General features: G+C 66.4%; 109 protein-coding genes, 1 tRNA gene and 3 pseudogenes (2 of these 113 cut by a window edge). 54 read left to right on the top strand and 59 right to left on the bottom strand.

The genetic code is table 11. From position 1 onward, the window contains the following. A protein-coding gene (locus tag GY40_RS15850; protein WP_081925433.1) for an IlvD/Edd family dehydratase crosses the window boundary here: on the bottom strand, positions 1 to 838 show its start. The gene continues 1,025 nt to the left of window position 1, outside the view; the window shows 838 of its 1,863 coding nt (coding positions 1-838); the start codon lies at positions 836 to 838; its stop codon lies beyond the left edge, outside the window. Between the two features lie 258 nt (positions 839 to 1,096). Here GY40_RS15850 and GY40_RS15845 point away from each other — a divergent pair, with 258 nt between their 5' ends. Genes GY40_RS15845 through GY40_RS15835 form a run of 3 tightly spaced genes read left to right on the top strand, consistent with a single transcriptional unit; the run spans position 1,097 to position 2,972 of the window. Beyond that, positions 1,097 to 2,281: a pyridoxal phosphate-dependent aminotransferase gene (locus tag GY40_RS15845; RefSeq protein ID WP_038363756.1), complete on the top strand. Its 1,185-nt coding sequence runs from the start codon at positions 1,097 to 1,099 to the stop codon at positions 2,279 to 2,281. 2 nt (positions 2,282 to 2,283) lie between these two features. After that, the gene (locus GY40_RS15840) at positions 2,284 to 2,646 is read left to right on the top strand and encodes an NIPSNAP family protein (RefSeq protein WP_051988123.1); all 363 of its coding nucleotides are present in this window, start codon (positions 2,284 to 2,286) and stop codon (positions 2,644 to 2,646) included. Further along, complete coding sequence (locus GY40_RS15835) at positions 2,643 to 2,972, top strand: DMT family transporter (protein WP_038363753.1); 330 nt, start codon at positions 2,643 to 2,645, stop codon at positions 2,970 to 2,972. The genes GY40_RS15840 and GY40_RS15835 overlap by 4 nt, the downstream gene beginning before the upstream one ends. 155 nt (positions 2,973 to 3,127) lie before the next feature. Here GY40_RS15835 and GY40_RS15830 read toward each other — a convergent pair whose 3' ends face one another. Continuing rightward, on the bottom strand, positions 3,128 to 3,940 hold the full coding sequence (locus GY40_RS15830) for a DUF3108 domain-containing protein (protein ID WP_038364412.1): 813 nt from the start codon (positions 3,938 to 3,940) through the stop codon (positions 3,128 to 3,130). Positions 3,941 to 4,231: 291 nt separating this feature from the next. Here GY40_RS15830 and rpmB point away from each other — a divergent pair, with 291 nt between their 5' ends. Next, positions 4,232 to 4,519: a 50S ribosomal protein L28 gene (gene rpmB / locus GY40_RS15825; RefSeq protein ID WP_038363751.1), complete on the top strand. Its 288-nt coding sequence runs from the start codon at positions 4,232 to 4,234 to the stop codon at positions 4,517 to 4,519. A 173-nt stretch (positions 4,520 to 4,692) separates the two neighbouring features. On the opposite strand, the gene GY40_RS15820 is transcribed toward rpmB, so the two are convergent. The 11 genes from GY40_RS15820 to GY40_RS15770 form a co-directional block, all read right to left on the bottom strand. Then, the gene (locus GY40_RS15820) at positions 4,693 to 5,691 is read right to left on the bottom strand and encodes an esterase-like activity of phytase family protein (RefSeq protein WP_038363749.1); all 999 of its coding nucleotides are present in this window, start codon (positions 5,689 to 5,691) and stop codon (positions 4,693 to 4,695) included. Beyond that, positions 5,691 to 7,589: a cobaltochelatase subunit CobT gene (gene cobT, locus GY40_RS15815; protein ID WP_038363748.1), complete on the bottom strand. Its 1,899-nt coding sequence runs from the start codon at positions 7,587 to 7,589 to the stop codon at positions 5,691 to 5,693. The genes GY40_RS15820 and cobT overlap by 1 nt, the downstream gene beginning before the upstream one ends. Beyond that, a complete protein-coding gene (locus GY40_RS15810) occupies positions 7,586 to 8,002 on the bottom strand; it encodes a GNAT family N-acetyltransferase (protein WP_038363747.1) in 417 nt (138 codons plus the stop codon). The genes cobT and GY40_RS15810 overlap by 4 nt, the downstream gene beginning before the upstream one ends. A gap of 8 nt (positions 8,003 to 8,010) precedes the next feature. Then, on the bottom strand, positions 8,011 to 8,361 hold the full coding sequence (locus GY40_RS15805; RefSeq protein WP_038363746.1) for a GFA family protein: 351 nt from the start codon (positions 8,359 to 8,361) through the stop codon (positions 8,011 to 8,013). 16 nt (positions 8,362 to 8,377) lie between these two features. Beyond that, positions 8,378 to 9,361, bottom strand: coding sequence for a cobaltochelatase subunit CobS (cobS, locus tag GY40_RS15800; protein WP_185747962.1), 984 nt, complete (start codon positions 9,359 to 9,361; stop codon positions 8,378 to 8,380). A 168-nt stretch (positions 9,362 to 9,529) separates the two neighbouring features. Then, positions 9,530 to 10,726, bottom strand: coding sequence for a glycosyltransferase family protein (locus tag GY40_RS15795; RefSeq protein WP_038363743.1), 1,197 nt, complete (start codon positions 10,724 to 10,726; stop codon positions 9,530 to 9,532). Further along, positions 10,723 to 11,973, bottom strand: a complete 1,251-nt coding sequence (locus GY40_RS15790; protein ID WP_038363741.1) for a glycosyltransferase family 4 protein — start codon at positions 11,971 to 11,973, stop codon at positions 10,723 to 10,725. The genes GY40_RS15795 and GY40_RS15790 overlap by 4 nt, the downstream gene beginning before the upstream one ends. Next, positions 11,970 to 12,632: a hypothetical protein gene (locus GY40_RS15785; RefSeq protein ID WP_038363740.1), complete on the bottom strand. Its 663-nt coding sequence runs from the start codon at positions 12,630 to 12,632 to the stop codon at positions 11,970 to 11,972. Before GY40_RS15785 ends, GY40_RS15790 begins: the two co-directional genes overlap by 4 nt. 87 nt (positions 12,633 to 12,719) lie before the next feature. Beyond that, a complete protein-coding gene (locus tag GY40_RS15780) occupies positions 12,720 to 14,486 on the bottom strand; it encodes an adenylate/guanylate cyclase domain-containing protein (RefSeq protein ID WP_248311182.1) in 1,767 nt (588 codons plus the stop codon). Between the two features lie 64 nt (positions 14,487 to 14,550). Further along, the gene (locus GY40_RS15775) at positions 14,551 to 15,003 is read right to left on the bottom strand and encodes a Crp/Fnr family transcriptional regulator (RefSeq protein ID WP_038363736.1); all 453 of its coding nucleotides are present in this window, start codon (positions 15,001 to 15,003) and stop codon (positions 14,551 to 14,553) included. Beyond that, the gene (locus tag GY40_RS15770; protein WP_051988122.1) at positions 15,000 to 17,735 is read right to left on the bottom strand and encodes an ABC transporter transmembrane domain-containing protein; all 2,736 of its coding nucleotides are present in this window, start codon (positions 17,733 to 17,735) and stop codon (positions 15,000 to 15,002) included. The genes GY40_RS15775 and GY40_RS15770 overlap by 4 nt, the downstream gene beginning before the upstream one ends. A 166-nt stretch (positions 17,736 to 17,901) precedes the next feature. Between GY40_RS15770 and GY40_RS15765 the strand changes: the two genes are divergently transcribed. From GY40_RS15765 to GY40_RS15690, 16 genes are all read left to right on the top strand, one after another. Continuing rightward, on the top strand, positions 17,902 to 18,894 hold the full coding sequence (locus tag GY40_RS15765; RefSeq protein WP_051988121.1) for a heparin lyase I family protein: 993 nt from the start codon (positions 17,902 to 17,904) through the stop codon (positions 18,892 to 18,894). Between the two features lie 98 nt (positions 18,895 to 18,992). Beyond that, complete coding sequence (locus tag GY40_RS15760) at positions 18,993 to 20,873, top strand: ABC transporter ATP-binding protein (RefSeq protein WP_038363734.1); 1,881 nt, start codon at positions 18,993 to 18,995, stop codon at positions 20,871 to 20,873. Further along, positions 20,870 to 22,873 carry an ABC transporter substrate-binding protein gene (locus GY40_RS15755; protein ID WP_038363732.1) on the top strand — a complete coding sequence of 668 codons (2,004 nt, stop codon included), beginning with the start codon at positions 20,870 to 20,872 and terminating at the stop codon, positions 22,871 to 22,873. Before GY40_RS15760 ends, GY40_RS15755 begins: the two co-directional genes overlap by 4 nt. A 39-nt stretch (positions 22,874 to 22,912) precedes the next feature. Next, positions 22,913 to 23,878 carry an ABC transporter permease gene (locus tag GY40_RS15750; RefSeq protein WP_038364407.1) on the top strand — a complete coding sequence of 322 codons (966 nt, stop codon included), beginning with the start codon at positions 22,913 to 22,915 and terminating at the stop codon, positions 23,876 to 23,878. Further along, on the top strand, positions 23,875 to 25,062 hold the full coding sequence (locus GY40_RS15745; RefSeq protein ID WP_248311181.1) for an ABC transporter permease: 1,188 nt from the start codon (positions 23,875 to 23,877) through the stop codon (positions 25,060 to 25,062). The genes GY40_RS15750 and GY40_RS15745 overlap by 4 nt, the downstream gene beginning before the upstream one ends. 29 nt (positions 25,063 to 25,091) lie before the next feature. Continuing rightward, positions 25,092 to 26,234: a glycosyltransferase family 4 protein gene (locus GY40_RS15740; protein WP_051988120.1), complete on the top strand. Its 1,143-nt coding sequence runs from the start codon at positions 25,092 to 25,094 to the stop codon at positions 26,232 to 26,234. Beyond that, positions 26,231 to 27,004, top strand: coding sequence for a polysaccharide deacetylase family protein (locus GY40_RS15735; RefSeq protein WP_038363730.1), 774 nt, complete (start codon positions 26,231 to 26,233; stop codon positions 27,002 to 27,004). The genes GY40_RS15740 and GY40_RS15735 overlap by 4 nt, the downstream gene beginning before the upstream one ends. Positions 27,005 to 27,151: 147 nt before the next feature. Beyond that, the gene (locus tag GY40_RS15730) at positions 27,152 to 28,432 is read left to right on the top strand and encodes a glycosyltransferase family protein (RefSeq protein WP_051988119.1); all 1,281 of its coding nucleotides are present in this window, start codon (positions 27,152 to 27,154) and stop codon (positions 28,430 to 28,432) included. Between the two features lie 76 nt (positions 28,433 to 28,508). Further along, a complete protein-coding gene (locus tag GY40_RS15725; protein WP_038363727.1) occupies positions 28,509 to 28,700 on the top strand; it encodes a twin transmembrane helix small protein in 192 nt (63 codons plus the stop codon). 328 nt (positions 28,701 to 29,028) lie between these two features. Beyond that, positions 29,029 to 29,448, top strand: a complete 420-nt coding sequence (locus tag GY40_RS15720; protein ID WP_162738013.1) for an acyloxyacyl hydrolase — start codon at positions 29,029 to 29,031, stop codon at positions 29,446 to 29,448. 68 nt (positions 29,449 to 29,516) lie between these two features. Continuing rightward, the gene (locus GY40_RS15715) at positions 29,517 to 30,098 is read left to right on the top strand and encodes a cob(I)yrinic acid a,c-diamide adenosyltransferase (protein WP_038363725.1); all 582 of its coding nucleotides are present in this window, start codon (positions 29,517 to 29,519) and stop codon (positions 30,096 to 30,098) included. Between the two features lie 7 nt (positions 30,099 to 30,105). Next, entirely contained in the window at positions 30,106 to 30,804 is a 699-nt protein-coding gene (locus tag GY40_RS15710) for a rhomboid family intramembrane serine protease (RefSeq protein WP_038363723.1), read from the top strand. 174 nt (positions 30,805 to 30,978) lie between these two features. Continuing rightward, positions 30,979 to 31,725: an electron transfer flavoprotein subunit beta/FixA family protein gene (locus tag GY40_RS15705; RefSeq protein WP_038363721.1), complete on the top strand. Its 747-nt coding sequence runs from the start codon at positions 30,979 to 30,981 to the stop codon at positions 31,723 to 31,725. Continuing rightward, entirely contained in the window at positions 31,725 to 32,669 is a 945-nt protein-coding gene (locus GY40_RS15700) for an electron transfer flavoprotein subunit alpha/FixB family protein (protein WP_038363718.1), read from the top strand. The genes GY40_RS15705 and GY40_RS15700 overlap by 1 nt, the downstream gene beginning before the upstream one ends. Before the next feature lie 83 nt (positions 32,670 to 32,752). Beyond that, positions 32,753 to 33,637: a 3-hydroxybutyryl-CoA dehydrogenase gene (locus tag GY40_RS15695; RefSeq protein ID WP_038363715.1), complete on the top strand. Its 885-nt coding sequence runs from the start codon at positions 32,753 to 32,755 to the stop codon at positions 33,635 to 33,637. A 207-nt stretch (positions 33,638 to 33,844) separates the two neighbouring features. Beyond that, a complete protein-coding gene (locus tag GY40_RS15690) occupies positions 33,845 to 34,402 on the top strand; it encodes an HNH endonuclease (protein WP_038364399.1) in 558 nt (185 codons plus the stop codon). A 16-nt stretch (positions 34,403 to 34,418) separates the two neighbouring features. Here GY40_RS15690 and GY40_RS27125 read toward each other — a convergent pair. The 3 genes and pseudogenes from GY40_RS27125 to GY40_RS15680 form a co-directional block, all read right to left on the bottom strand. After that, positions 34,419 to 34,526: pseudogene (locus GY40_RS27125) on the bottom strand (amidase); the annotation flags it as partial. A 28-nt stretch (positions 34,527 to 34,554) separates the two neighbouring features. Continuing rightward, entirely contained in the window at positions 34,555 to 35,229 is a 675-nt protein-coding gene (locus GY40_RS15685; RefSeq protein WP_038363712.1) for a glutathione S-transferase family protein, read from the bottom strand. 31 nt (positions 35,230 to 35,260) lie between these two features. After that, positions 35,261 to 36,019, bottom strand: a complete 759-nt coding sequence (locus GY40_RS15680; protein WP_038363709.1) for an SDR family NAD(P)-dependent oxidoreductase — start codon at positions 36,017 to 36,019, stop codon at positions 35,261 to 35,263. A gap of 174 nt (positions 36,020 to 36,193) precedes the next feature. Here GY40_RS15680 and GY40_RS15675 point away from each other — a divergent pair, with 174 nt between their 5' ends. The 4 genes from GY40_RS15675 to GY40_RS15665 all read left to right on the top strand — a co-directional run bounded on the left by GY40_RS15675 (position 36,194) and on the right by GY40_RS15665 (position 40,395). Further along, a complete protein-coding gene (locus tag GY40_RS15675; protein ID WP_038363706.1) occupies positions 36,194 to 37,093 on the top strand; it encodes an AraC family transcriptional regulator in 900 nt (299 codons plus the stop codon). 74 nt (positions 37,094 to 37,167) lie between these two features. Further along, positions 37,168 to 37,500, top strand: coding sequence for a type 2 periplasmic-binding domain-containing protein (locus GY40_RS15670; protein WP_038363703.1), 333 nt, complete (start codon positions 37,168 to 37,170; stop codon positions 37,498 to 37,500). A 377-nt stretch (positions 37,501 to 37,877) separates the two neighbouring features. Beyond that, positions 37,878 to 38,018 (top strand): hypothetical protein, encoded by a 141-nt coding sequence (locus GY40_RS27620; RefSeq protein ID WP_156115967.1) that lies wholly within the window; start codon positions 37,878 to 37,880, stop codon positions 38,016 to 38,018. A 406-nt stretch (positions 38,019 to 38,424) separates the two neighbouring features. Further along, positions 38,425 to 40,395: a response regulator gene (locus tag GY40_RS15665; protein WP_038363700.1), complete on the top strand. Its 1,971-nt coding sequence runs from the start codon at positions 38,425 to 38,427 to the stop codon at positions 40,393 to 40,395. Here the strand turns inward: GY40_RS15665 and GY40_RS15660 are convergent. After that, on the bottom strand, positions 40,376 to 41,146 hold the full coding sequence (locus tag GY40_RS15660) for a response regulator transcription factor (protein WP_051988117.1): 771 nt from the start codon (positions 41,144 to 41,146) through the stop codon (positions 40,376 to 40,378). The two genes, GY40_RS15665 and GY40_RS15660, sit on opposite strands and share 20 nt — an antisense overlap. 119 nt (positions 41,147 to 41,265) lie before the next feature. Here GY40_RS15660 and GY40_RS15655 point away from each other — a divergent pair, with 119 nt between their 5' ends. The 5 genes from GY40_RS15655 to GY40_RS15635 all read left to right on the top strand — a co-directional run bounded on the left by GY40_RS15655 (position 41,266) and on the right by GY40_RS15635 (position 48,633). After that, the gene (locus tag GY40_RS15655) at positions 41,266 to 42,327 is read left to right on the top strand and encodes an ABC transporter substrate-binding protein (protein WP_051988115.1); all 1,062 of its coding nucleotides are present in this window, start codon (positions 41,266 to 41,268) and stop codon (positions 42,325 to 42,327) included. Then, the gene (locus tag GY40_RS15650; RefSeq protein WP_038363697.1) at positions 42,324 to 43,238 is read left to right on the top strand and encodes an ABC transporter permease; all 915 of its coding nucleotides are present in this window, start codon (positions 42,324 to 42,326) and stop codon (positions 43,236 to 43,238) included. The genes GY40_RS15655 and GY40_RS15650 overlap by 4 nt, the downstream gene beginning before the upstream one ends. A gap of 17 nt (positions 43,239 to 43,255) precedes the next feature. Continuing rightward, positions 43,256 to 44,065 carry an ABC transporter permease gene (locus tag GY40_RS15645; protein ID WP_038363695.1) on the top strand — a complete coding sequence of 270 codons (810 nt, stop codon included), beginning with the start codon at positions 43,256 to 43,258 and terminating at the stop codon, positions 44,063 to 44,065. Between the two features lie 10 nt (positions 44,066 to 44,075). Continuing rightward, complete coding sequence (locus tag GY40_RS15640) at positions 44,076 to 45,143, top strand: ABC transporter ATP-binding protein (protein WP_038363692.1); 1,068 nt, start codon at positions 44,076 to 44,078, stop codon at positions 45,141 to 45,143. Positions 45,144 to 45,249: 106 nt separating this feature from the next. Then, positions 45,250 to 48,633, top strand: a complete 3,384-nt coding sequence (locus GY40_RS15635) for a molybdopterin-dependent oxidoreductase (protein ID WP_038364393.1) — start codon at positions 45,250 to 45,252, stop codon at positions 48,631 to 48,633. Between the two features lie 131 nt (positions 48,634 to 48,764). Here GY40_RS15635 and GY40_RS28285 read toward each other — a convergent pair. The 3 genes and pseudogenes from GY40_RS28285 to GY40_RS15630 all read right to left on the bottom strand — a co-directional run. Next, positions 48,765 to 48,916, bottom strand: a pseudogene (locus tag GY40_RS28285) (short-chain dehydrogenase/reductase); the annotation flags it as partial. 53 nt (positions 48,917 to 48,969) lie between these two features. After that, positions 48,970 to 49,086 (bottom strand): annotated as a pseudogene (locus tag GY40_RS27610) (SAM-dependent methyltransferase); the annotation flags it as partial. A gap of 123 nt (positions 49,087 to 49,209) precedes the next feature. After that, complete coding sequence (locus GY40_RS15630; RefSeq protein ID WP_038363689.1) at positions 49,210 to 49,857, bottom strand: TetR/AcrR family transcriptional regulator; 648 nt, start codon at positions 49,855 to 49,857, stop codon at positions 49,210 to 49,212. A 228-nt stretch (positions 49,858 to 50,085) separates the two neighbouring features. On the opposite strand from GY40_RS15630, the gene GY40_RS15625 reads away from it, so the two are divergent. Together GY40_RS15625 and GY40_RS15620 are read left to right on the top strand one after the other, a co-directional pair. After that, positions 50,086 to 50,979: an NAD(P)/FAD-dependent oxidoreductase gene (locus tag GY40_RS15625; protein WP_038363686.1), complete on the top strand. Its 894-nt coding sequence runs from the start codon at positions 50,086 to 50,088 to the stop codon at positions 50,977 to 50,979. Positions 50,980 to 51,001: 22 nt separating this feature from the next. Beyond that, a complete protein-coding gene (locus GY40_RS15620) occupies positions 51,002 to 51,475 on the top strand; it encodes a methyltransferase family protein (protein ID WP_038363683.1) in 474 nt (157 codons plus the stop codon). A gap of 306 nt (positions 51,476 to 51,781) precedes the next feature. Here the strand turns inward: GY40_RS15620 and GY40_RS15615 are convergent, their stop codons facing one another. The 7 genes from GY40_RS15615 to GY40_RS15585 form a co-directional block, all read right to left on the bottom strand. Then, positions 51,782 to 52,567, bottom strand: coding sequence for a slipin family protein (locus tag GY40_RS15615; protein ID WP_038363681.1), 786 nt, complete (start codon positions 52,565 to 52,567; stop codon positions 51,782 to 51,784). Beyond that, entirely contained in the window at positions 52,564 to 53,952 is a 1,389-nt protein-coding gene (locus tag GY40_RS15610) for an NfeD family protein (RefSeq protein WP_038363678.1), read from the bottom strand. The genes GY40_RS15615 and GY40_RS15610 overlap by 4 nt, the downstream gene beginning before the upstream one ends. 106 nt (positions 53,953 to 54,058) lie before the next feature. After that, complete coding sequence (gene ugpC, locus GY40_RS15605) at positions 54,059 to 55,150, bottom strand: ABC transporter ATP-binding protein (protein ID WP_038364392.1); 1,092 nt, start codon at positions 55,148 to 55,150, stop codon at positions 54,059 to 54,061. After that, on the bottom strand, positions 55,150 to 56,658 hold the full coding sequence (locus GY40_RS15600) for an argininosuccinate lyase (protein WP_038363676.1): 1,509 nt from the start codon (positions 56,656 to 56,658) through the stop codon (positions 55,150 to 55,152). The genes ugpC (GY40_RS15605) and GY40_RS15600 overlap by 1 nt, the downstream gene beginning before the upstream one ends. 3 nt (positions 56,659 to 56,661) lie before the next feature. After that, a complete protein-coding gene (locus GY40_RS15595) occupies positions 56,662 to 57,513 on the bottom strand; it encodes a carbohydrate ABC transporter permease (protein WP_038363673.1) in 852 nt (283 codons plus the stop codon). A 1-nt stretch (position 57,514) separates the two neighbouring features. Then, positions 57,515 to 58,444 carry a carbohydrate ABC transporter permease gene (locus GY40_RS15590; RefSeq protein WP_051988112.1) on the bottom strand — a complete coding sequence of 310 codons (930 nt, stop codon included), beginning with the start codon at positions 58,442 to 58,444 and terminating at the stop codon, positions 57,515 to 57,517. Between the two features lie 11 nt (positions 58,445 to 58,455). Then, positions 58,456 to 59,727 carry an extracellular solute-binding protein gene (locus GY40_RS15585; protein WP_248311180.1) on the bottom strand — a complete coding sequence of 424 codons (1,272 nt, stop codon included), beginning with the start codon at positions 59,725 to 59,727 and terminating at the stop codon, positions 58,456 to 58,458. Positions 59,728 to 59,887: 160 nt separating this feature from the next. Between GY40_RS15585 and GY40_RS15580 the strand changes: the two genes are divergently transcribed. After that, on the top strand, positions 59,888 to 60,925 hold the full coding sequence (locus GY40_RS15580; RefSeq protein WP_051988111.1) for a substrate-binding domain-containing protein: 1,038 nt from the start codon (positions 59,888 to 59,890) through the stop codon (positions 60,923 to 60,925). Positions 60,926 to 60,992: 67 nt separating this feature from the next. On the opposite strand, the gene GY40_RS15575 is transcribed toward GY40_RS15580, so the two are convergent. From GY40_RS15575 to GY40_RS15550, 6 genes are all read right to left on the bottom strand, one after another. Next, entirely contained in the window at positions 60,993 to 61,862 is an 870-nt protein-coding gene (locus tag GY40_RS15575; RefSeq protein ID WP_038363671.1) for an alpha/beta fold hydrolase, read from the bottom strand. Further along, complete coding sequence (locus tag GY40_RS15570) at positions 61,859 to 62,890, bottom strand: ABC transporter ATP-binding protein (protein WP_038363668.1); 1,032 nt, start codon at positions 62,888 to 62,890, stop codon at positions 61,859 to 61,861. Before GY40_RS15570 ends, GY40_RS15575 begins: the two co-directional genes overlap by 4 nt. After that, positions 62,887 to 63,867 (bottom strand): ABC transporter ATP-binding protein, encoded by a 981-nt coding sequence (locus GY40_RS15565; protein ID WP_038363666.1) that lies wholly within the window; start codon positions 63,865 to 63,867, stop codon positions 62,887 to 62,889. The genes GY40_RS15570 and GY40_RS15565 overlap by 4 nt, the downstream gene beginning before the upstream one ends. Further along, the gene (locus GY40_RS15560; protein ID WP_038363664.1) at positions 63,864 to 64,772 is read right to left on the bottom strand and encodes an ABC transporter permease; all 909 of its coding nucleotides are present in this window, start codon (positions 64,770 to 64,772) and stop codon (positions 63,864 to 63,866) included. Before GY40_RS15560 ends, GY40_RS15565 begins: the two co-directional genes overlap by 4 nt. Continuing rightward, positions 64,769 to 65,746, bottom strand: a complete 978-nt coding sequence (locus tag GY40_RS15555; protein WP_038363661.1) for an ABC transporter permease — start codon at positions 65,744 to 65,746, stop codon at positions 64,769 to 64,771. The genes GY40_RS15560 and GY40_RS15555 overlap by 4 nt, the downstream gene beginning before the upstream one ends. An 84-nt stretch (positions 65,747 to 65,830) precedes the next feature. Next, positions 65,831 to 67,444, bottom strand: coding sequence for an ABC transporter substrate-binding protein (locus GY40_RS15550; protein ID WP_081925427.1), 1,614 nt, complete (start codon positions 67,442 to 67,444; stop codon positions 65,831 to 65,833). 92 nt (positions 67,445 to 67,536) lie between these two features. Between GY40_RS15550 and GY40_RS15545 the strand changes: the two genes are divergently transcribed. Continuing rightward, positions 67,537 to 68,409 (top strand): MurR/RpiR family transcriptional regulator, encoded by an 873-nt coding sequence (locus tag GY40_RS15545; RefSeq protein WP_038363658.1) that lies wholly within the window; start codon positions 67,537 to 67,539, stop codon positions 68,407 to 68,409. 142 nt (positions 68,410 to 68,551) lie between these two features. Here the strand turns inward: GY40_RS15545 and GY40_RS15540 are convergent, their stop codons facing one another. Continuing rightward, positions 68,552 to 69,052 carry a disulfide bond formation protein B gene (locus tag GY40_RS15540; protein WP_038364382.1) on the bottom strand — a complete coding sequence of 167 codons (501 nt, stop codon included), beginning with the start codon at positions 69,050 to 69,052 and terminating at the stop codon, positions 68,552 to 68,554. A gap of 52 nt (positions 69,053 to 69,104) precedes the next feature. Further along, the gene (locus GY40_RS15535; protein ID WP_038363657.1) at positions 69,105 to 69,716 is read right to left on the bottom strand and encodes a YqaA family protein; all 612 of its coding nucleotides are present in this window, start codon (positions 69,714 to 69,716) and stop codon (positions 69,105 to 69,107) included. A gap of 277 nt (positions 69,717 to 69,993) precedes the next feature. Between GY40_RS15535 and GY40_RS15530 the strand changes: the two genes are divergently transcribed. Next, positions 69,994 to 70,078: transfer RNA gene (locus GY40_RS15530), tRNA-Leu, on the top strand. Positions 70,079 to 70,197: 119 nt separating this feature from the next. Here GY40_RS15530 and GY40_RS15525 read toward each other — a convergent pair. The 5 genes from GY40_RS15525 to hisD form a co-directional block, all read right to left on the bottom strand. Continuing rightward, positions 70,198 to 71,031 (bottom strand): ABC transporter permease, encoded by an 834-nt coding sequence (locus GY40_RS15525; RefSeq protein ID WP_051988104.1) that lies wholly within the window; start codon positions 71,029 to 71,031, stop codon positions 70,198 to 70,200. Further along, positions 71,028 to 72,197: an ABC transporter permease gene (locus GY40_RS15520; RefSeq protein WP_038363655.1), complete on the bottom strand. Its 1,170-nt coding sequence runs from the start codon at positions 72,195 to 72,197 to the stop codon at positions 71,028 to 71,030. The genes GY40_RS15525 and GY40_RS15520 overlap by 4 nt, the downstream gene beginning before the upstream one ends. Continuing rightward, entirely contained in the window at positions 72,194 to 73,267 is a 1,074-nt protein-coding gene (locus GY40_RS15515) for an ABC transporter ATP-binding protein (RefSeq protein ID WP_051988098.1), read from the bottom strand. Before GY40_RS15515 ends, GY40_RS15520 begins: the two co-directional genes overlap by 4 nt. A gap of 195 nt (positions 73,268 to 73,462) precedes the next feature. Continuing rightward, on the bottom strand, positions 73,463 to 74,464 hold the full coding sequence (locus GY40_RS15510; RefSeq protein WP_051988178.1) for an ABC transporter substrate-binding protein: 1,002 nt from the start codon (positions 74,462 to 74,464) through the stop codon (positions 73,463 to 73,465). Positions 74,465 to 74,624: 160 nt separating this feature from the next. Further along, positions 74,625 to 75,932, bottom strand: a complete 1,308-nt coding sequence (gene hisD / locus GY40_RS15505) for a histidinol dehydrogenase (RefSeq protein ID WP_038363652.1) — start codon at positions 75,930 to 75,932, stop codon at positions 74,625 to 74,627. A gap of 136 nt (positions 75,933 to 76,068) precedes the next feature. Here hisD and GY40_RS15500 point away from each other — a divergent pair, with 136 nt between their 5' ends. Continuing rightward, a complete protein-coding gene (locus tag GY40_RS15500) occupies positions 76,069 to 76,614 on the top strand; it encodes a cupin domain-containing protein (RefSeq protein WP_038363650.1) in 546 nt (181 codons plus the stop codon). Here the strand turns inward: GY40_RS15500 and GY40_RS28500 are convergent. Further along, entirely contained in the window at positions 76,595 to 76,726 is a 132-nt protein-coding gene (locus GY40_RS28500) for a hypothetical protein (RefSeq protein WP_260368441.1), read from the bottom strand. The two genes, GY40_RS15500 and GY40_RS28500, sit on opposite strands and share 20 nt — an antisense overlap. Positions 76,727 to 76,779: 53 nt before the next feature. On the opposite strand from GY40_RS28500, the gene GY40_RS15495 reads away from it, so the two are divergent. Together GY40_RS15495 and GY40_RS15490 are read left to right on the top strand one after the other, a co-directional pair. Beyond that, complete coding sequence (locus GY40_RS15495) at positions 76,780 to 78,030, top strand: NAD(P)/FAD-dependent oxidoreductase (protein ID WP_038364378.1); 1,251 nt, start codon at positions 76,780 to 76,782, stop codon at positions 78,028 to 78,030. A 143-nt stretch (positions 78,031 to 78,173) separates the two neighbouring features. Next, positions 78,174 to 78,917 (top strand): aspartate/glutamate racemase family protein, encoded by a 744-nt coding sequence (locus GY40_RS15490; RefSeq protein ID WP_038363647.1) that lies wholly within the window; start codon positions 78,174 to 78,176, stop codon positions 78,915 to 78,917. A gap of 4 nt (positions 78,918 to 78,921) precedes the next feature. Here the strand turns inward: GY40_RS15490 and GY40_RS15485 are convergent, their stop codons facing one another. Then, the gene (locus GY40_RS15485) at positions 78,922 to 79,968 is read right to left on the bottom strand and encodes an NAD(P)-dependent oxidoreductase (protein WP_282568286.1); all 1,047 of its coding nucleotides are present in this window, start codon (positions 79,966 to 79,968) and stop codon (positions 78,922 to 78,924) included. Between GY40_RS15485 and GY40_RS15480 the strand changes: the two genes are divergently transcribed. Beyond that, on the top strand, positions 79,941 to 80,999 hold the full coding sequence (locus GY40_RS15480; RefSeq protein ID WP_038363641.1) for a LacI family DNA-binding transcriptional regulator: 1,059 nt from the start codon (positions 79,941 to 79,943) through the stop codon (positions 80,997 to 80,999). The two genes, GY40_RS15485 and GY40_RS15480, sit on opposite strands and share 28 nt — an antisense overlap. Before the next feature lie 4 nt (positions 81,000 to 81,003). On the opposite strand, the gene GY40_RS15475 is transcribed toward GY40_RS15480, so the two are convergent. From GY40_RS15475 to ugpC (GY40_RS15455), 5 genes are all read right to left on the bottom strand, one after another. Beyond that, complete coding sequence (locus GY40_RS15475; protein ID WP_038363639.1) at positions 81,004 to 81,909, bottom strand: NAD(P)-dependent oxidoreductase; 906 nt, start codon at positions 81,907 to 81,909, stop codon at positions 81,004 to 81,006. A 98-nt stretch (positions 81,910 to 82,007) separates the two neighbouring features. Further along, positions 82,008 to 82,910 carry a carbohydrate ABC transporter permease gene (locus GY40_RS15470; RefSeq protein ID WP_038363636.1) on the bottom strand — a complete coding sequence of 301 codons (903 nt, stop codon included), beginning with the start codon at positions 82,908 to 82,910 and terminating at the stop codon, positions 82,008 to 82,010. Next, positions 82,903 to 83,859 (bottom strand): carbohydrate ABC transporter permease, encoded by a 957-nt coding sequence (locus GY40_RS15465; protein ID WP_038363634.1) that lies wholly within the window; start codon positions 83,857 to 83,859, stop codon positions 82,903 to 82,905. The genes GY40_RS15470 and GY40_RS15465 overlap by 8 nt, the downstream gene beginning before the upstream one ends. 170 nt (positions 83,860 to 84,029) lie before the next feature. Beyond that, the gene (locus GY40_RS15460) at positions 84,030 to 85,340 is read right to left on the bottom strand and encodes an ABC transporter substrate-binding protein (protein WP_112763748.1); all 1,311 of its coding nucleotides are present in this window, start codon (positions 85,338 to 85,340) and stop codon (positions 84,030 to 84,032) included. A 113-nt stretch (positions 85,341 to 85,453) separates the two neighbouring features. Continuing rightward, positions 85,454 to 86,506 carry an ABC transporter ATP-binding protein gene (gene ugpC, locus GY40_RS15455; protein ID WP_038363631.1) on the bottom strand — a complete coding sequence of 351 codons (1,053 nt, stop codon included), beginning with the start codon at positions 86,504 to 86,506 and terminating at the stop codon, positions 85,454 to 85,456. Between the two features lie 232 nt (positions 86,507 to 86,738). On the opposite strand from ugpC (GY40_RS15455), the gene GY40_RS15450 reads away from it, so the two are divergent. The 3 genes from GY40_RS15450 to GY40_RS15440 all read left to right on the top strand — a co-directional run bounded on the left by GY40_RS15450 (position 86,739) and on the right by GY40_RS15440 (position 89,404). Then, the gene (locus GY40_RS15450) at positions 86,739 to 87,512 is read left to right on the top strand and encodes a FadR/GntR family transcriptional regulator (RefSeq protein ID WP_081925426.1); all 774 of its coding nucleotides are present in this window, start codon (positions 86,739 to 86,741) and stop codon (positions 87,510 to 87,512) included. A gap of 126 nt (positions 87,513 to 87,638) precedes the next feature. Further along, entirely contained in the window at positions 87,639 to 88,613 is a 975-nt protein-coding gene (locus GY40_RS15445) for a 2-hydroxyacid dehydrogenase (protein ID WP_038364373.1), read from the top strand. After that, positions 88,598 to 89,404: an AprI/Inh family metalloprotease inhibitor gene (locus GY40_RS15440; protein ID WP_038363628.1), complete on the top strand. Its 807-nt coding sequence runs from the start codon at positions 88,598 to 88,600 to the stop codon at positions 89,402 to 89,404. Before GY40_RS15445 ends, GY40_RS15440 begins: the two co-directional genes overlap by 16 nt. Before the next feature lie 18 nt (positions 89,405 to 89,422). Here the strand turns inward: GY40_RS15440 and hppD are convergent, their stop codons facing one another. Further along, the gene (gene hppD / locus GY40_RS15435) at positions 89,423 to 90,559 is read right to left on the bottom strand and encodes a 4-hydroxyphenylpyruvate dioxygenase (protein ID WP_038363623.1); all 1,137 of its coding nucleotides are present in this window, start codon (positions 90,557 to 90,559) and stop codon (positions 89,423 to 89,425) included. Positions 90,560 to 90,683: 124 nt separating this feature from the next. Here hppD and GY40_RS15430 point away from each other — a divergent pair, with 124 nt between their 5' ends. From GY40_RS15430 to GY40_RS15410, 5 genes are all read left to right on the top strand, one after another. Continuing rightward, on the top strand, positions 90,684 to 91,154 hold the full coding sequence (locus GY40_RS15430) for an Lrp/AsnC family transcriptional regulator (protein WP_038363621.1): 471 nt from the start codon (positions 90,684 to 90,686) through the stop codon (positions 91,152 to 91,154). Between the two features lie 101 nt (positions 91,155 to 91,255). Then, complete coding sequence (locus GY40_RS15425) at positions 91,256 to 92,140, top strand: tellurite resistance TerB family protein (protein WP_038363618.1); 885 nt, start codon at positions 91,256 to 91,258, stop codon at positions 92,138 to 92,140. A gap of 180 nt (positions 92,141 to 92,320) precedes the next feature. Then, the gene (locus GY40_RS15420) at positions 92,321 to 93,325 is read left to right on the top strand and encodes a UbiA family prenyltransferase (protein WP_081925424.1); all 1,005 of its coding nucleotides are present in this window, start codon (positions 92,321 to 92,323) and stop codon (positions 93,323 to 93,325) included. Next, the gene (locus GY40_RS15415; RefSeq protein ID WP_038363614.1) at positions 93,322 to 94,635 is read left to right on the top strand and encodes an FAD-binding oxidoreductase; all 1,314 of its coding nucleotides are present in this window, start codon (positions 93,322 to 93,324) and stop codon (positions 94,633 to 94,635) included. The genes GY40_RS15420 and GY40_RS15415 overlap by 4 nt, the downstream gene beginning before the upstream one ends. A 109-nt stretch (positions 94,636 to 94,744) precedes the next feature. Next, positions 94,745 to 95,041, top strand: a complete 297-nt coding sequence (locus GY40_RS15410) for a hypothetical protein (protein ID WP_038363611.1) — start codon at positions 94,745 to 94,747, stop codon at positions 95,039 to 95,041. A gap of 88 nt (positions 95,042 to 95,129) precedes the next feature. On the opposite strand, the gene GY40_RS15405 is transcribed toward GY40_RS15410, so the two are convergent. Genes GY40_RS15405 through GY40_RS15395 form a run of 4 tightly spaced genes read right to left on the bottom strand, consistent with a single transcriptional unit; the run spans position 95,130 to position 98,088 of the window. Beyond that, positions 95,130 to 96,578 (bottom strand): aspartate aminotransferase family protein, encoded by a 1,449-nt coding sequence (locus GY40_RS15405; protein ID WP_038363610.1) that lies wholly within the window; start codon positions 96,576 to 96,578, stop codon positions 95,130 to 95,132. After that, on the bottom strand, positions 96,575 to 97,579 hold the full coding sequence (locus GY40_RS15400; RefSeq protein WP_038363608.1) for an NAD-dependent epimerase/dehydratase family protein: 1,005 nt from the start codon (positions 97,577 to 97,579) through the stop codon (positions 96,575 to 96,577). Before GY40_RS15400 ends, GY40_RS15405 begins: the two co-directional genes overlap by 4 nt. Before the next feature lie 9 nt (positions 97,580 to 97,588). Next, the gene (locus GY40_RS28495) at positions 97,589 to 97,711 is read right to left on the bottom strand and encodes a hypothetical protein (protein WP_260368443.1); all 123 of its coding nucleotides are present in this window, start codon (positions 97,709 to 97,711) and stop codon (positions 97,589 to 97,591) included. An 8-nt stretch (positions 97,712 to 97,719) separates the two neighbouring features. Further along, positions 97,720 to 98,088 carry a DMT family transporter gene (locus tag GY40_RS15395; protein ID WP_038364371.1) on the bottom strand — a complete coding sequence of 123 codons (369 nt, stop codon included), beginning with the start codon at positions 98,086 to 98,088 and terminating at the stop codon, positions 97,720 to 97,722. Positions 98,089 to 98,285: 197 nt separating this feature from the next. On the opposite strand from GY40_RS15395, the gene cynS reads away from it, so the two are divergent. The 4 genes from cynS (at position 98,286) to GY40_RS15375 (ending at position 101,526) form a co-directional block, all read left to right on the top strand. Next, the gene (cynS, locus tag GY40_RS15390) at positions 98,286 to 98,774 is read left to right on the top strand and encodes a cyanase (RefSeq protein WP_051988094.1); all 489 of its coding nucleotides are present in this window, start codon (positions 98,286 to 98,288) and stop codon (positions 98,772 to 98,774) included. A gap of 76 nt (positions 98,775 to 98,850) precedes the next feature. Then, entirely contained in the window at positions 98,851 to 99,501 is a 651-nt protein-coding gene (locus GY40_RS15385; protein WP_038363605.1) for a hypothetical protein, read from the top strand. 286 nt (positions 99,502 to 99,787) lie between these two features. Then, a complete protein-coding gene (locus GY40_RS15380) occupies positions 99,788 to 100,723 on the top strand; it encodes an ABC transporter ATP-binding protein (protein ID WP_038364367.1) in 936 nt (311 codons plus the stop codon). Further along, positions 100,720 to 101,526, top strand: a complete 807-nt coding sequence (locus GY40_RS15375; RefSeq protein WP_248311179.1) for an ABC transporter permease — start codon at positions 100,720 to 100,722, stop codon at positions 101,524 to 101,526. Before GY40_RS15380 ends, GY40_RS15375 begins: the two co-directional genes overlap by 4 nt. 22 nt (positions 101,527 to 101,548) lie before the next feature. Here GY40_RS15375 and GY40_RS15370 read toward each other — a convergent pair whose 3' ends face one another. Both GY40_RS15370 and GY40_RS15365 read right to left on the bottom strand, forming a co-directional pair. After that, on the bottom strand, positions 101,549 to 102,391 hold the full coding sequence (locus GY40_RS15370; RefSeq protein WP_038364363.1) for an SAM-dependent methyltransferase: 843 nt from the start codon (positions 102,389 to 102,391) through the stop codon (positions 101,549 to 101,551). Positions 102,392 to 102,455: 64 nt separating this feature from the next. Beyond that, a complete protein-coding gene (locus tag GY40_RS15365) occupies positions 102,456 to 103,823 on the bottom strand; it encodes an APC family permease (RefSeq protein ID WP_051988093.1) in 1,368 nt (455 codons plus the stop codon). Between the two features lie 197 nt (positions 103,824 to 104,020). Between GY40_RS15365 and GY40_RS15360 the strand changes: the two genes are divergently transcribed. Next, positions 104,021 to 105,640, top strand: a complete 1,620-nt coding sequence (locus GY40_RS15360; RefSeq protein WP_038363602.1) for a peptide chain release factor 3 — start codon at positions 104,021 to 104,023, stop codon at positions 105,638 to 105,640. Positions 105,641 to 105,750: 110 nt separating this feature from the next. On the opposite strand, the gene GY40_RS15355 is transcribed toward GY40_RS15360, so the two are convergent. Both GY40_RS15355 and GY40_RS15350 read right to left on the bottom strand, forming a co-directional pair. Then, positions 105,751 to 107,046, bottom strand: a complete 1,296-nt coding sequence (locus GY40_RS15355; protein ID WP_156115964.1) for an aminotransferase class V-fold PLP-dependent enzyme — start codon at positions 107,044 to 107,046, stop codon at positions 105,751 to 105,753. Between the two features lie 99 nt (positions 107,047 to 107,145). Beyond that, a complete protein-coding gene (locus GY40_RS15350; protein ID WP_038363596.1) occupies positions 107,146 to 107,625 on the bottom strand; it encodes an Lrp/AsnC family transcriptional regulator in 480 nt (159 codons plus the stop codon). Positions 107,626 to 107,805: 180 nt separating this feature from the next. On the opposite strand from GY40_RS15350, the gene GY40_RS15345 reads away from it, so the two are divergent. After that, positions 107,806 to 108,327 carry a cysteine dioxygenase gene (locus GY40_RS15345; RefSeq protein ID WP_051988091.1) on the top strand — a complete coding sequence of 174 codons (522 nt, stop codon included), beginning with the start codon at positions 107,806 to 107,808 and terminating at the stop codon, positions 108,325 to 108,327. A gap of 77 nt (positions 108,328 to 108,404) precedes the next feature. Beyond that, positions 108,405 to 108,992: a glycoside hydrolase family 19 protein gene (locus GY40_RS15340; RefSeq protein ID WP_051988089.1), complete on the top strand. Its 588-nt coding sequence runs from the start codon at positions 108,405 to 108,407 to the stop codon at positions 108,990 to 108,992. Positions 108,993 to 109,113: 121 nt separating this feature from the next. On the opposite strand, the gene GY40_RS15335 is transcribed toward GY40_RS15340, so the two are convergent. Then, on the bottom strand, positions 109,114 to 110,268 hold the full coding sequence (locus GY40_RS15335) for a trans-sulfuration enzyme family protein (protein WP_038363593.1): 1,155 nt from the start codon (positions 110,266 to 110,268) through the stop codon (positions 109,114 to 109,116). A 135-nt stretch (positions 110,269 to 110,403) separates the two neighbouring features. On the opposite strand from GY40_RS15335, the gene GY40_RS15330 reads away from it, so the two are divergent. Then, positions 110,404 to 110,910, top strand: coding sequence for an Lrp/AsnC family transcriptional regulator (locus tag GY40_RS15330; RefSeq protein ID WP_038363591.1), 507 nt, complete (start codon positions 110,404 to 110,406; stop codon positions 110,908 to 110,910). Between the two features lie 21 nt (positions 110,911 to 110,931). Here GY40_RS15330 and GY40_RS15325 read toward each other — a convergent pair whose 3' ends face one another. Continuing rightward, positions 110,932 to 111,306, bottom strand: coding sequence for a response regulator (locus GY40_RS15325; protein WP_038363589.1), 375 nt, complete (start codon positions 111,304 to 111,306; stop codon positions 110,932 to 110,934). A gap of 9 nt (positions 111,307 to 111,315) precedes the next feature. After that, on the bottom strand, positions 111,316 to 111,810 hold the 3' portion of the coding sequence (gene hpt / locus GY40_RS15320; protein ID WP_038363587.1) for a hypoxanthine phosphoribosyltransferase. 63 nt of this gene lie beyond the right edge of the window; only the last 495 of its 558 coding nucleotides appear in the window; its start codon lies beyond the right edge, outside the window; the stop codon is at positions 111,316 to 111,318.

Here is a 111,810-nt window from a genome sequence, read left to right as displayed (position 1 = left end):
CCGAAGGCTTCAGATCTTCCCAGACCATCTCGACGATGCGCTTGCCGGTGAGATAGGCCATCTCGTAGCGGTCGCGGTAGGGCGCGGGGATCGCCGCCGCGCCGGGCAGCGTCATGCCCATCGCCTCGGCCAGCGCGTTCATCGTCGAGGCCGTGCCCATGGTGTTGCAGTGGCCGGCCGACGGCGCCGACGACGCGACCAGGTCGACGAAGCCCTTATAGTCGATTTCGCCGGCGGCCATCATCTGGCGCGCCTTCCAGACGATGGTGCCCGAGCCGGTGCGCTCGCCCCGGAAGGAGCCGTTCAGCATCGGCCCGCCCGGCAGCGCGATCGCAGGGATGTCGACCGTCGCGGCAGCCATGATCTGCGCCGGCGTGGTCTTGTCGCAGCCGGTGGTCAGCACCACGGCGTCGAGCGGGTAGCCGTAGAGGATCTCGACCAGCGAGAGATATTGCAGGTTGCGGTCGAGCGAGGCGGTCGGGCGCTTGCAGGTTTCCTGGATCGGATGGATCGGGAACTCGAAGGGAACGCCGCCCATCTCCCGGATGCCGTCGCGGATGCGCGGTGCGAGCTCCAGATGATGGCGGTTGCAAGGGGCGATGTCGGAGCCGGTCTGGGCGATGCCGATGATCGGCCGGCCCGACTGCAGCTCTTCCCGCGACAGGCCGAAATTCATGGTGCGCTCGATATAGAGCGCGGTCATGTCGGCATTGGCGGGATTGTCGAACCAGGCTTTCGAGCGGAGCTGTTCCGGTTTGATGCGCCGCTTTGCCTTGCGCTTCGCAACCGCCACCGGGCGGTCCTGCCGCGGCACATTGCTCTCCGGGGTCTTTGCCATCGAACGCTCCTCTCCCGCGCTGCCGTCAAGGCCTTGCGGCAGCGCCTTTTCTTAGAATGATTTGACGATTATCCGGTCCGGCCCCTTCGCCCGCAAGAGGGCCCGTCACGATAAATCATACTATTTTTCATGCGCGCCTTGCATGGTCGGGGCGCAGGCCGTCGCGCGGGCTTGCATCGCAGCGCCCTTTCCGGCGAAGACTGTGGCCCAAGGCCGCTGGCAAGCAGGCCGCCGGAAACGATCACGCCCGAGGCCATCATGACCCTCCATGTCGCCCCCGCCTTCGCCCGAATCGGCGAGGAGAACGCCTTCGCCGTGCTGGCACGGGCGACGGAACTGCAGCGACAGGGCAAGGACATCATCAATCTCGGCATCGGCCAGCCCGATTTCGCGACGCCGGAGCATATCGTCGAGGCGGCGGTGAAGGCGCTGCGCGACGGCCATCACGGCTACACCCCCGCGAACGGCATCCTGCCGCTGCGCGAGGCCGTCGCTGCCGATCTGCACAAGCGCTTTTCCGTGGAGGTCTCGCCGGAGAACGTGATGATCGTGCCCGGCGGCAAGGTCACCATGTTCATGGCGATCCTGATGTTCGGCGAGCCCGGCGCGGAAATTCTGTATCCGGACCCGGGCTTCCCGATCTACCGCTCGATGATCGAATACACCGGCGCGACGCCGATCCCGGTGCCGGTCCGCGAGGAGAACGGCTTCGCCTTCTCCGCCGAGGAGACGCTCTCGCTGATCACGCCGAGGACGCGCCTGCTCATCGTCAATTCGCCGGCGAACCCGACCGGCGGCGTCACGCCCAAGAGCGAGGTCGACAAGCTCGTCGCAGGCCTGGCGAAGTTCCCCGACGTCGCGATCATGTCGGACGAGATCTACGACCAGATGGTCTATGACGGCGAAAGCCACGTCTGCCTGCTCAGCTATCCCGAGATCCGCGACCGGCTGATCCTGCTCAACGGCTGGTCCAAGACCTACGCCATGACCGGCTGGCGGCTGGGCTACTCGGTCTGGCCGAAGCCGCTCTACGACAATGCCCGCAAGCTCGCGGTGAACTCGCATTCCTGCGTCAACGCTCCCGCGCAATGGGCGGGGCTGGCGGCGCTCACCGGCCCGCAGGATGCCGTCCACGCCATGGTGGCCGAATTCGACCGGCGCCGGAAGGCGGTCGTGAAGGGGCTGAACGGCCTGCCCGGCATCTCCTGCGCCGTGCCGAAGGGCGCTTTCTACGCCTTCCCGAACGTCTCCAGGACCGGCTGGAAGGCGAAGAAGCTCGCCTCCGCCCTGCTGGAGGATGCCGGCGTTGCCACCATCGGCGGCCCGGATTTCGGCGTCCATGGCGAGGGCTATATCCGCCTCTCCTATGCCAACTCGCTGGAGAACATCGAGAAGGCGCTGGAACGGATGCGCGCATTCCTCGAGAGCCGGCAGGTGGCCTGAGCATGATAACCTGCCATCTGCGCTATATCGTCGATCCCTATCAGCTTCCGGCCTTCGAGGCCTATGGCAAGCTCTGGATCCGGCTCGTCGAGAAGTTCGGCGGCGTGCATCACGGCTATTTCATGCCGTCGGAAGGAACCTCCAACGTCGCGCTGGCGATGTTCAGTTTCGCGTCGCTCGCAGCCTATGAAGAGTATCGCGAGCGCGCAGCCACGGACCCGGAATGTCAGGCCGCCTTCGCGATGAACGAAAAGGACCGCTTCATCGTCAGCTATGAGCGCTCCTTCTTCCGGCCGGTTTTCGAGGATGACCGCGGCGCGTCCCGCGCTCCCTCGGAACGCCGGACGAACGCCGTGACCGCATGAGCTATCTCTACCTGGCCATCGCCATCGTCAGCGAGGTGATCGGCACCTCGGCGCTGAAGGCCTCGAACGAGTTCACGCGGCTGTTGCCGTCGCTGATCACCGTCGCGGCCTTCTTCTGCGCGTTTTATTTCCTGTCGCTGTGCCTGCGGACGATCCCCGTCGGCATCGCCTATGCGATCTGGTCAGGCGTCGGGATCGTGCTGATCAGCCTGATCGCGCTGGTGCTTTTCGACCAGAAGCTCGACCTGCCCGCGCTCGGCGGCATGGCGCTGATCGTCGCCGGTGTCATGGTGATCAACCTGTTCTCGAAATCGGCGGCGCATTGAAGGCTGCATAGGGTCGAGCCCTCATCCTGAGGAGCAAGCCAACGGCTTGTGTCTCGAAGGATGCTTCAGGAGATTCCGGAGCCTTCTGGACCCTCCTTCGAGACGCCGCTTCGCGGCTCCTCAGGATGAGGACTCCTGTGAACGGCCGAGCGCGTTCAGTTCCGCGCCGCGCTCGCCGTCACGCCCGGATCGACCTTGAAGCTCGACGCCTCGATCACCGCCGTGCCAATCATCGTCTTCACCGAGATGCGCACCGGCACCATCACATCGGTGCCCGCCACGGGTGCGAGCCAAGTGGTGATGTCCTTGTTCTCGGCCATGAACTTGGTGCTGGGCCGGAGCGCCCGGTGGCCGGCGATGGGGACATAGCGCGCCTGGCAGATCGAGACCGGCCCGCTATAGCCGTCGAGCTTGACGTGGCGGGTGCCCGCGCTCGAGAGCTTGATGTCGTAGCGCGCCGCGCCGTCGAAGATCGGCAGGGTGCGGTTGCAGGCGTCCTTGCCCTTGCCGTTGACCGGCATGATGAAAGCGCTGAGCGGGTCGACGATGTTGCGCTTGTTGCCATCGGTCAGCGGCACGCGATCCGGCTTCTCGTCGATCGGCGGCTCGATGTCGATGCCGGCGACGCTGTTGTCGGCGAGCGCCATCCGCACGGTGCGGCTCTCGCTGGAGTTGGCCGCGCTCACAGCGAAGGTCTTGGGCGAGAGCTTGCCGCCGACGAGCGCCCCCGTCGCAGCGCCCGAGCCGCGGCCGCCGGTCACCCCGCCGACCACGCCGGTCAGCTTGGCGACGAGGTCGAGCTTGTAGTTGGCGCCGTCGATGCTGCCGCTCAGGCCGGCCTTGCCGAAGGTGATGCCGAGCAGCGAGACATCGTATCTGGCGTCGAGCGACGCCGCCTCCACCGCCGCGGTGGCGAAAGAGATCGAGAGGATCAGACCTGCCAGGGATGATGCGACGGCGGGCTTCATCCAGTTCCTCCGGAGCGGCGCGATCATGCCGCGACATGCATTGTGAATCGGTCCGAATCGTGACCGCAGCGCCGCCCTCGGGCAGCTTTCCGATGAAAGCATCCGGCCCGGCGCTTTACGATCCCTTAACGCTGATGGATTGCCATCGCGGTGCTTGGAGTTTTTCTTGACGTGGCTCACAGCCTTGGCTATGGAACCGCCAACTCAATTTGACTTCCGGTGCTCGATGGCCGGCACGTCGCGTGTCGGCATTTTTATTTGAGCGAACCGGGGATGCAAGGAACGATTGCCATGGCCCGCCGTTGCGAACTGACCGGGAAAGCCACCCAGAGCGGCCACCTCGTCAGCCACTCGAACCGCAAGACGAAGACCGTCTTCCGCCCGAACCTCGTCAATGTGACGCTGCAGTCGGACGCGCTCGGCCGTTCGGTGCGCCTGCGCATCTCGGCCAACGCCCTGCGTTCGGTCGAGCATCGCGGCGGCCTCGACGCCTTCCTGCTCAAGGCTGCGGCCGACGACCTCTCGGTCGGCGCTCTCGGCCTGAAGCGCGACCTCGAGAAGAAGCTCGCTGCCAACTGAGCGGGTTTTCATCTCGGGTTTGAACGAAGCGGCCGCAAGGCCGCTTTTTTCGTTGGCGAATGAGGCGTCATTCTCGGGCGAAGCGTAGCGCAGACCCGAGAATCTCGGGACGAGAAGGCATCGGAACTTCATTCGGCAAGAGATGGTCGGGTCAAGCCCGACCATGACGCCCACTATGCGACCAGCTCGAATTCCAGCAGCAGCGTGCGCTGCAGGATCGAGAAATTATCGTCCGAGATCAGGGTGAGAATCGTCCGCCCCTGATCCAGATGGACAGAGAGCCCTTCCATATTGTCGATCTCGAAACCGAGATCGGCCTCGATCAGGTAGGGCCCGTCGAGCAGCGCGCCGGACTTGAGGTCGCGCCCGGCGATTCGCCGGATCCGCATGCCGACGCCACGCCACGGCCTGTACCAGCGCTCCAGCACCAGCATGTCGCCGGAGGGCAGGAAGGCGAGATCGGTGATGTCGTAGCCGTCATGGCGCACGACCTTGAACAGCCCCGGCCGGCCGGGGCTCAGGATCACCCCCAGCGTCGGCTCGTTCTCGCGGCCGGAGCGCTCGGCGATCGCGACCACGGTGCCGGCAAGCGGCCCCGCCGGCACCACGCCGACCGCCTCCAGGCTGCGGTTGCTCGGCAGGCGCTTGACCTCGGGCGGCACCGGCAGCGAGCGCGCCCGCGCCTCGACGCCCTCCCCGGCCCAGTCGAAGCGCAGCACCTCATGCGTGCGCTCGACGCCGACATAGGCGACGCCACCGGCAATCGCGAGGCTCTCCGTATCGAAAGAGCGCGTGCGCGCCAGCGGCCGCCCCGAGGCGCCGAGGATGGGTGCCATCTCGGCGCTCCCCAGCCCGACCAGCCGCCCAGCGTCCGAGGCGACCTTCGCCGTCAGCCAATAGCCGCGATCACTGACCGAAACGAGTTCGCGCCCATCGACGGAACGCCACAGCCCGGAGAACCCGCCGAAGCGCGGATGGCTGCAGGACAGCACGAGCCCGCCGCGAAACTGCAAGGCGCCGAAGCGCCGCTTCTCCGGGCTGCGCGGCTCGAAGGCGGCGATGCGCCGCGCGCCGATCTCGACGGAAAAGCGATTCTGCTCGATCGCCTGCGCCGCCGGTGGCAGCGCGAGCGAACCCAGCCCTGCCAGCAGGCCGCGACGGCTGAGGCGCATCAGTGCAGGCGGCGCGAGCCGGAAGCGGATCCGGAAGCCGGGCCATCTTCCTCGAACAGCTCGGCGAGCTTCTCGGTCATCACGCCGCCGAGCTCCTCGGCATCGACGATGGTGACGGCGCGGCGGTAATAGCGCGTGACGTCATGGCCGATGCCGATGGCGATCAGCTCGACCGGTGAGCGCGTCTCGATCTCGGCGATGACATGGCGCAGATGCCGCTCCAGATAGTTGCCGGCATTGACCGACAGCGTGGAATCATCGACCGGCGCGCCGTCCGAGATCACCATCAGGATCTTGCGCTGCTCGGGCCGGCCGAGCAGGCGCTTATGTGCCCAGTCCAGCGCCTCGCCGTCGATATTCTCCTTGAGCAGCCCCTCGCGCATCATCAGGCCGAGATTCTTGCGGGCGCGGCGCCAGGGAGCGTCGGCGGCCTTGTAGATGATGTGCCTGAGATCGTTGAGGCGGCCCGGATTGGCCGGCTTGCCCGATTGCAGCCAGGCCTCGCGCGAAAGCCCGCCCTTCCAGGCGCGCGTGGTGAAGCCGAGCAATTCGACCTTGACGCCGCAGCGCTCCAGCGTCCGCGCCAGGATGTCGGCGCAGGTCGCCGCGACCGTGATCGGCCGTCCGCGCATCGAGCCGGAATTGTCGATCAGCAGCGTGACGACCGTGTCGCGGAAATTCACATCCGATTCCTGCCGGAAGGAGAGCGGCTGGAACGGGTCGATGATGATGCGCGGCAGCCTAGCCGGGTCGAGCGCGCCCTCCTCCAGGTCGAACTGCCAGGAGCGGTTCTGCTGCGCCATCAGGCGCCGCTGCAGCCGGTTTGCAAGCCTCGCGACGACGCCCTGCAGATGCGCGAGCTGCTTGTCGAGATAGGCGCGCAGCCGGGTCAGCTCCTCGGCGTCGCAGAGCTCCTCGGCCGTGACGATCTCGTCGAACTTGACCGTATAGGCCTTGTAGTCCGTCGCCAGGCGGCCGTCATTCTTGCCTTCGCGCGGGCGTGGCGCCTCGCCGGCCTCCTCGGATTCGGAGTTCTCGTCCTCCTCCTCCCAGTCGCCCGCCGGCGCGTCGGATGATTCGGAGGCGCCCTCCTGCAATTCCTCGGTCGCGTCCTCGCTGACCTCGACCTCGGAGCGGTCGGAGCCGCTCTCCTGGTCGGACTCGCCTTCCTGCTGCTGCTGATCCTCGGAGGACTGATCCTGATTGTCCTCGTCCTCCTCGGATTCGTCGCCCTGCGCGCTCTGGTCGGCCATGTCGAGCGCCGCCAACATGTCGCGCACCGTGCGGGCGAAGCCGCGCTGGTCCTCGATGGTCTTCGACAGCCGGTCGAGATCGTCCCCGGCCTTGGCCTCGATCTGCTCGCGCCAGAGCTCGACGATCTTTTCGGCCGCCTTGGGCGGCTTCAGCCCCGTCAGCCGCTCGCGCACCATGAGCGCCACCGCATCCTCGAGCGGCGCATCGGCCCGGTCGGTGATCTCCTCATAGCGCCCGCCACGGTGATAGCGGTCCTCCAGCATCGCCGAGATGTTGCCGGCCATGCCGGACATGCGCCGCGCGCCGATGCACTCGACCCGCGCCTGCTCGACCGCGTCGAAGACGGCGCGCGCGGCATCGCCCTCCGGCGCGGCGCGGCGGTGGATCGCAGCGTCATGGCAGGCGAGGCGCAGCGCCATCGAATCGGCGTGCCCGCGCAGCACCGCGACATCGCCGGCCGTCAGCTTGCGCGGCGGCTCGGGCAGGCGCGCCCGCTCGCCGACCAGCGAAGGCTTGTCGGCGGCGAAGACGATTTCCATCTCCGGCTTGCGCGCGATGGCCTTCATCGCACCGGAAATCGCCCGCTTCAGCGGCTCGGCCGGGGCTTCCTTCGGCGTTCCGGGCTTGCGGTTCGAGATGCTCATAGCGCCTTCGTGAAATGATGCAGCGTTTGACCGGCCACCGGATAGTTCTCCATCCGACCGCACTCGCGATAGCCCAGCTTGGGGTAGAAATCAGGAGCCTGGATGCTCATCGTCGAGAGATAGACGCCACGTGCGCCATAATCCCTCGCCCGCTGCTCGGCCTCGGCCATGATGGCCGCGCCCTGTCCCGCACCGCGCTGGCTTTCGTCGATCCAGAACAGGTCGACATGGAGCCATTCCCACTTCAGCTCGCCGACCAGCCCACCGAGGATCGCGCCATCCGCATCGCGCAGGCTGATCGTCAGCGGCTTGCCGTTGCGCGGGCCGACCCTCGACTGGTTATGGGCGCTCAGGCCGCGCAACACCGCGGCACGCGTCTCGTCCTGCTCGGGCTCGACCGTGATCGCGACCATCGCTCCCCCTAGCGCGAGCGCCCGTCATAGGCCGTCGGCGACAATTCGGTCGGCTCGACGCCAACGAGGCAGCGCACATTCACCGCGACCATCGGCGTGCCGTCGGGCCCATTCGCCTTGGCAAAGGATTCGATGCCACAGGTCTCGCAGAACAGATGCTGGATCTTCTGCGTATGGAAGCGGTACTCGGTCAGCGCATCCTCGCCCTTGGTCAAGGCAAATGAGCTCGCGGGCGAGAACGCGAGAATCGAGCCACGGCGCTGGCAGTAGGAGCAGTTGCAGGTGAGCGTCTGCCCGAGATCGGCTTCGACCTCGTAGGCGACCCGCCCGCAGTGGCAGCTTCCCTGATACTGCGCCATGGCTCGTATCCTCTCGTTAGCTGAGGACCACGTTCGCCGCGCTCTCCGGCAGTTCCTTGCCGAAAGAGCGCTGGAAGAACTCGGCCACCAGCGTGCGCTCCATCTCGTCGCACTTGTTCAGGAAGGTGACGCGGAAGGCGAAGCCGATATCGCCGAAGATCGCCGCGTTCTCCGCCCAGGTGATGACCGTGCGCGGGCTCATCACGGTCGAGAGATCGCCGTTCATGAAGGCGTTGCGGGTGAGATCGGCGACGCGGACCATCTTGTTGACGATGTCCTTGCCCTCCGGGCTCTTCTGGTAGTGCTTCGACTTCGCCAGAACGATCGCGACCTCGTTGTCATGAGGCAGGTAGTTCAGCGTGGTCACGATCGACCAGCGGTCCATCTGGCCCTGGTTGATCTGCTGCGTGCCGTGATAGAGGCCGGACGTATCGCCGAGCCCGACCGTATTGGCGGTGGCGAACAGCCGGAACGCCCCATGCGGGCGGATGACGCGCTTCTGGTCGAGCAGGGTGAGCTTGCCGGATTGCTCCAGTACGCGCTGGATCACGAACATCACGTCCGGGCGGCCGGCATCGTACTCGTCGAAGACGAGCGCGATGTTGTTCTGCAGCGCCCAGGGCAGGATGCCGTCCTGGAACTCCGTGATCTGCTTGCCCTCCTTCAGCACGATCGCGTCCTTGCCGACGAGGTCGAGGCGCGAGACATGGCTGTCGAGGTTGACGCGCACGCAGGGCCAGTTCAGCCGGGCGGCGACCTGCTCGATATGGGTCGACTTGCCGGTGCCGTGATAGCCCGAGATCATGACGCGGCGGTTATGCGCGAAGCCGGCGAGGATCGCGATGGTGGTGTCGCGATCAAAACGGTAATCCGGGTCGAAATCCGGCACATGCGGATCGGCTACCGAAAAGGCCGGCACCTCGAGGTCTGTGTCGATCCCGAAGGTCTGCCGCACCGACAGCTTCATGTCGGGCAATCCGGGCGCGGTCGTCGTCGTCATCATCGTGTCTCCGGGCGCAGGGCCTTGACCGGAAGTTGCCGGTTACCCAGTGCCGACCGAGGAGGGAGGCGGATCATCCCTCATTAGAGCGAAAGACCGGAAGCGGCAATTCGCAAAGCTGCACCCCAGCCCTCGCAAGGGGCATGCCGGCTCAGTGTCCCGGACATCTCAACGCCGCTCCCGCAGCAGCCGTTTCACCGCCGCGACGGCGCGTCCTCCATCATCGGCCCGGAACCCGCCGGCGGGAACGGAGCGCCCGATCTGCGTCTCGACGGCGCGAGCCAGCCCCTCGGCCGTCAACGGCTCGGCGCCCGACAGCCGCAGGCACAGGGCAAGCCCCGCCCGTTCCAGCGCCTCGGCCCGGACAGCCTGCTCCGTCTCCGCCCCCGCATCGAAAGGCACGACGATGGCCGGCCGCCGGGCCGCGATCAGATCGAGCACAGTGTTGTAGCCGGCCTGGCTGATCGAGACGGCACAGCGGGCGAGCAGGGTCGGGAAATCAGGCCGAGCCCGCTCGACGATAGCATTGTCAGGTGCCGAGGCCGCAAGCTGCCGGAACGCCTCCTCCGCCACGCTGCGCCCGACGAGAATGCGCCAGCGCCGCACAGCCGGCCCGAGCCGCGCTGCAGCCAGAGCAAGCTCGAACAGCGGCACGGCCGCAGCCGAACCGCCCCCGGAGACGACGATTTCGCCCCTCCCCTCCAGGCCTTCATCCTGAGGAGCCATTTCGCCGGAGATGGCGTTTCGAAGGATGCTTGGAGCAGGCTTCGGCCTGTCCGCGAGATAGCCCGTGTAGCGCAGCTTGGTCCTGAGCCCGGCCTCGACCGGCCAGGATCGCTCCAGCGGCAGGAAATCCGCCTCGCCATGGACCAGCACGGCATCGAACAGCCCTGCGATACGCTCATGCGCCTCGGCGATGCGCGTGGGCTTGGGCGTCACCAGCACGTCCCGCACCGAGGCCAGCACCAGAGCAGCGGGGTTCGCTGCCTTCGCGGCCGCAATCGCAGCCAAGAACTCCTCCGCCAGTTGCCGGCGGCCGAAGGGGAAATGCTCGGTGATGACGACGTCCGGCCGCAAACGCGCCGCCAGCTCCTCGACCATGGCGATGCGGGCGGCCATCCGCCCGACCTCGACCGGCTGGCCCGCCTCATCGAGCAAGCTGCGGAAATCGACGCCCTCGGTCCTGACCGGCGGCAATTGCACAAAGGCGAAGGGCTCCGCCTCCATCGACCGCAGCGTCATGCCGCCGCTGGCGAGCGTCACCGCGAAGCCGCCGCGCGCCAGCGCCCGGGCCAGATGCGCCGCCCGCACCAGATGCCCGCTGCCGAGCAGATGCGTGACGACAATCAGGACCGTACCGCTCATGCGCCCTCGCCCGACGAGGCCCGCAGCATGCCGGCGATCCGGTCGAGTCCAGCCGCCGCCGAGAACGATGTCGTCAACCGCTCGAAGGCGGCCTCGCCCAGCGCCGTGCGCTGCTCCGGCGAGCCGGCGAGTTTAGCCAGCGCGATCCCCAATCCATCGACATCGCCGGGCGGCACGAGCAGCCCTTCGACGCCCGGCCGCACGAATTCGGGAATGCCGGCGAAATCGGTCGCGACGATCGGCAGCTTCTGGCTCGCCGCCTCCATCACGACGTTCGGCAGGCCGTCGCGGTCGCCATCCCCCGCCTGTTTGGAAGGCAGCACGAAGATATCAGCCTCCTGCAAGGCGGCGATCACCTCGCCCTGCGCCTTCGGCCCCGCCCAGATGATCCGGTCCGCGAGACCCAGCGCCCGCGCCTGTTCCTTGAGCGCCTTCAGCATCTCGCCGCCGCCGATATGGGTCAGCCGCCACTGCAGCAGGCGGGGCAGTCGTGCCAACGCGTTCAGCAGATCGTCGAAGCCTTTCTTGGCGACGGCGCGCCCGACCGTGACGAAACGCACCGGATCGGCCGCATCCGATCCATCACGCAGCGAACGGGCGACGGGCGCTGGAAAGCGCGTGAGCTCGAGCCCGTGATAGACCAATGCGACCTTGCCGGGCGGATCGGAGAGCCGCTCCAGCTCGCCATGCCCATCCTGCGTGCAGGTGACGCCCCAGGCGGCATCAGCGATCTTCTCGCGCTTCTCCCAGTCGGGCGTCGTCCAGATGTCCTTGGCATGGGCGGAGAAGGACCAGCTCAGGCCCCGAAGCATCGCCGCGTAGCGGATGACCGAGGCCGGCGTGTGCAGGTAGTGCACATGCAGATGCCGGATATCGGCGGGCAATTCCCGCGCCATGACGCAGGCTTGGCCAAAGCGGCGCCAGCGGTTGCGCGTGCGGTCGCGGGCGAGATCGCGCAGGAAGACCGGCAGCAGTCGCACCAGCCCCCGCCGCAACAGCGCGGCAAGGATGCCGCGCGCCACGCGCGCCCACTCGTCATGCAGATATTCCGGCAGATAGCGCAGCGGCGCCGTGATCTGCTTGTGCATCAGGTGCCGGTCCGCATCGGTCGGGTGGCGCAGCGACCAGATCTCGAAGGGGACGTCGCGCTGCTGCAATCCCAGCAGCTCCTGCGCGATGAAGGTTTCCGACAGGCGCGGATAACCTTTCATCGCGATCGCGATGCGCGGCGGAGCAGAACGGCTCATCGCCGGCCGATCAGCATGAAGCGGGTGTAGTTCTTCGTCGGCCGCGCTCCGGCGAAGCAGATCTCCGCCAATCCCGCCTGCTCGCGAAAGGCGTCGAGCGAAGGCACGCAGCTGCGGTGGTCGGGCTCCCGATAATAGTCGTTCGACTGCAGCAGCAGCGGCAGCCCGGCCGGCAAGCTTGCAAGCCAGCCCGGCACGTCGTCGAGATGCTCGCAGCTCGTGTTGACGACGAGCCCCGGTGCCGGCGAAAGCGCGGCGAAATCCAGCTCCGTCATATCCGCGGTCACGGCCCGGAAGCGGCCGGTGGCGACATGGCGATGGTTCAGCGTCTCAGCCACCGGAGCGCAGGTGGGATCAATGTCGAGGCTGACGACCTGCCCGATATCGAGCCGGTCGTCGTCGAGCAGCAGCGCGCCGAGCACGCCATACCAGGCGCCGAGCACCCAGACCGGGCCATCGGGCCTGGGCAAGGTCTCGGCCAGTGCCTCGACCAGCCACTGCTTCGAGGCGATCTGCTTGTGGTTGCAGGCGATCGAGAGGTCCGGCGGCGCGCCCTTGCCGTAGAGCCGGGCGATGTCGCCGACGATACGGTTGCCCGACAGGGCCGCCATGCCCTTCAGCAGGTCGTGGAAAGCCTCGACGGGCGGTTCTGGCGTCATGGTTCGTTCGGATAGGATGAGGGCGGGCGGACCATAGAGGCGGTCATGACCCATGGATAGGGGGCGCGAAAGCCCGAGCCGGCAGGCTCAGGGCGCGGGTGACTTCGGGGGCGCAGCGTCGGAAGCCCCCTCCGGTCCTGCCTCTGCGACCGCAGCCGCCTCGCCGCCGGCCGTGGCGCCCGACGGGGCCGCCGCAACGGCCGCGCTCTCCCGCTTGCGCTTGGCGATCTCGGGCGCGCTGGCGAAGCCATAGGCGATGAGGGGCTTCTCGCGCCCCTTGATCGCGATCTTGAGAGCGGTCGTGCCGGCATAGCTGCGCCCGCTCGCCCGGATGGTGTCCTCCGAGACGACGACATCGGAGAGCACCCGGCGCGTCGCCGATTCGAGCTGGCTCGCGATCATCACCGTCTCGCCGACCGTGATCTCGCGCCGGCCGAGATTGTCGTTCCCGACCGCGCCGGTGATGGCGTTGCCGGTGTGGATGCCGATGCCGATCCTGAGCGGCAAAGGCAGCGCGGCGCCGAACTCGCGGTTGAGCGCCTCGACGGCGCGCACGATGTCGGCCGCGGCCGCGATCGCCGCCTGCGCGGCCCTGGCCTGTGAGCCCTCCAGGCCGAAAACCGCCATGAAGCCGTCGCCATAGAAGGCGTCGATGCGCCCCTCATGGGCGGTGATCGCCTGGCCCATCTCGTCGAAGAAGCGATTCAGCAGGCCGATGAGCTCCTGCGGCAATTGCCGTTCCGACAGGGCGGAGAAGGCGCGCAGATCCGCCACCACCACGGTCAGGTCGCGCTTGCCCATGGTCGCGTCCGGCTCGAGGCCGCGCCCCGGCGCGGCGTTGAGGCGCGAGGCGAGCAGGATCTGGACCTGGAGATCGTCGCGCGGCCGGATCTGGCATGCCAGCCTGACGCGATCGGGCGCCGAGATTCGCCGCAGCAGCTTGGCCTCGTTGGCCGTCGGCGGCGGCAGGGTGTCCGCGCCGTCGATCACCAGGACGCGGCAGGTGGCGCAGCGCGCCCTGCCGCCGCAGAGCGCCGCATGGGGAATGCCGAAACGGCGGAACATCTCCAGCACGGTCGGGCCCGGAGCCAATCGCCGCGTGCCGTGCCCGACGAAGCGCATCGTGATCTGCCGCGTGGTCCGCACCCTGATCTCGCGCGCGCCGACGAACAGCACGAAAGAGCCGACGAGGCCATAGAACAGCCCCTTCGCCCAGGTCACGTTGAAGTCGAACATCGACTCCTGCGCCTGGCTGATCCGCTCGGGCGGCAGCGCCATCTGCAGCGCCTCGCGTGCGCCGACCGCGAAGCCGATCAGCGCCAGCAGCGGCACCAGGATCGCCGCCAGCAGGAAGACGTCGCGCCAGTGCCGGTAGCTGTCCCGCGAGCGCAGCAGGAAATGGATGCCGATCATCCCATGCGTCCAGACCAGCAGAAGCAGGAGGGACTGCGACAGGGCCAGGCGCGGCCACAGCCGCCGCAGCATCGAATGATAGCTCTCGTCGACCTGGAAATAGGCCCCCATCACCCGCGTGCTGATGATGTGATCGACGAGCAGCAGCGGGATCGCGAGGCCGAGCGCGATCTGGAGCATCTCCCGGACCGGCATCTTGAAAGTGCGGCGCTGCGCGACCCGCACCAGCGCGAAGAGCGGATGGACGATGAAAGAACCGTAGAGCGCCACCGTGCCGGGCCAGGTGTGCCAGAACCAGTAGCGCCAGTTCTGCACCGCCTCCATGGCCTGCAGCCCGAAGATGCCGACGGCGTGATTGATGAAATGCGTGGTCGCGAAAGCCAGCAGGATCAGCCCGGAAACCAGGCGGATGTCGCGGCTCCAGGACGATACTTGCTGCATGCCGGCGTCCATGGCTGCCCGCCTGGCGCCGGCGATCTGTGGCAAACTCATACGCTGGCCTGCTTCATAAAACCGGTTCGTCCTCGTGCAGCAGGACGTTTGCCAGGCGCGCCACGCGGTCGGCCAGATCCCGGCAGATGGCAAGGCTGAACTCCGGCACGGTCTGCAGCAGCTCGAAGAACAGATCCTTCGGGATCCGCAGGGCCAGCACGTCGGAGCCGGCCGTGACCTTGCCGAGGAAGCGCTTGCCGCTCAGCAGCGAGACGTCGCCGATGATGCTGCCCGCCTCCTTCTGGAAGCGGCGGCCGCCGCCGTCCTCGCGCTTCTGCGAGAACTCAACTTCACCCCGGAGGATGACATAGACCCCGTCGGGCCGGTCCTGGTCGCGGACGAGCAGCGTTCCGGCTGGAAAGCTCAGCCGCTCGCCCATCAGCGCCACGAGCTTGAGGCGGGACGGCGGCAGCTCGCGGAACAGCGGCAGTTCACGCAGGCAGGCGATATCGGTTTCGAGCGTCATGACCGTACCTCCATCCGCTGGACGTCCTCGAAGCGAGGCGGCTGCCGGCCGGCATCGTTCGCCGCCTCCGGCAAGGCTCCGGCCTCGACCGAGCCGGTCGAGCCGTGGAAGACCACCCGCAACGGAACGTCCTCGACCAGATTAGCATCTCCCACAAGAAGAAACAGCGTCATGCCGCTGCAATAGCCGCGCAGGCGGGCGACGATGCCGGCGGGATCGTCCGATATCGCCAAAAGCCCGGTGACGTCGAGCACCGCGATCTGCGGTGCCTTGATCAGGGCCTGCATCAGCGGGATCGCCTGGCGCAGCCGCGCCGGCAGGTAACGCCCCCGGATGCCGCTTTCCGTGTCCAGCCCCAGGCGATAGAGCGCGCCCTCGAGCCCGGCGCGCGACAGCGCCCGATGAACCACATCGGCGACCTTGCGCTCGGCATCGACCACCCCGTAGCCGATGCGGCCGAACAGCAGGTTGTCGCGCACGCTGGCGCCGAACATCACCTTGTCGGGGTCGTAGAAATCGACATCGTCCACCGCATTGGCCGGCAGATGCTTGCGGAAGCTGGCGCGGGCCCGCAGGATCCGCCTTTGCAGGCGCTGGTCGATCAGGTTCAGCCTGTGCTTGGGCTCGATATAGCCGAGCGCAAGCGCGACGAGATCGCGCTCGCTCTCCTGATCGAGCGGCGAGCGCATGTCCTGCTTCGCCAGGATATCCGAAAGCTCGCCCAGCCGCTCCAGCTCGAAATTGGCCCCGAAGGAATAGCGCTCGAACAGCGCATGGCCCTGCGGCAGGCCTGCGAAGATTTCGACCACGGTCGCGACGATCCGCGCCCCGATCTCCGCCAGCGGCTCGATCAAGGCCTCCGCCTTCAGGATCGCATGGGCATAGGGCTCGAACAGCAAGGTCGCATTGTCGAAGCGCGGCGTCGTCCGCGTCCCGAAGATCAGGTTTTCCGCCACGCTCGCATTGGCGTTGTAGCGATCGGCGACGAAGGGCTCGATCAGCTCGCCGAGATCGGTGCGCGCGAGCTCGTGGGCGACCGCGCGACGCGCCTCGATCAGGCGCTGCGTCCCCTCCTCGCTGAGCGGCGGCATCACCTTGCCGCCGAGGCCGAGGCTGTAGACGTCCTCGGTGCAGCCCAGCACGTCGAGGAGCTCGCGCACCCGCTTGGCGAGCGCGCCCCGGTCGCCCAGGCCCGCGCCGTCGTAATCGGTCCAGTCCGCCTCGAACGGAAAGGGCGAATTGCCCGAGCGTATCGCCTCGACGAAGTGGCGATGCTCGGCCGGCGTGACCGCACCCACCGGCTTCAGGGCCGGGCGGTGCCGCTGCAGCGGCAGCAGGATGTTGTCGCGCATCGACCCCGCGATGATCTCGGCCTCGTCGCCGGCATAGCCGATAATGTGGCTCGCACGCTCGACCGACATGGCCGCGAGCGGCTCCCCGTCGATCAGGACGCGGCCGGTATAGTTGGTGGCCTGGCGGCCGAGGATGCGCCCGAGCACATCCTTGCCGCCGCCATGGGGCCCGACGACCGCGACGATGCCGGGGCGTGGCACGCCGAAGGAGAGCGGCGTCAGCAGGGGCTGGCCGCGATTGTCGAGCAATTGCAGCGCCTCGACCTGGACCTCGCCGGTAGCCGGCAGCGGCGCCACCGCCTTCTCCTCGTCGAGCACCAGCGTGTCGTCGCTGTTGAACTGCGAGATGACCTGATCGTATTTGATGGTGACGTCGTTGCGCTGCTGGTCCCAGTCGATCAGTTCCTTGATCGGCGGCGGCAGGTCGCGATAGGCGGCGATCACGGCGACGAGCTGGCCGATGTCGAGCCGCCCCTGCAACGCGAAATAGCCGCCGATCGCGTAGAAGAAGAACGGCGTGACCTGAGCCAGCAGGTTGTTCAGGAACTTGACCGCGAATTTGCGCTTGTAGAGCGCGTAGCGGATGTCGAAGAGACGCCCGAGCCGTCCGGCGATGTCGGACTGGACATAGGCCGTCGCGCCATGCGCCTGGATCATCGGCCCGGCATCGACGATCTCGCCGATGCGCCCGGCGAGCTGGCGCGAGACGATCTGCCTCTGGCGCCCGAGCCGAAGCTGCTCGCGCCGCAGGATCGGGATGATGATCGCCTGCGCCAGAACGATCAGCAGCGCGATCGAGCCCAGCCAGAAGCTCTGCGCCATGATGAAGACCAGAGCCGTCAGTGCCTGGCTGAGCAGGAAGACCGGCTGGATGAAGGCGTCGCCGACGAAGCTGCCGACCGGCTCGACCTCGTCCTTGATCATGCTCGCGATCTCGGCCGGCTTGACCGCCCGGATATCCTCCGGCCGGAAGCGCATGAGCTGGCTGAAGAGGTCGTAGCGCATGCGCCGCAGCATGCGCTCGCCGAGGATGCCCTTGCGCACGTTGATGACGTATTTAAAGGCGCCGTTGATCAGGACGAGCAGCAGGAAATAGCTGGAAAGCCCGATCAGCAGGCCGAGCTGCCCGACCTGGAAGCCCTCGAACAGCTTGACGCTGGCGCCGCCCAGCCAGGACGGCAGGCGCAGCGTGAGGTCCATCAGGGTCGCGGTGGTGTGGCCGCCCTTGAAGGCGCCGCCCTGGATCGCGTCGTTGACGATGCGCTTGGGAACGTCGAACGAAGCCCAGTTGAACGGGATCGACACGAGGATAATCGCCAGGACGACGATCTGCTCGCCGCGACTCTTCTGCCAGATGTAGCGGAAAAGGTTGGGCTCCAAAGGAGACGATCCTGTTCGGCGCGGACACGCGCCCGATTGTATTATGCCCCGCAGACCGCACCCCGCGGGTGTCCATATATGGTTAGTACGCGGTGCTGTACAATGTGCGTCGGTTAGCGGCGAAAGCGTGGATCGGCGACGGGCCCGGTCGCATGCGGGGGGATATATGGGCGATCTTGCCGTCAGGCATCGGCTCGGGCGCGCGGCGTTGCTGTCGCTGCTCCTGCTCTCGGCGGCGCAGCCCGCTGCGACGACACCCCCGACCGATCCGGCCGACCTCGTCCTGACCGATGGCTTCGAGCAGCGCGGTTTCGCGCCCGAAGGCGGCCTTTTCTACAAGGACAACCCCGAACAGCGTGGCGGGCAGGTTGTTTTCGGCACGCGCTCGCCCTTGCGCGGGCGGGGCGAGCTGACCCTGACGGCGATGCCGTCCTGCGATCCGCGCGCCAAGGCCTGCAGCGAGCGCGCCGAAGTCTGGGAGCGCCCGGAGGTTCTCGCCTCCTACTCGCGGACCGTCTGGTACGGCTTCGCCATGCGGCTGAACGATCCGCTGCCGCAGGATGATCGCAGATATGTGATGGCGCAGTGGAAGCGCGAGATCCTGCGCGACGCGCAGGGCGATTTCTCGCCCTTCCTGGCCCTGCGGCTCTACCGGGGCCGTCTCGGCTTCACCGTCGAGACCGACCTGGTCGAATCCTATCCGATCGGCGGCCCGCAGCGCCCGCAAGGCTGCCTGCCCGGAGAGGCGCGCGTGCTCAGCCGACCGCAGGTCCACCAGACACGGGCGCTGGTCGCCATCGAGAGCGGCTCGGTGCCGGAGGAATATCCCTCCTATTTCGGCGCCTGCGCCCCCGGAATCCGGGTGACGCGCCATGCCGACCTGCCTGCGGCCCAGAAAGGCTGGATCGATTTCGTGGTCCGCTCGCATCCCGGCCCGTCCGGCGACGGCCATATCGAGATTCTGGCCGACGGCATCCCGATCGTCACGGTCAAAGGTCACATCGGGCACGCGGCACCGGGCCTCGACCGTAATCAATATTTCAAATTCGGTCCCTATCGCGCTCCGAACGTACAGCCCTGGAGCATCAGCTACGACGATTTCCGCCGCGGCCCGCGTTGCAGCGATGTCATCCGCGCCGGCCAATGTCCGTCCGAGTGATCCGGCCTGCCGAAAGCCATTGGCAAGACGGAACTTTCGACGTCTAGTGACGTCAGGTGAGGGTAAGGACCTCCCGAGGGGAAGTACAAGTTCGGTTCATGGACATTCTTCGCGTCAGCGATCTGCGTATCGGTTTCACGGTCCACGGCCTCGCCCGCGACGTGGTGAAGGGCGTCGGCCTGCGTGTTCCCGCCGGCAAGACGGTCGCGCTGGTCGGCGAATCCGGCTCGGGCAAATCGGTGATCTCGCAGGCGATCATGGGGCTGCTGCCGCGCGCGGGCTCCGTCACCGGCGGCGAGATCCTGTTCCGCGACCCGCTCGCGCCCGACGCCGTGATCGACATCGCCGCCCTGCCGCGGGAAGGCCCGGGCATCCGCGCGCTGCGCGGCGGCCGCATCGGCATGATCTTTCAGGAGCCGATGTCCTCGCTCTCGCCGGTCCACACCATCGGCAACCAGATCGAGGAAGCCCTGCTCCTGCACCGCCCGATGCCGAAGGCGCAGGCGCGCGAGCTGATCGAGGCGATGCTCAAGCGCGTCGGCTTCAAGAACCCGCATCGCGCCTCCGGGCTCTACCCCTTCGAATTGTCCGGCGGCCTGCGCCAGCGTGCCATGCTGGCGATGGCGCTGATCTGCCAGCCGGCGCTGCTCATCGCCGACGAGCCGACCACCGCCCTCGACGTCACCATCCAGGCGCAGGTCCTCGACCTGATGCGCGATCTCCAGGCCGAGATGGGCATGGCGATCCTGCTGATCACCCACGATCTCGGCGTCGTCGCCAACATGGCCGACGAGGTCGTCGTCATCTTCCACGGCGAGATCATGGAGCGCGGCCAGGTCGAGGACATCTTCAGGCGCCCGCGCCACCCCTATCTGAAGGCGCTGCTGAAAGCCTCGCCGCATTTCGACATGCAGGAGGGCGAGCGGCTCGTGGCCCTGCGCGAGGCCCGGGCCCGTCCGCCCGCCGCGGCGAAGCCAGCGCCCGCGCCGGCCGCCGATGCGGCTCCGCTCCTGCGCGTGCGCAACCTGAACAAGACCTATGTCACCGGCTCGCGCGGCTTCTTCGGCAAGGGCAGCCTTTCCGTCGTCAAGGCGGTCAACGATGTCGGCTTCGATATCCGCCGCGGCGAATGCCTCGGCCTCGTCGGCGAGAGCGGCTGCGGCAAGACCACCGTCAGCAAGATCGTCATGCGCGCCGTCACCGCCGATTCCGGCGAGGTGATCTTCGATGACGGCCATCGGCGGACCGATGTGCTGGCGCTCGAGGGCGAGGCGCTGCGCGCTTTCCGCCCGCGCGTCCAGATGATCTTCCAGGACCCGGTCTCGTCGCTCTCGCCGCGCATGACCGTGAAGAGCATCCTACGCGAGCCGCTGGTCATCCACGAGCGCGGCGAGGCGCCCGGACAGGCCGAGCGGGTCAAGGCGCTGATGCAGGATGTCGGCCTCGATACCCGCTTCCTCAACCGCTATCCGCATTCCTTCTCGGGCGGCCAGCGTCAGCGCATCGGCATCGCCCGCGCGCTCGCGCTCGATCCCGACCTCATCATCTGCGACGAGCCGGTCTCGGCGCTCGACGTCTCCGTGCAGGCGCAGATCCTCAACCTGCTGAAGGACCTGCAGGCCGAGCGCGGCCTGACCTTCCTGTTCATCTCGCACAACCTCGCCGTCGTGAACTATATGGCCGACCGCATCGCGGTGATGGCCAACGGCCGCATCGTCGAGCTCGCGCCGCGCCACACGCTGTTCACCCGGCCCGTCCATCCCTACACCAAGGCGCTGCTGCGCTCGGTGCCCTTCGCCGATCTCGACCGCAAGCTCGACTTCAAGCTGGCCGCGCCCGGCGGCGCCTCGGACGATAGCGGCTGGGGCAGCGCCTTCAAGCACGGGGCCGACGACCGCGAGCTTACGCATCTGGCCCTCGGCGACGGCCATTATGTGCTGGCGCGGCCGAATGCCGATGTGAAGGAGCTGGTGTCGTGACGAAGCGCCGCCTCTCTCCGACGCGCCGCTCGGCGCTGCTTCTGGGAACGGCCACCGCCGCCGGCCTCGGCCTGCCGCGCGCCTTGCGCGCCGCGCCCGAGCAGCCTCCCGTCCAGCCTTCCTCTGCCCAGGCTCCCGCCGCCCAGACCCCTGCCGCGATCGACAGCCCGTTCTTCGCCGACCGCGTGGCGGCCGGCGCGCTGCCCCCGGTCGGCGACCGGATTCCGGACGTTCCGCGCGTCATCGACATGGCGAGCCTCGGGCGCAGGGCCGGCCGGCACCGTGGCAATATCCGCCTGCTGATGGGCGACCAGCGCGACCTGCGCATGATGACGCTCTATGGCTATACGCGCCTGGTCGTCTACGACGACAAGCTCGAGCTCGTCCCCGACGTGCTGGAGAGCTTCAACGTCGATGAGGGGCGCATCTTCACGCTGCGCCTGCGGCCCGGGCATTGCTGGTCGGACGGATCACCGCTGACGAGCGAGGATTTCCGCTACTGGTGGGAGGATGTCGCCAACAACAAGCGCCTGTCGCCGGGCGGGCCGCCTCAGGCGCTGTTCTCGGCCGGCGAGCCACCGGTCTTCGAGATCGTGAGCGAGACCGAGGTCCGCTATAGCTGGAAGGCGCCCAACCCGATCTTCCTGCCGGCACTGGCCGCCGCCCAGCCGACCTATATCTTCATGCCCTCGCAATATCTGCGGCAATTCCACGAGCGCCACGCGCTGAAGCAGGAGCTCGCCGCGAAGATCAAGGAGAACCGGGTTCGCGACTGGGGCGCCCTGCACGAGCGCAACTCCCGCATGTACCGGCCCGAGAACCCCAAGCTTCCGACCCTCGAGCCCTGGCGCAACACCACGCCCCTGCCCGCCGAGCAGTTCGTTTTCGAGCGCAACGCCTATTTCCACCGCATCGACGAGAATGGCCGGCAACTGCCCTATGCCGACGAGGTGACGATGACGATCGGGACGAGCGCGCTCATCCCGGCCAAGGCCGCGGCCGGCGAGGCCGACCTGCAGGTGCGCTACATCCGCTTCGACAACTACACCTTCCTCAAGGAAGCCTCGAAGCGGATGAATTTCGAGGTCAAGCTCTGGAAACGGGCCGAGGGCGCCTATTTCGCGCTGCTGCCCAATCTCAACGCCATCGACCCCGTCTGGCGCGACCTCAACCGCGACGTCCGCTACCGGCGGGCGATCTCGGTCGCGATCAGCCGGACCGACGTCAACAAGGTGATCTTCTTCGGCCTCGCCCGCGAAAGCGGCAACACGGCCCTGCCGGAAAGCCCGCTCTACGACCCGGCCCTCGCCTCGCTCTGGATTCAGCACGATCCCGGCCTCGCCAACCAGCTCCTCGACGAGATCGGCCTGACCAGGCGGGACGATGACGGCGTGCGCCTCCTGCCCGACGGGAGACGGCTCGAATTCACCATCGAGACCGCCGGCGAGAACACCGAGGAAACCGACATCCTCGACCTGCTGAAGCAGAACTTCCTCGATGTCGGCATCAAGATCTATCCGCGCTCGAGCCAGCGTGACGTCTTCCGGCGTCGCATCGTCGCCGGGCAGACGATCATGTCGGCCTGGGCCGGCATGGACAACGCGCTGGTCACGCCGGAGATGGAGCCCGACGCGCTCGCCCCGACCTCCACCGCCCAGTTCCAGTGGCCGCGCTGGGGCCAGTTCATCGAGACCAATGGCCGCGAGGGCGAGCGCCCGTCGCTCCCCGAGGCGAACGAGCTCGTCAGGCTCTACAACGAATGGCGGATGAGCGTGACGACGGCGCAGCGCCGCGAAATCTGGCAGAAGATGCTGCGGATCAACGCCGAGCAGCTCTTCACCATCGGCGTCATCAACAGCACGCTGCAGCCCATCGTCGTGTCGCGCGACCTCAACAACGTTCCCGACCACGGGCTTTACAGCTTCGAGCCCGGGGCCTTCCTCGGCCGCTACATGCCAGACACCTTCTGGTTTCGTAGAAAGAAAGACGGCGAGGGCTGAGCGGTGCTCTTTCGCTACATCTTCAAGCGCATTCTGATCATGATCCCGACGCTGCTGGTCACCAGCGCGCTGATCTTCACCGTGATCAACCTGCCCGAAGGCGATTATTTCGAGACCCTCGCCGCCGAGATGCAGGCGCAGGGCGAGAAGGCCGATATGAGCCGCATCGAGTTCCTGAAGAAGGAATACGGCTTCGACAGGCCCCCGGTGGAGCGCTATGCCTGGTGGGTCGCGGGCCTGCTCCACGGCGATATGGGCTATTCCTTCGAATACCAGCGCCCGGTGCGGGAGATCGTCGGCGACCGGCTCCTGCTGACGATGATCGTCTCCTTCGCCACGATCCTGTTCACCTGGATCGTCGCCTTCCCGATCGGGATCTATTCCGCGACGCATCAATATAGCTGGGGCGATTACGGCCTGACCTTCCTCGGCCTGATCGGGCTTGCCGTGCCGCACTTCCTGCTGGCGCTCGTCTTCATGTACTTCGCCAATCTCTGGTTCGGCCTCTCGATCGGCGGCCTCGTCGATCCGCAATATCTCAACCAGCCGATGAGCTGGGCGAAGCTCAGATCGGTGCTGGAGCATCTCTGGATCCCGGTCATTATCATCGGTGCCGGCGGCACCGCGGGCATGATCCGGGCGCTGCGCGCCAACCTGCTCGACGAATTGCAGAAGCAGTACTACACCACCGCCCGCGCCAAGGGCCTGCCGCCGGGCAAGGCGCTGCGCAAATACCCGTTGCGCATGTCGCTCAACTTCTTCATCTCCGATATCGGTGACATCCTGCCCTCGATCGTCTCGGGCGCGGAGGTTGTGGCAATCGTGCTGTCGCTGCAGACGACGGGCCCGCTGTTGATCCGCGCCCTGCAGAGCCAGGACATGTATCTCGCCGGCTCCTTCCTGATGTTCCTCTCCTTCCTCACCGTGATTGGCGTGCTGATCTCGGACATCGCGCTGGCCATCCTCGATCCGCGCATTCGCTTGCAGGGGGCTGCAACGAAGTGACCGCGAACTCGCTCAAGGATCTGCCGCCCGAGGGCGCGCCGCTGCCGCATGCGGTCTCGACGGCCCCGTTCGAGCCCTATGCCACCGAGGAGATGACCGCCGAGCAGGAGCGGGTCTATCTCGCTTCGCAATGGCAGTTGATGTGGTGGAAGTTCCGCAAGCACAGGCTCGCGGTGATCTCGGCCGTCCTCATCTTCGTGATCTATGCGATGGCGGCCTTCGCCGAGTTCCTTGCGCCCTATCACTACAGCACGCGCAACACGGATTTCATCCGCGCGCCCGGCCAGCAGGTCCGCCTCTTCCACGAGGGCGCGTTCATCGGCCCCTTCGTCTATCCCTTCAAGCTCCATCTCAACATGGAGAACCTGAAGCGCGAATATGCGGAGGATCGCGAACGGCCGGAGAAGCTGCGCTTCTTCTGCCGTGGCGACGGCTACAGCTTCTGGGGGCTCGTGCCGGGCAATCTGCACCTCGTCTGCCCGCCGGAGGGCGGCACCTTCTTCTGGCTCGGCTCGGACCGGCTCGGCCGCGACATGCTCTCCCGCATCCTCTATGGCGGGCGGATCTCGCTCTCGATCGGCCTGATCGGCGTCAGCATCTCCTTCGTGCTCGGCGTCATCATCGGCGGCATCGCCGGCTACTATGGCGGCCGGGTCGACCTCGTCGTCCAGCGCATCATCGAGATCGTGCAGTCGCTGCCGCATATCCCGCTCTGGCTGGCGCTGGCCTCGATCATGCCGCCGTCCTGGAGCCCGGTGGTGGTCTATTTCGGCATCACCGTGATCCTCGGCCTGATGGACTGGACGGGGCTCGCCCGCTCGGTGCGCTCCAAGCTGCTCTCTCTGCGCGAGGAGGATTATGTCGTTGCCGCCCAGCTCATGGGCGCGCGGCCGCGGCGCATCATCGCGCTGCATCTGGTGCCGGGCTTCATGAGCCATCTCATCGCCTCGGCGACGATCACCATCCCCCGCACCATCCTCGGCGAAACGGCGCTTTCCTTCCTCGGCCTGGGCTTGCGGCCCCCGATCACGAGCTGGGGCGTGATGCTGAACGAGGCACAGAACATCAATGTGGTGGCGCTCTATCCCTGGCTGCTCTATCCGGTCATCCCGGTGATCGTGATCATCCTTGCCTTCAACTTCCTCGGCGACGGCCTGCGCGACGCGGCCGATCCTTATCGCTGAGACATCGCCACGCCGCCTGCGAACCGACTTTGCGCATCGCTTTCCACACTCCGCTCAACCTGTACGACGATGACGGCGTCTCCGGCGACCGCCGCATGGCGCGCCAGCTCGTCGCGGCCCTGCGCTCGCTCGGCCATGTCGTCGAGCCGGTGAAGGCGGGACGGGGCTATCTGGCCGATTCAGACGCGACCGCCCTCGCCCGGCTCGAAGCCGACGCCGCCGGATTGCGCGAGCGCCTGCTCACCTCCTGGCGGGACGGGGCGGCCGAGCCCCCCGATCTCTGGTTCACCTACCACAACTACTATCGCGCCCCGGACCTGCTCGGCCCGGAGATCGCGGCCGCGCTCGGCATCCCCTATGTCACGGCCGAAGCAAGCGACGCCGCGCAGCGCGCCCAGGGCGAATGGGCGCGCCACACGGCGCTCGTGCGCCATGGACTCGAGGCCGCCGACACGCATTTCTTCTTCACCGACCGCGACAGGCAAGGGCTCGAGCCCTGGCGCCAGGAAGGGACCGCGCTCCTGCCGCTGCCGCCCTTCGTCGCCTTCGACCGCGAGCCGCCCCGGCACATCGCCCGCAGCGGCGCGCCGCGCCTCGTGACCATCGCGATGATGCGCGAGGGCACCAAGCTGAACAGCTATCTCGCGCTGGCCCGCATTCTCGAACGCATCCGCGACGAGGACTGGAGCCTCAGCGTCATCGGCGACGGGCGCAAGCGCGGCGAGATCGAACGGGCTTTCGCCGGCTTGCCCGCCGGGCGCATCGCCTGGCTCGGCTTGCTGGACCGCGAACGGGCGCTGGCCGAGCTCGCGGCTCATGACGTCTTCGTCTGGCCGGGCATGCGCGAGGCTTACGGGCTGGTCTATCTTGAAGCGCAGGCGACAGGACTGCCCGTCGTCGCCTTCGACAGCGGCGGCGTCTCGACCACCGTCGAGGCCGGGAAAACCGCCCTGCTGGTGCCGGAAGGCGACGAGGCCGCCTTCGCCGCCACGCTCTCGGCCCTGCTGCGCGACGGCGCCGGGCGCGCTGCCATGGGGGCGCAGGCGCGTCGCTTCGTGCTGACCGAGCGCACCACGGAGCGGGCTGCCGAAAGGCTGGCGGCGGGCCTCGCCATCGCCTGCCGCAACCGCGGCCTGAAGCGCCGCGCCGCGACCGGAAGGGAGGCTCCATGAGCGCCGCCCTCTGGTCTCCCCTCATCGAGGAACTCGGCCATTGGCACGCCGCCGGCCGGCAACTCCGGCTCTGGCTGCGCGATGACGACGCCGTCGGCCCCAGCGCCGCGCTCGACCGGCTCGCAACCTGTGCCGAGCGCTTCCATGTGCCGGTCCTGCTCGCCGTCATCCCCATGCTGGCGGAAACCGCCCTTGCCGGGAGCCTGCGCGACAGCCCGGCGCTCCTGCCCTGCCAGCACGGCTGCTGGCATCGCAACCATGCCCCCGCCGGGGCGAAGAAATCCGAATTCGGGCCGGATCGCGCGCCAGAGGCTGTCGATACCGAGATCGTGAAAGCCTCGTTGCGCCTGCGCGACGTGCTGGGCGAGGCCATCCTGCCGGTCTTCGTGCCGCCCTGGAACCGCATCGATCCGGGCCATGCCGCCCGCCTGCCGGCGCTCGGCTTCACGGCGCTGTCCTGCTTCCGCGATCATCGCAACGGCCCCGATGGCGGACCTCAACTCCTCAACACCCATATCGACGTGATGGACTGGCATGGCGGGCGCATCGGCCGGAATCCCGCCGGATTGATCGCCGAAATCGTGGGTCTGCTGATTGAATGGCGCGGGCGGCCGCAAGGGCCCGACACGCTCGGCCTCCTCCTGCACCATCGCGATCACGACGAAACCGCCTGGGCTTTTCTCAGCGACCTGCTTGCGCTGGCGGACAGCCACTCTGCCGTCGCGCTCGCCGATCCGCGCAGCCTGATAGGCCGGGGCGGCACGGCATGAAAAAAGCGGCATCTCCCTCGGTCAGGCAGGCTTGGATCGCCCTCGGCGCCACGCTATAGGTGGGTACAACCATGCTGCAGCATGGCTGTCTGGTGTGCTCGGCCCCGCCAGGAAGTCGTCTGACCCGTTGTGGAGGCCGGCGTTCCCATGTCGTCCAATGTCATTGATCTGGTGGGCCCCGAACGGAGCCCGCGCAGTTCCCACGCCCCGCGTGTGCTGATCTACAGCCACGACACCTTCGGGCTGGGCCATATCCGGCGTTGCCGCGCCATCGCCAACGCGCTGGTCGCGAGCTTTCCGCACATCTCGGTCATCATCGTTTCGGGTTCCTCGGTGATCTCGAGCTTCCAGTTCGGCGACGGCGTCGACTATGTCCGCATCCCCGGCGTCGAGAAGCAGAGCGACGGCCATTACGGCCCGCATCACCTCAATCTCGAGCTCGACGACACGATCCGCCTGCGCACCGACATCATCAAGCAGACGGTGCTCTCCTTCGATCCGGACGTCGTGATCGTCGACAAGGAGCCCGTCGGCCTGCGCGGCGAGCTCAAGCCCGCGCTCGACATCCTGCGCCGGCGCGGCGCTCGCATCGTGCTCGGCCTGCGCGACGTGCTCGACGAGCCAGGCAAGCTGCTCGAGGAATGGCGCCACAGCGGTGCGCTGGAAGCGCTCGACACCATCTATGACGACGTCTTCGTCTATGGGCTGGAGAGCGTCTACGAGCCGCTCGCCGGCCTGCCGGATCAACAGCGCTTCTCGGCCAAGACCCGCTATCTCGGCTATCTCAAGCGCGCGGTGCCCTCGCCCATGCCGCCCAACCGCTATCCGCGCATCACCAAGCAGCCCTTCATCCTCGTCACGCCCGGCGGCGGCGGCGACGGTGCTGGTGTCATCGACTGGGTGATCTCGGCCTATGAGGCGGACCCGACGATCGCGCTGCCCGCGCTGATCGTCTTCGGTCCGTTCATGTCCCGCGAGAAGCGCAAGGATTTCGCCGAGCGCATCGCGCGCAATCCCAAGCTCGAAGGGCTCGGCTTCGAGCCGCGCCTCGAACTGCTGATGAACCGCGCCCACTGCGTCGTCGCCATGGGCGGCTACAACACCTTTTGCGAGATCCTATCCTTCGACAAGCCGGCGCTCGTCGTGCCGCGCGTCCGGCCGCGGCTGGAACAGGCGATCCGCGCCCATCGCGCCGAGGAGCTGGGGCTGATCGACGTCCTGGCCGACCCCGCCCAGGATGGCGACGGCGTGCGCGACCCGATGGTCATGGCGGCAGCGCTCCACGCCCTGCCGAAGCGGCTGCCGCCGTCACAGGCCTTCGTGCCCGATCTGCTCGACGGCCTGCCCGCGATCTGTCGCGCGCTCGCCGAGAACCTCTCCTCGCCGGTGCGGACGCGTGCCCTGGCCCCGAGCGTGGCCTTGAGCTGAGCTGCGACATCTTGCAACCACCGCGACAGCCATCTCGATGCTGGCAAAGTGCCGGTCGGCGGATTAAGCCTCAGTCATGACGCTCTCGAATTCGCTCGTCCCCATCGCCGTCGGTGCCGTTGCGGTGGTGCTGTTGCTCGGCCTGATCAACATGATGCGCGGCGGCAGCGCCAACACCTCGCAGAAGCTGATGCAACTGCGCGTCCAGCTTCAGTTCCTTGCCATCGTCATCGTCGTCTTCGTGCTCTGGTGGCGCAGCGGGCCGTGATTGGCCACGATGTTGCAAACATTTGAATCAATTTGACTTTCCGAATCGAAGGCGCTGTGGATCGAGGCCTTCAGGAAGGGCTTTGCCACAATCCGAACACGAGTGTGTGCGCTTCACTAACGCCAGTTTCCCTTCTCCCCCGGTGGTCATGGTTCGCGTCGCGTTGCTTCTCGTTGCCGGTTGCCTGCTCAGCTCGCCGGGCTGGGCACAATCGAGATCACTGTCGCCGGCCGTGTCGAGCTACGCGCCCGCCGCGGAACCGCCAGCCCCCGCCTGGGAGGCCCGCATTGGCGGAGGCCTCGCGAATCCGGGCGGCCGCGAGGGCGGATTGGCCAATATCGCCGGCGAGGTCCTGTCGCCGCGCCTCGTCCCGCTCAGCGACCGCATCGCCGCCGCCTTCATCCCGCGCTTCAACATCGGCTCCAGCGTGAACCTCAACGGCACCCGCTATGCCTATGCCGGCGCGGCCTGGACCTTCGACATCAGCAAAGACATCTTCGTCGAAGCGAGCCTCGCGGCGGCGGTCCATGACGGCAAGACCGGCGCGATCATCCCGGAAAATCGCCTGAGCCTCGGCTGCAACGCCGGCACGCGCGAGGCGGCGGCGCTCGGCTTCCGCCTGTCCGATCGCTGGAACCTCGTCACGACGCTCGAGCATTTCAGCACGGCGGGCTGCTCTGGCCAGCCCGGCACGGCGTCGCCGCGCGGCCCGGCCAATATCGGCGCCAAGCTCGGCTACACCTTCTGACATCAGGATGAGGACGGGGCGGCGAAGAGCCTGCTTCCGTCGAACCCGCGCCGCGCTATAAGCGGTGCATGGTCAAGCTCAACCGCATCTACACCCGCACCGGCGACGACGGCACCACCGGCCTGACATCCGGCCCGCGCCGCCCGAAATTCGACCTGCGGGTCGCGGCCTACGGCACCGTCGACGAGACCAATGCCTGCATCGGCCTGGCGCGGCTTCATGCCGCAGCCGAGGATGCCGAGGTCGACGCGATGCTCGGCCGCATCAGCAACGACCTCTTCGATCTCGGCGCGGATCTCTCGACGCCGGAGACCGACAAGCCCCTCGCCTTCGAGCCGCTGCGCATCGTCCAGTCCCAGGTCGACCGGCTCGAAAACGAGATCGACCGGCTCAACGGGACGCTGGCGCCGCTGCGCTCCTTCGTGCTGCCGGGCGGCACGCCTGCGGCAACGCATCTGCATCTCGCCCGCACCGTCAGCCGCCGGGCCGAACGCCTGATGGCGGAGCTCGCCGCCATCGAGGGCGAGGCGGTCTCGGGCCCGGCCCTCAAATACATCAACCGGCTCTCGGATTTCCTGTTCGTTGCATCCCGCTTCCTCAATGCGAAGGCCGGCGGCGACGTTCTCTGGGTTCCCGGACAGAATCGCTGAGCCGGCCATGTTCGTACCGATCTATGATGGCGTGCCGCTGCGCTTCACCCGCTCAGCCTTCATCACCTACGGGCTGGTCGCGGCCTGCACGGTGATCCAGATCGCGCTCCGGTACTGGCCGCATCAGGAGAGCGACATCGCCATGATGGCCGGCTTCGGGATGATTCCCTCGGTGCTGTTCGGCACGGCCGTGCTGCCGGAAGGGCTGGTTCACGCGCCCGCCTGGCTGACCCCCTTCAGCAACATCCTGCTCCACGCCAGCTTCGCGCATCTCATCGGCAACATGCTGTTCCTCTGGGTCTTCGGCGACAATGTCGAGGACGCGATGGGCCATGCCCGCTTCCTCGCCTTCTTCTTCCTGTGCGGGCTCGGCGGCTCGCTCGCGCACGCGCTGGTCTATCCGGATTCGGAGCAGCCGCTGGTCGGGGCATCCGGCGCGATCTCGGGCGTCATCGCCGCCTATCTGATGCTCTACCCGCGCGTTCGGATCTGGGGTCTCGCCTTCAAATGGATCCCGGTCCACGTCCCGGCCGTCTATACGCTCGGTGGCTGGATCGTCTTCCAGGCCGCCTCGGCCTGGTTCGATCCGCAAGGCAATATCGGCTGGTGGGCCCATCTCGGCGGGCTCGCCACCGGAGCGGCGCTGACGCCCCTGTTCATCCGCCGCGGCGTCACCCTGTTCGGGCGTCGGGCCGCGCAGCCATGACACTGCCCGTCCCGGCTTCGATTCCGCCCGGATTGCGCCGGCTGACGGCGTTGACAAGCGCAAATGCCCATCGCTACGGTCCGACCGCATTCCAGCCGAAGGCCGCGATGCCGCCATCCCGCTCTCTCCGGCGGCGCGGCGCAAGGCGCATTTCTTCTGAACGGTGATCTGACGATGAAGATCTTAGTGCCCGTGAAGCGGGTTGTTGATTACAACGTGAAGATCCGCGTGAAGGCGGATGGGTCTGGCGTCGAGCTTGCGAACGTCAAGATGTCGATGAACCCGTTCGACGAGATCGCCGTCGAAGAGGCGCTGCGCCTGAAGGAAGCCGGCAAGGCGACCGAGGTGGTCGTGGTCTCGATCGGCCCGGCTCAAGCCGCCGAGACGATCCGCACGGGCCTCGCCATGGGCGCCGATCGCGGCATCCTCGTGAAGGTCGATGGGCTGGTCGAGCCGCTGGCGGTGGCCAAGCTTCTGAAGAAGGTCGTCGAGCAGGAGGCCCCCGGCCTCGTCATCCTCGGCAAGCAGGCGATCGACGACGACGCCAACCAGACCGGCCAGATGCTCGCCGCGCTGCTCGGCTGGCCGCAGGGCACCTTCGCCTCGAAGGTCGTGGTCGGCGACGGCTCGGTCGACGTCACCCGCGAGGTCGATGGCGGCCTGCAGACGGTCCAGCTCAAGCTGCCGGCGATCGTCACCACGGATCTGCGCCTGAACGAGCCGCGCTACGCCTCGCTGCCCAACATCATGAAGGCGAAGAAGAAGCCGCTCGACGAGACCTCGGCCGAGACGCTTGGCGTCGATGTTTCGCCGCGCCTGAAGGTGCTGAAGACGGAGGAGCCGGCCGGCCGCTCCGCCGGCATCAAGGTGGCCAACGCCGCCGAACTCGTCTCCAAGCTCAAGACCGCCGGGGTGATCTGATGACCACGCTGCTGATCGCCGAACACGACAACGTTTCCGTCAAGGACGCCACCGCCAAGGCGCTGACCGCCGCCGCCCAGCTCGGCGCACCCGTCCATATCCTCGTCGCCGGTGAGGGCGCCAAGGCCGCGGCCGAGGCGGCTGCGAAGCTCGCCGGCGTCGAGAAGGTGCTGCTCGCCGACGACGCGGCTTACGGCCACGCGCTGGCCGAGCCGCTGGCCGCGCTGATCGTCAAGCTGGCAGGCGCCTACGACGCCATCGTCGCCCCCTCCACCACCACCGGCAAGAACGTGCTGCCGCGCGTCGCCGCCCTGCTCGACGTGATGCAGGTCTCGGACGTCACCAAGGTCGTCTCGCCCGACACCTTCGAGCGCCCGGTCTATGCCGGCAACGCCATCCAGACGGTGCAATCCGCCGACGCGAAGAAGCTGCTCACGATCCGCACCGCCTCCTTCCAGGCGGCCGGAGAAGGCGGCTCGGCTGCGGTCGAGAGCGTCTCGGCCGCCGAGAACCCCGGCAACTCGTCCTTCAAGGGCGAGGAGGTCGCCAAGTCCGACCGTCCGGAGCTGGCCTCGGCCAAGATCATCATCTCGGGCGGGCGGGCGCTGGCTTCGGCCGAGAATTTCACCAAGGTGATCGAGCCCGTCGCCGACAAGCTCGGCGCCGCGATGGGCGCCTCGCGCGCCGCGGTCGATGCCGGCTACGCCCCCAACGACTGGCAGGTCGGCCAGACCGGCAAGGTGGTCGCGCCCGAGCTCTACATCGCGGTCGGCATTTCCGGCGCGATCCAGCATCTGGCCGGCATGAAGGATAGCAAGGTCATCGTCGCCATCAACAAGGACGAGGAGGCGCCGATCTTCCAGATCGCCGATTACGGCCTCGTCGGCGACCTCTTCACCGTCCTGCCGGAGCTCGACGCCGAGCTCGGCAAGGCCGGCAAGTAAGACTTAGACTGAACGTGCCGGGCCGCCCCCATGGGCGGCCCGTTCGCTCCCTCGGAGAGCGGGAAAGATATCGGGATCGGATCATGTCGGACCAGGCGATCAGGAAGATCGGCATCATCGGGGCGGGCCAGATGGGCAACGGCATCGCCCATGTGGCGGCGGTGGCCGGGTTCGACGTGAAGCTGCACGACCTCGCCGAGGAGCGCATCAATGCGGCGCTGGCGACGATCGACGGCAACATGGCGCGTCAGGTGATGAAAGGCGCGCTTGCCGAGGACGAGCGCCGCGCGGCCATCGGCCGGATCGAGGCGGCCCCGGGGCTGGAGAATCTCGGCGAGTGCGACCTCGTCATCGAGGCCGCGACCGAGAACGAGGAGGTCAAGCGCAAGATCTTCACCGCCGTCTGTCCGCATTTGCGGCCGAAGGCGATCCTGGCCTCCAACACCTCCTCGATCTCGATCACCCGGCTCGCGGCCGCGACCGACCGGCCCGAGCACTTCATCGGCATTCATTTCATGAACCCGGTGCCGCTGATGCAGCTCGTCGAGCTGATTCGCGGCATCGCCACCGATGACGGCACTTTCGAGCTCGCCAAGGACTTCGTCGGCAAGCTGCACAAGACGGCTTCGGTGTCGGAGGATTTCCCGGCCTTCATCGTCAACCGTATCCTGCTGCCGATGATCAACGAAGCCGTCTACACGCTCTATGAGGGCGTCGGCTCGGTCGAGGCGATCGACGTCGCCATGCGGCTCGGCGCCAACCATCCGATGGGTCCGCTCCAGCTCGCCGACTTTATCGGCCTCGACACCTGTCTGTCGGTGATGCAGGTGCTGCATGACGGTCTCGCCGACTCGAAATATCGCCCCTGCCCGCTGCTGGTGAAATATGTCGAGGCCGGCTGGCTCGGCCGCAAGACCAAGCGCGGATTCTACGATTATCGCGGCGAGAAACCCGTACCGACCCGCTGAGCGAGCCTTGCGGAACCTCCTGCGCCGCGAAGATGGCGGGTTTCCCTGCCCGCCATGGCGAGGGGAAATGCCTCTCGGTCACGCGCAGGCATGTCGCACCCGCAACAAGTTCCTTCACATTCCTGTCGTCTCGCGCTTACATTGATCGTCAGGCGGGATTCGTCCCGCTGACGAAGCGGAGGTGCGACGGGTTTGACGGCGCATGTGATGCATCCGATGGCGTCGCCGGACGGCTGTCCGGCTCTCGTCCTCAATGCCGATTTTCGGCCACTGAGCTACTATCCGCTATCTCTCTGGAGCTGGCAGGACGCGATCAAGGCGGTCTTCATGGACCGCGTCAACATCGTCTCGGAATACGATACGGTGGTCCGCAGTCCGAGCTTCGACATGCGGCTGCCCTCGGTCGTCTCGCTGAAGAGCTACATCAAGCCATCGCGGACGCCGGCCTTCACCCGCTTCAACGTCTTCCTGCGTGACCGCTTCGCCTGCCAATATTGCGGCACGCGCGACGAGCTGACCTTCGACCATGTCGTGCCGCGCTCGAAGGGCGGGCTCACCACCTGGGAGAACGTCGTCGCGGCCTGCTCGCCCTGCAACCTGCGCAAGGGCGACAAGATGCCGGCCTATGTCGAGATGTTCCCGGCCCAGAAGCCCTATGCGCCGACGGTCAACGACCTCCATCGCAACGGCAAGCTCTTCCCGCCGAACTACCTGCATGAGAGCTGGCTCGACTATCTCTACTGGGATTCCGAGCTGGAACCGTAAGCCGCGGCCTTCATCTGTCGACCTGCTCGCGATCCTGAAACGCCGGATAAATGCCGCCGGTTGGAGAGAGCCAGTCGTTGACATATTCGATCAGGATCAGCGCGCTCTTGGATGGGTCGGTCATGGTATAACTCCTGGGATGGTAGTTAGGGTCAGGCGGCGATCATCGCGCCTTGCTGGCGCAGGTGGTCGCGAAACAGGTCGGGATAGGTGTCGATCACGGCATTCTTGACGCTGGGGCGCTCGGCGAGCGCCGCGCGCCACGCCGTCACCCGTGGCAGGCCGGCAAAGATCGGGTCCGCCACTTCCGGATCGATGATCCCGAAATAGCGGAACAGCGGTGCGTAGACCGCATCGACCAGACCAAAGTCCGGCCCGGCGAAATACGGGCCGTCGCCCAGTTCCGCGTCGATCTTGCTCAGCCGATCACGGAAGGCGGCCCGCCTGGCGTCGGCGGTCGCCATGTCCTTGGCGTGAAGGAACTGCCAGCCCTCCGCAAAGGTCTGGGTGGCGAATTCGATCCAGGCGCGATGCCGTGCACGCAACAATGCATTGTCGGGGTACATCGCCGCGCCACCGTGCGTCTCGTTCAGATATTCGCAGATGACCACGCTTTCGAAGAGGATCGCATCCGCACCGTCCGGCTGGCGCACCTTCAGCACCGGCACCTTGCCGGTCGGCGACAGGGCCAGAAACCAGTCGGGCTTTGCCGACAGATCGACGTTGATCCGGTCGAATGCCACCCCCTTTTCGAGGAGGACGATCGCGGCGCGCTGGACGAATGGGCACAGCGGATGGCTGATGAGAGTGAGGCCTTGCTCGGTCATGACGGTTTCTCCGATGGAGCCGGATGCAGCATCAGAGCGACTGACCACCAGAGACATCGAAGGTCGTACCGTTGGCCCAACCCATGTCGTCGGACAGGATGGCTGCGACTGCGCCGCCGATGTCGTCGGGCTGACCGACGCGGCCTAGCGCGATCTTGCTCGCGACGAAGGCATGAGCCTGTTCGTCATCGCGGACCCTACCACCGCCGAAATCGGTGGCGATGGCGCCGGGCGCGATGGCGTTGACGCGGATCTGCCGCGCGCCGAGCTCCAGCGCCATGAACCGGGTCAGCGTCTCGAGCCCCGCCTTGGCTGCGGCATAGAGGCCGAAGCTGGCCATCGACGTGCGCGTGAAGCCCGTCGAAACGTTGAGGATGCGTCCGCCATCGGCGAGAATCGGTAGCAATGCCTGCGTCAGGAACACCGGTCCGCGCAGGTGCATGTCGACCATCGCATCGAACTGTTCCTCGCTCGCGTCAGCGACCTGCACGTGGACGACGGCACCGGCGTTGTTGACCAGATAGTCGAACCGGTCGCTGCCGAAGCGGCTCCGGAGCGTCTCGGCGAAGGATGCGGCGAAGGCCGGAAAGCTCGCCACCTTGGTGACGTCGAGCGCGAGCATCGCCGCCGTGCCGCCCAGCGCCTCGATCTCGCTTACCAGCGCATCGGCTTCCGCCGCGCCCTGGCGATAGGTGCCGACGATGCCGACGCCGCGACGGGCGAGGCGCAGCGCCATGCTGCGACCGAGGCCGCGGCTGGCGCCGGTAATGAGTGCGATCTTCTGAGGCATGGCTACGTTCCTTGTGATTTTGATTTTCTGGACGGCACGCCGCTGAGGCGTCGCATTCGCTGGGAGTGAGATAGGCGATTTGCTGTGCCCGACGCCCCGCCTGATGCTCTCAATTTCTTGCCTGATTGTCTCAGGATCTTTGCGGAGGTGAGGATTGATGTCATATTCATTGGCATGACCGACAGCCTGAAGCCCCTTTGCGATCTCGCGCTCCGCCACGGGCGGACCGGAATGACCGTGACGCCGATCCCGCGCATGGAAATCGGCGTGGGACAGGCGACCTCGGGCACGTCGCCATGTCTCTACCGTTCGATGATCTGCTTCATTCTGCAGGGATCGAAAGAGGTGGCCATCCACGACGAGCTGCTGCGCTACGACGCGTCTCAATATCTGGTCAGCGCACTCGATCTACCCTTGAGCGGGCAGATTCACGACGCCGACGACGGCAGTCCATATGTGTCGGTTTCGCTGGTCCTCGATCCGGCGCTTCTCGCCGAGGTCGCATCGACGATGCCGGCGGTGCGCGATGCGGACACACCAGGCAGCGGCATCGCGATCAACCCGATGACGCCTCTGCTGCGCGACACGCTGCTGCGGCTGCTGGCGTTGCTCGACACGCCTGCGGACATCCCGGCGCTCGCGCCGATGGCCGAGCGCGAATTGCTCTATCGTCTCTTGCAGGGCCCGCAGGGGCGACTGTTGCGTCACATCGCCCGCCCAGAAGGCGCGATCGGCGGTATCCGCCGCGCGGTCGAATGGATTCGCGACCACGGCAATAGGCGGCTGCGGATCGAGGCGCTGTGCGAAGCCGCTGGCATGAGCCGCGCGAGCCTGCATCGCCACTTCGTTGCGCTGACTGGATTGAGCCCGATCCAATATCAGAAGCAGCTACGCCTTCAGGAAGCGCGCCAGTTGCTGCTCGCCGGCGACCGAAGTGCATCCGACGTCGCCTATGCGGTCGGCTATGAAAGCGCCTCTCAGTTCAGCCGCGAATATCTGCGGCAGTTCGGGGCTCCGCCCGTCCGCGACGTGCGCAAACTCAGGCAGTCGATCGACAATCAAATGATCAATTAGTCGTCCGTCAGCTTCGAAGCTTTTGACTCCAAGGCTGTTCAAGGGAACCGGGGCGCATCGCCCCATGCGAGCCGTTGCGCTGGACTTCCCAGATCACCATCCTCTTCGCCGAGCAGGATCGCCTGTTGCGACCTGCGGCGGAGGTTACCCAGTCGAGCGTTGCCCGTGCCTTGGTCGAGGCACAGGCAGGCATCGCCTTGCTGGACAGGCTGAGTATTCTCTACAGCCCGACAAGCCACGCTCTCAAATTTGTTCCCTTGCGCCCTGAAGAGCGCATTGTCGGACGGCTCGTCCTGGCTGCGGGCGCTCAGCCGACCGCCGCCTCACGGGAGTTCTGTATCGAACTGCGCCATCTTGTCGAGGAGATCGCCGAAACGGTGTCAGGATTCGCTCTGGTTTCCGCTTGAACCGCTATGCGATCTGCAGGGCGATCCTCGGAAGGGGGGCATCCCGCGTTTCGCATGCAAATTTATGCCAAATCAGAGCTGAAAACATGCTCATTGAGATCCCGCGTACTGTCGCTCGATTCCGCAGCGACTTCCCGGCTGACTTGAGCTGAACCTAACTCACCTTGGCAGGGCGCAGATGAGACGCTGCGCCTCTGCCTATGGAGCGCCGCGAGGGGGCTAAGCTTCGGGCATAGAACAGCGGCGCCTGGGCACTCGGATAATCGAAACCCGTGTTTGAGTATCTTCGCCCGTAAATCAGGGCCTCCGCCGATCCAAGACCAATTCTGGATCGGCGGTGCAGTGACCGAAGAGCCGTTTTCCTGAATGGAGTCCCGTTGGTCAAGGCGACGGACGATTGCTCCTTGCGGTTCACGGAAGAGCAACTCATCAGCATGCTGAATGAGCAGGATGCCGGAGCGGCGAAGGCGGATGTCCGCCACAAGCGCGGCGTGTCCTCGGCCCGACAACTGAATTGACTTTATCGGTCCCCGCGACAAGTCGCGCCCGGCGACCGCGCCGCGCTGCGTTGACGCGCGCCTGAAATCCGAGCGTGATGATCAGGTGGCATTGGCCACGTCGAGGCAGAGTCACGGGGCCCTGTAGGTGCACATTTTTTGGCACTGGGAAGCCGCCACTGGGCGGATAGCGTGGAAGTCGGGGCAGGACGGCTTCGACGAAGCAGCATTCCCGAACTTTAGAGGAGCTCTTGCAGGCGATCCCCTGGTCACGGTTGGGGCAGAGCCGGTTCCGTTAAGCGAAGCCTTGGCCTCGCTTAAAGAGGGTCGCGGCCTCAGCGCGACGATCGTGACGTGGCCTGAGCGCCCAGAACTTGAGGACGTTCGTCTTTCCGGCTTCAGGAGTGACGCCGTAGCGAGCGGCGTCGTGGAGTGGAGGGATCTTTCCTTCTCAGCGAGCCCCAACGAGCTGACAGCAGCGCTGATCGAGGGCATCGAGGCGCTGCCCGAGGCATTCGTCCTGTATGACGACCAGGATCGGATGATCATCTGCAACGAGCAGTACCGGCGCCTGTACCCATTGGTCGCCGACATGATGAAGCCCGGCATGCGCTTCAGCGACGTCGTGCATGAGAGCGTCGCGCGCGGCGTCTTCCAGATCGACGAGGATAGCAAGACTTGGGCGGAACGGCGCATCTCCTTCCACCAGGCCGGCATCGGCTTCTTCGAGCAACACCTTTCGGACGGACGCTGGATTCAGGTCAGCGAGCGGCGGACCGCCTTCGGCGGCACGACCAGCATCCGAGCAGACATCACCGTGCTGAAGGAGCGTGAGCGGGATCTGCGAGCGGCGCGCGCCAAGGCAGAGACGGAGGCCACGGCACGAACGGCCTTCATCGCCAAAGTCGGGCACGAGCTGCGTAACCCGCTCAACGTTATCCTCGGGATCGCCCAGATTCTCGCGGGCGAAGCCCTGCCGAAGCGGCAGCGGGCGTTGATCGACAGCCTCGTCGGCGCCTCGCGGGCGATGCGCGACGTGCTCAACGACGTGTTGGACATCGCCAAGGTGCAGTCAGGGCAAGTCGATATCCGCCTCGAGAGCATCGAGACCAAGCCGTTCGTGCAGGAGATGGTCAACATCGCCCGGACCATGACGGCGCAGAAGGGTCTCGCCATGCGCTCTCGCATCGAAACAACGCTCCCGGATCGGATAGTGACAGACCCGCGGCGTCTGCGGCAGATCCTGTTCAATCTGCTCGGCAACGCCGTCAAATACACACCCTCCGGCTCGATCACGCTGGCATGCTCGCTGCGTTCGCCTTCGGGTGGCCAGGACGTCCTCGATATCTCCGTGACGGATTCCGGACCGGGCATCTCACCACGGCTGACGGACCGGGTGCTCCAGCCCTATGCCCGACAGCGGGAGCATGTCACGGCCGGCGTAGAGGGCCTGGGCCTCGGGCTCTCGATCAGCGAGGAGCTGGCCGCCGCGATTGGCGCTCGTCTCGGCATCGAACCGGGGCCACGCGGCGGAACGCGCGCCTGGATCACCATTCCGATCGGGGCGGCCGGCGAGCCGGGCCATCCGCGTGTGATGCCGGCGGCGCGTCAGGGGCTCCGGCCAGGGCCGCCGCTCAACATCCTCGTCATCGATGACGAGCAGACCAATCTCATCGTGGCGGACGCCCTGCTGCAGCGGCTCGGACACAGCGTCACGACCGCGCGTGACGGGCAGGAAGGCATGAGGGCGCTGCGCGCGGGCTGCTACGACGCCGTGCTCCTCGACATCTCGATGCCGGAGATATCGGGCATCGAGATCGCGCGCCGGATCGCAGCGGAAAAGCTGGGCGGCCCCGGTTTCGCGATCATCGCCATGACCGGTAACGTCATGCCCGAAGACATCAAGGCCTATCTCGCGGCAGGCTTCACCGGCTTCATCGAGAAGCCGGTCGAGCTCGACGATCTCGGCGAGCTTCTCGTCTCGGTGCGCCGGGATCTCGCGGGGCATGGTGTGCTCGGCCCCGGCGAACGTGTCCGCTTTCCGCGCGCCGAAAGCGCCCGTGCCTTCGACAGGACGCCGCTCGACCGCATGGTGGCCGACATTGGCCACGACAGCGTCGCTTCGATCGTCGCGACCGGCATCGTGACCTTCGGCCAGACCATCGAGATGCTCGCATCGGAAGACGGCGAGGCGCTGGAACGGCTGCTGCACAAGGTTCACGCGGTCGCCGGCCTGCTCGGGCTGGACGAACTGGCACGCAGCGCACAGCGCGACGAGCGCAACGCCTCGTCGCTTTCGCCGGAGCAGCGCGACGATCTGAAAGATGCGCTCGCAAAGGCGATCGTACAGATCAAGCTCTACGCACTGGACCTCGAGGTCACCGCCCCGCCGGACTGAGCGGCCGGCGCGGCAGGGTCAGTTTGTAGCCGACGCCGTGAACCGTCTTCAGCAGGGCGGCGTCGAGACCGATCGATTTCAGGCGGCGGCGCAGCCGCGACATCCTGACATCAACCGCACGCTCAGATTCGGGCGGTTCGCCTGCCGCGATGGCGTCGATGATCTGGGCGCGGGTGAGCACGCGATCGGGATTGCGGGCCAGAAATCTCAACAGCGCGAACTCGGTCGCGCCGAGATCGAGGCATTCTCCCGAAGGAGCGACGAGCGCATGGCCAGCCAGATCCAGCTCGCCGCCCGCGCAGAGCAGGCGAGGGCCCGACGGGCGCCCGCGCCGTTCGCCGCGGCGCAGGATGTTGTTGAGCCGCAGCACCAGCTCGCGCGGCTCGAACGGCTTCGTGACGAAATCATCCGCACCGAGCTCCAGCGCGGCGAGCCGGTCCTCGCGGCCATTGCGGCCAGTCGAGACGATGATCGGGATCGACGAGCGGGCGCGCAGCATCCGCGTCAGCACGATGCCGTCCTCGTCCGGCAGCGTCAGATCGACGATAGCGGCATCCCAGCTACCGGAATCGAGCTTGCGCAGGCCTTCCTTGGCCGAAGTGGCGCGGTCCGTCGCGTAGCCGGCCGTTCTAAAATAGGCGGCGAGCAGCAAGCCGAACGTGTCGTCGTCCTCGATCAGCAGAATCTTCTTGATCGCCCGCCTCCCTGACTGGCAGCGCCGGCTGGAAATCCGGCCAGCTTCCTCGAACATGAAATCTTTATGAAACATTTTCAACACATTACGGAAACCTCGGCAGCCTAATATGTCTGCCGGGCCGAAGCAGCCCGCGCGACCGGCATGACTGCCGGCCAGCAAGCAGGGGAACAACCGTGACAGACCTGACAGCTTTCTCGCGCCGGCTCGACCGGCGTCGGTTCCTTGCGGCCGGTACGATGCTGGGCGCGGCGGCGATACTGCCGCGCGGCGCGCAGGCCCAGGCTGGCGAGCTCGTCGTCTCGAATTGGGGCGGCGACTGGAACGACCGCATCGTCAAGGGGTTCGAGACGCCGGCCTTCGGCGGCTCGCAGCTACGCATCGTCCACGACCTGGCTCCCGTCCCGGAGCGCAAGACGAAGCTCCTGGCGGAGCGGCGCCTGCCCCGCGGCAGTATCGACGTGACCTGGCTCAGCGACGCCGACGCCTATGAGATGAACGCGCAGGGCGTGCTCGAAACGCTCGACATGTCCCGTCTTCCCAGCGGCAAGAACATCGTCGAGAAGCTGCGCCTGCCCTATCTCGTGCCGGCGATCTATGGCGGTGTCGTCGTGCTCTACAACCCGGCGAAGATTCCTGAGCCGCCGACCAGCTTCGCCGATCTCTGGAATCCGAAATATGCCGGCCGCGTCGGCGTCATGGACCAGTTGCACTTCAACTACATCTACGCAGCTTCGCTGAGCCATGGCGGCACCATGAGCGACGTCTCGAAGGCTTTCCCGGCGCTGCTGGACATGAAGAAGGCGGTGCAGCCGCGGCTCTACCCCTCGCATCAGGCCCTCGCGGCGGCGTTCCAGTCCGAGGAGATCTGGATCTCGGCGAATTATAGCGCGCGTGCCGTACAGTGGGAAAAGGAAGGGCTGCCGATCCGCTGGGCCTATCCGAAGGAAGGCGCGATCTTCATCTCCTTCGGCGCCGGCATCCCGAAGAAGGCGCGCAATGTCGAAGCGGCATACAGTTATCTCGAGGCGATGCTGCAGCCCAAGCCGATGGGCGCCATCTCGCTGGCCACCTCGTACTCGGTGGTCACTAACAACGCCGAGCTTCCGCCCGAGGAACGCAAGCACCTCGAATTCACGCAGGACCAGATCGCGAAGCTCAACTTCGTCGACTACCCCTATGCGGCCAAGAGCGACCCGAAATGGGTCGAATGGTGGAACAAGGAATTCAAGGCTTGACCGCCGCCTCGATGATCGACGAGGGCAGCGCGGCCCATGCGCCGGGCCGCCGCGTTCGACGTACGCCTCGATCCAATGCTGGCTGGCTGCTGGCGCCGAGCCTGGCGCTGGTTCTGGCAGGGTTGATCCTGCCGTTGGTGCTGATGGCGCGCTACAGCTTCGCGCATTTCGACCCGGCCGCGACGGAGGTGTCTGGCTTCGGCGTGGAGAACTATGTTCGCTTCTTCGGCGACCCCTTCTACCTCTGGATCCTGGCGCGCACGCTCACGGTGGCCTTGGCCTGCACGGCAATCTGCCTGCTGCTCGGCGTGCCAGCCGCATATGTCATCAGCCGGGTGTCGAACCGGAGGCTCAAGACCGCGCTGATCCTGGCGGCCGTCATTCCGCTGCTGATGGGCAATGCGGTTCGCGCCGCCGGCTGGATGGTCCTGCTCGCCGATAAGGGGCTGATCAACTCCGCACTGCTGGTCACCGGCGTCATCTCCGAGCCCGTGCGCATCCTCTATACGGGGTCGGCCGTCGTCATCGGCCTGATCGCCGTGCTGCTGCCCTTCATGATCATCTCACTGCAGAGCGTCTTCGAGGGCATCGGCGAGACCTATGAGGAAGCGGCCGCGACCATGGGCGCGCGCCCCTGGACGACCTTCTTCCGCGTGACGCTGCCGCTCGCCATGCCCGGCATCTTCTCCGGTTGCCTGCTCTGCTTCGTGCTGGCGGTGAACGCCTATGCGACGCCGGTGCTGATCGGCGGTCCGTCCTTCCAGATGATGGCCCCGAAAGTCTACGAGCAGGCGATCAAGGTCTACAACTGGCCCTTCGCCGCGACGTTGGCCTTCATCCTCATGGGCGTGACGCTGGCCCTAACCTTGCTGTCCAGCATCACCCTGCAGAAGCGCTACGGGGCGTTATGACCATGCGGATTTCAGACATGTCGGTGACCCGTTCGTTCAGGCCGGCAATGATCGGCGGCTGCATCCTGGCCTTCGTCATGGTGCTCGCCCCCCTGGTCGCGATCATCTGGGTGAGCTTCTTCGAGAACAAGATCATCAGCTTTCCGCCGACCGGCTACACGCTAAACTGGTACGCGATGGCCTGGGAGATGCCGCGCTTCCGCGACGGTTTCGCGACCAGCCTGAAGCTCGGTGTGCTCGCGACGGCGATCAGCCTCGCGGTCGGCATCCCGGCATCGGTGGTGCTGGCGCGCGGACGCTTTCCGGGACGCGAAGCGATCCAGTCCTTGCTACTGGCGCCGCTGATCGTGCCGGGGATCGTGGCGGGCGCGGCCTTCTACATGTTCCTGATCGAGGTCGAGATCGTGACCGGTATCCAGGTTGCGACCACCTTCACGGGGCTCGCGATCGCGCACAGCCTGATCGCCTTGCCATGGACGGTCAGGCTCGTGACCGCCTCGCTGCTCGGCGTCGATCCGCAGTTGCGCGAAGCAGCCCTGACGATGGGTGCGCGCCCGTTCACCGCCTTCCGGCGCGTGACCTGGCCGGTGATCCGGCCGGGCGTCGTCGCGGGCGCACTGTTCTCCTTCGTCGTCTCCTTCGTCGATCTGGAGAAGTCGCTTTTCCTGGTCGGTCCCGGCACGACCACGCTGCCGATCGTCATCGTGAACTATCTGGAATGGAGCGTCGACCCGACCATCGCCGCGGTCGCCACTGTCCAGATCGCTCTGATCGCGACCGGCCTCATCATCACCGATCGCTATTTCAAGCTGGCGCGAGCCTTCTGAGAGGCCTCCGATGTCGCAAATATCCCTACAGAACGTCACCAAGCGCTACGGTAATCTGACGACGGTCGATCGTGTGTCGCTCGATATCGGCCAAGGCGAGTTCGTCGCCTTCCTCGGTCCGTCGGGCTGCGGCAAGACCACCACGTTGCGCATGATCGCCGGGCTGACGTTGGCGAGCGAAGGCAGCATCCGCTTCGGCACGCGCGACGTGACCGATCTGCCGCCCTATCTGCGCAATGCCGGCCTCGTCTTCCAGGGCTATGCGCTCTTCCCGCATATGACGGTTGCGCAGAACGTCGCGTTCGGGCTGGAAATGCGCGGGATCGACCGCACGCAGGCCCAGCGCCGGGTGCAGGAGGCGCTGGCACTCGTCAAGCTCGATCACTTCGCCCACCGCCTGCCGAAGCAGCTTTCCGGCGGCCAGCAGCAGCGCGTCGCACTCGCCCGCGCCATCGTCTACGAACCGGAGGTCCTGCTCCTCGACGAGCCGCTTTCGGCGCTCGACGCCAAGCTGCGGCATGAGGTGCGGACCGATCTCCGCCGCCTCCAATCCCGGTTGGGCCTGACAACGATCTTCGTCACGCATGATCAGGACGAGGCAATCGCGGTCGCGGACCGCGTCGTCGTGATGTCCGCCGGCAAGGTCGAACAGGTCGGCACGCCGCGCGAGATTTATCAGCGTCCCGCCAACCGCTTCGTTGCGGAATTCATCGGTCTCACCAACATCTTCGCAGGCAGCATCGAGGCGGGAGGCAGCTTCCTGACCGAGGGAGGCGAACGCTTCGCGGTGTCTTCCGAACGGGGCGCGGCCGGGGTCACCGCTTTTGCCGTGCGGCCGGAGCAGATTTCGCTGCATAACGGCCTCGGCGCGAGCGCCGCCCCCGGCCTTGGCGCCCTGCCGGCGACCGTCGAGGACGTCATCTATCGCGGCTCCCTGACGGAGGTCGTCGTGCGGACGAGCTCCGGAATGCCGATCGTCGTGCATCGCCAGAACGCGGAGCTTCCGAGCGAGAACGAGCTGCGGCCGGGTCAACAGGTCGTCGCATCCTGGCCGGCCGGAGCGGCGATGCTGTTCTGACCGGCGCCCCCAACGCTCGGCCAAAGGCAACCGATCTCGAAAATACACGATGAGCCGCCGGCAGAGCGGCTGGACTGCGCATGCGCGGTCGATGGAGGAGCGCATCATGGTCGAGAGGCATCCGGGATACTGCACGCTGTGCCGCTCGCGCTGCGGCTCGATCACGCTCGTGAAGGGCGATCGGATGGTGGGCGTCGAACCGCGCCCGGATCATCCGACCGGCGGCGCACTTTGTGCGAAGGGGCGCGCCGCGCCGGAGATGGTCCATAGTCCGAAGCGCCTGCACCGCCCCCTGCGCCGGCTGAGCGCGAAGGGCGAGACCCCGGTCCGCTGGGCAGAGATCGGCTGGGACGAGGCCCTCGACGAGATCGCGCGGCAACTGCTGACGATCCGTACGGAAAGCGGCGCGGAATCCGTCGCCTTCGCCATGACCACGCCGAGCGGCACGCCGGTGGTCGACAGCTACGAATGGGTCGAGCGGTTCGTGCGCTGCTTCGGCAGCCCCAACCTGATCTATGCCATCGAGGTCTGTGGCTGGCACAAGGATTATGCCCATGCGCTGACCTTCGGCCGGGGCCTCGGCGTGCCGGACTACGACAAGGCCGAGCTCATTCTGCTCTGGGGTCACAATCCGGCGCGGACTTGGCTTGCCCAGGCGAGCCGCATCGCCGAGGCGCGGCGGCGCGGCGCCAAGGTCGTCGTCATCGATCCAAAGCCGGACGGATCGGGACAGCAGGCCGATCTCTGGCTGCGGATGCGCCCGGGCGCGGATGCCGCGCTCGCGATGGGCGCAATCCGGCATCTGATCGAGACGCGCCGCTATGACGACACCTTCGTGCGCAACTGGACCAACGCACCTCTCCTGGTCAACGAGCGGACCGGCGCCTTCATCAAGGCCCACGAAGTCATCGAGGGCGCCGACAGTGACACTTTTCTCCTCCTACGCGCCGATGGCCGCGTAGAGCCCTACGATACCTGCGCCAACTTGTCCGATGCGACATCGGTGACGCTGGAAGCGCGCATTACGCTGATCGCGCGGGATGGCCGGCAGGTGAACGCCGCCACGGCCTTCACGCTCCTCGCCGAGCGGGCGCAGCCCTATTCGCCTGAGCGCGTCGCCGAGCTCACCTGGCTCGGGCAATTGGACATCATGGCCTTCTACAGCTTTCTGGAAGGCGCGCCTCGCCTCGCCTATTACACTTGGACCGGCGTCGGGCAGCACAGCAACGCCACCATGACCGAACGCGCGATCGCGACGCTCGCCGCCCTGGTTGGCTCCTGCGATCGCGAAGGCGGCAATATCTGGACGGTGCCGCCGCCGGCAAACGCCATCAACGACCTCTCGCTGCTGCCGCCCGGCCAGATCGGGAAGGCGCTGGGGCTGACCGATCTGCCGCTCGGGCCTCCGGCCCATGGCTGGATCACCGCCCGCGACTTCACCTCGGCGGTGATCGAGAAGCGCCCCTATCCGGTCCGGGCTCTGGTGAGCTTCGGGACCAACTTCGCCGTCTCGCAGATCGACACCGGCCGCAACCTCGCGGCACTGCGTGCGCTTGAATTCCATGTCCATGCGGACATGTTCATGAACCCCACGGCCGAATGCGCCGATCTTGTCCTGCCCGTCAGCATGCCTTGGGAGCGCGACGCCCTGCGCATCGGCTTCGAGATCACGCAGGCTGCGGCAGAGACCATCCAGTTCCGCAAGAGCATGCTGCCGCGCTTCGCCGAGAGCCGCGCCGACTACGAGATCGTCATGTCCCTAGCGATGCGCATGGGTTTCGGCGACCTCTTCTTCGGCGAGAACATCGTCGCCGGCTGGAACCATCAGCTCGCGCCACTCGGCATCACCGTCGATGATTTACGAGACCGGCCGGACGGCGTGCGGGTTCCTCAGCCTTTCGCGCATCAAAAATTCGCCGACGCGGATGAGAGCGGGCGCGTGCAGGGTTTCGACACGCCAACCCGGCGCGTCGAACTCTACTCGCAGCGCCTGCTTGACCACGGCTACGACGCCTTGCCGGATTTCGTCGAGCCGGGGGACGGCCCGGCCTCCGGCGATGGCTTGCCGCTCGTGCTGACGACCGCCAAGAATGGCTTCTTCGTCCATAGCTCCCACCGCGCCATCGCCTCGCTGCGCCGCAAGTCGCCCGACCCTTCGGTCGACATCAGTCCGGAGCTCGCGGCGGCACGAGGCGTCAGCGCTGGAGACTGGGTCCGCGTGCATACGCGACATGGAACCGCCCGGCTGCGCGCTCGCCTGAATGCGAGACTCGACGCGCGCACGGTCGTCGCCGAGTTCGGCTGGTGGGAGGATTGCGAGCCGCTGGGTCGCGACGGCGGAATTGTCGAAGGCAAGGACACCGTCAACGTCAACGCCATCCTTAGCGACCTGCAGCGAGACCCGATCAGCGGCTCCGTACCGCTGCGCGCGGTCACCTGCGACATCGAGGCCATGTCGGCTGCGAACCGGGGCCGCTGGTTTGGCACGCGCCGGTTCCGCGTCGCAGACGCCCGGCCGGAAGGTCCGTCCACCGTCGCCTTGTCGCTCACCCCCTGCGACGACGACGGCCTGCCCGATTTCCTACCCGGCCAGCATGTGGTTCTGCGGCTCCCGGACCAGTCTCCGGCAAGAGCCTACTCGCTGACGGGCAATGCCCGCTCCCCTCAGGAACTGTCCGTCGCCGTGCGGTGGAACAGCGCTCGCCCGGAGCAATCGCTTTCGGTGTCGCGCCAGGTCCAGTCGCTTCGTCCGGGTGACGAGGTGCTGCTCGAGGCGCCGGCCGGCGCCTTCACCATCCCCGTCCGCAGCGCGCGCCCGCTGATCCTGCTGGCCAACGGCATCGGCATCACGCCCTTCGTCGGATATCTCGAAACGATCGCGCAACTCCGCCCGCAGCCGGACCACGCAATCCATCTGCTGCATGGCTGCCGTAGCGGTGCGGACCATCCTCTTGCCGAGCGCCTCGACGAACTGGCTCGCGCAATCCCGACGCTGAAGCGCGTCACCGCCTATTCCAGACCGCGTGGGCAGGATCGAAAGACCGGGCGCTTCCAGCAGGAAGGTCGGCTGGATCTCCGAGCGATCGCGAAGGTACTGGCGCAGAGACCGCTCGCCTATCTCTGCGGCTCGCCGGACTTCAACGACACGATGATCGCCGAACTCGTCAGGCGTGGGATGCCACGCTTCGACATCTTTGCCGAAGCCTTTTCCGCGCCGAGCGAGGTTCCAACCTCCCTCATGCCGCGACGCATAACGGTCGTCGGCACGGGGCAGGCTTTCGAATGGTCTCCTGCGGCTGGCCCCGTTCTCGATGCGGCGCTGGCTGCCGGGCTGCCTTTCCCAAGCGGCTGCCGCGTCGGGCAATGCGAGAGCTGCGTGGTGAAGGTGCTGGAGGGCAGCTTCACGCATCTTGTTGATTTCGACGGCGATTCCCACCAATGCCTCACCTGCCAGGCGGTGCCGCTGTCAGACCTCGTCATCTCGCTATGAGCTTCAGCAGCGCACACCGGACTTTGTGACGCTGCTGCCGAGTTTTCCGCGCGACCTCGCACCGATGTTTCCGATCCTTGCGGGATTCACCGCAATGTCCCAATCGTCGGTACCGATCGCGGAGGTCGCCATCAGGTTGGCAGCCCGTTCTGCTTCCGCAGGCTCTTGTCGAACGCGGATCCGGGACGAAGCAGCGCCGAAAACTTACCTGGCGCGCCATCTTTCCAGCCGCATAGCGCCGCTTCGGCGCAACGGCCGTTGCAGCCTCGAGGATAGTTTTGGCGCGTGGCGGCCGTCGTCATCGCCCCGTCAACTTGCCGGATTGCGCGCGGTGACGATCCACGCCGGGCCGAACACTGCCATCATGGCATCGAGCCGGGTCCGATAAGGGACCCAGCGCTCTTCGTTTTGGCCACACCAGTCGGCGATCTGATCGGCATTTTGCTGTGCCATGCCATATCCTTGTTCTGATTTTGCGCTGCGCGCTTCGGCAGATGACAATGTCATTGGTACCGTTCTGGCTGCTCAGGTTCGATCGAGGACGACGACCACACGCTCTCCGCGGCCTCGTCTAGGCTATCCGCCCGTGTGGTCGTTGCCGCCGTGCGCGGCGATGAACATGGCGACGGCTGACCGGCAGTAGGATTCGATCTCGTTTTCGTCCTCTGCTCTCGCCTCATCGAAGCGTGCGATCATCAGGAGATCGGCCCCTTTGAAAAGCGCGGCAAACAAGCGGGCCGACCGGAGTGGATCGGGCACGTTCAGAAGCGCCTTCGCGTGCAATTGACGCAACAGGGTCTCGATTTGGGCGATGATATGGGCGGGACCGGCTTCGTAATGGAGCTTGCTCAACGACGTTTGACTCGTGACGTCGGCCATGACCATGGCTTCGACATTGCGGACTTCCGGGCTCAACAGCGTGCGAAGCAGCGATGATCCCACCGCCATGAGCTGGTCTTCGGCCGAACCGTCGACGCCTTCAAAAAGGGCCTGCGGTATTAACTGATGGCAGCGGGCCGCAAACGCCGCGCCAAACAACGCCTCCTTGTTCTCGAAGTGCCTGTAGATGCTGAGCTTGGATATCTTCGCTCGCTGGGCGACCTTGTCCAAAGTCGTCGCTTGAAAACCCAGTTCCGCAAAAAGTTCGCCCGCGGTGTCGACGATCGTTTGGCCAAGCGCCTCGTTGGCGGGCCGGCCGCGCCGGCCTCGACTATTTTCGGTCACGACAATTCCAGTCCTTGACAGTATCGTAATTCCTGAAATACGATACCATTAAGTTTCGGAAATATGCAAGCGCGTTCGCCTGCCGATCGCCGGCCCGAACACGAGAGATCCATGCAACGACGAACCCTGCTGAAGCTGGCCGCGCTTTCCACCATCGGCATCAGCCGCGCCCAGGCCACCGCCCAACCTAGCCCAACCCTCTCTATCCGCAACACGGAGCCCATCACCATGGATGACGTCATCATCATTGGCGGCAGCTTTGCCGGCCTCGCCGCCGCCCTTCAGCTCGGCCGTGCCCGCCGTAAGGTCACCGTTCTCGATACCGGCCTGCCGCGCAATCGCTTCGCGGGCCGCTCGCATGGCATGCTCGGCCACGATCACAAGCCACCGCTGGACATCCTGGCCGAGGCGCGGCAGCAACTGGCGCGTTATCCCGCGATCAAACTGGTCAATGCCCGGGCCGACAGCATCTCCGGCGCCATCGACGATTTCTCCGTCCTCACCGGCGACGGCGAAAGCCTTGGCGCGCGCCGCCTGATCCTGAGCTATGGCGTTGTCGACCAGATGCCTGCTGTTCCGGGCTTTGCCGAAAGCTGGGGCACATCCATCATCCCTTGCCCCTATTGCGATGGCTTTGAAGTCGCCGACCAGCATTGGGGCCTCGTCTGGTCCGGCCCGCAGTCGATGAACCAGGTCAGGCTGTTCCACGACTGGACCGACAGGTTGACCGTCTTCGCCGATGGTCACGACATTCCGCCCGATATCCGGGTTAATCTGGGGCGTCGCAACACACCTGTCGTCGACGGCCGGATCACCGAGGTCGCCCATCACGGGGAGCATGGCGCCACCGTCAAGCTCGATACCGGCCCCGATGTCGCGGTCGACATCCTGTTCGCGCATCCGCGCAACAAGCCGTCCGCAAGCCTGCATGAAGCATTGGGTCTCGCCACAGTCGACACGCCTCTTGGCATCGTCCTCAAGGTCGACGAGCGCCGCGAAACCAGCATGCCCGGCATCTACGCTGCGGGCGACCTCACCAACCCCGTCATCCCCTCGGTGACCACGGCATCATGGCAAGGCGCGATGGCGGGGATCTCCGCCCAGCAGTCGATGCTGGTGTGAGAGCACAGATTGGAGGATGAGCATGGCCGTCGAACCGGACAGCGCGGGTGTGCGCTTCCCTCCGCCCTTCCTCTATCTGGGAGCGCTGCTGTTGGGGCTGGCGGCGGAGCGGTTCGTCGCCCTGCGCTCTTTCGGCATCGACTGGCGGTTGCTGGTCGCGACGGGCGCGCTGCTGTTCGTTGCCGGCGCGGCGATGATGCTTGCGGCGGCGGGGCTGTTCCGGCGGCTGGGCACCAACGTTCCGCCTTCGCAACCAACGACCCTCATCGCAACGACCGGTCCTTATCGGTGGACCCGCAATCCCATGTATCTCGGCATGGCGCTTGTCTATGCCGGCCTTGCGATCGGCTTCGACGGGCCGATCGCCTTCGCCTTGCTCCCCTTGGTGCTGATCGGGATCCAGACGCAGGTGATCGCCCGCGAGGAGCGCTATCTCGAAGCGAAGTTCGGCGACGACTACCGCCGCTACAAGGCCGAGGTTCGCCGCTGGTTCTGACCCTCGCTCAGCAAGACCACGCGCGAGCTCTGGCCCTTCTTTGGGGTGGCGATGCTCGTGCTACCATGACGCGATCCCAGAAATCGCTCGCGCGCCGACGCTTGGTCGCGGCATCGATTTCGGCCGGCGCAACAGCGGTTCCGCTCTCCGCGCTTTCGTTGAGGATTCGAATCGTTCGCGAACCGCAGGTTTCCAATTATGGGGTGCGAACTGCCGAATGCTTCGGTTTTTTGGGGTGCACCGCGACCATCTTATGGATGTCAACCTCACCGAAAATCAACGACTTAGCCCGCTACCAGCTTTGACTTATGGGGTGCGCGACATCGCGCCTCCACCATCGCCCGGCTGTTTCAGGAACTGCCTCAGCAAATCTATCGGCAGGGGGAACACCACTGTCGAGGTGCGCTCGCCGGCGATGTCGTGCAGGGCTTCGAAATAGCGCAGTTGCATGGCTTGCGGCTCGGCCGCCAGCATGCGTCCCGCCTCGACCAGCTTTGCCGCCGCCTGCTGCTCGCCATCGGCGTTGATCACCTTGGCCCGCCGCAGCCGCTCCGCCTCGGCCTGTTTGGCGATGGCGCGGACCATGCTCTCGTTGAGGTCGACATGCTTGATCTCGACATTGGAGACCTTGATTCCCCAGGCATCGGTGCGCTGGTCGAGAATCTCCTGGATGTCGCTGTTGAGCCTGTCGCGCTCAGCCAGCATCTCGTCGAGCTCATGCTTGCCGAGCACCGAGCGCAAAGTCGTCTGCGCCAGCTGGTTGGTGGCCGTCATGAAATCCTCGACCTGGATGATCGCGCGCTCGGCATCGACGATGCGGAAATAGAGCACCGCATTGACCTTCACCGAGACGTTGTCGCGCGAGATAACATCCTGCGGCGGCACGTCCTGCACCACGACGCGCAGGTCCACGCGCACCATCTGCTGGACGAACGGGACGAGGATGATGAGGCCCGGCCCCTTGACCCCGGTGAAGCGGCCGAGCGTGAAGACCACGCCGCGCTCATATTCCCTCAGGATGCGGATCGCAGCCGACAGGAACAGCGCTGCCAGCAGCGCTATGATCAGATAGGCCACATAACTGACGATCATCGCTTTGCTCCGTCATTTGCCGCATCGCGCCGCCGCACTGTCAGCACGAGGCCGCTGACGGCGGTCACCTCCGCGCTGCCCCCCGGTGCGATGGGCTCGTCGGCCTTCGCCCGCCAGCGTTCGCCGAGCGCCAGCACATGGCCCTCGCCGCCGTTCCAGTCGAGGACGTCCACGGCAAGGCCGCGCATGGCCTCGCCGCCAATGCGCGGCGGATTGCGACGCGCCGTCCAGAAATAGGTTCCGGCAAGCAGGGCGAGTGCCAGGCTGAGCACAGCGGCGGGGCCGATGACCGCCCAGGACACGCCGAAGCCCGGCCCCTCGGTCTGAAGCAGCATGGTGGAGCCGAGCAGGAAGGCGGCTGCGCCGCCGAGCCCCAGCACGACCGTCGGATTGAAGGTCTCGATGATGAGGAAGGCCACGCCGAGCAGCATCAGGGCAAGCCCGGTATAGTTGATCGGCAGCTGATCGAGCGCGTAGAGGCCGAGCACGAGGCAGATGGCTCCGACGACACCGGGCGCCACCGCGCCGGGGCTGACGAATTCGAAGACGAGGCCATAGAAGCCGACCAGCATGAGGATGACGGCGGTGTTCGGATTGGTGATGACGGCGAGAAGCCGGATGAACCAGCCGGGCTCCAGCGTCTCAACGGCCAGGCCCTTCGTGGCCAGAACCTCCTTCTTGCCGGCCACCTCGACGGTGCGGCCATCGGCCAGTTGCAGGAGTTCGGCCGTGTCGCGGGCGACGAAGTCGATGACACGCTGATCGAGCGCTGCGCTGGCCGAGAGACTCGCCCCCTCGCGCACGGCCTTTTCGCCCCAGTCGCCATTGCGCCCGCGCAATTCGGCAAGCGAGCGGATCAGCGCGACCGCGTCATTGGTGACCTTGGTCGTCATGGCATCGACGGGCGCCCGCGCGCCGGTGTCCTTCCCGATGCCGCCCGGGCCGTTATCCTTCTCGCCGCCGGGGAGCGAGGGCAGCCCACCGATCTGCACCGGGGTGGCGGCCCCGAGATTGGTGCCGGGTGCCATCGCCGCGACATGGGTGGCGTAGAGGATGTAGGTGCCGGCGCTCGCCGCATGGCCCCCCGCCGGAGCGACATAGCCGATGACGGGAACAGGAGAGGCCAGGATGTCGGCGATCATCTCGCGCATCGAGGTGACCAGCCCGCCCGGCGTGTTCAACTGCAGGATGAGGACCGCGGCCTTCCGCTCGGCAGCGACGTTCAGCGCCTGCTTGAGCTGGCGGGAGCTTGCCGGACCGATGGCGCCGTCGATCGCGACACTCAAAGCGACCCTGCCCGCCACCGTTTGCGCGGGAGAGAAGGAGGAGAGGATCGCCGCGGCCGCGACGGCCGCCGCGAAAAGGGCCACCCGCGCGAGTCTCACGCTCAGAACTCCGTGGAATCCATATGGGGTGGATTCCTGCGAAATCCATGAGGCCGGCAACGGCGGCGGAACGGCCGATGCCTCGCTGGCGTCCGTCTGCGCGGGCTCAGTTGACGAGCTTCTCCGTCCGCTTGTCGAAGACCCGCAGGCTGTTCGCCTCGGCCCCGAAGGCGACCGCATCGCCGGGCTTGAACGAGACCGTCGAGGGCGCGCGGGCAACCAGCTGGCCGGCCGGCAAGTCGAGCAGGACGAAGGTTTCGGAGCCATGCGGCTCGGCCACCCGGACCCTGCCCTCGATTCGGATCGGGAAATCGCCACGCCCGCCGGCGAGCAGATGCAGTTCCTGCGGCCTCACGCCGAGAACGATGGGCTGGCCGGCCTCGACACCCCGCGGCAAGCCGCCGAGGCCGGAAAGATCGACGGCAGCGGCATTGGCCTCCAGCTCCACGTGGCCGTCGGCGACAATCCCGTCGATCATGTTCATCTCCGGCGTGCCGATGAAGCGCGCGGTGAAGATGTCCGCCGGCCGGTTGTAGAGATCCATCGGCGCGCCGACCTGCAGGATGCGGCCGTCGCGCATCACGACGATCCGGTCGGCAAGCGACATCGCCTCGACCTGATCATGCGTGACGAAGACGATGGTGCTGCCGAGCCGCTGGTGGAGCTGCTTGATCTCCAGCCGCATCTGGCCGCGCAGCTGGGCGTCGAGATTGGAGAGCGGCTCGTCGAAGAGGAAGGCGACGGGATCGCGCACCATCGCCCGGCCGATCGCCACGCGCTGCCGCTGCCCGCCGGAAAGCGCGGCGGGGCGCCGTTCGAGATAGGGTTCCAGGCTCAGGGTCTTCGCCGTCTCGCGGATCCGGGCCTGCTTCTCGGCCTTGGAGAGCTTGGAGGTGTAGAGCCCGAAGCCTATATTCTGCGCCACGGTCAGATGCGGGTAGATCGCGTAGTTCTGGAAGACCATCGCGATGTTGCGGTGCTTGGGTTCGCGGTCATTGACCACCTGGCCGCCGATGCGCAGCGTCCCGCCCGAAATCGCCTCCAGCCCGGCGATCATGCGCAAAGTCGTCGATTTGCCGCAGCCCGAGGGGCCGACGAGCACGACGAACTCGCCGTCATCGATCGTCAGGTCGATGCCGTGGACCGTGGTGATGCTGCCATAGCGCTTGACGATCTGCTCCAGCTCGATGCGTGCCATCATCCACCCTTTGCGATCTCGTGAACGCGGCGTTCGAGCTCGGCGGCCGCGGCGCTTTGCCGTTGGGCGATGTCCGTCGCGTGCCGATCGAATCCATCGAGCGCCTCGCGATAGCCGGCAAAGGCGGCATCGAGCGCTGCCGGCGCCGGGCCGCCGAAACGGTCGCGAACCGCGACGAAATGCTCCGGCGAGACCATCCGGGCGAATTCGGCCGCATCCGCCGCCGGCTTGCGCCCGACATGGTGCTCGAAAGCCGTGGTGAAGGCCGGATAGCCGTCGGTCGGCAAATCGCCGGCCATGGCCACGACGGCCCGGGCGACATCGGCGGCGATCTCGTGGCCGAGCCGGAAGGACAGCCCCTCGCTGCGCACCAGCCAGTCGGCAAGCTCGGTGATCGTGGCGCAGGAGCGGCTGAGATTGACCGCGACCCGGTCCGGGTCGATCTGCCCGGCGCGGATCGTCGCGGTCAGCAGGTCGAGGACGCGAAGCCCGACATCGATCGCCTGATAGCCCATCTCATGGGTCTCGGACTCGCTGTCGGTCATGTCGGTGAAGGGGGTGTTGTGCATCACGTCGACCACGGCACGGGCACGCCCAACCGCCTGGCCCGAGAGATGGCGCAGATGCTCGAACGGCACCGGATTGCGCTTCTGCGGCATGATCGAGGAGATCTGCACGAAGGCGTTCGGCAGATAGAGCTGCCCGACCTCGAAGCTCGACCAGAACTGGAAATCCTGGACCGGCCGGCCGAGATGCAGGAACAGCAGCGAGACCGCGCTGTAGATCGAGGTCAGGTAGTCGGTCGCGGCGATGCAGGAATAGGAGTTCTGCAGTGGCGCGGCGAAACCGAGAAGGTCGGCGACGCGCTGCCGGTCGATCGGGAAGCCCGAAGTGGTGATCGCGGCCGCGCCGAGTGGGCAGAGATCGACGATGCCGCGCGCGGCCTCGATCCGCTCGATGTCGCGGATCAGGATCTCGATGATCGCTGCGAGATAATGCCCATAGGTCGTCGGCTGGGCCGGCTGGCCATGGGTATAGGCGACGATCAGCACGTCGCGGTCGCGCGTGGCGGTCTCGATCAGCGCCGCCAGCAGTTGTCGGCAGGCCGCGAGCAGCCGGTCGATGCGCGGCAGCAGGTCGAGCTTGAGGAAGGTGTGGTCGATGTCGTTGCGCGAGCGCGCCGTGTGCAGCCGCCCGCCGATATCGGTCCCCGCGCGCGTCTTGAGCTCGCGCTCCATGTAGAAGAAGTAATCCTCGACATCCCCGCCATAGGCGAGCGCGGCAGGGTCGATCTCGCGCTCCATCGCCAGCAGCGCGCGGGCGATCGCCGCGCCCTGGCCGGCATCGAGGATGCCGGTTTCGACCAGCATGACGAGATGGGCGCGGTCGATCCGGCGCAGCGCCCCGGCATGGTGGTGGCGCGCGCCGTCGAAGAGCGGCCTCAGCACGGTCTCGCGATAGACCGGATCGGGAAAGCGCGATCGGTCGTTGGTCTGTAAGGAACCCATAGCCTAGCCTTTGACCCCGGCGAGCATGACGCCGCGTACGATGTAGCGTTGGAAGAACAGGAAGATCGCCAGCGTCGGGATGGTGGCGAGCGCCGCCCCCGTCATGATCAGTTCCCACTGGATCGACTGCTCGACGGCGAAGCTGGAGAGCCCCACCGGCAGCGTGTAGAGCGACGGGTCGGTGGTGACGATCAGCGGCCAGAAGAAAGCCGTCCAGTTGCCGAGGAAGGTGAAGATCGCCAGTGCCGAGAGCGCGGGCGTGACCAGCGGCAGCGCCACCTTCCACCAGATCGCGAACTCGTTGAGGCCGTCGACGCGGGCCGCCTCAAGGAAGTCGTTCGGCACCGTCTCGAAGAATTGCCGCATCAGGAAGACGCCGAAGGCGGTGACCAGCCCCGGAAACATGATGCCCCAATAGGTGTCGATCCAGCCGAGCTTGCTCGCCATCAGATACCAGGGAATGACCAGCATCTCGGTCGGGATCATCAGCGTCGACAGGATCGCCAGGAAGACGAGGCGGCGGCCGGGAAAGTCGAACTTTGCCAGCGTGTAGGCGACGAGGCTGTCGAAGAACAGACAGGACAGCGTGACGATCGTCGCGATCAGCGTCGAGTTCAGGAACCAGCGGACGAAGCGCCCGTCGGACAGGACCTTGACGTAGTTGGCGAGCGTCGGCTGCTCGGGGATCAGGCGCAGATCGTAGACATGGCCGGCCGTCTTGAGCGATGTCGAGAACATGAAGAGCAGCGGCGTCATCATGACGATGCCGCCGAGGAAGAGGATCGTCCAGGCGACGATCCGGCCGGGACGGATGGTGCTGCCATAGGCGTAGGAGGGCTTTGCGCTCTCGCTCATCTCAGCGGCTCCTCAGGATCCAGAGCTGCGCCATCGAGATCGAGAACAGGATCACGAACAGCACGACGGTCTGGGCCGCGGCATAGCCCATCTGGTAGGAGGAAAAGGCCGTCTGGTAGATCATCAGCACCAGCGGCTTGGTCGAGTTGAGCGGCCCGCCGGGGTCGTTGCTGGTCATGTTGTAGACCTGGTCGAAGATCCGCAGGAAGCCGATCGACGAGAACACGACGAGGAAGACGGTGGTCGGCTTCAGCAGCGGGATGGTGATGCGCGTCAGGATCGCCCCCTCCCCCAACCCGTCGATGCGCGCCGCCTCGTAATAGCTCGTTGGAATGGCGCGCAGGCCCGCCATGAAGATGATGATCTGGAAGCCGAGATGCGCCCAGATCGCGGTCAGCATGATCGCCGGCAGCGCCTGGTCGATCGAGCGCAGGAAGGGCTGCGCCGGGATGCCGACGGAGCCGAGGATGCTGTTGATCACGCCGATCGGCGGCGGCTGGTAGAACCAGCGCCAGACCCAGGCCATCGCCGCCGCCGTCGTGAGATAGGGCAGGAAGTAGAGCGCCCGGATCAGCCCGTGCAGGAAGGTCACCCGGTCGAGATAATAGGCGATGGCGAAGGAGAGCAGGATCGCGATCGGCGTGCCGAAGACGAGATAGGCGAAGGTGTTGCGGAAGACCTGCCAGAACACCGGATCGGCGAAGAGCTTGCGATAATTATCGAGGCCGACGAAGCGCGCCTCGTTCAGCAAATCCCAGTCGGTCGTCGACAGGTAGAAGCCTTCCAGCGTCGGGTAGAAGCGGACGATGGCGAAGAACAGCACCGGCAGGGCGAGGAAGGTCCAGGCCCAGACGATCTGCTTCGTCGAAATCGACAGCCGCCCCCAGACCCCGCTGGCGCCGGCGCTCCGGGGCGATAATGTCACGGACATGCGCGGGCCTCTTATTTGGCCTTGAACTTGTCGAGGATGGCCTGCTCACGCGTGGCCGCCGCATTCAGCGCGTCCTTGATCGGCGTGTCCTTCAGCAGCACGGCGTTGATCATGTCGATCGAGACCTGGCGCTGGGCCGCCTCGTCGACCATCGGCGGCGTCGCCGCATAGTCGAGCCCGCGGATGAAGGGGCCGTAGATCGGGTCCTTGATATTGGCCTCCGTCAGCGCGACGGCGCGCCGGGCCGGCAATTCGCCGACCTTCTCCAGCCAGATGTTCATCGCCTTCTCGGAGGAGATGAAGGCCATGAACTTCTCGGCCGCCGCGAGCTTCTCGCCCGTCGCTGAAGCGCCGATGGCATTGGCGAAATAGCTGCCGAAATTGGCCTTCTTGCCGTCGTGGGTCGGCAGCTCGACCACGCCCCATTTGAAGCTCTGGATCGTCTTGTAGGAGGCGACGCGGAAGGTGCCGTCCACCACCATGCCGGCGAGGCCCGCACGGAAGGCCGCCTGGCCCTCGTCCATGAAGCTCTCCTGGCCGACACGGTGCACCTTCTGCAGGCCGGTGTAGAAGGCGAGCGCCTTTTCTCCGGCCTCGGTGTTGTAGGCGACCTTGCTGCCATCGGCGGAATAGGATTCGCCGCCATATTGGCGCACCAGGATCTCTCGCCACCAGTTATGGTCCTGGCGCGCGATGTCGAGCGCGATGCCGACCTGCTGGAAATTCCCGGCCGCGTCGCGCTTGGCGATAGCCTTGGCGGCCGCGACGAACTCGTCCAGCGTCTGCGGCGGCTTTTCCGGGTCGAGCCCGGCCTTCTGGAACAGATCCTTGTTGTAGAACAAGGCCATGGAGCGAACCGCCGTCGGCAGGCCGTAATATTGCTCGCCACGCTTCATCGCCGAGACGATCGGGAAGAAATCGCGCTCGATCTCGGCATTCTTGAATGTGGTCTGCGGCAAGGGCTGGACCAGCTTGCCGGCGATGAAGGTGTCGAGCCAGCCATAGAAGAGCTGCATCACCTCCGGGCCGCGCCCGGCCGCCTTGGCCGCGATCAGGCGCGTCTGGTAGTCGGCATAGGGGAAGGTGACCTGCTTGACGGTGATGCCGGGGTTCTCGGCCTCGAACTGCTTGATCAGCTCGGTCATCGCCTGGACGCGGGTGTCGAAGACGTATTGCCAGTACTGGATCTCGACGGCCTGCGCGCGGCCGGAGCCGGCGGCGAAGACGCCGAGCGCCAGCACAGAGGCCAGAAACGATCGGCGGGCGACCTTCATGAAATTCATCTGGGGCATCCTCCCGGGAGCATCACTGTTTGCCAGTGTATTATGCAAGCGCTTGCATGCTACGGAGATGCGGGGATTTGTCAACCGGCCCTGATATGGGCTATTTCTGGCGTGTACTCGGCAAGCACCTGATGCCTTGCCGCATGATGAAAGCAAGCGCTTGCACAAGAATGCCGCCGATCTGAAGACGCTCGCCCTGCAGCTCGGTCTGTCGCAATCCACCGTGAGCCGCGCCTTGCGGGCCCATCCGGGCATTCCCGAGACGACCCGCCTGCGCGTCGTCTCGGCGGCCGAGGCGGCCGGCTATCGGCCGAATGCGCGTGCCCGCAGCCTCGCGCTCGGCCGGGCCGAGACGATCGGGCTGTCCTTTCCGCTCGAGCGCCTGCAACTGCCCGAGACCAATTTCGTCGATGTGCTGGCGGGCATCTCGACCGCCATCACCAGCCGCAACTACAATCTGCTGCTGTCTCCCTTTCAGGGCGACGAGGCTGCCGTCCTGCGCCGGCTCGCCTCGTCGAAGGCGGTCGACGGCATCATCATCACGCGCCCCCTTGTCGACGATCCCCGCATCGCCTTGCTGAACGAGCTTCGTCTGCCCTTCGTCGTGCATGGGCGCAGCGAGGTGGAGGAGCCCTATTCCTTCGTCGACACGGACAATGACAACGCCTTCGAGCGCCTGACGACCCTGCTCCTCGATTACGGGCATCGGCACATCGTCGCGATCAACGGCCTCGCGCAGTTCCGCTATGTCGCGGCGCGCGCGGCGAGCTTCCGGCGCGCCTTCGCCGCGCGCGGGCTGACGCCGCCGCCGGATGCGATCGAATTCGTCTCGATGACCGAAGCGACGGGCTACGAGACCGCGATGCGCCGGCTCTCCGATGCGAAACGGCCGACCGCCTTCCTGTGCGGTTCGGTTTTCCAGGCGCGCGGCGTCTATCGCGCCTTGGGCGAGCACGGGCTGAAGGTCGGCATCGACGTATCCGTGGTGTGCCACGACGACGGCGTCAGGGGCTTCAGCGCTGCCGATTTCGTGCCGTCGCTGACGGCGACAGCGACCTCGATCCGCAGCGCAGGCGAGGAGCTTGCGCTGATCCTGATCGACCTGATCGAGGGGAAGGTCCCCGGACCCATCCGCAAGATCATGCCCTTCGAGCTCGTCCTGCGCGATTCCGTCGCGTTGGCGAGACCAGAGCCGTAGAGGCCGGCATCGCCCGGCCTTCGCGACGGCCGGGCGCCGGGGCGACCGGCTCTACCGACCCGGAGGTTCAGGCCACCGCGCCCTGGGGCTTCAGTTCTTCGACTTCCGGTATCCGGCCCTCGAACCAGTAGGCCGCGGCCGCGCGCGACATCGCAGCCCCGTCATGGCCGACACCTGCGACCGTGATGAGACTCCAGTTGCAGGCGGTGCCGAGCCGCGCGGCTTCGGCCCGTGCGAAGTCCAGCATGAAATGGGCGCGGCCGTAGCGATGCGGTCCCTGCGCCAGCGCCTCGGGCTGCGCCGGCAGGTTGGGGTCGTCGGTGACGATGTCCTGGTCGCCGGCGAAGAGGATCATCGGATAGGCGAGCCAGCGCGTCAGGGCCGCCTCGTCCAGCCCAAGCCCGCCGAGGCCTTCGGGGAAATGCCGCTCCGGCGTCGGCAAGGTGTACCAGCCGGGATTGGAGGCCATCGCCGCTTCGAACAGCGCCCCACCTTCCGTTGCCAGCATGCGATGCACGAATTGGCCGCCGGCGGAATGCCCGAAGATACGGATCACCGGCTTGTCGAGCACGCCCGCGGCACGCAGCGCGTCAAGCACGCGGCCGGGCACCGCGTAGAGCCACTCGGTGCGCGGCGCGATCGCGCCCTCCGCCGAAACCACCAGCCCGTTATTGTAACCCTCGGCCTTCGGGAAAGGCTCGTTCGGGAAGGTCGGCGCGACGATCAACAGGTTGTGCTTCTCGGCCGCATCGATCCAGAAATCGCGGTAATCGTCGCCATTGCGCAGCATGCCGTGCTGCACGACGATGACCGGATCGTTCGGCCGGTGACCCGCCGGCCGATAGAAGTTCACCACGAGTGGCCGGCCGGGATGGAAGCCATCGACGAAGGGCAGCTCGCCGCGGCCGACCGCCGGGTTGAGGGTGGTGGTGATCATGCGGCCTCCGAAGCCTTGTGCAGATGGCAGGCGGCGCTGCGGCCGGGCGCGATCTCGATGAGCTTCGGCCGGACTTCGCGGCAGACGGGCATGGCCTGCTCGCAGCGCGGATGGAACGGGCAGCCCGGCGGCGGCGCCAGGGGCGAGGGCAACTCGCCCTTGAGCGGCTGGAAGGCACGCTTGCGCCGCGCCGCTGACGGGATCGCCGCGATCAGCGCTGCGCTATAGGGATGCGCCGGCTCGGCGAAGATCTCAGCCGCCGTGCCGATCTCGACGATGCGGCCGAGATACATGATCGCGACGCGGTCGCTGATATGGCGGACGAGACCGAGATCGTGGCTGACGAAGAGATAGGTCAGGCCATGGCGCTCGCGCACATCCATGAACAGGTTGATGACCTGCGCCTGGATCGAGACGTCGAGCGCCGAAACCGGCTCGTCGCAGACCAGGAAATCCGGCTTCACCGCGAGCGCCCGGGCGATGCCGATGCGCTGGCGCTGCCCCCCGGAGAACTGGTGCGGATAACGCTCGCGATAGGCGAGATCGAGCCCGACCTCGCTCAGCGCCTGGTCCACCGCCCCATCGATCTCCGCCTTCGGCAGGAGCTTGTGGACGCTCAAGGCCTCGCCGACGATGCGGCTGATTTTCATGCGCGGGTCGAGCGAAGCGTAAGGGTCCTGGAAGATCATCTGGACCTTCAGCAGGAAATCGAGCCGCTCCTTCCCCTTGAGCCCCACGACCGGCCGCTGCTCGTAGACGACCTCGCCGGCCGTCGGCTTCAGGATGCCGGTGACGACGCGCGCCAGCGTGGACTTGCCGCAGCCGGACTCACCGACCAGACCAAGCACCTCGCCGCGCTTGACGCTGAGATCGATGCCGTCGACGGCGCGCAGCACGGGCGGCGCCTTGCCGCGCCCGGTCGCCATCAGGATGCGTTCCGCCAAGGTCGGCTTGCGGCGGAAATGCTTGGTGATGCCCTTGAGCTCGATGATCGGAGCGTCGCTCTGGGCGCTGGTCAAGGCATTCATGCCGCTTCTCCCACCGGCACCGGATTGTGGCAGCGGAAGCGATGTGCGCCCTCGCCTGTCGTCTCAGGATCACTGATGGCACAGACCGGCTGGACGCGCGGGCAGCGCGGGCGGAACGGGCAGCCGCTGGGCCGGGCGTCGATGCGCGGCGCGACGCCGTCGATCTGGTTCAGGCGCTCGCCAGGCAGAACATTGGCGGCCGAGGAATGGAGCAGGCCGAGCGTATAGGGATGGCGCGGCTGATCGAGCACCTCGTCCACCGGCCCGATCTCGACGACGCGGCCGGCATACATCACCGCCACCCGGTCGGCGAGCTCGGCCACCACGGCGAGGTCATGCGTGATCCAGAGCACGGCCGTGCCGGTCTCGCGGGCAAGCTTCTGCACCTCGAACAGGATCTGGCTCTGGATGGTGACGTCGAGCGCCGTGGTCGGCTCGTCGGCGATGATCAGGTCGGGCGCATTGAGCAAAGCGGTCGCGATCGCGACGCGCTGGCGCATGCCGCCGGAGAACTCGTGCGGGAACTGCTTCAGCCGCGCCTCCGGCGAGGAGATGCCGACGCGGGCCAGCGCCTTGGCGGCTTCACTGAGCGCTTCCTCGCGGCTGCAATCGCGATGCTCCAGGATCGCTTCGCTCATCTGCTCGCCGATGCTGAGCACCGGGTTCAGCGTCATCAGCGGGTCCTGGAAGATCATGGCGATGCGGTCGCCGCGGAGACTCCGCAGACGCTCCTCGGTCGCGGCGCGCAGGTCCTCGCCACCGAAGCTCACCGTGCCGGCGACGATCTCGCCCGGCGGGTCGATCAGGCGCACCAGCGAGAAGCCGGTCACCGATTTGCCGGAGCCGGACTCGCCGACCAAGCCCAGCACCTCGCCACGCGAGACGCTGAGATCGACGCCGTCGACGGCGGGCCAAGCGCCGTCCAGCGCGTGGAAGACGGTCCGCAAGCCGCGGACATCGAGCAGGGGTTCACTCATGAGCGCACGTTGAAGCTGCGGCGCAGCCGGTCGCCGACGAGGTTGAGCGAGACGATCAGCAGCACCAGCGCGATGCCGGGGAAGACCGCGATCCAGTATTCGCCGGAGAGCAGGAACTCGAAGCCGTTGGCGATGAGCAGGCCGAGCGAGGGCTGCGTCACCGGCACGCCGACGCCGAGGAAGGAGAGCGTCGCCTCCAGCGTGATCGCGCCGGCGATGCTGATCGAGGCGACAACCAGCACCGAGCCCACCGAATTCGGCAGCAGATGCGCGATCATGATGTGCCGGGTCGGCAGGCCGAAATTGAGCGCGGCCTCGATATATTCCTTGCGCCGCTCGACCATGGCGGAGGCGCGCATCAGCCGGGCATATTGTGCCCATTGCACCAAGACGATTGCGAGGATGACCTTGTCGACCCCGCGCCCGATCGAGGCGAGCAGCACGAGCGCGATCAGGATCGAGGGAAAGCCGAGCATGAAGTCGACGACGCGCATGATCACGGCGTCGACAACGCCGCCGAACTGCGCCGCGACGAGCCCGGCAGAGATGCCGATGAAGAGCGCGCCCAGCGTCGCGATGAGTCCGACCATCAGGCTGGTGCGCAGGCCGTAGAGGATCGCGCTCAGCATGTCCCGCCCCTGCGAATCCGTGCCGAGCCAATAGGTCAGGCCGTTCATGCCGACATCCCCCGGCGGCAGGCGGTTGTCCATCACGCTGAGCGAGGCGAGGTCATGCGGGTTCTGCGGCGCGATGACCGGGGCGAGCAGGGCCAGCGCAACCATGATGCCGAGCAGGATCGCGGCGCCGCGCGTCGTCGGCCGGCTGCGGATGCGGCGCAGCACCTTCTCGCGGAGCGGCGTATCGGCATAGGACGGGACGGCGGGAGCTTTCGCTGGAGCGCTCATGCCATCTCTCCGGTCAGCTTCACGCGCGGATCGAGCGCGGCATAGAGGATGTCGACGAGGAAGTTGACGGTGACGAAGAGCAAGGTCGCCAGCAGCACATAGGCGACGACGACGGGTCGATCGAGCTGGTAGACCGAGTCGATCAGGAGCTTGCCCATGCCGGGCCAGGCGAAGACCGTCTCGGTGATGGTCGAGAAGGCGACGAGACTGCCGAACTCGATGCCGACGACGGTGACGACCGGGATCAGGATGTTGCGCAGCACGTGCCGCCCCACGACGCGGCGCGGCCTGACACCCTTGGCGCGGGCATATTTGACGTAGTCCTGCGTCATCGCCTCGCTCGTGCCGGCCGCGACGAGGCGGGTCATCAGCGCGATCTGGGGGATGGCGAGGTTGATCGCGGGCAAGGCGAGATGGACGAGCCCGTCCCAGGTCAGGAGGCTGGTCCGAATTCCCAGGACCGAGACCGTCTCGCCGCGCCCGGCCGTCGGGAGCCAGTGGAGGACCACCGCGAAGAGCAGGATCAGCATCATGCCCTTCCAGAAGCTCGGCAGCGAGAAGCCGAGGACGGTGGCGCCCATGATGATCCGCGAGGGCCGGCTGTCCTGGTCGAGCCCGGCATAGAGCCCGAGCGGCACGCCGGTGACGATGGCCAGCGTCATCGAGAGCAGGACGAGCTCGAAGGTCGCCGGCAGGCGTCCGAGGATGAGCTCGATCGCCGGCACGCCATGCACGAAGGAACGGCCGAGATCGCCCTTGAGCGCATTGCCCATGAAGACGAAATATTGCTGCCAGACCGGCAGGTCGAGGCCGAGGCGCCGGACCAGCGCCTCGCGCTCGGCCGCACTCGCCGAGGGCGAGACGAGCAGTTCGACGGGGTCGCCGATGCCGTAGACGGCGAAGAACACCACGACCGAGACCGCGAGCAGCACGAGCACGCTCTGGATCAGTCGCTGCAGGACATAGGCGGTCATGATGCTCGACCGGCTCCGCTCAATGGTTCACGGGCCGCCCTCCACGGGCGGCCCGGTTTGTCGATGGGCCCCTCGGCCGGGTGCTTACTTCGCCTTCGGCTTCACCGACATCGCCAGCATGTACTGGTCGGCGCGGCCCGTGACGTCGAGATCGGACTTGAAGGCCCAGATGCCGCTCTCGAAATGGATCGGGATGAAGGCGTAGTCGGCGAGGACGAGCTTGCCGGCTTCCTGCAGGAGCTGGTCGCGCTTGGCGTCGTCGAGCGTGGTGACGGCCTCGCGGATGACCTTGTCGAACTGGTCGTTCTTGTAGCCGCCATAGTTCGAGCCGCCGAGTGTCTTGGCCTCGTTCGGGGTCGGCGGCCACTGCCGCAGGAAGGAGGCCGCCTCGCCGGTGCCGGAGCCCCAGCCGCCGATCGCGACCGAGAATTCCTTCTTGGCGCGGCGCGGGAAGTAGATCGCCCGCGTCATCGCATCGACCTCGGCCTTGATGCCGACCTGCGTCAGATACTGCGCGACGGCCTGGGTGATCTGGCTGTCGTTGATGTAGCGGTCGTTGGTGGTCGAGAGCGTGAGCTGGAAGCCCTTGGCATAGCCGGCCTCGGCGAGAAGCTTCTTCGCCTGCGCCGGGTCATAGGCGAGCTTCTCCGGCTTGGCCTGCGTGCCGAACATGCCGGTCGGCAGGTACTGGTAGGCCGGCTCGGCCGCGCCGTCCATGATGCGCTTGACGATGGCGTCGCGGTCGATGGCCAGCGACATCGCCTTGCGGACACGCAGGTCCTTCAGCGGGTTCTTGCCGTCCTCCGACTTGACGAAGGGGCTCTGGTCGCGGGCGACGTCGAGCTGGAAATAGACCACGCGGGTCGAGGGGGTGATGACATGGCCGAAGCGCTTGTCGTCCTTGATCCGGCCGAGGTCGCGCGCCGCCGGGTTCTCGATCACGTCGTAATCGCCGGCGAGCAGGCCGGCGAGACGCGGGCCGGCATTGGTCACCGGCAGCAGGCGAACCGTCGCCCAGGGCTCGGCCTTGCCCCAATAGCTCGGGTTGCGCTCGAGCTCGATCGCCGATCCCCGCACATAGGACTTGAGCTTGTAGGGGCCGGTCCCGATGGCGAGCGTGCCGTCGTTGAAGCCGCTGACCGTCGGCCAGGGGCCGGTGACGCCGCAATTCTTGGCGACGTCGTAAGCGATCGGGCCATGCTCGACGATCGAGGCCGAGAGGATGGGAAGCGCCGAAAGCAGGTTCGGCAGCAGCGGCTCCGGATTGGTGGTGGTGATCACCAGCGTCTGCGGATCGGGCGCCTCGACGGCGGCGAAATTGCCGGTGACGTCTGCGAAGGAATCCGAGACCTTGGTCTCGTTCTTCAGCGTGCGGCAGAAGGTGAAGACCACGTCCTCGGACGTGAAGGGCTTGCCGTTCGAGAATTTCACGCCGTCGCGCAGCTTGAAGGTCCAGCGGTTCTTGCCGTCGTTCTCCCACGAAGCCGCGAGGCTGGGATGCAGCTTCTGCTGCGCGTCCTGGCTGACGAGCGAATCGAAGATATGCTGCGCCAGCGCATTGTTCGGCGTGAGGTCGTGATAATGCGGATCGACAGCCGTCGGCTCGGAGGCCAGCGCAATGCGCAGGGTTTGCGCGGAGACCGCCGTGGTGGACAGGCACGCAACCGCAAGGGCCGCGCGGAACAAGGATGTGCGCATGACGATAACCGCTCCCGCTTGTCGTTTTGACAGGTTTATTTTCGTCGAGTAGCAAACATGAAAATTTTTGAACGTCAACCGGTCGGAGGCACATGTCCCAGGGCTTGAAGCCGTCGACGGATCTCTCGAACCGGATCGCGCAGATCTACCCGTCGCTCAGCAGCGGCCATCGCCGTGCGGCCGATTTCGTGCTGCAGCATCCGCTCGACGTCGCCACCATGACCATCGAGGGGCTGGCGGAAGGCAGCGGCACCTCCAACGCCACGGTGACGCGCTTCGTCCGGGCGCTCGGCTATGGCGGCTATGGCGAGTTTCGCGGCGCGCTCTCGGCGGCGCTGAAATTCGCCCATGCCCCGGTCGACAGCTTTGCCGGCGCCCGCGCCGAGGCCGGCTCGAGCTTCGCCACCTTCGCGACCGCGCTTGCCGATCAGGCCGGAAACCTCCAGGCAGCGCGCGACGGGCTCTCGGAAGACGCCGTGACGCGGGCGGTGGAACTGCTGCTGAAGGCGCCGCGCGTCTTCATCGCGGCGTCCGGCGCAAGCCACCATGTCGCGTCCTTCCTCGAGGACGGGCTGGCGCTCTATCTCGACGCCAATGTCATCTTCGCCTCATCCCGCACCGGGCCTGAGCGCGCCATCCGGCACATGATGTCGGCGGGGCCCGACGATCTCGTCGTGGCGATCTCGGTGCCGCGCTACTCCCGCGCGACCCTGGATCTCGCGAGCTTCGCCAAGAAGCGCGGCGCCCGGGTGCTCGCGCTCACCGACAGCCCCACCTCGCCATTGACGCCGATCGCCGACGTCACGCTCTTTGCCCCCGCCCGCAGCCATCTCCTGCCCAATTCGCCGACCGCGGTCTTCGCCCTGGCGGATGCGCTGATCGCGGCCGTCGCGCGCGAACGGCCCGATGCGGTCGAGGCGCTCAAGGAACTGAGCGAGAGCCTACTCTGGACCTTCTTTCGCTAGAGCATTTCGAGCGAAGTGGATGCCGGTTCGCGTAAAGAAAATTCACAAAAACAAGGGGCTAGAGCATTTCCGCGCTTCAGAGAAACGCGGAAATGCTCTAGAGCCCGGCCCGGAAGGCGGAATGCGGGTTCCGGAAAAGAGGCTACCGCGCCGGACCCGCGACCTGGGCGCGTCGCGTCAGCCCGAAGACCGCAAGCAGGAAGAGCCCGGCCGAAACCACGGCGTTCCAGCCAGCAAGCGACAGGCCGAGAAAGCGCCACGCCGCCTCGCCGCAGGAGACCACGCGCACGCTCTGCAACTGCTTCATGAAGTCCTGGACGCCGGCCGCAGCGGAAGAGCCGCCACCGCAATCGCTCGGCCCCAGGAACCAGCCCCACTCCACGCCGGAATGATAGACGCCGAGCCCGGCGCTCCAGGCCATCAGCACCGCCAGTACCAGCAGCGCCAGCCATTGCAGCCGCGCTGAGCGGGCCAGCAGCAACGCGGCGAGCGCGAGGCCGATGGCGGCGTAATGCGGCACGCGCTGTTCAAGGCAGAGCTTGCACGGCACCAGCCCGAGCACGAGCTGGAAGTACCAGGCGCCCGCGATCAGCGCGGCGCTGATGAGGCCGATCGCGCCGATGAGCCGCAGCGGCGTCAACATCCGGCTCCGGGCGGGGACGGTCTCGAAGGTGGAACTGGTCATGGGCGTCGGCTCAGCAGGACAGAAGCTGTCCCGACCCTGCGACCAGCTTGAGGCCGAAATAAAGCAGAATCAGCACGGCGGCCGCGACGACGGCGATCACTTTCAGGCGACGTTCGATGAAGTGGCGGATCGTGTCGCCATAGCGCCTAAGCAGGAAGGCGAGCGCAAAGAAGCGCGCCCCGCGGGCAAGGATGCAGGAGACGACGAAGAAGGTCAGCCCGATATGGACCGCGCCGGCCAGGATCGTCACCACCTTGATCGGCGGCAGATGGGCCAGCCCCGAGGTCGTCAGCAGGATCAGCGTCGTGTCGGGGCCGGCGCAGGCGCGCAGAGTGTCGAAGGCATCGAGCTTGCCGTAGAAGGCGAGCACCGGCTTCGCCAGCGCCTCGAAGGCATAATAGCCGATGGCGTAGCCCATGATACCGCCGAGCACCGAGAACAGCGTCGCGATGAAGGCCAGCCGATAGGCGCGCATCGGCTGTGCCAGCGCCATCGGCACGAACAGCACATCGGCCGGGATCAGGAAGAAGGAGCTTTCGACGAAAGCGACGACCGCGAGCCACAGCTCGGCCCGGGGGCGGGCGGCGAGCGACATGGTCCATTCGTAGAGGCGCTTCAGCATGGCGGCTCTGGAGCAGGATGCGAAAAAGCGGGAACCGGTTTTTCGCGATAATCCTGCTCTAACTCCCTGGTGAGAGACGGATTCAGATTTCGGATGGGATCGCCTGGTGGTCCCCTCTGAAATCATCCGGCTCTAGAGCATGCGTCGACCGGTGACGCAACGGCTTCGACAGGCCGAAACATCGCCATCTTGCGCCGGGACCGAAAAACCTCTTCGCCGTGCCGCCGCAGCGATTGACCGGTATCGATCGATCGCTATAGTCCGCCGGCCCGTCGGGGCCCCTGTGGCGGAATTGGTAGACGCGCTCGACTCAAAATCGAGTTCCGCAAGGAGTGCTGGTTCGATCCCGGCCAGGGGCACCATCTCCTTCACGGAGCTTGTGGAGTTCGGCTCTCCATGATCCCGCACCTGGCTTCGCCGCTGAAAAGCGTGAACCCGGTTCGCAACCTGCATCCGCACGATCACGCCGCAGGCCACACTCCTAGCTGCCCTCGATGCCCCGCTTCCGGCGCAGTGCCTGGACAAGCGCAGCTCCCTTCACGGCGAGGAGGAGGAGGAAGGTGAGGATCATGATGATGAAGGCGGCTGCGGCGATGGCCGGGCTGATGTTCTCGCGCAGGGAGGAGAACATCTGTCGGGCGAGCGTCGTCTGGTTGGGGCCGGCGACGAACAGCGTGATCACCACCTCGTCGAGCGATGTGGCGAAGGCGAAGACCGCGCCGGTGAGGATGCCCGGCATGGCCAGTGGCAGGGTCACATTCCGGAAAACATCGACCGGGGAGGCGCCGAGGCTGGCCGCCGCGCGCTCCAGCGCCGGGTCCATGCTGGCGAGCGAGCCCGAGACATTGACGAGGACGAAGGGCACGCACAGCACGGCATGCGCGATGATCACCCCGAGATAGCTCGAGGCCAGCCCCATGCGGGCATAGAGGATCTGCATGCCGACGCCGAGCACGACCGCCGGCACCACCATCGGCAGCAGGAAGATCGAGCGCAGCAGCCCCGAAAAGGGCACGAGCTCACGCCTCAGGCCGAGCGCCGCCAACGTCCCGATCACCGTCGCGACGACGGTCGCGCCCGTACCGATGATCAGCGAATTGACGATCGCGCGGGTCCAGGCCTGGCTTTCCGCCAGCGCCCCGAACCAGCGCATCGAGGGGCCGCTGATCGGGTAGACGAGGAAGACGCTGTCGGTGAAGGCCAGCGGAAGGATCGCGACCAGCGGCAGCAGCAGGAAGGCGACAGCCAGAGCCCCGAAGGCGAGCCGCAGCGCGTTGAAGGCCGCGCCGCCCGGACGAACCGCCGCGACGCTCATGCCGGCACCAGCGGCGTGCGCGAGAGCCGGTTGTAGACGATGTAGAGCACGGTCGTCGGCACCAGCAGGAACAGGCCGAGCGCACCCGCCATCCCCCAATTCGCCGTTCCGGTGGCGTAGAAGGCGATGACCGAGCTGATCATCTGGTCGCCCGCTCCGCCGGTCAGGGCCGGGGTGATGTAGTAGCCAAGCGCCACCATGAAGACGAGCAGCGAGCCCGAGAGCAGGCCCGGCATGGCGAGCGGCAGCAGGACGTGGCGAAAGGCCTGCAGCGGCGCGGCGCCCAGCGCGGCGGCGGCCGGCATCAGGTTGCGCGGGATCGCGATCAGGCTGGCATAGATCGGCAGCACCATCAGCGGCAGCAGCACATGCGTCATCGCGATCAGCACGCCGGTGCGGTTGTAGATGAGCGCAAGCGGAGAATCGATCAACCCGATCGCCCGCAGCATCTGGTTGATGAGCCCGTTATCCTGCAGCAGGATCAGCCAGGCCGCCGTGCGCACCAGCAACGAGGTCCACAGCGGCAGCAGCACGGCGATGAGCAGCGCATTGCGCTTCCAGCCCGTCACGCTCGCCGCCAGCATCGCGAAGGGCAGCCCGATCGCGGCGCAAAGCAGCGTGACCTGTGTCGCGATGGTGAAGGTGCGCAGCATGATCGCGCGGTTGACGGCGAAATCGGGCTCGACCGGCTCGATCCGCGCCTCGTCATTGCGCTTGAGGTCGACCGCCGCCAGCAGGTTGGCGTCGGTATAGGCCGGCATGCTGCGCTTCAGCGCCAGCCAATAGCCCTGATCGCTCCAGCGCGGATCGACGGCCTGAAGATCGATCGCTTCGGTTTCGCCGCTCTCCCGCACCGCACGCGCCGTGCGCGGGAGAAGCGTGCGGAAGCCGGCCTGCTGACTGTTGAGCGTCCGCACGGCATCGCCGAAGCGCTCCTGCGGCGTATCGGCCCGCAAATCCCGGACGAGCGCCGCCTGCAGCGGGGCCGGCGGCGGGCCGCTGCCATCCCAGCTCGCGATCGCGATCGCCGTCTGTGGGAAGGCCAGGCGCACGGTGCCGCCCTGCACCGCAGTCGAAACCATCATCCAGAGCGGCCAGAGGAAGAACAGGCCGAGGAAGATCACCAGCGGCAGGATCAGCAGCAGGGCTTTGAGGCGCGCGCTCATGGCGCCACCAGCGAGCAATCGCCCTGGGCGAAGCTGGCGAATGCCTTGCTGCCGATCGGCGGCGCCGCATCGCGTCGCCCGGCCCTGGCGACGAGCCGGCTTTCGCCGCAGGCGAGATGCAGGCGGATGTGATCGCCATGATAGACATGGTCCTCGATCGTCACCGGCAAGGCGTTCGCAGCGGCGGCATCCTGCACGAGATGCAGCATTTCCGGACGAACCGAGATCATCACGTCGTGGCCGGTCTCGAAGGCCGCCGCGCTGTCGCAGGTCACGCGCGCGCCGGATGCGAGCACGATCGTCGCGGCCTCGCCCTGGCGCTGCGAGACGCGCCCGGCGAGCAGATTCGTCTCCCCGATGAACTCGGCGACGAAGCGTGTCCGCGGCCTGTCATAGAGGCCCGACGGCGTATCGAACTGCTCGATCTTGCCGCGATTGAGCACGGCGACACGGTCCGACATGGTCAGCGCCTCGCCCTGATCATGCGTGACGAAGATGACTGTCAGCCCGAGCTCACGATGCAAGGCGCGGATCTCGAGCTGCATATGCTCGCGCAATTGCTTGTCGAGCGCGCTCAGCGGCTCGTCCATCAGCACGACCTTGGGCTCGTAGACCAGGGCGCGGGACAGCGCGATGCGCTGCTGCTGGCCACCGGAAAGCTGCGAGGGCTTGCGGTCGGCGAGATGGCCGAGGCGCACCAGCTCGAGCGCGCGCTTCACCCGCGCCTCGCGCTCGGCCCTGGCGACGCCGCGCATCTTGAGCGGAAAGCCGACATTCTCGGCGATCGTCATATGCGGGAACAGGGCATAGTTCTGGAAGACCACACCCATCTCGCGCTTGTGGGGCGGCAGATGCTCGACGCGCCGCCCATCGACATGGATGCTCCCGCCGGTGGGGGTCTCGAAGCCGGCGAGCATCATCAGAAGCGTCGTCTTGCCCGAGCCCGAAGGGCCGAGAAGGCTGACGAACTCGCCCTGCGCGACATGGAAGTCGAGCGAGTCGACCACCGTGACCGTGCCGAATACCTTGCTGATGGCCTCGAAATGAATGAACGGATTCGAATCTCGCAAAGGATCAATCTTCTCGTGACGGATGAGGCGAAGCCGCCCTGGCCGCGGCGAGGCTCTCGTCGCAAGGACGATGCCACACCGGGCGATCGGCTGGAGCGGCCTCGGACGCACGTGGCGCGCCCGGGGCTCTCTGCATGAAGCACGGCGAAGCGGAGACGGCTGCTGGCCGCCCCGCTCGCCGATTCGCTTGCCGACCTACTTGCCGACCCAGGCGTTGAAGCGCTTGGTCAGGTCTTCGATGTTGTCGTTCCAGTAGTCGACGTCGATCGCGATCGCATTCTCGAGATTCTGCGGCGCGGTCGGCAGGTCCGCGGCCAGGTCGGCCGGGACGGCGGCCGCGGCGGCCTTGTTGGGCAGGCCGTAGGCGATGTCCTGCGGCAGCTTGGACTGGTTTTCCGGCAGGCTGGCGAAAGCGATGAAATCCATCGCCTGGTCCTTGTTCGGGCTGCCCTTCAGGATCACCCAGCTGTCGACGGCGTAGATGCTGCCCGGCCAGACGGTCTTGAACTTGGTGCCCTCGGTCTTGTTGATGCCGCTGATGCGGCCGTTATAGGCCGAGGTCATCACGACCTGCCCGGATTTCAGCAGTTGCAGCGGCTGCGCGCCCGACTCCCACCAGACGATATCGGACTTGATTTCGTCGAGCTTCTTGAAGGCGCGGTCGACGCCGCCCTTGTCGCGCAGCACCTTGTAGACGTCCTTCGGCGCGACGCCATCGGCGATCAGCGCGAATTCGAGCGCATATTTCGGCCCGCGACGCAGGGCCCGCTTGCCCGGGAACTTCTTGGTGTCCCAGAAATCCGCCCAGGAGGTCGGCGCGGTCTTCAGCTTCTCGGAATCGTAGGACAAGAGCGTCGACCAGACGATCGCCCCGACGCCACAATCGCTGACGGCGCTCGGCAGGAACTTGTCCTTGCCGCCGAGCTTGTTCCAGTCGAGCTTTTCGTAGAGGCCGTCGGCGCAGCCGATGGCGAGCTCGTCGGCCTCGACCTGCACGGCGTCCCAGTTCGGCGTCCCCGCCTTCACTTTCGCCTGGACGACGCCGACGCCGCCATCCCAGGATTCGTCGAGCACCGGCTTGCCGGTCTTCTCGGCGAAGGGCTTGAAGTAGATCTTGCGCTGCGCGTCCTGGTAGTTGCCGCCCCAGGAGACGACGGTGAGGTCGCGGGCAGCCGCCGTGCCGAGGCCGGCGAGCATCAGTCCAGCCGCGAGCGTCGAGCCTGCGAATAGGGCCTTCAACGATGTCATGGTCTTCTCCCGTTCTGATCCGGCTGCTCCGCCCCTCGCGGAATGCCGGCTACCTTGCCCGTATTGGACCTCGCTTCGCAGCATCACGCTACGGAAATCTTCTTGCTGATCAGGCGCCGATCTCGCTCAACAATTGCGCGGGCGCCAGACGCAGCGCCGCCGCGCGGCGGTGCCCTTCGAGCCCCTCGCTGGCGCTCTGGCGCATGGCCGGCGGGGCCACGGCCGCGACGCCACGCTCGTCCAGCCATTGATGCGTGCAGGTCTTGAGGTAGGAGCCGACCCAGAGGCCGCCGGTATAGCGCCCGGCCGCCATGGTCGGCAGCGTGTGGTTCGTGCCGCAGCATTTGTCCGAATAGACCACGCTCGCGGCGACGCCGATGAAGATGGAGCCGTAATTGCGCAGCTTCGCGGCCGTTGCATGCGCGTCGCGCGTATGCACCTCCAGATGCTCGGCGGCGATCTGGTCCGAATAGGCCAGCATCGTCGCCTCGTCGGCACAGACGGCGATCTCGCCATAGTCGCGCCAGGCCGCGGCGGCGACCGGCGCCGTCGAGAGGTTGCCGAGCTGGCGCTCGATCTCGACGAGCACCTTCTCCGCCAGGCCGCGATCCGTGGTGATCAGGCCGACGCGGGTGCGCACGTCATGCTCCGCCTGTGCCAGCAGATCGACCGCGATCGTCACCGCATCGCCGGTCTCGTCGGCGACGACGAAGATCTCGCTCGGCCCGGCGAGCTGATCGATGCCGACCAGGCCGAAGACCTGCCGCTTGGCCTCGTTCACATAGGCGTTTCCCGGGCCGACGATCTTGTCGACCGCGGGGATACTTTCCGTGCCGAAGGCCATGGCGGCGATCGCCTGCGCGCCGCCGACGCGGAAGATCCGGTCGGCGCCTGAAAGGTGACAGCCCGCGATCATCGCCGGATGCGCTCCCGGGGGCAGGCAGGCGACGACCTCGTCGCAGCCGGCGACCTTGGCCGGCACAATCGTCATGATCGGCGCCGAGAGCAGCGGATAGCGTCCGCCCGGCACATAGGCGCCGATGCGCGCGATCGGAATGATGCGATGGCCGAGATGCAGCCCCGGCAGCGCCTCGATCTCCAGGGGAAGCAGCGTCTTGCGCTGCGCCTCGGCGAAGGCCCGCACACGCTCGATGGCGAATTCGGTATCGGCACGGGTCTGCTTCTCGAGCCCGTCGAGCGCAGCGGCGCGCTCCGCCGGCGTGATCTCGAAAGCCTCGATATCGAGCTTGTCGAACTCGCGTGAATAATGCCGCAGAGCGGCGTCGCCATCGCGCCGCACATGATCCAGAACGGCCTTCACCGTGGTCTCGACGGGAGTGTTGTCGCTCCAGGCGCTGCGCTGGGGGGCCTTGATGCGCGTGATCCGGGCGTCCAGGGCGGGGGCGGAGTTGGGCATGCGGCGTGTTCCAGTGGGCGGGAATGGGCGGCAAGCTTCCCCGCCGCATGGCAGCGACGCAAGGAGGGCACCTGGGTGTGTTGAAGATAATCACCAATTGCGCTCAGATGCGGCGCCCGCGTGAAGGAGGCCTTCCATGAAGATCGGCGACCGGTTGAGGGAGCTGCGCCAACGCCGCAAGCTCAGCGTGCGCGCCGTCGCCCTGCGCTCGGGCGTGTCCCACTCTTCGATTTCGCTGATCGAGCGGGACCTGATCAGCCCGTCCCTCGACACGCTGCATGCGGTGCTCGACGCGCTCGGCACGACCCTATCGGGCTTTTTTCTGGACTTTAATGCAGTATCGCCGCCAAATCCGTTCTGCCGAGCTGCGGAGATGGCGGAAATCGGTCGTGCGGACGCCATTTCCTACCGCGTGATCGGGACCGGATTTCCCAACCGCTCGATGCTGATGCTGCATGAAACCTACGCTCCCGGGGCCGATACGGGCGAGGCCTTTTTTCATTCGGCCCAGGAGGGCGGCCTCGTCATCCGTGGTGCGGTCGAGGTGACCGTCTCGGGCCGGACGGCAATCCTCCACCCCGGCGATGGTTATTATTTCGACAGCCGCGAACCGCACCGCTTCCGCAATGCCGCCGACGAGCCGAGCGAGATCGTGAGCGCCATCACGCCCCCCACATATTAGCCGCAAGGAGATTGCCGCCAGAGAGGCTGGTCAGGATCTCCTTCCGGTTGACGGCGAAGGCGGTCGCCTCGCGCATCTTGATGTCGGTGAACGGCTTGCAAAGACGATTCAATTAGGGCTCGGCTATGTCCCGAACATGGGCTTCGGGGACGGATTCGAATGGCGATGGCGACAGGACAGGCCGATGTCATCGTGCTCGGAGCCGGCATCATCGGTGTCAGCACCGCCCTGCATCTGCAGGAGCGCGGCCGCACCGTCCTGCTGGTCGATCGCGGCGAGCCGGGAGCCGAAACCAGTCATGGCAATGCCGGGCTGATCGAGCGCTCTTCCGTCGTTCCCTATGCCTTTCCCCGCGATCTCGCGACACTCGCCGCCTTCGCCTCGAACCGCTCCATCGCCGTGCGCTACCGGCCGGCGACATTGCTGCGGATGGCGCCCTGGCTGGCGCGCTACTGGTGGAACTCGGCACCGGACCGCCTCGACAGGCTGGGCCGCGCCGTCCTGCCTCTGATCGAGCGCAGCATCGACGAGCACCGGCACTGGACGAAAGCCGCGGGCACGGAGGCGCTGATGCGGAGCGGGGGCTGGATCGAGCTCTATCGCGACCCGCGCGCCCTCGCCCAGGCGGTTCGAACGGCGGCAGAGCTGAGTGGCTACGGGCTTGCTTATGACGTGCTCCAGCGTGAGGCCCTGCGCAGCCTGGAGCCTGCCTTGCTGCCCGATGCCGCAGCCGGCGCCGTGCATTGGCGCGATCCGGTGACGGTCCGCGATCCCGGCGCGGTGACGCGCGCCTATGCCGAACTCTTCTCCGCGCGCGGCGGCGCGCTGGCGAAGGCGGATGCGTTCGCCTTGCGTCAGGAAGGCGCGGAATGGCACCTCCCAACCAATGCCGGAACCTGGCGGGGCTCCGAGGTCGTCGTCGCGCTGGGGCCCTGGTCAGGCGATGTCTGTAAAGGCTTCGGCTACCGTTTCCCGCTCGGCTTCAAGCGCGGCTATCATATGCATTACGCCGCCGCGGACGAATCGGCGCCGCAATATCCGCTCTGCGATGCGCAGGCGGGTTTCGTTCTGAGCCGGATGCAGCGCGGCATTCGCCTGACCACCGGCATCGAGCTGGCCGGCCGCGACGAGCCGTCGGACACTTGGCAGCTCGATCGCGCGGAGGAGATCGCACGGCGGATCATGCCGCTCGGCCAGCGTCTCGATGCCGAGCCCTGGCGCGGCGCGCGCCCTTGCCTGCCCGACATGCTGCCGATCATCGGCCGGGCTCCCCGGCATCGCAGCCTGTGGTTTGCATTCGGCCACGCTCATCACGGCTTCACCTTGGGTCCGGCCACCGGTCGGCTTCTGGCGGAAGCGATGACCGGCACCCCACCCTTCTGCGATCTCAAGCCCTTCGCGGCCGATCGCTTCTAGGCGCATCATCGCCCCAAGGGGCAGGCCACAGCCACGGCTGAGCTGACGGCCGCCTGGATCCGCATTATGGTGCCGGCGCTTGAGCTCACCGGGGCTGCGAGCAGCCCGCCCTGCCTCCTCTCGACGCTTCCCCGAAAGCCCAGATGCGCCTCCTCCTCATCAACCCGAATACGATGCCGGAGATGACGGCGCTGGTCGTGCGGGCTATCCAGCCGCATCTGCCGCCGGAGACGACGCTCGTCCCGGTCACGGGCCGCTTCGGCGCGCAATACATCGCCAGCCGCAGCGCCGCCGCCATCGCGGCCCATGCGGCGCTCGACGCCTTCGCCGAGCACCGCGCGGATTGCGACGGCGTCTATCTCGCCTGCTTCGGCGATCCCGGCCTCCTCGCCCTCAAGGAGCTGGCGCGCGTGCCCGTGATCGGCATGGCGGAGGCATCGAGCCGGCTCGCGGCCCGGCAGGCGGAACACTTCTCGATCGTGACCGGCGGCGAGCGCTGGGGGCCGATGCTGCGGGAGTTCCTCGGCTCGCTCGGGCTTGCTGGCCGGCTCGCCGCGGTCGAGACCGTGGCGCCGACCGGCGCCGACATCGCGCGCGATCCCGACGGCTCTGTCACCCTGCTCGCGGAAGCCTGCAACCGGACCGTGGCGCGTGACGGTGCCGGCGCCGTCATCCTCGGCGGAGCCGGGCTCGCCGGCCTTGCCGCGCGCGTCCAGCCGCATGTTTCCGTGCCGGTGATCTGCTCGGCCGAGGCCGGGGTGACGATGCTGCTCGAAGCGCTGCGAGAGCCGCCGGCGAAACCGCAGAGCGGCGATTTCGCCCTCCCCGCCCCCGTCGGCAGCACCGGCCTCTCCGACAGCCTCTCGCGGCTGCTGGCAAACCCCTGAAGCGTCACCCCTTCGCGGCGAGCGAGACGCCGTTGAGTTCCGCGATCCAGTCCGAGATCATCGGCACGTAATCCCCGCCCCGCCCGCTGGCGACGGCGTTGGCGTAGCTGTTCTTCACGGCATTGCCGATCGGGTTCGCGACGCCGGCCGCGTTGGCGACGCCTTCCAGATAGCGCACATCCTTCAACGCGTTAACGAGGGTGAATTTGTGCGCGTCGCGGTCGCGCTCCAGCACATATTGCATGAAGGTCTGGTAGAAGCCGCAATCCATTCGGCTGCCCCGGATCACACTGTCGAAGGTCTGCGGCGTGATGCCGATCTTCTGACTGAGCGTCAGCGCTTCGGCATAGATCGCGGCATAGCCCATCGAGAGGAAGTTGTTGATCAGCTTCATCTTGTGCCCGTCGCCGACGGGACCGAGATGGACGATCTTCTGCGCCCAGGCCTCGCAGGCCGGCCTGATCCGGGCGAACACCTCGGGCGCGGCGCCGATCATCGCCGAGAGCTGGCCCTGCGCGGCCTGTGCCGGCGTGCCGCCGAGCGGCGCATCGGCAAGGTGCAACCCCTTGGCCTCGAGCTCGGCGGCCAGCCGGACCGTGACGGTCGGATCGGAGGTCGAGCAATCGACCACGATCGTGCCGGGCTTCGCCCCGGCGATGATGCCGCTCTCGCCCTTGAGCACCTCCTCGACCTGCGCCGAGCCGGTGACGCACAGGAAGATGATGCCGGAGCGCGCCGCCAGCTCCGCCGGCGTCTTCGCCTCGACGGCGCCGGCCGCAACGAGATCCTCGACCGGCTTGCGGTTGCGGTGCCCCATCACGGTCAGCGGAAAGCCCTTCGCGACCAGATTGGCGGCCATGCCCTGGCCCATCAGCCCGACGCCGATAAAGCCGATCGCTTCCTTGCCAGCGCTCATTTTCATATTCTCCTGCTTGTCTGTATGAGTATGCGAACGGCAGAGATATCGACGAAACGACTGGCTTCGGGACGCTTGACGAGGCCAGCCCTTGACCTGGACCCCTGATGAACGCCGACGGCCCGTCCCCGCCAAGCCCCACGCCCCCCGCCGGCCGCAGCCGCGTCACTCTTCAGATCATCGCCGACCATCTGTCGGTCTCGACGGCGACGGTCTCGCTGGCCCTGCGGGATTCCCCGTTGGTCGCCGAGGCGACGCGCGGCCGCGTGCGCGAGATCGCGCGCCAGATGGGCTACAGCTACAACCGCAGTGCCGCGGCGCTCCGCACCGACCGCACCAACATCATCGGCGTCGGCTTTCACGACATCACCAATCCGTATTTCGCCGAGCTGCTGGCGGCGATCGACGGAGCCACGGCAGCCTATGGCCGCTCGATCCTGCTCGGCACCTATGCCGAGGATCTTGAGCGGCAGGAGCGCGTGCTGAACTCCCTGGCCGAGTACAGGCCCGACGGGATGATCCTCTGCCCGGCGGGCGGCAGCACGGCCGACAGCCTGCGCCACCTCGTCGATGCAGGCGTGCCCATCGTGCAGCTCTCGCGCGAAGTGCCGGGGCTCGGCCTCGATTTCGTCGGCGCGGACGACCGCCATGGCATCCTCCAGGCGATGGAGCATCTGATCGGGCTCGGCCACCGCCGGATCGCCTTCCTCTGCGCCAATGAGAGCATCTCGACCGGGCGCAACCGCTATCACGCCTATCGCGAGGGCCTGACGGCTCATGGCCTGTCGATCGACCCCGCGCTGATCTATTTCGCCTACGGCACGCGCGAGAACGGGCTCAAGGGCATCCAGCAGGTGCTCGACGCTCCCGCACCGCCGACCGCCGCCATCTGCATGAACGACCTCTCGGCTTTCGGCGCGATGCTCGGCCTGCGCCATCGCGGACGCGAGGCCGGCGTCGACTTCTCCATCGTCGGCTGCGACGACGTGAAGGAGGCGGCGCAATGGTTTCCGGCGCTCACCACGATCCACAATTTCCAGAACCAGATGGGCGCCAAATCGGCGGAATTCCTGCTGCGCCGCATCGCCGAGCCCGCCGCGCCGCAGCAGCGCCTGCTGCTGACGCCCGAACTCGTCCTGCGCGGGACGACCTGTCCGCCCCGCTGAGCCTTCAGGCATCGTTCGCGGGCTTGGCGTTGAGGGCGCGATAGGCCCGCACGACCTGCGAATCGTCGCGCCCGCCATGGCCCAGCCCCGAGGCCGCGAGGAACATCTGATGGGCCGATGCCGCCAGCGGCAGCGCGACCTTCGCTGCGCGCCCGGCATCGAGCACGATGCCGAGATCCTTGACGAAGATGTCGACGGCGCTGGCGACGACCGGGTCGGGTTCCTGCATGCGCGGGCCGCGATCCCTGAGCATCCAGGAGGATGCCGCCGAGCCGCCCATGATCTCGAAGAGCAGGCGTCCGTCGATGCCGGCCTTCTCCGCCAGCGACAGCGCCTCGGCCGCGACCGCGATATGCACGCCGCAGAGGAGCTGGTTGACGGTCTTCACCGTCGCGCCCTGCCCCGGTTTCTCGCCGACATGGAAGACCTTGTCGCCGAGCGCATCGAGCACCGGCTTTGCCCGTGCGAAACTCTCCGGCGCCGCGCCGACCATGATCGTCAGCGTCCCGCCCTGCGCGCCTTTGACGCCGCCGGAGACCGGCGCGTCGATGAAATGCCGGCCGGTCTTCGTGACCTCCGCCGCGATCGCCTCGGCCTCGCCCGGCGGACAGGTCGCCATCAGGATGACCGTCGCATCCGGCGCCAGCGCCGCGAGCGCCCCGGCTTCGAAGAGCACCGCGCGCGCCTGCGCGGCATTGACCACCATCAGCACCAGTGCATCGGCGCCCTTGGCCGCCTCGGCCGCATTTGGGACAGCCTGTCCGCCAGCTGCAGCCAGCGCGTCGCGCGCCGCCTCCCGCATGTCGAAGCCGGTGACCCGGAACTGCCGCTTGACCAGGTTCTCGGCCATCGGCGCACCCATCGCGCCAAGCCCGATGAAGGCGATGCTGGAAATCGGCGTGTCTGGCATAAGTCAGGTACTTTCTCGGAGCTCGCATGCCACGCATGCAGCACCATGAGTTGAGCGCGGATGCCCGGCGCCGGACAAGCGGCGCCGGCGCATCGGCCTCATTCCTTCACCGCACCCGTCATCGACGCCACGTAGTAGTCGACGAAGAAGGAGTAGAGGATCGCCACGGGAATCGAGCCCAGCAGCGCGCCGGCCATTAGCGAGCCCCAGTGATAGACGTCGCCCTCGACGAGCTGGGTCAGCACCGCGACCGGCACCGTCTTCTTCTCCGCCGACTGGATGAAGGCGAGCGCATAGATGAACTCGTTCCAGGACAGGGTGAAGGCGAAGATGCCGGCCGAGATCAGGCCGGGCATGGCGAGCGGCAAGGTGATGCGCCACAAGGTCTGCAGCCGCGTCGCCCCATCGATCATCGCGCATTCCTCGAGCTCGTAGGGGATCGACTTGAAATAGCCGATCAGGAGCCAGGTGCAGAACGGGATCAGGAAGGTCGGGTAGGTCAGGATCAGCGCCAGCGGCGAGTCGAACAGGCCGAACTGGAAGATCAGCGTCGCCAGCGGGATGAACAGGATCGAGGGCGGCACGAGATAGGCGAGATAGATCGCCAGGCCCACATATTGCGAGCCCTTGAACCTCAGCCGCTGGATCGCATAGGCGGCGAGCACGCTGGAGAACAGCGAGAGCGCCGTCGCCACCGCCGCGACCATCATCGTGGTCCAGAGCCATTGCGGATAATCGGTCTGGAACAGCAGCCTGTTGATGTTCTCGAGCGTCGGCGACTTCACCCAGAACGGGTTGTTGTTCTTGTAGTCGAGCAGCTCGGCGTTCGGTTTGATCGCCGTGATCGCCATCCAGTAGAACGGGAACAGCAGCACGAGGAGGAAGAGCGACAGCGGCAGGTAGAGCGTGAGGAGGCGCCGCGGGCCGGACGACCAATCGATGACGCCTTCGCGCTCCCTGTCCTTGAGATGCGGACGCGCACTGAGGGTTTGATCAGTCATTCTCTTCCCCCTGCTGCCATTTGCGCCGGGACAGGCCGAAATAGCTGAACAGCGTCGCCATCACGAGGAACGGGATCATCGCCACCGCGATCGCCGCGCCCTCGCCGAGCTGGCCGCCTGGGATGCCGCGCTGGAAGGCGAGCGTCGCCATCAGATGCGTGGCGTTCACCGGCCCGCCGCGTGTGATGGCGTAGACGAGCTGGAAATCGGTGAAGGTGAACAGCACCGAGAAGGTCAGCACGATCGCCAGGATTGGCATCAGCATCGGGAAAGTCACGTGCCGGAAGCGTTGCCAGGCATTGGCACCGTCCAGCATCGCCGCCTCGTAGAGCGACGGCGAAATGGTTTGCAGGCCGGCGAGCAGCGAGATCGCGACGAAGGGGATGCCGCGCCAGATATTCGCCGCGATCAGCGAAAAACGCGCCGGCCAGGGCTGGCCGAGGAAGTCGATATAGCTGTCGCGCCAGCCGAGCACGTCGACCAGCACATAGGAGATGATCGAGAACTGCGGATCGTAGATCCACCAGAAGGCGATGGCCGAGAGCACCGTGGGCACGATCCAGGGAATCAGGATGATCGCCCTGAGCAGCGACTTCATCGGCAGGTGGTTGTTGAGCAGCAGCGCCAGCCACAGGCCGAGCGCGAATTTCCCGATGGTCGCCACGCCCGTATAGAGCATCGTGTTCCAGACCGAGGTGATGAAGACCCGGTCGTACCAGAGCGACTGGAAGTTCTCGAAACCGATGAAATGGCCGACCCGGCCGATGCGCGTATCGGTGAACGCGAGCCAGATGCCCAGGCCCAGCGGATAGCTCAGGAAGACGAGCAGGAACCCGGCCGCGGGCAGCAGGCAGAGGAAGACCAGGAAAGGCTTGTAGTCGAACAGACGCACCAGCCAGTTTTGCTGCAGGCTGTGGACGGTTCGCAATTCGGCGGCAGCTACGGCCATGGCGCTCTCGCGTTGGGGTCGGCTACGGCATCGGACCGAAAAGGGGAACCCATCTTTCGGAACAACCGGATGCGACAACACATCAGGAGATCATCGTTGTTGCGTCCGATCGGATGCGCGACGATCTCGCATCGGCCGCCGGACGAGCCGGCGGCCGTGAGGATTCCGGCTCAGGTCCGGTAGTAGCGCTTGGCGCGGCGCTCGGCTTCCGCCGCCGCTTCCTCAGGCGTCGCCTGACCGGCGCAGACCGAGGCGACCATCTGGACGACGACATATTCGGCGTTGACCGTGCCGGCGGCCTCGTTGATCGAGCCCTTGTAGCCGCTCCACAGCGCCCGCTCCCAGGTGTCGCGATAGACCACGATCTTGGGGTCGCTCGACCACACCTTGCTCTCGGCATAGCCCTTCAGCGGCTGGGTCCAGTAGCCGTAGCAGCCGGTCAGCCACTTGTCGTACTGCTCCTTCTCCATCATGAAGCGGAGATATTCCTTGGCCGCGTTCGGGAATTTGGTGTGCTTGAACGCCATGGCGTTGATGATCAGCGCCGGCTCCGACGGCCGCCCGAGCGGACCGACCGGCATGGTCGCGTGGTTCAGGTCCTTGCCGATGGCGGCGGTCTTCTCGTCTTTCGAATTCTTGATCGAGAAATAGAGCGAGACGCCATTCTGGGTGACGCCGATCTCGCCCGCCGTCAGCGCCTTGTTGTTGCTGATGTCGAGCCAGGAGAGCGTGCCGGGGATGAAGGTCTCATAGAGCGCCTTGGCGTATTTCAGCGCCTCGATCGTCTCCTTCGAGTTGATCGCGACCTTGTTGTTCTCGTCGACCATGTAGCCGCCATGGGTCCAGACGAGCCAGTTGCAGTAGGCATTGCCGTCGCCCACCGCATTGCCGAGCGCGAAGCCGGCAGGGTGGCCGTTTTCCTTGAGCTTGCGGCAGAGCTTCAGGAAGCCGTCGAGATCCTTCGGGAAGGTATCGAAGCCCGCTTCCTTGACCCAGGATTCACGATAGACCGCCGGCGCGCCCGACGCACCCATCGGGATCGAAACCCACTGGTTGGTCTTGTCCTTCTTGCCGTATTTCTCGGCGATCGGGTACCAGCCGCCATATTTCTTGCCGAGATCCTCGGCGATATCGGTCAGGTCGATCAGCTTGTCGGAGAAGATGTGCGGATCGTCGGCCCAGCCGACCACGACATCGGGGCCGGCGCCGGTATTGGCGGTCACCGCCGTCTGCGGGCGCAGATCCTCCCAGCCGGCATAATCGACGCGCACCGGCACGCCGGTCGCCTTGGTGAAGGCTTCGGTATTCTCGTTGAAGATCGCCTGGTCGGGATCGACGAACTTGGTGGGGCGCAGCACGCGCAGCGTCGCGCCCTGCTCGATCTTGGCCTGCGCGATCGCCGGTGCCAGCGGCAGGCTCGCCCCCGCGGCAAGCCCGGCACCACCGATCAATACGTCACGTCTCGAAATGCTCATGATGATATTCCCTCCGTGAAAAGCCGCGAGGGCCTGCATCGGACCCTCGTCATGCATGATTGTCGCCGTAAAACTGCGCCCGCGCGCGGCCCGGGCGACGGGCCCGCGCGCGATTGCCTCTAAAGACGCTTGCCGGTGGCCGCGTCGAAGAGATGGGTCACGCTGGTGTCGGGCGTGATGCGGATGGTTTCGCCCGGCTTGGCCGTGATGCGCTCGCGGAACACGCAGGTCAGGTTCTGCCCGCCGCAGCGGACCACGACCTGGGTCTCCGAGCCCATCGGCTCGATCACCACCACCTCCGCCTCGAGCCCGTTGGCATCGAGATGGATATGCTCCGGGCGGATGCCGAACACGGCGGCCTTGCCGTTCGAATCGGCCGGATGCTGACCGACCGGCCAGACCACCCCACCCTCCGTCTCGAAGCCCGACGCCAGGATCTTGCCCTTGAGCAGGTTCATCGAGGGCGAGCCGATGAAGGCCGCGACGAACAGATTGGCGGGCTTGTCGTAAAGGTCGAGCGGCGCGCCCATCTGCTCGATGATACCGTCATGCATCACGACGATCTTGTCGGCCATGGTCATGGCCTCGATCTGGTCGTGCGTGACATACACGGTCGTGGTCTTCAGGCGCTGGTGCAGCTCCTTGATCTCGGTGCGCATCTGCACGCGCAGCTTGGCATCGAGGTTGGAGAGCGGCTCGTCGAACAGGAACACCTGCGGGTCGCGCACGATCGCGCGCCCCATGGCGACGCGCTGGCGCTGGCCGCCGGAGAGCTGGCGCGGATAGCGCTCGAGCAGATTGCCGAGGCCCAGGATCTGCGCGGCCTTGCTGACGCGCTCCTCGATCTCGGCCTTCGGCGCCTTCCGGAGCTTCATCGAGAAGGCCATGTTGTCGGCGACCGTCATATGCGGATAGAGCGCATAGTTCTGGAACACCATGGCGATGTCGCGCTCCTTCGGCGGAACGTCGTTCACCACCTTGGGACCGATGCGGATCTCGCCGCCGGAGATGTTCTCCAGCCCCGCGATCATGCGCAGCAGTGTCGACTTCCCGCAGCCCGACGGCCCGACGAGAATGACGAACTCGCCATCGTCGATATCGATGTCCACGCCGTGGATGACCTGCGTCGAGCCATAGGCCTTGCGCACGTCGGCAATCTGGACAGATGCCATGTTTTCTTCCCTGCTTCCGTTCCCTTGATCCTCGCAACTGCGCGAGCATCGCTGTCGCCTATCGGCTTCTTGTGACCGATTGATGCATATGGCCCCGCCTCTCCTGAGCGGTTGTGTCCCCATGCGTCTGCGATAAAGTCATACGATAGCCGGAAAGCTGTCAAGCGCGACACAGGTCGAACCGGGTTCAGGGGAAACGCGATTGGCACAGAGCGAGAGGACGGGTCGATCGATGCGGATGCGCGATTTCTCGCGGCCGACGACGCTCAATCCCGACAGGCTTTTCGGCCAGGTTGCCCAGAGGCTGGCAGTCGCGATCATCAGCGGCCGGATCGGCGCGGGCGAGCTCCTGCCCAACGAGGACGACCTGCGCGCCGACATCTCGGTTTCGCGCACGGCCTATCGCGAAGCGGTCAAGGTGCTCACCGCCAAGGGGCTCGTCGAGGCACGTCCGAAAAGCGGCACGCGCGCCGCCCCGCGCGACCGCTGGAACCTGCTCGACACCGATGTCCTGGCCTGGCATTTCGAGGCCGACCCGAACGAGAAATTCATCCGTGATCTCTTCGAGTTACGCCGATTCGTCGAGCCCAGCGTGGCGCGGCTGGCGGCCCAGCGCCGCACCGCCGCCGACATCGCCCGCATCGAGGCCGCGTTGCGGGCCATGATCGACAATCCGCCCTATTCGGATGCTTGCGTGCGCGGCGATCTCGCCTTTCACGAGGCCATCTTCGCGGCCTCGCAGAACGCTCCGCTGCAATGCCTGTCGAGCGCGGTCATCGCCACCCTGCAATGGTCGCTCGTGCTGAAGAAAGGCGTCGACGAGGCCTTCATCGCCTCCCTGCCAGATCACGAAAACATCCTCGCCGCGATCGTCGAGCGCGATGGCGATCTCGCCGCCGTGCGCATGGCGGGACTGGTCATCGACAGCTTGAACACGACGCTGGCATCGGTGAATGTCAGCCAGGCCGAACCCGACAAAATCACCCGAATAAAGCATACTAAATAACAGCCCCGCCGATACGGCGTGACGCTGGCAGCCCGATCACAGGCCGTCCGAGGGGTACCCGGCGGCTAAATTCGAATTTAATCGATTCACAAGACACGAATCAACGCAGAGATGGACCAGACGACGATGCCAGCCTCCGACCGCACCGAGATCATCCAGACCGGCCCGCTGATCGCCCATGCCGCCGATCAGCTCAAGCAGCACTTCACCGTCCACGAATTGTGGAAGGCGGCCGACCGCGCCGGCCTGCTGCGCGAGGTCGCGGATCGCGTGCGCGGCGTCGCCGCGGGCGGCGGCCACAACCGGGTCGACGGCGCGCTGTTCGACGCGCTGCCCAAGCTCGAGGTCATCTCCAGCTTCGGCGTCGGCTACGACCATGTCGACGCGGCCGAAGCCGGCCGGCGCGGCCTCGTCGTCACCAACACGCCCGACGTGCTGACCGACGAGGTTGCCGACCTCGCCATAGGCCTGCTGATCGCCACGGTCCGCCAGCTCCCGCAGGTCGATCGCTACCTGCGCGAGGGCAAGTGGCTCAAGGGCAATTACCCGCTCACCACCTCGCTGCGCGGCCGCAAGGTCGGCATCGTCGGCCTCGGCCGCATCGGCAAGGCGGTGGCGCAGCGCGTCGAGGCCTTCGGCCTGCCGGTCGTCTATCACGGCCGCTCGCGCCAGCCGGACGTGTCCTATCCCTACTATCCCTCGCTGGTCGACATGGCCGCCGATGTCGACACGCTGATCTCGGTCGCGCCGGGCGGCGCCTCGACCCATCACATCATCAACGCCGAGGTGCTGAAGGCACTGGGTCCCAATGGCATCCTGGTCAATGTCGGACGCGGCACGGTCGTCGACGAGCAGGCGCTGATCAAGGCGCTCAAGGACAGGACCATCCTCTCCGCCGGCCTCGACGTCTTCGAGGACGAGCCGCGCGTACCCGCAGAGCTGATCGCCATCGAGCATGCCGTGCTGCTGCCCCATGTCGGCTCGGCCTCCGTCCACACCCGCGAGGCGATGGGCCAGCTTCTGGTCGACAACATGGTTTCATGGTTCGATGGCAAGGGTCCGCTGACGCCCGTGCCGGAGACACCATGGAAAAAGGCCTGATTCGCCGGCTTCTGCCGCTTCTCCTTCTCGGCGCCGGCAGCTTGCCGGCCGCCGCCCAGCCGGCGCCGCTTCCGCGCGGCGCCGACAAGGCTCCGGACGCGATCCGGCGCTGGCTCGGCGCCTGGGAGCTCGAACTCGCCGACGCGCCGCGCCGCTGCACCCTCACCTTCGGCACGGAAGCGACCGCAAACGGCCGCCAGTTGCGCTTCCCCGCGACCTGCCGCCGCGCCCTGCCCATCCTGGACAGCGCGACGGCATGGACGCTGAATGCGAGCGGCCAGCCGCAACTGCTCGACGCCGGCGGCAAGGCCGTGGTGAGCTTTCAGGGCGGCTCCGCCGAAACTGGGGTGGAGGGCAAAGGCAGCGACGGCAAGGGCTATCGCCTCTCCGGGAAGGGGCATCCGCGCCTCGCCGCCCGTGCTCTGCAGGGCGCCGCCGCAGCTGCATCCGAAGCCGCGCAACGGCAGACGACGGTCGATCCGGCCCAGGCACCCGCGCCCGAGACGGTCCCCGGCCGCTACATCCTGATGCGCCAGCAGAACCGCGAGGCCTGTCGTCTCGTGCTCTCGGCCCCGGCCGCGGGCGGGCAGCAGGGCGGCACCGCCTTCGAGGGCTCCTGCCAGGATGTCGGCCTCACCATCTTCGACCCGGTCGGCTGGCGCTATGCCGGCGGGCGGCTGTCGCTCGTCGCCCGCCGGGGCCACGGCACCGAGCTCGTCTTCGAGAACGGCCAGTGGCGCAAGGACCCCGCCATCGGCGCGCCGCTGCTGATGCGCAAGCTCGCGCCCTGACGGCGACGGCCGACGGCGTCATTCGGCCGCGGTAGCCGGCTTCAATACACCGCGCCGGACCTGGTCCTCCTCGATCGATTCGAACAGGGCCCGGAAGTTGCCCTCGCCGAAGCCGTCATCGCCCTTGCGCTCGATGAACTCGAAGAAGATCGGCCCGAGCACCGTGCCGGAGAAGATCTGCAGCAAGACCTTGCTCATCCGGCCCGCCTTCTCGCCAAGCGCCACTGCCCCCTCGCCATCGATCAGGATGCCGTTGGCCTTGAGCCGCTCAACCGGCTCGCCATGGTTCGGCACGCGGGCATCGACCTTCTCGTAATAGGTCGCGGGCGGCGATGGCATGAACGGCAGGCCGTTGCCGCGCAGGGCCTCGACGCTGGCATAGATGTCGCGCGAGCCCATGGCGACATGCTGGATGCCCTCGCCCTTGTACTGGCGCAGGTATTCCTCGATCTGGCTCCTGTCGTCGAGGGATTCGTTGATCGGGATGCGGATCTTGCCGCAAGGCGAGGTCAGCGCCCGCGAAATCAGGCCGGTCAGCTTGCCCTCGATGTTGAAGAAGCGAATCTCGCGGAAATTGAAGAGCTTGCCGTACCAGCCGGCCCAATGGTCCATGCGGCCGCGATGGACGTTGTGGGTCAGGTGATCGAGATAATACAGCCCCGCCGGCTCGGGATGCGGGTTCTTCTCGCCGATCCATTCGAAATCGACATCCCAGATCGAGCCCTTCTCGCCATAGCGGTCGACGAAATAGAGCAGCGAGCCGCCGATGCCCTTCACCGCCGGAATGGCGAGCTCGCCGGGGCCGATCCTGCTCACATAGGGCTCGGCGCCGAGCGAGACGGCGCGATCGAAGGCCTGCTTCGCATCGACGACGCGGAAGGCCATCGCGCAGGCGCATGGCCCATGCGCGGCGGCGAAATCCTGCGCGAAGGAATTCGGCTCGGCATTGACGACGAAATTCACGTCGCCCTGCCGGTAGAGCGTGACGCGCTTCGAACGGTGGCGCGCGACCGGCACGAAACTCATCGTCCCGAACAGCGCGCCGAGCTTTTCCGGCTCCGGATGGGCGAACTCGACGAACTCGAAGCCGTCGGTACCCATCGGATTCGCCTCGGAGATTTCAGGCGGCGCGGCATCATGCGGAAACGGTCCCATAGCGATCTCCTCCTCGAGATGATCGCCATGATCGCGCGAGCTGGCGGCAAGTGGCGTGCAAACTGAATTGCAAATCGGAAAATGACGCACGATACTCGCATCAAAAGCGAGAAAGCCGCACGAAATGACCGCTCTCGACGCATTCGACTGGCGCCTGCTCGATGCCTTGCAGCAGGATGCGTCCCTGACCAACGCGGCCCTGGCCGAGCGGGTCGGCCTGTCCGCGAGCCAGGTCTCGCGCCGCCGCCAGCGTCTCGAACAGGATGGCGTGATCCAGGGCTATCGCGCGGCGCTCGATCCCTCGGCGGTCGGCCTCGGCGTCATCGTCTTCATCCATGTCGCGCTCGACACCCATTCCCGCGACAATGCCCGTCGCTTCCGCGATCTCGTGCGTCTGACCCCGGCGATCCTCGAAGCCCATGCGCTGACGGGCGAGGCCGACTACCTGCTCAAGGTCGCCGTCGGCGATCTCAAGGAGCTCGCCCGGCTCGTGAACGAAGTGCTGATGCCGCATGAGAGCGTGGCCCGCGTGCGTTCCGAGATCGCCCTCGAAACGCTGAAGGAGCCGGGTCTGTTGCCGCTGCCGATGACTTGAGCGCGAAGCTGTGCAAACTCCTGCCTTCGTCAGGCCGTCTTTGCATGGCTGATCCGACCGGCCGCATCCGCGCCTAGCCGAAATCGTCAGGGAGAACCGACATGTTCAACGCCAAATCGCTGCTCGATGCGCTGGTCAACGCCGGCAGCCAGGCTGCCGGGCAGACGGGCCAGCAGGGCGGTCTTAGCGGCGTGCTCGGCGGGCTGGCGGAGCAGGTTCAGCGCTCAGGCGGGCTCGGCGGCCTCGCCGGCCAGATCCTCACCCAGGCCACGCAAGGGCTCGGCGACGCCGCACGCCAGACGGGCGTGCAGCAGGGCGCCTCGGATGCGCTCGGCCGCGCCACCGGCGGACGGACGCCCGACGAGTTGCTCGCGCAGGCCAAGGGCGTCCTCACCAGCAATCCGGCCCTGGCGACCGCCGTTCTGGGTGGCCTCGGCGCGCTCGTCTTCGGCACCGGCGCCGGCCGCTCGGTCGCGGCGTCGGCCGCCAAGCTCGGCGGCATGGCCCTTATCGGCGGCCTCGCCTACAGGGCCTACCAGAATTACCAGGCCGGCAAGCCGCTCCTCGACGGCAATCATCAGCAGATCCTGCCCGCGCCCGCCGGCAGCGGCTTTGAGCCGCAGGCCGCCACGGAGGCGACGGCCCTCACCCTCATCCGCGCCATGATCGCGGCCGCGGCGGCCGACGGCAACATCGATGCGCAGGAGCGCGGCGCCATCCTCGGCGGCCTCAAGGACGCCGGGCTCGATGCCGAAGCGCATGACTGGCTGACGAAGGAGATGGCCAAGCCCGCCTCGATCGATCAGCTCGCCGATGCCGCCGCATCACCCGAGATGGCGGCGCAGATCTATACGGCCGCGCGCATCGCCATCAATCCGGATACGCCCGCCGAGAAGGACTTCCTGGCGGGTCTGGCCGGCTCTCTCGGGCTCGACGCCGAGCTCGTCGCCAATATCGACGCCGCCGCGAGCACCGCGAAGGTCTGAGCCGACCTCGCTTCGCTCGGCGGCTGCTGCGCGCGCCCGCGGCGTAACGAATGACGGGCATGGGCAGCAGCGTCCATGCCCGACGCCCCGGAGCCGTCTTGGCCTCCGGAGCCGGTTTCCGCGATCATGGAAGCCGCCCGTTAAGCATGGCGTTGAATTCATTGCCCGTTTTTGCGGCTCATGCACGTCAGCTTAGGAGTTTTCAGCTCAAAACCCCGGCGCCGGTACAACCGGCCGTTGCTACCCCGTACGGCGGGAAGCAGCGCATGTCGCAGGAGCGCTGGGAGCCCGAACATGTCTGCGTCCGCCATGATCCGGGCCATGCGCCCCCATCACTGGCTCAAGAACGGGCTCGTCTTCGTCCCGATCCTGCTTAATCACGATGTCTTCGACCCGGCGGCCCTCTGGCACGGTGTCATCGCTTTCATCGCCTTCAGCCTGATCGCCTCCGCGATCTATCTCCTCAACGACATCAAGGATGTCGAGGCGGATCGCCTGCATCCGACCAAGCGCAAGCGCCCCCTCGCCGCCGGCGAGATCACCGCCGCCCAGGCCTACGCCGCGGTGCCCGTGCTCCTGCTCGCCGCGTTCTCGACCGTCCTTCTCGTGCCGCAGCCACAGAGCTTCATGCTGGCGCTGCTGGCCTATCTCTTCCTGGCGCTGACCTATCTCCTCTTTCTCAAGCGCAGGCTGCTGGTCGACGTTCTCGGCCTGGCGGCGATGCACACGCTGCGCATCCTGGCCGGCAACGCGGCCGCGGCCGTCCCGATCTCGTCCTGGCTATTGGCCTTCTCGATGTTCCTCTTCCTCAGCCTCGCACTGGTGAAGCGCTATGCCGAATTGCGCATCACCGCGGACCAGTCCGGCCTGAAGAAGGCCGGGCGCGGCTATCAGGTCGAGGATATCGAGGCGCTCTCGCAGCTCGGCATGGCCTCGGGCTGCACCTGTGCGCTGATCATGGCGCTCTATGTCGACAGCGCCAACGTGAAGCAGCTCTACCGCCACCCCGAGCTGATCTGGCTGCTCTGCCCGATCGTCCTCTACCAGATGGCGCGCATCTGGTTCATGGCCCGCCGTGGCGGCATGCCCGACGATCCGCTGGTCTTCATGATCCGCGACTGGCGCAGCCAGCTCATGGGCCTCGTCGTCATCGCCATCATGGTCCTGGCGACGATCCTGCCATGACCGTCCCCCGCGGCGCGTATCGCTCCTGGGGCGGGCTCTCGGCGCAGGGCAGCGAGATCGTCGATGCGGCTGACTGGATCGAGCGGCCCGATCGCTTCCGCCGCCCCGTCCTCGCCTACGGCAATGGCCGCTCCTATGGCGATTCCTGCCTGAACAGCCGGGGCTCGCTGATCGATGCGCGTTCGCTCGCCAACGTCCAGACCTTCGACCGGGAAACCGGCCTGCTGACCTGCGGCGCGGGGCTCCTGCTCGACCGCCTGCTCGATATCGTGGTTCCGGCCGGCTGGTTCCCCTGCGTCACGCCCGGAACGAGCTTCGTGACCATCGGCGGCGCGCTCGCCAACGACGTCCATGGCAAGAACCATCATGCCGCCGGCACTTTCGGCTGCCATGTCCGCGCCTTCGAGCTGATGCGCTCCGACGGCCAGCGCATCCTTTGCGCGCCGGACATGAATGCCGATCTCTTCGCCGCCACCATCGGAGGCTTCGGGCTGACCGGGCTCATCACGCAGGTGACGCTCCAGCTCATGCCGATCCGCTCGGCCGCAATGGAGCAGGAGGTCCTGCATTTCGACAGCCTCGACGGCTTCTTCGGACTGGCCGCCGAATCCGACTCGACGCATGACTACACCGTGGCCTGGATCGACGCCCTCGCCAGCGGCCGGCACTTCGGCCGCGGCGTCTTCTTCCGCGCCAACCATGCGCCCGATTTCGGCTTCCTGCCGCCACAGCCCGGCCGCAACCTGCGCTTTCCGATCGAACCACCCTTTCCCCTGATTAACCGGGTGACGCTCAGTGCCTTCAACTGGCTCTATCGTCACAGCCAGCCGCGCGGGGCGGCGCCACGGCGTGTGCCTTATCGGCCGTTCTTCTACCCGCTCGACCGGATCCGCGACTGGAACCGCGCCTATGGCCCGCAGGGCCTGAGGCAGTTCCAATGCGCCGTGCCGATGGCCGGCGCCCGCCGCGCCGTCGAGGAGATGCTGAGCCGGACGCTCGCTGCCGGCGAGGCCTCGTTCCTGACCGTGCTCAAGCTCTTCGGCGCCAAGCGCTCGCCGGGGCTGATGTCCTTCCCGATCCAGGGCGCGACGCTGACGCTCGATTTCCCCAATCGCGGCGCCCGGACCGAGGCGCTGCTGACGGAATTGGACCGGATCGCGATCGAGGCCGGGGGCCGGGTGAACCCCTACAAGGATGCCCGCATGTCGGCGGCGACCTTCCAGGCCTCCTTTCCGCAATGGCGCGATTTCGCCACTCATATCGATCCCGGCTTCTCCTCGGATTTCTGGCGCCGTGTCAGCGACGGCTGAGGCCGCGCGAAAATAATCGTCACCGCCTTTGAACCTCCCCGCTCCTCCCTGCGACCAATGAGCATGAAGAGCGAGACCTTCGCTCTCGCAACGATCGGGAGAGACGAGCATGACCACGTTCCGCAAGACGCTGACCGCGACCCTCGCGGCCGTGACCCTGGCCACCACCTTGATCGCGTCCGGCGCCGAAGCGCGCCCGCGCTGGCACCGGGGCTATGGCTGGGGCGTCGGAGCCGGTGTGGTCGGCGCGCTCGCCGCAGGCGCGATCATCGCCGGCGCCACCCGCCCCGCCTATGGCTACGGCTACTATGACGCTCCTGCCCCCGTTCGCTCCTGCGACCTGGTCGAGCGCTTCGACCGCTGGGGCAACGTCATCGGCTACCGCCGGGTCTGCGGCTACTACTGAGCTTCCCTGGACGCCCCTGTTTCGAGACCCCAGACTCAAAAGGCCGGCTTACGCCGGCCTCTTTTTTGTTGCGGGTCGATCGGGGCGCTCAGCCCTTGGCGGCAGCGACCTTGCGCAGGTAGCCGGTGACGATGCCGGTGACGCCGCGCAACAGCACATCCTCGAACGCCGCGAGGAACTGATCGCACTGCTCGCGCGTGACGATCAATGGCGGCTCGAGGCGGATGACGTTGCGGTTGTATTCGGTGAAGGCGACGAGCACGTCGTGCTCCTTCAGCAAGAGCGCGCCGACGAAGCCGCAGAGCGAGCCCTTCAGCTTGTCGTCGAGCAACGCGACCATGTGCTTGACCCCGAAAGGCATGGTCTCGCTGATGTCCTGGAACTCGATGCCGATCATCAGCCCGCGCCCGCGGATTTCCTTGAGCAGCGTCGGGTATTTCGCTCGCAGGCCGTTCAGGCGCTCGATCAGATAGTCGCCCTGCCGCTTCGCATTGCCCATCAGATCCTCGTCATAGAGGACGTTGAGGGCCTCGATGGCGGAGACGCAGGCCTCACCCATGCCGCCAAAAGTCGCCTGCGCATGGATCAGCGCGGTCTTCGGCTTGCCATAGGCCTTCATGTAGATCTCGCGGCGAGCGATCATCGCGCCCATCGCCGCCTTGGAGCCGCCGAGCGCCTTGGCGAGCGCGGTCACATCCGGCACCACCCCGTCGCGCTCGAAGGCGAAGAATTGGCCAGTGCGGCCAAGCCCGCACTGCACCTCGTCCGCGACCCAGAGCACGCCGTGCTTGTCGCAGAGCGCGCGCAACTCGCGCCAGAAACCCTCGGGCGCCTCGACGATGCCGCCGCCGCCCTGGATCGTCTCCATCACGACGATGCCGATCGAGGGGTCGTTCTCCAGCGCCTGCCGGACCGCATGGATGTCGCCGAAGGGCACCTTGACGCGGTTCTCGACCAGCTTGAACTGCGACTGGTAGAGCGTCGAATCGGTGACCGAGAGCACGCCCTTGGTCTTGCCGTGGAACGAGTTCGCCGCATGCAGGATCTTGGACTTGCCCGGACCCTGCGCCTGCTCCGCGACCTTCAGCGCCGCCTCCATCGCCTCCGAGCCGGTCGAGCCGAGGAAGACCATGTCGAGATCGCCCGGCGCGATGGTGGCAAGGTTCTTCGCCAGCGCCGCCGCGTATTGCGACATGAACGCCATGCAGATCTCATGGCGGTTCTCGTCCTGGAACTTCTGCCGGGCCGCGATGATGCGCGGATGGTTGTGGCCGAAGGCGACCGAGCAGAAGCCGCCGAAGAAATCGAGGATCTTGCGGCCGTCCTTGGTGATGTAGTGCAGGCCCTCGGCGCGATCGACGAGGATCTTGTCGAAGCCGAGCAGCTTGAGGAAATGAAGCTGGCCGGGGTTGATATGGGCGGCAAAGAAATCCTTCACCTGGGCGGCGTCGAGCTGCTTGGCAGCCTCGACGCTGATGAGTTGCGGGCGCGCTCCGCTCACCGGCGCATCCTCCTGGCTGAAAGCGGGCATGCTCATGCGGCGAGGCTCCTCTGCGCCTGTTTGTGGGCGTCCTTGCCCTTGCGATACTCGGTATAGGCGGCGAGCAGCATGTCCTCGTCGCGGTATTTCGGGTGCCAGCCGAGCTCGCGCTTGGCCTTGGACGTGTCGAGAATACAGATCTCGTCGGCGATCTTGTATTGCTCGGGATCCATGATCGGCATGTTCACCGCGTCGAGCGCATCGAGCGTGAGCTTCACCAGCGAGGCCGGCGTCGGCAGCAGGATCGATTTCGAGCCGGCATGCTTGATCAGGTCGCCGAGCAGCTTCTTCACCGGCGGCGGCTCGTCGGAGCCGAGATTATAGGCCTCGTTCGGGAAGCCCGCCTTCCAGGCGCAGACACAGGCGCTGGCGCAGTCGAACACCGAGATGAACTGGTAGGGATTACGCCCCGAGCCGATCATCGGCACCGGCAGGTTGAGGTCGATCAGCTTGAACAGCTTCACCAGGATGCCGAGCCGGCCGGGCCCGATGATGAGTCGCGGCCGGAAGATCGGGATCTTGAAGCCCTTGGCGCGGTATTCCTCGGCGAGCCGCTCGGTCGCGAGCTTGCTCTCGCCATATTCGCCGAGCGGATGCGCGGGATGGGTTTCGTCCTGCGGCACCGTGACCGAATGGCCGTAGATCATATCCGTGGTGAAATGCACCAGCCGGTCGGCGCCGCGCTTCTCCATCCAGCTCAGGATGTTCTGCGTGCCGTGAAAATTGACCGGCCAGAAGAAATCGTGCCGCTCGGCCCGCGTGACGATCGGCGAGAGCATCTTGGCCGAAAGGTTGTAGACCACGTCTTCAGGCGAGAGCGGGATCGTGTCCACGCTCTCCGCCTTGGTCACGTCGATCTGGACGAAGGGCACCTTGGCGTAATGCGCATGGCTGCTCTTGTGGATGTCCGCGACGAGGACGTCCTCGCCCATCGCCGCGAGATCAGCCGCCAGGCGCGAGCCGACGAAGCCGTCGCCGCCGATGATGATATGCTTCATGACCGGCTCCTATCGGCGCGACCGGGGCGCCGGACGAACCCGCACCGGCACGGGAACCGGCGTCAGCATGGTTTCGGGCCGCGGCTCGAACAGGGCGCCGAGGCGCAGGAACAGGCGAACGATCAGGTCCATGGTACCCCTCAGCTTTGTGCGATGAAGATGGTGCCGATGACGATGAAGCCGATGCCGGCGATGCGGCTCGGGCTCAGATCCTCATGGAAGGCGAAATAGGCATAGGCCGCGACCACGACATAGGCGAGGCTCAGGAACGGGTAGGCGTAACTGATCTGCACCTTGGACAGCACGACCAGATGCGAGGCCATGCTGACGACGAAGGTGCACAGGCCCGCGAAGACGAACGGGTTGAAGACGACCCGGAAAACTGTGGCGACGATCCCGTCGCCGGCGATGTCGAAGGAGCCGAAACTGCTCATGCCGCGCTTGAGCATGAGTTGCGCCGCCGCATTGGTCAGCACCGTGAACAGGATCAGGGGAATATAGGAACTCATCGCCGTGCCGGGCTTTCCTGCGTCGTTTTTCAGCCTCCAGATGCCGAGAAAAAAACTTCAAATGCCTTAGTGCGCGAACCCTACTTCATCATAACGTTAAGACGATCCTGCCGCGATCGACGAAACCCTGCGTCATCCGGGCACCGGCCCGATCCTTGCCTGAGCTCTGGCGGTCAAGGTGTCCGGAGAGGGTGACGATGAAGCGCGAAGAGCTGACCGAGAAGATTCTCGACATCAAGCGCGAGAAGGGCTGGAGCTGGAAATACATCACCGAAGAGATCGGCGGCATGTCCGAGGTGCTGGTGGTCGGCGCGCTGCTCGGCCAGATGAAGCTGGTCCGGCCGCTGGCCGAGCGCGCAGCCGCGCTGTTCGGCCTGTCCGAGAACGAAAAGCGCATGCTCAACGAGGTGCCCTATCGCGGCACCGGCACGCCGATGCCGCCGACCGACCCGCTGATCTACCGCTTCTACGAGATGGTGATGGTCAACGGGCCGGCCTGGAAGGCGCTGATCGAGGAGGAATTCGGCGACGGGATCATGTCCGCGATCGATTTCAACATCTCGTTCGAGCGCGAGCCCAATCCGAAGGGAGACCGGGTCAAGATCGGCATGTCGGGCAAATTCCTGCCGTACAAGTACTACGGCAACGAGCAGGGCATTCCCGATTACGGCTTCAAGGAGGAGTGACGCGGGCCATTGCTGCCTCAGCCTGTCGCGGCGGTCGTTACCGTGGTTAGGGTTATCACCTCGCTCGGAAGGTCTCATGCCCCTGCCCAATCGCGTCAGGCCCGACGGCGCGCTCTTCGCCGATCCGGCCCGCGGCACCCTGTTCGGCAATCGCGGCGGGCGCTTCCACGATCCGCGGACGCAAGCCCTGCCGCGTCGCATCCAGGCCAGCCGCCAGTGGATCTGCTGCGTGCTGTCCTTCAAGGGGCGCCGGCATCAGGTCTGGGGTCCCGGCTACACCGACCTCTTCTTCTGCGACGAGGTCACCGCCTTCGCCGCTGGCCACCGCCCCTGCATGGAATGCCGGCGGCACGACGCCCTCGCCTATCGCGCAGCGCTGGTGAACGGCCTCGGCCTGACGCAGACGCCGTTCTTCCCGGAGATCGATCGCATTCTCGACGGCGAGCGCCGCGACGGACGAGCGAAGCGCACGCATCGCCTGCCGGTGGAGGATCTGCCGGATGGCGCGATGCTCCTCGCCGAGAACGGTGGCGAATTCCTGGCGCTGCGCGGCGGCTCGACCTTGCTCTGGTCGCCGGCCGGCTACATCGAGCGCCGCGACCGCCCGGCGGGAACCGTGACCGTCCTGACGCCTCCGGCCACGCTCGCCGTGTTGAGACAAGGTTATAGGCCCCTCTGGCATCCGAGCGCCGATGCCTTCACGCCGCCACCCGGCACTAGCGAGTAGGAACTTTCACGCCACAAAAGGCGTTGGCACAGCATCATCCTTTCCAAAAAGGGGCTGTCCATGCGTTCGATCATCCTGTGGCTCGTCGGGGTTCCCATCCCGATCATCATCCTGTTGTGGTTCTTCATGAAATAGCCTCGAACGAACCGAGGAACGTGCAGGGCCGGGCCTCGCCCCCGGCCCTTTGCATGATCGTTGCCGCCACGCCTTGGCAGGAATTCGCGCGTCTCCAGCCCTGTCAGCCATCGCAACCGGCGACGAACAGGCCTATATGGCGGCCATGCTCATGTCCTCGACATCCCCGATCATCTCGGTCTCCGGGCTCTCCAAGACCTATGCGACCGGCTTCAGCGCGCTCAAATCCGTCGATCTGGAGATCAGGCGCGGCGAGATCTTCGCCCTGCTCGGCCCCAACGGCGCCGGCAAGACGACGCTGATCAGCATCATCTGCGGGCTGGTGAAGCCCAGCACCGGCACCGTCCTCGCCGACGGCTACGACATCATCCGCGACTATCGCGCCGCCCGCGCGACCATCGGCCTCGTGCCGCAGGAATTGACCACCGACGCCTTCGAGACGGTCTGGAGCACGGTGAGCTTCAGCCGCGGCCTGTTCGGCAAGCCGAAGGACCCGGCCTTCATCGAGCGGATTCTCAAGGAGCTGTCGCTCTGGGACAAGAAGGACACGCAGATCCGCCGGCTCTCCGGCGGCATGAAGCGGCGCGTGCTCATCGCCAAGGCGCTCGCCCATGAGCCGCGCATCCTCTTCCTCGACGAGCCGACCGCCGGCGTCGATGTCGAGCTCAGGCAGGACATGTGGCAGATGGTGCGCCGGCTTAAGGAATCCGGCGTCACCATCATCCTGACGACGCATTACATCGAGGAGGCGGAGGAGATGGCCGACCGCATCGGCGTCATCTCCAAGGGCGAGATCATCCTCGTCGAGGAAAAGGCGGAGCTGATGCGCAAGCTCGGCAAGAAACAGCTCAGCCTTCAGCTCCAACAGCCGATCGAGGCCGTTCCTGCCACGCTCGCCGCCTTCAATCTCAGCCTGTCGCCCGCCGGCGACGAGCTCGTCTACACCTACGACACCCAGGCCGAGCGAACCGGCATCACCACCTTGCTGCAGGGCCTTGCCGAGGCGGGCATCCGCTTCCGCGACCTCAGCACCAGCCAAAGTTCGCTCGAAGACATCTTCGTCAGCCTGGTGAGGGAGCGCGCATGACCACTGTCACGACGAACCGCGACGCCGAGGCCGGTATGCGCCTCAACTTCCGCGCCATTGCCGCGATCTACCGCTTCGAGATGGCGCGGACATGGCGCACCCCTTCGCAGAGCATCGTCTCGCCGGTTCTCTCGACCGCGCTCTATTTCGTCGTCTTCGGCGGCGCCATCGGCTCGCGCATGCAGTCGATCGACGGCGTGCCCTATGGCGCCTTCATCGTGCCCGGCCTGATCATGATGTCCCTGCTGACGCAGAGCATCGCCAATGCGTCCTTCGCAATCTATTTCCCGAAATTTACCGGCACGATCTACGAATTGCTCTCCGCCCCCGTCGCCTGGTGGGAGGCAGTGATCGGCTATGTCGGCGCCGCCGCATCGAAATCGATGCTGCTCGGGCTGATCATCCTGCTGACGGCCACCTTCTTCGTGCCGCTGCGCATCGAGCATCCGGCGATGATGCTGCTTTTCCTCGTGCTGACGGCGACGACCTTCAGCCTGTTCGGCTTCATCATCGGCATCTGGGCCGATGGCTTCGAGAAATTGCAGGTCATACCCCTGTTGATCGTGACGCCGCTGGCCTTCCTCGGCGGCTCCTTCTACTCGATCGCGATGCTGCCGCCCTTCTGGCAGAAGGTGACGCTGTTCAACCCGGTGGTCTATCTGATCAGCGGCTTCCGCTGGAGCTTCTACGGGATCGCCGACGTCAGCCTCGGCGTGAGTCTGGGCATGACGCTCTTCTTCCTCGTGCTCTGCATCGGCATCGTCGGCTGGATCTTCAGGACCGGCTACCGGCTCAAGAACTGAGCCGGTAGGGTCTCCTGCACGGTCAAGTGCTGGAGCGCGTCGCCAGCCAGTCCTGACCGCCGCCTTCAGCCCGTCCGATCATGCGATTTTCCTCGACGCGGCCCGTATAGCGCTGCCCGTCCGCCAGGAAGCTGATCTCGCTGCCCGTCATCTTGGCCTCGGAGATCGGCACGGACTTGCCGTCGCGCGTCAGCGTGCCCGACAGCATCTGGAAGCTCTGCGAGAGCCTGAGTTCGCCATCGCCGAGCCGCCATGTGCCGGCAACCTTGGCGGGCACGATCCAGTGATAGGCGCGGCAGAAGCTCGAGCAGTTCTCAGCCAGCACGACGCTCTGGTCCGGCTCCCAATCGTCCATGGTGAAGGTGTTCGAGACGACCCGCGTGCCGGGCTTCATGTCGAGGATGGTCGGCCGGAGCTTGAGGTTGAGTTCAGGCAGCAGGAACAATGTCAGCACCGTCGCCTGCGAGAAATCCGATTCGAAGATGTCGCCGCGAACGAACCGCGCCCTGTCGGTCACGCCCTCCGCCTCGGCATTGCGCTGCGACAGCGTCACCATGTCGGGATTGTATTCGATGCCCATGGCTCGCACGCCGCGCTTGGCGGCGGTGATGACGGTGCGCCCATCGCCCGAGCCGAGATCGATCAGATAGTCGTCCTTCGTGACCTTGGCGATGTTGAGCATGCTGTCGACCAGCGCCTGCTGGGTCGGCACCCAGACGACGTCCTTCCCGGCCTGGCCCGAGCGCGGCACGTAGTCGGGAGCGGCTGCCGGATTCTGCGTGGCCTGCACGGGCTGGGCGTAAGGTGCCGCAGGCGCGAGGAAGCCGAGGGCGCAAGCGGTGGCGAGAATGTGAAGCCTCTTCATCATCTGTCTCCGTTGTCGAAAGCTGGGTTGGAAAGCCTTGGTTGGAGGTCTCGATCGGGCGAGTTCACTCGGCCGCTGCTGGCCTCGCGGCGCCGGGAATGACCTCCCCCTCATCCCCCTGCTTGCGCCGGAACAGCAGGAGCGGCAGGCCCGCGAGCACCACCGCGAGCCCCACCAGCGCGCCGCTGCCGGTATAGGCGAGGCTGGCGTGCAGCATGTAGGCGCAGCCCAGGCAGAACAGGATCGGCGTCAGCGGATAGAGTGGCACGCGGAACGGCAGGTTCCGCTTGGGCTCGCGCCAGCGCAGGATCGGCAAGGCCGCGCCGACCAGCAGCAGGAAGGCCCAGAACACCGGCGCGCTGTAGTCGACCATGGAGTGGAAGCCGTCCCGGCTCGCCGCGCCGAAACCGACGAGCAGCAGCGCGACGGCGCCTTGCAGCAGGAGCCCGTTCGCCGGGGCGCGGCCGCGCTCGTCCCATTCCCCGACGCGCGGCAGCAAGGTGAGATCCCGCGCCATGGCGAAATAGACCCGCGCGCCGGTAAAGATGGTGGCGTTGAGTGTCGAGAGCGCCGCGACGACGATGGCGAGGCTGACGATCACGGCACCCGGCTCGCCGGCGACCTGCCGCATCATATCCGCCGCCACCGCCTCCGAGGCCCGCAGGCCGTCGAGGCCGAGGATCGCGAGCAAGGCGAGATTGGCGAGCACGTAGATCGCGACGAGGATCGCCGTGCCGATGGCCAGCACGCGCGCCATGTTGCGCGCCGGGTTCTCCAATTCGCCCGAGAGATAGGCCGCCTCGTTCCAGCCGCCATAGGTCAGGAGCACGAAGACCATGGCGAGGCCGATCGCCGCCGTCCCGGGTGCAGGGGCAGCCGGCTGCGCCGGGGCATCGCCGCCGAAGAACAGGCCGAGCAGGATGATGGCGGCGAGCGCCCCGACCTCGATGAAGGTCATGAGGATCTGCAACCTCTTGCTCTGCACCGTGCCGATGACGTTGAGCGCCGTCAGCGCCACCACCGAAAGCGCGGCATAGAGCGCTGGCCCCATCGGTCCGATCGGCATTACCTGCGCAGCGTAGTCGCCGAGCACGAAGGCGACCGCCGCGATCGCCCCGGTCTGGATCACGGCGCCGCGCGCCCAGCCGAACAACATCGCGACGGGGCGGCCATAGGCACGGGCGAGGAAATGATATTCACCGCCGGCGTGAGGATGCGCGGCGGCGAGCTCGGCATAGCAGAGCGCACCGATCAGCGTCGCCATGCCGCCCATGATCCAGACGCCGATGAAGGCCGCCTCGCTGCCGACATTCGCGGCGACCACGGCCGGCGTCTTGAAGATGCCGATACCGACGACGATGCCGACCATGATCGTCACGGCATCGAAGACGGACAAGCTCGGCTGCGGCTCGGCCTTGACGGCTGCGGGCATTCCGGTCCCCTCGGCTGATATGAAGAGTCGTACGACGGAAGTCGAAGGGGAGAATGCGGCGGGAATGGCGGTTGTTCCGCTCACAAAGCGGTCGGCAATCCTCACGGAGCCGTGAGCGGCGCGGAATTCGGCACGCGCCGCCACCGCGCGGCGAGAATGATTGACTTCGCCCGCCTCATCCTGTCTTCAAACCGGCCATGACCGATCTTTCGACCCTTCAGGCTCCGGCGGCCGAGGCGCCGCATGCGCGCCGGCGCACCTTCGCGATCATCTCGCACCCGGACGCGGGCAAGACGACGCTGACCGAGAAGCTGCTCTATTTCGGTGGCGCCATTCAGCTCGCCGGCGAGGTGCGCGCCAAGCAGGGCCGCCGCCAGACCTCCTCCGACTGGATGAAGATCGAGCGCCAGCGCGGCATCTCGGTCGTCACCTCGGTGATGACCTTCGAATATGGCGGGCACGTCTTCAACCTGCTCGATACGCCCGGCCACGAGGACTTCTCGGAAGACACCTACCGCACGCTGACCGCCGTCGACGCCGCCGTCATGGTCATCGACGCTGCCAAGGGCATCGAGGACCGCACCAAGAAGCTGTTCGAGGTCTGCCGGCTGCGCGACATCCCGATCGTCACCTTCATCAACAAGGTCGACCGCGAGACGCGCGATCCCTTCGACCTGATCAACGAGATCGAGACGACGCTGGCCCTCGACGTCGCGCCGATGACCTGGCCGGTCGGCCGCGGCCGCGAATTCGTCGGCACCTACGATCTCAAGGCAAACACCTTCCGCCGCAACCAGAAGGGCGACGAGCGCGCCGAGGACCGCCAGGTCTCCGGCTGGGACGATCCGCTCTTCGACGAGTTGCTGCCGCATGGCGCCGCCGAGACCTGGCGCGAGGAGGTCTTCCTCGCCGCCGAGGGGTTGAAGCCCTTCGATCTCCAGGCCTTCCGCGAGGGCCATCTGACGCCGCTCTATTTCGGCGCGGCGCTCCGCGACTACGGTGTGCGCGACCTGATCGACGCGCTCGGTGCCTATGCGCCGAGCCCGCGTGCCCAAGCTTCGGACAAGCGCCCGATCGAGGCGGACGAGCCGAAGATGACCGGCTTCGTCTTCAAGATCCAGGCGAACATGGATCCGAACCACCGCGACCGCATCGCCTTCATGCGCATCTGCTCGGGCAAGCTGTCGCGCGGCATGAAGGCTAAGCTGGTCCGCACCGGCAAGCCGATGCCGCTCAACGCCCCGCAATTCTTCTTCGCCCGCGACCGCTCGATCGCCGAGGAGGCTTTCGCCGGCGACATCGTCGGCTTGCCCAATCACGGCACCTTGCGCATCGGCGACACGCTGACCGAGGGCGAGGACATCGTCTTCAAGGGCGTGCCGAGCTTCGCCCCGGAAATCCTGCGCCGCGTCAAATTGAAGGACGCGATGAAGGCCAAGAAGCTGCGCGAGGCCCTGCAGCAGATGGCCGAGGAAGGCGTCGTCCAGCTCTTCCTGCCGCATGACGGCGCGCCCGCCATCGTCGGCGTCGTCGGCGCGCTCCAGCTCGACGTGCTCAAGGAGCGCATGGACGCGGAATACTCGCTCCCCGTCGATTTCGAGCCCTGCCAGTTCTCGATCGCGCGCTGGGTTTCCTCGGAGGACAAGGTCGCGCTGGCCAAGTTCGTCGGCCACAAGCCTTCCGCCATGGCGGATGATCTCGACGGCGACCCGGTCTTCATGGCGTCCAGCCAGTTCACGCTGAAATACGATGCCGAGCGCGCGCCCGACATCACCTTCTCGGACGTGAAGGACTACCAGAAGGTCACGAAGGCCTGAGCCCCGCCTGCGTCATGCTCGGGCTTGACCCGAGCATCCACGTGTTGAACACGGCTCTCCGTGGATGGTCGGGACAAGCCCGACCATGACGGCAGAGGAAAGGTCCGGCGTCAGCCCGCCCGATTGCCGGACACCACCGCCAGCGCCGCGACGAACCTGTCGAGATCGGCTTCCATGATGTAGGGCGCCGGCGAGATGCGGATCGTGTTGCCCTTGGCGACGCCGCCGCGACGCACCGTCATCACCTTGTGCTGGTCGCGCAGCGCCGCGACGATCGCGTTGGTGTCGGCGGGCGAGCGCTTGCCGGTCAGCGCGAAGGAGGTGATGCCGGCGACCATGCTCGGATCGTCCGGCGTCTGGATTTCGACGCCCTTGAGCTCGCGCGCCTTGGCGACCCAGTAATTGCGCAGATGGCGGTAGCGCGCTTCCTTGGCCTGCGGCCCGATCTCCCGGTGCAGGGCGAGCGCCACCGGAACGGTGAGCTGAGCGGCGAAGTTCGGCGTGCCCGTATGCAGGCGCGAGCGGATGTCGTCGGCCTTGAAATCCTCGTCGGCCATATAGGGGTCGATATCGGCAAGACGCTCCCGGGCGATGTAGATCATGCCGACGCCGAGCGGGGCTCCGATCCACTTGTGCAGGTTGAAGCCGATGAAATCGACGCCCAGATCCTTGGCCTGGAAGTCGATCTGGCCCCAGCTATGGGCCGCGTCGAGGATGACGTCGGCGCCGCGCGCCTTGGCCATGGCCGCGATCTCCTTCACCGGCATCATCAGGCCGGTGCGGTGGCTGACATGGGTCAGCAGGAGAAGCTTGGTCTTCGGATTCGCTTTCAGGGCAGCGTCATAGGCGTCGAGCACGGCCTGGCGCGTCGCGGGTTCCGGAATGTCGAACTTCGCCACCGCGACACCGCGCCGATCCTTCAGCCAGTTCATCGCATACTGCATCGAATCGTAGTCGAGATCGGCATAGAGCACGGTGTCGCCGGGCTTCAGCTTGTTGTAGCCCGAGATCAGCGCCTGGAGCGCCTCGGTCGCGCCGCGCGACAGCGCGATCTCCTCACGCGCGACGCCGAGAAACTCCGCGAGCGGCGCGCGGACATTGTCGAGATCCGCCCCGATCTTGGTCCGGGCATAGACCGTGTTCTCGAAATTCACGAAATCGGTCAGGCGCTTGTATTCCGCCTTCACCGGCTCGGCCATGATGCCCCAATAGCCGTTCTCGAGGTTCACCATGTCGGGCGTGACGCTGTAGAGGCCGCGCACGGCCTGCCAGTAGCCGGTATCCGCTCCGAGGTTCGATGTCGGCAGCGCCGGCAGCGAACGCGCGAAAGCCGGAGCCGCCAGCGCGGCGGTTCCGAGGCCGAGCAACAGCGCGCGGCGGCTGGTCTGAGGAACCGGGTTCGACATGCTCATGATCTCCTGGGACGGCACGCGCGGGAGGTAGCGCCAAGCTGTCTCAGTGCTGTGACATGTCACGCATCCGCTTTCCGCGAACCGGTCCGGCCCTCAATGTCCCGGCAGCGCGAATCCCAGCGGGACCGCCGTCGTCGACTTCAGCTCCTCCATGGCGAACATCGAGGTCACATCGGAGAGATCGATGCGCGAGATCAGCTTCTTGTAGAGCGCGTCATAGGCGGCGATGTCGGAGACGCAAGCCTTGAGTAGATAGTCGATCTCCCCGCTCATCCGGTAGAAATCGACGATCTCCGGCAGGTCCTGGACGGCGGAATGGAAGCGTTCCAGCCATTCCATCGAATGCCGCGCCGTCCTGACCGCGATGAAGACGGTCACGCCGGCATTGAGCTTCTCCCGGTCGAGCAGCGCGACGCGGCGCTTGATGTATCCGCCCTCCTCCAGCTTCTGCACCCGCCGCCAGCATGGCGAGGGCGAAAGCCCGACCGACTCCGCCAGCTCCGCCAGCGGCAGGCTCGCATCCTCCTGCAAACGCGCGAGAATGCGCAGGTCGAAAGCATCGAGCTTGGCCATATGTCCTCGGCAGATTCGGAACCAGCTTCTTAAGCGAAGCATACACCGGGTTTATTTTTCCACTTTTTCTGGAAAGAAGGGCATGAAATTTCGATAAGAGCAAAAAATTCTCGATCTCTGCAAACCGCTGCCCGCCCTCTCCCGGTACCATTCTCCTGGTCGGATCGAGAGGGTGACGGGATGCAGGGTTTTCTGAGCGCGGAGCGGCAGGGCGCGGTGCTTCGCAGCCTGCGTAGCGACGAGGGAACGCTCTCGCGGGACTATCTCGCCGCTGCCCGTGACGTGCTGCGCGAGCTCGTCGCCATGCCCGATCTGATCCAGCGCCTGCCGCTCGAGCGCAAGCCCGGCTGTTATGCCCGCAACCTGCTCGCCGGCGACGAGAATGTCAGCATCTGGGCGATCGTCTGGGGCGAGGGCTCCGCGACCTCAATCCATGATCACCACTGCTCCTGCTGCTTCGGCGTCGTCTCGGGCGTCGTCACCGAGACCTGGTATCGCGCCATCGACGCCAGCCGCGCCGTCCCGACCGAGGAACAGCAGCGGCAGCCGGGCTATGTCGCCTGCATGCTGCCCTCGGGACCGAATATCCACCGGATGCGCAATTTCGGGCCGGGCGAGGCGATCTCGATCCATATCTACGGCTTCGACCACGAGGCCCATGCCTCCTCGATCGAGACCGAATACACCGCCGTCGGCGGCTGATCTCGGGCCGCCCCCGGGCAACTTATCCCCGCGATGCACCGCCACGCGATGATGGCCTCCTTTGCAGGAGGCCAGCCATGTCGCTCAGAGGCATCGTCGCATACATCTCCGGGACATCGCCGCAACCCGAACTCGCCGTCACCCGCGAGCGCCTTCTGCGCCTCACGCCGAGCGGGAAAGCCGATATCGTCGACGGTGTCGCCCAGCGCTTCGACGCTCTCGCCCGCGAGCACGACGTCTCGACCCGGCTGCGTCTATGCCACTTCCTCGCCCAGGCCGCCCATGAGACCGACGGCTTCCGCACGCTGGAGGAATATGGCGGCGCGAGCTATTTCCTGCGCTATGAGGGCCGGCAGGACCTCGGCAACACCCAGGCCGGCGACGGCATCCGCTACCACGGCCGCGGTATCTTCCAGCTCACCGGCCGCGCCAATTACCGCCGCTTCGGCAAGATCATCGGCATCGATCTCGAAGCCGTGCCGGAGCGCGCCAAGGAGCCGGACATCTCGCTCCTCGTTGCCTTCGCCTATTGGAGCGAGCGCGCGATCAGTGCTGCAGCCGACGCCGACGACGTCGCCGCCGTGACAAAGTTGATCAATGGCGGCCGCAACGGGTTGGTGGAACGGGCGCGCTATCTGGCGGTGGCGAAGGAGATTTGGGTGTGATCCCCCGACGCACGCGTCATTCTCGGGCGAAGCGAAGCGCAGACCCGAGAATCTCGTGACCAGAAAGCTGGTTTCGGAGATGGTCGGGTCAGGCCCCACCATGACGGCAGGCGGTAGCCGCTCAACCGTGCCCCGCCTTCAGCGCCTGGTCGAAATCGGCATAGAGATCCTCGACATCCTCGATGCCGGTCGACAGCCTGAGCAGGTCTGTCGGGCAAGGCGAGCCGGCGCCCTCGATCGAAGCGCGATGCTCGATCAGGCTTTCGACGCCGCCAAGCGAGGTCGCCCGCTTGTAGAGCTCGACATGCGCCGCCGTCCGGATCGCCGCCTGTTCGCCGCCCGAGACCTGGACCGAGAGCATGAAGCCGAAGCCGTTCTCCATCTGCCGCGCCGCGATGTCGTGGCCGGGATGCTGCGGCAGGCCGGGATAGAGCACGCGCGCCACCAGCGGATGAGCCGAAAGCCGTTGCGCCAGCGCCATGGCCGAAGCCGACTGGCGCTCCTGCCGGACATGGAGCGTGCGCATGCCGCGCATCAGCAGATAGGCCTCGAACGGCCCGAGGATGCCGCCCTGCCCCCTCCGCACCGTCTTGATGCGGTTCCAGAATTCATCATCCTCGCGGGCGCAGAGCGCGCCGGCGATGACGTCGGAATGGCCGTTCAGCACCTTGGTCGCCGAATGCATCACGATGTCGGCGCCGAGCGTCAGCGGCCGCGTATGCACCGGCGAGGCGCAGGTCGAATCGACCGCGAGCTTGGCTCCGGCCTTGTGCGCGATCTCGGCGACGGCGGCGATGTCGGTGATCGTCCAGAGCGGGTTGGAGGGCGTCTCGGCCCAGATGAGCTTGGTCACGCCGGGCTTCACGGCGGCCTTCAGCGCGGCGAGATCGTCGGTCTCGACGAACTCGACATTCAGGCCCCAGCGCGTCGCCTCGGTCATCAGCCAGTTGCGCAGCGCCCAGTACATCACCTTGGAGGCGACGACATGGTCGCCGGGCGAGAGCGCCAGGAACACGGCCGTCGCCGCCGCAGAGCCCGAACCGAACAGCAGCGCCCCGCCCTTCGCCTCCTCCAGCATCGCGAGCAGGCTTTCGGCCTCGCGTGTCGTCTCATTGTCCGGCCGCCCGTAGATGAAGCCGGTCGAATAGCCGTTGTCCTCGTCGCGGATATAGGTCGTCGCGACATGGATCGGCGGCACCACAGCCTTGGTGACGGGATCGATCTTTCCCATGGCCTGCGCCGTGAGGCTCCGCGGGCTCCAGCTCTTCGTGCTCATTGTCTCTCCGGGCCTTCCTGCTTTGCGCGGCGCTCTCGCCTATATCGCCGGCTGACCACACTCTAGCGCGCGATCGTGATTTTAATTGGCGTTTTTCGCCGACAAGCGACTATTTTCGTCATCAGAGGATCCAACGTGACGAAAATCGCCGATCTCGACCGCTTCGATCATGCGCTGCTGGAGGAAATGCAGCGCGACAACCAGACCCCGGCGCGCATCCTGGCCGAACGGGTCGGGCTGTCGCAAAGCGCCGTGCTGCGTCGGTTACGCCGGCTGCGGGCGGAGAAGATCATCACCGCGGACGTCTCGGTCGTGAGCCCGGCCGTGCTCGGCGTGCCCGTCACGATCCATGTGCTGGTTTCGCTGGTGCAGGGCTCACAGCTCGCCGACGCATTCGCGCGCAAGCTGGGTTCGCGTCCCGAGATCAGGCAGGCATCCTATGTGACCGGAGGCGCCGATTTCGTGCTCCACCTCCAAGTGGAGAGCATGGAAGCCTATGCCGCCTTTGCCCGCGAGGTCTTCCACGACGATCCCAACGTCGCGTCGTTCTACACCTATGTCGCCATGCGCGAAGTGGTCGGCCCGCTGCGGAAAGGCCCACAGGAACGTCGCGCCTCCCCGCTGCCGAGGCGCACCTCATAGGACAGTCGTTAAGACGCTCGCCTACCCGATCGAACGCTCGATCACCTTCAGCACCGTGGCGCGCAGCTCGGCGATGGTGAAGGGCTTGGTCATCACCTCCTCCACGATCGCCTCGAGGCTCTTCGCCCGCTCGCGCTGCTCGGCATAGCCGGTCATCAGCATGATGGTCAGCTCCGGGAACTGCTGCTTGGCGGCGAGCGCCAGCGCAATGCCGTCCATCAGCGGCATGCGGATATCGGTCAGCAGCAGGTCGAAATGGCCCTGCTCGGCGATGAGGATGTCGAGTGCCTCGGCTCCGTCCGCAGCGGTGATGCAGGTGTGACCATCCATGCCGAGCCCGCGCGCGACCAGCGCGCGCAATGGCTCCTCGTCATCGACGACCAGAATACGCGACATGGCAGTTCCTCAGATGCCCGGCAGACCGGCCTGATCCTCGGTTTCGATGACGCCGACGAAGGGCAGTTGCCGATAGGAATGGGCGACATCCATGCCGTAGCCCACGACGAAATAATCCGGACATTCGAAGCCGACATGATCAGCCACGATGTTGACGGCGCGCTTGTTCGGCTTCTCCAGCAACACGGCGGTCGAGACCGAGCGGGCGCCGCGCGCCGCCAGCAGATCCTTGGCGAAGGCGAGCGTGCGGCCGGATTCGAGGATGTCGTCGACCAGCAGCACGTCGCGCCCGCGCACCTCGCTCTGCACGTCGCGCAGGATTTCGACCTGGCCGGTGGAGACGGTCCCCGTCCGGTAGCTCGACAGGTGGATGAACTCGACCTGGGGCGCGAGGCCGACACGATGCATGGCGCGGATCAGATCGGCGGCAAACATGAAGCTGCCCTTGAGGACGGCGACGACGAGCAAGTCCTTCGGCTGGCTGTCGGCGACCGCCTGCGCGAT

Origin of the sequence: Allobosea sp. UNC402CLCol (assembly GCF_000745475.1) — a bacterium.
Classification (GTDB): domain Bacteria; phylum Pseudomonadota; class Alphaproteobacteria; order Rhizobiales; family Beijerinckiaceae; genus Allobosea; species Allobosea spartocytisi.
Note: the sequence above shows the minus strand (reverse complement) of the source record. Positions and strands in the feature narration are given on the sequence as shown.

Bases quoted from the DNA above. Each gene is read 5' to 3' on its own strand.
- cynS (WP_051988094.1), top strand. From the start codon at position 98,286: ATGAAGCGCGAAGAGCTGACCGAGAAGATTCTCGACATCAAGCGCGAG.
- cobT (WP_038363748.1), bottom strand. From the start codon at position 7,589: ATGAGCATCTCGAACCGCAAGCCCGGAACGCCGAAGGAAGCCCCGGCC.
- GY40_RS15700 (WP_038363718.1), top strand. From the start codon at position 31,725: ATGACCACGCTGCTGATCGCCGAACACGACAACGTTTCCGTCAAGGAC.
- GY40_RS15790 (WP_038363741.1), bottom strand. From the start codon at position 11,973: ATGAGCCGTTCTGCTCCGCCGCGCATCGCGATCGCGATGAAAGGTTAT.
- GY40_RS15395 (WP_038364371.1), bottom strand. From the start codon at position 98,088: ATGAGTTCCTATATTCCCCTGATCCTGTTCACGGTGCTGACCAATGCG.
- GY40_RS15760 (WP_038363734.1), top strand. From the start codon at position 18,993: ATGGACATTCTTCGCGTCAGCGATCTGCGTATCGGTTTCACGGTCCAC.
- GY40_RS15450 (WP_081925426.1), top strand. From the start codon at position 86,739: ATGCGGATGCGCGATTTCTCGCGGCCGACGACGCTCAATCCCGACAGG.
- GY40_RS28495 (WP_260368443.1), bottom strand. From the start codon at position 97,711: ATGGACCTGATCGTTCGCCTGTTCCTGCGCCTCGGCGCCCTGTTCGAG.
- GY40_RS15715 (WP_038363725.1), top strand. From the start codon at position 29,517: ATGGTCAAGCTCAACCGCATCTACACCCGCACCGGCGACGACGGCACC.
- GY40_RS15480 (WP_038363641.1), top strand. From the start codon at position 79,941: ATGAACGCCGACGGCCCGTCCCCGCCAAGCCCCACGCCCCCCGCCGGC.
- GY40_RS15335 (WP_038363593.1), bottom strand. From the start codon at position 110,268: ATGAGCACGAAGAGCTGGAGCCCGCGGAGCCTCACGGCGCAGGCCATG.
- GY40_RS15470 (WP_038363636.1), bottom strand. From the start codon at position 82,910: ATGACTGATCAAACCCTCAGTGCGCGTCCGCATCTCAAGGACAGGGAG.
- GY40_RS15780 (WP_248311182.1), bottom strand. From the start codon at position 14,486: ATGCAGCAAGTATCGTCCTGGAGCCGCGACATCCGCCTGGTTTCCGGG.
- cobS (WP_185747962.1), bottom strand. From the start codon at position 9,361: ATGACGACGACGACCGCGCCCGGATTGCCCGACATGAAGCTGTCGGTG.
- GY40_RS15465 (WP_038363634.1), bottom strand. From the start codon at position 83,859: ATGGCCGTAGCTGCCGCCGAATTGCGAACCGTCCACAGCCTGCAGCAA.
- GY40_RS15795 (WP_038363743.1), bottom strand. From the start codon at position 10,726: ATGAGCGGTACGGTCCTGATTGTCGTCACGCATCTGCTCGGCAGCGGG.
- GY40_RS15400 (WP_038363608.1), bottom strand. From the start codon at position 97,579: ATGAAGCATATCATCATCGGCGGCGACGGCTTCGTCGGCTCGCGCCTG.
- GY40_RS15695 (WP_038363715.1), top strand. From the start codon at position 32,753: ATGTCGGACCAGGCGATCAGGAAGATCGGCATCATCGGGGCGGGCCAG.
- GY40_RS15355 (WP_156115964.1), bottom strand. From the start codon at position 107,046: ATGTCGAACCCGGTTCCTCAGACCAGCCGCCGCGCGCTGTTGCTCGGC.
- GY40_RS15625 (WP_038363686.1), top strand. From the start codon at position 50,086: ATGGATGACGTCATCATCATTGGCGGCAGCTTTGCCGGCCTCGCCGCC.
- GY40_RS15785 (WP_038363740.1), bottom strand. From the start codon at position 12,632: ATGACGCCAGAACCGCCCGTCGAGGCTTTCCACGACCTGCTGAAGGGC.
- ugpC (WP_038364392.1), bottom strand. From the start codon at position 55,150: ATGGCACGCATCGAGCTGGAGCAGATCGTCAAGCGCTATGGCAGCATC.
- GY40_RS15490 (WP_038363647.1), top strand. From the start codon at position 78,174: ATGCGCCTCCTCCTCATCAACCCGAATACGATGCCGGAGATGACGGCG.
- GY40_RS15420 (WP_081925424.1), top strand. From the start codon at position 92,321: ATGCACGTCAGCTTAGGAGTTTTCAGCTCAAAACCCCGGCGCCGGTAC.
- GY40_RS15445 (WP_038364373.1), top strand. From the start codon at position 87,639: ATGCCAGCCTCCGACCGCACCGAGATCATCCAGACCGGCCCGCTGATC.
- GY40_RS15405 (WP_038363610.1), bottom strand. From the start codon at position 96,578: ATGAGCATGCCCGCTTTCAGCCAGGAGGATGCGCCGGTGAGCGGAGCG.
- GY40_RS15475 (WP_038363639.1), bottom strand. From the start codon at position 81,909: ATGCCAGACACGCCGATTTCCAGCATCGCCTTCATCGGGCTTGGCGCG.
- GY40_RS15555 (WP_038363661.1), bottom strand. From the start codon at position 65,746: ATGACCGCCTATGTCCTGCAGCGACTGATCCAGAGCGTGCTCGTGCTG.
- GY40_RS15350 (WP_038363596.1), bottom strand. From the start codon at position 107,625: ATGGCCAAGCTCGATGCTTTCGACCTGCGCATTCTCGCGCGTTTGCAG.
- GY40_RS15840 (WP_051988123.1), top strand. From the start codon at position 2,284: ATGATAACCTGCCATCTGCGCTATATCGTCGATCCCTATCAGCTTCCG.
- hppD (WP_038363623.1), bottom strand. From the start codon at position 90,559: ATGGGACCGTTTCCGCATGATGCCGCGCCGCCTGAAATCTCCGAGGCG.
- GY40_RS15410 (WP_038363611.1), top strand. From the start codon at position 94,745: ATGACCACGTTCCGCAAGACGCTGACCGCGACCCTCGCGGCCGTGACC.
- hisD (WP_038363652.1), bottom strand. From the start codon at position 75,932: ATGCCCAACTCCGCCCCCGCCCTGGACGCCCGGATCACGCGCATCAAG.
- GY40_RS15635 (WP_038364393.1), top strand. From the start codon at position 45,250: ATGGTCGAGAGGCATCCGGGATACTGCACGCTGTGCCGCTCGCGCTGC.
- GY40_RS15535 (WP_038363657.1), bottom strand. From the start codon at position 69,716: ATGCTGAAGCGCCTCTACGAATGGACCATGTCGCTCGCCGCCCGCCCC.
- rpmB (WP_038363751.1), top strand. From the start codon at position 4,232: ATGGCCCGCCGTTGCGAACTGACCGGGAAAGCCACCCAGAGCGGCCAC.
- GY40_RS15385 (WP_038363605.1), top strand. From the start codon at position 98,851: ATGCCCCTGCCCAATCGCGTCAGGCCCGACGGCGCGCTCTTCGCCGAT.
- GY40_RS15590 (WP_051988112.1), bottom strand. From the start codon at position 58,444: ATGTCCGTGACATTATCGCCCCGGAGCGCCGGCGCCAGCGGGGTCTGG.
- GY40_RS15820 (WP_038363749.1), bottom strand. From the start codon at position 5,691: ATGCGCCTCAGCCGTCGCGGCCTGCTGGCAGGGCTGGGTTCGCTCGCG.
- GY40_RS15545 (WP_038363658.1), top strand. From the start codon at position 67,537: ATGTCCCAGGGCTTGAAGCCGTCGACGGATCTCTCGAACCGGATCGCG.
- GY40_RS15360 (WP_038363602.1), top strand. From the start codon at position 104,021: ATGACCGATCTTTCGACCCTTCAGGCTCCGGCGGCCGAGGCGCCGCAT.
- GY40_RS15430 (WP_038363621.1), top strand. From the start codon at position 90,684: ATGACCGCTCTCGACGCATTCGACTGGCGCCTGCTCGATGCCTTGCAG.
- GY40_RS15380 (WP_038364367.1), top strand. From the start codon at position 99,788: ATGTCCTCGACATCCCCGATCATCTCGGTCTCCGGGCTCTCCAAGACC.
- GY40_RS15440 (WP_038363628.1), top strand. From the start codon at position 88,598: ATGGAAAAAGGCCTGATTCGCCGGCTTCTGCCGCTTCTCCTTCTCGGC.
- GY40_RS15830 (WP_038364412.1), bottom strand. From the start codon at position 3,940: ATGAAGCCCGCCGTCGCATCATCCCTGGCAGGTCTGATCCTCTCGATC.
- GY40_RS15615 (WP_038363681.1), bottom strand. From the start codon at position 52,567: ATGATCGTCAGTTATGTGGCCTATCTGATCATAGCGCTGCTGGCAGCG.
- GY40_RS15520 (WP_038363655.1), bottom strand. From the start codon at position 72,197: ATGAGCGCGCGCCTCAAAGCCCTGCTGCTGATCCTGCCGCTGGTGATC.
- GY40_RS15560 (WP_038363664.1), bottom strand. From the start codon at position 64,772: ATGAGCGCTCCAGCGAAAGCTCCCGCCGTCCCGTCCTATGCCGATACG.
- GY40_RS15510 (WP_051988178.1), bottom strand. From the start codon at position 74,464: ATGCTCGCCGGCCTCGGCACGGCGGCTGCCCGCGACCTCACCGTCGTC.
- GY40_RS15620 (WP_038363683.1), top strand. From the start codon at position 51,002: ATGGCCGTCGAACCGGACAGCGCGGGTGTGCGCTTCCCTCCGCCCTTC.
- GY40_RS15735 (WP_038363730.1), top strand. From the start codon at position 26,231: ATGAGCGCCGCCCTCTGGTCTCCCCTCATCGAGGAACTCGGCCATTGG.
- GY40_RS15540 (WP_038364382.1), bottom strand. From the start codon at position 69,052: ATGTTGACGCCGCTGCGGCTCATCGGCGCGATCGGCCTCATCAGCGCC.
- GY40_RS15550 (WP_081925427.1), bottom strand. From the start codon at position 67,444: ATGCGCACATCCTTGTTCCGCGCGGCCCTTGCGGTTGCGTGCCTGTCC.
- GY40_RS15765 (WP_051988121.1), top strand. From the start codon at position 17,902: ATGGGCGATCTTGCCGTCAGGCATCGGCTCGGGCGCGCGGCGTTGCTG.
- GY40_RS15685 (WP_038363712.1), bottom strand. From the start codon at position 35,229: ATGACCGAGCAAGGCCTCACTCTCATCAGCCATCCGCTGTGCCCATTC.
- GY40_RS15660 (WP_051988117.1), bottom strand. From the start codon at position 41,146: ATGTTCGAGGAAGCTGGCCGGATTTCCAGCCGGCGCTGCCAGTCAGGG.
- GY40_RS15845 (WP_038363756.1), top strand. From the start codon at position 1,097: ATGACCCTCCATGTCGCCCCCGCCTTCGCCCGAATCGGCGAGGAGAAC.
- GY40_RS15575 (WP_038363671.1), bottom strand. From the start codon at position 61,862: ATGATCACCACCACCCTCAACCCGGCGGTCGGCCGCGGCGAGCTGCCC.
- GY40_RS15675 (WP_038363706.1), top strand. From the start codon at position 36,194: ATGACCGACAGCCTGAAGCCCCTTTGCGATCTCGCGCTCCGCCACGGG.
- ugpC (WP_038363631.1), bottom strand. From the start codon at position 86,506: ATGGCATCTGTCCAGATTGCCGACGTGCGCAAGGCCTATGGCTCGACG.
- GY40_RS15340 (WP_051988089.1), top strand. From the start codon at position 108,405: ATGTCGCTCAGAGGCATCGTCGCATACATCTCCGGGACATCGCCGCAA.
- GY40_RS15775 (WP_038363736.1), bottom strand. From the start codon at position 15,003: ATGACGCTCGAAACCGATATCGCCTGCCTGCGTGAACTGCCGCTGTTC.
- GY40_RS15345 (WP_051988091.1), top strand. From the start codon at position 107,806: ATGCAGGGTTTTCTGAGCGCGGAGCGGCAGGGCGCGGTGCTTCGCAGC.
- GY40_RS15600 (WP_038363676.1), bottom strand. From the start codon at position 56,658: ATGGGTTCCTTACAGACCAACGACCGATCGCGCTTTCCCGATCCGGTC.
- GY40_RS15645 (WP_038363695.1), top strand. From the start codon at position 43,256: ATGTCGGTGACCCGTTCGTTCAGGCCGGCAATGATCGGCGGCTGCATC.
- GY40_RS15495 (WP_038364378.1), top strand. From the start codon at position 76,780: ATGGCGACAGGACAGGCCGATGTCATCGTGCTCGGAGCCGGCATCATC.
- GY40_RS15705 (WP_038363721.1), top strand. From the start codon at position 30,979: ATGAAGATCTTAGTGCCCGTGAAGCGGGTTGTTGATTACAACGTGAAG.
- GY40_RS15375 (WP_248311179.1), top strand. From the start codon at position 100,720: ATGACCACTGTCACGACGAACCGCGACGCCGAGGCCGGTATGCGCCTC.
- GY40_RS15835 (WP_038363753.1), top strand. From the start codon at position 2,643: ATGAGCTATCTCTACCTGGCCATCGCCATCGTCAGCGAGGTGATCGGC.
- GY40_RS15370 (WP_038364363.1), bottom strand. From the start codon at position 102,391: ATGAAGAGGCTTCACATTCTCGCCACCGCTTGCGCCCTCGGCTTCCTC.
- GY40_RS15640 (WP_038363692.1), top strand. From the start codon at position 44,076: ATGTCGCAAATATCCCTACAGAACGTCACCAAGCGCTACGGTAATCTG.
- GY40_RS15690 (WP_038364399.1), top strand. From the start codon at position 33,845: ATGCATCCGATGGCGTCGCCGGACGGCTGTCCGGCTCTCGTCCTCAAT.
- GY40_RS15750 (WP_038364407.1), top strand. From the start codon at position 22,913: ATGATCCCGACGCTGCTGGTCACCAGCGCGCTGATCTTCACCGTGATC.
- GY40_RS15595 (WP_038363673.1), bottom strand. From the start codon at position 57,513: ATGAGCGAGAGCGCAAAGCCCTCCTACGCCTATGGCAGCACCATCCGT.
- GY40_RS15585 (WP_248311180.1), bottom strand. From the start codon at position 59,727: ATGAATTTCATGAAGGTCGCCCGCCGATCGTTTCTGGCCTCTGTGCTG.
- GY40_RS15710 (WP_038363723.1), top strand. From the start codon at position 30,106: ATGTTCGTACCGATCTATGATGGCGTGCCGCTGCGCTTCACCCGCTCA.
- GY40_RS15565 (WP_038363666.1), bottom strand. From the start codon at position 63,867: ATGAGTGAACCCCTGCTCGATGTCCGCGGCTTGCGGACCGTCTTCCAC.
- GY40_RS15365 (WP_051988093.1), bottom strand. From the start codon at position 103,823: ATGCCCGCAGCCGTCAAGGCCGAGCCGCAGCCGAGCTTGTCCGTCTTC.
- GY40_RS15725 (WP_038363727.1), top strand. From the start codon at position 28,509: ATGACGCTCTCGAATTCGCTCGTCCCCATCGCCGTCGGTGCCGTTGCG.
- GY40_RS15425 (WP_038363618.1), top strand. From the start codon at position 91,256: ATGTTCAACGCCAAATCGCTGCTCGATGCGCTGGTCAACGCCGGCAGC.
- GY40_RS15680 (WP_038363709.1), bottom strand. From the start codon at position 36,019: ATGCCTCAGAAGATCGCACTCATTACCGGCGCCAGCCGCGGCCTCGGT.
- GY40_RS15500 (WP_038363650.1), top strand. From the start codon at position 76,069: ATGAAGATCGGCGACCGGTTGAGGGAGCTGCGCCAACGCCGCAAGCTC.
- GY40_RS15415 (WP_038363614.1), top strand. From the start codon at position 93,322: ATGACCGTCCCCCGCGGCGCGTATCGCTCCTGGGGCGGGCTCTCGGCG.
- GY40_RS15325 (WP_038363589.1), bottom strand. From the start codon at position 111,306: ATGTCGCGTATTCTGGTCGTCGATGACGAGGAGCCATTGCGCGCGCTG.
- GY40_RS15525 (WP_051988104.1), bottom strand. From the start codon at position 71,031: ATGAGCGTCGCGGCGGTTCGTCCGGGCGGCGCGGCCTTCAACGCGCTG.
- GY40_RS15730 (WP_051988119.1), top strand. From the start codon at position 27,152: ATGTCGTCCAATGTCATTGATCTGGTGGGCCCCGAACGGAGCCCGCGC.
- GY40_RS15570 (WP_038363668.1), bottom strand. From the start codon at position 62,890: ATGAATGCCTTGACCAGCGCCCAGAGCGACGCTCCGATCATCGAGCTC.
- GY40_RS15810 (WP_038363747.1), bottom strand. From the start codon at position 8,002: ATGGTCGCGATCACGGTCGAGCCCGAGCAGGACGAGACGCGTGCCGCG.
- GY40_RS15805 (WP_038363746.1), bottom strand. From the start codon at position 8,361: ATGGCGCAGTATCAGGGAAGCTGCCACTGCGGGCGGGTCGCCTACGAG.